Here is a 113,384-nt window from a genome sequence, read left to right on the forward strand (position 1 = left end):
TCTCAAACAGCACTTGGTACAGCTGCTCCGCGATCGGCATTTGCACGCCGTATTTGGCGGAGATCGTGTGGGCCGCTTGCGTCGTGCGGATCCCTTCTACGACCATGCCCATGGAGTCCAGGACTTCGTCGACCTTTTTCCCTTGGCCAAGCATCGAGCCTGCCCGCCAGTTCCGGCTGTGACGGCTGGTCGCAGTAACCACCAGGTCACCGACCCCGGCAAGCCCCGAAAACGTAAGCGGGTTGGCCCCCAGTTCGACGCCGATCCGGGTGATCTCCGCAAGCCCCCGCGTCAGCAGCGCCGCTTTTGCATTGTCGCCGTAACCAAGCCCGTCGGACATGCCGGCCCCGAGCGCAATGATGTTTTTGAGCGCCCCGGCCAATTCGACGCCTAACATGTCCCTGTTGGTATACACGCGGAAGTCGGCGTTCATGAACAAATATTGCGCCGCGGCCGCGGCCTTTTGGTTGAGGGAGGCCACTACGACCGTCGTCGGGCAGCGGCGGATGACTTCCTCCGCGTGGCTCGGCCCCGATAGAACGACAACGTCGCCCTCTTCGATGCCAAGCTCTTCGGAAATGACCGTCGACATCCGCTTCAGCGTTTCGGTTTCGAACCCTTTCGTCGCGTGGATGCACAGCATGTCTTTGCGCCAATACGCCTTCAGCGACCGCGCCACTTCGCGCATCGCTTTGGACGGGGCCACGATCAGCACCGCCCCCGCATCCTTGACGGCCTCTTCGAGATCCGTTGTCGCTTTAAGGTTGGCCGGCAGCGCGGCGTCAGGCAAATACCGGCTGTTCATATGCTTCTCGTTGATTTCCCGTACCTGCTCGCTGCTGCGGCTCCAGATCACCACGTTCGGGTGATTGCAGGCGAGAACGCTGGCCAGGGCGGTGCCCCAGCTTCCCGCAACCAGTACGGCTATCTTATTTGACAATGCCCTTTCCCCCTTTGGAACCTCCGGAGCCAATTTTGTTTTCCCGTCCTTGAACGATCTTTACGATATTGCTGCGGTGTCTCCAGAAGGCAAACAAACAAATGACCAAACTGGACCAGAAAATCGGCCAGTCGAAACCTTGGATCAAACCAAAGACTAACAGAGAAATAGGAGTCAGCGCCACGAATACAAGCGAACCGAGCGAAACGTAACGCGTAAACACGATCAATAAAATGGCGATGATTCCCGCGCACAATGCCGGGAAAAAGCAGAGCGTTGCCATAATGCCGATCGTGGTGGCGATCCCTTTGCCGCCGCGGAAACGGAAGTACACGGGCCAGTTATGGCCGACGATGGCAGCCAGGCCGCAGAGGGCGGGAATCCATTCGTTTCCTCCCCCAAGCCACTTGCCCAGCCAAATGGCGCCGATGCCCTTCAATACGTCAAGCAGCAGCACGGCAATGGCCGGCCCTTTTCCCAAAATTCTCAGCGTGTTGGTAGCTCCCGCATTTCCGCTTCCATGCTGGCGGATATCGATCCCTTTCAGAAGTTTGGCCAGCACGACGCTGAAACTGACGGAGCCGAGCAAATAACTCAGTACAATGGCGATGATCTGTAATGTCAAACTATTCTCCCCTAACTTTCATCCGATTTGCGCCGCGTAAAGATCCTGATCGGGGTCCCTTCAAAATCGAACGCCCCCCGTATTTTATTCTCCAAATACCGTTCATAGGAGAAATGCATCAGCTCAGGATCATTAACAAATACAACCATGGTCGGCGGCTTGACGGCCACCTGGGTGACATAGTTAATGCGCAAACGCCTTCCTTTATCCGTCGGAGGAGGGTTAATCGCGACCGCATCGGAAACGACGTCGTTAAGCAGATGCGTCTGCACGCGAAGAGAATGCTGCTGGGCCACATGCTGAACAACGGGCAGCAGCTTATGCAGGCGAGACTTCGTTTTGGCGGACAAAAACACGATCGGTGCATACGTCATGAAGAGAAAATGATCCCGGATCTTTTTCTCGAACTGGTGCATCGTTTTGTCGTCCTTCTCGACGATATCCCATTTGTTGACGACGAAAATGGATGCTTTGCCCGCTTCATACGCGTAACCGGCAATATGCTTGTCCTGATCGATGATGCCTTCCTCGCCGTTGATAACGATCAATACGACGTCCGCCCGTTCGATGGCGCGCATGGCCCGCATGACGCTGTATTTTTCCGTCGTCTCGTATACTTTGCCGCGTTTGCGCATCCCCGCCGTATCGATCAGGACGTAACGCTGCCCGTCCTTTTCAAACGGCGTATCGATCGCATCCCTTGTCGTGCCCGCGATATCGCTGACGATGACGCGTTCCTCGCCCAGAATGGCATTGACGAGAGAAGATTTGCCCACGTTGGGGCGTCCGATCAGCGCAACGCGGATGACGTCCTCGTCGTAGTCGTCGTCGCTAAGATCGGGCAATATATCGACGATCGCATCAAGCAAATCGCCGATGCCTGTTCCGTGGCTGCCGGAGATCGCGATCGGGTCGCCGAATCCAAGGCTGTAAAACTCATAAATTTCGTCATGGCGGCTGAGGTTATCCACCTTGTTCACGGCGAGCACGATCGGCTTTCCGGAGCGGAACAAAATTTGGGCCACTTCTTCGTCCGATTGCGTGACCCCGCTTTTGGCGTCGCACATGAACACGATCACATCCGCTTCCTCGATTGCAAGCTCGGCCTGCATGCGGATGGATTTCAAAATGACGTCATCGCCGTCGATTTCGATCCCCCCGGTATCGATGACGCTGAACGCTTTGCCGTTCCATTCGGATACCCCATAAATCCGGTCGCGGGTAATACCCGGTTTATCTTCCACGATGGCCAGCCGGTCGCCGATCAATCGATTGAAAATGGTTGATTTACCAACGTTAGGCCTGCCAACGATAGCTACTACGGGTCTTGCCATATTCACTCCTCCTGTCAATACTTACGATAATCATCATAGCAAAAAACGCTTATTTTGGCTAACCTTTCATGGACGGATCGTCTTATTAATCCTATTTTCCCGTAGAAACGGGATTCCATGCGCCATTGAACCTGTTTATTATACATTTTTGCGCATGACATGAAAGCAAAAAAGCGAACCCGATGAAGGGTTCGCCGTTTTTTGCTTCCGAGACGGTGGTCATCACTTGAACTTGCTCAGTTTGTCTCCAAAACGTTCCCCAAGCGTAATGCTGAGACCTTGGTTGCTCAGAGATACGTTAGGATTGTCTTTAAGCTCATCCTTGTGGTTTCCGCCGCTTTTTGCCGGTCTGTCCGCTTTAGGAGCCGGAGCCGGAGCTTCTTCCGTTTCCTTGATGCTGAGGCTCACGCGTTTTTCAGCGGTGTTGATGTCAAGGATTTTCACTTGAACTTCTTGTCCTTCTTTCAGGACTTCATGCGGGGTGCCGATGTGTTTATGAGAAATTTGGGAAATATGAACAAGTCCTTCGACTCCTGGAGCAAGCTCAACAAATGCACCGAAGGTCACCAGACGTTTGACTTCGCCTGTTACCACATCGCCTGTATGGAATTTTTCTGCAGCAGTATCCCAAGGACCAGGCTGAGCCGCTTTCATGCTGAGGCTGATTTTTCCTTTTTCAGGGTCTACTTTCAGAACTTTGACTTTGACTTTATCCCCTTCGGATACGACGTCGGAAGGTTTTTCGACATGGTTCCATGCCATTTCGGACACGTGAACCAGTCCGTCTACGCCGCCTACGTCAACGAATGCGCCGAATTGGGTCAAGCGCTGTACCGTACCTTCAAGCTCTTGGCCTTCTTGAAGTTCGGACATCACTTTCAGTTTGTTGGCTTCGAATTCTTCGTCGAGCACGTCTTTTTGGGAAAGAATCACCTTGTTGTTCTCGCGGTCGATTTCTTTCACCTTCACGCGCAGCGTGCGTCCTTTGTAGTCGCTGAAATCTTCAACGAAATGACGCTCTACCATGGAAGCCGGAATGAATCCGCGCACGCCCACGTCCGCAACCAATCCGCCTTTCACGACGTCAGCCACGGTAACTTCGAACACGTCTTGCGCTTCAAAGTGTTTTTCGAGCTCTTCCCAAGCGTTTTCGCTGTCGATCGCGCGTTTGGAAAGAACGAGTTTTTCTTTTTCGTCATCGATGCTGACCACTTTGCATTCTACCTCCTGTCCGATCTGAACCGCGTCCGACGCGTTGTCCAGATGAACCGAAGACAGTTCGCGGATCGGGATCACACCGTCGTATTTATATCCAATGCTTACATAAGCTTGGTTATCTTCCAGCTTGACGATCGAACCTTTTACGGTGTCCCCTTTTTTCAAGGATACGATTTGGTCCATTTCCTCCTGAGTTACTTCTGCTTCTTGATTTTTTGTTTCTTCCGACATGTCAATACCCTCCTCAATTCAAAAAAACCATTTATTCAAACCTGCTGACGCAGAGTTCAAAACTTGAAAACAGTTGTGATCATATCTTTCCAATAAGTGCTTGCATTCATGCACCGGCGCTTACTTCACCGTCGGCTTCCCGGTCTTCTGCATCTCGCGGATGCGCGACATGATATTGTCCGTGACCGCTTCCACCGCTTCCCCGGACTCCATTTCCTTGAATTCGGTTAAATCCAACGGAGCGCCGTATATCACTCTCATTTTCCGGAAAAGCTTGTAATCGCCGACAATGGCGACAGGCACGACTGCAGCCCCGCTTCGCAGAGCAAAAGTCGCTGCGCCCTTTTTGGCCGCTCCGCTGTCGGAATGTCGCGTGCCTTCCGGGAAAATGCCCATCATTTCGCCGTTACGCAAAATGGTGAGGGATGTTTTGATCGATTCCTTGCTGACGCCTCCGCGTTTGACCGGAAACGCACCCAGCTTCGTGATGATCGGTCCGAGCACGGGCACCTTAAACAGCTCGGCCTTGGCCATGAATTTGATTTTACGCTTGATTCTGATGCCCACCGTGATCGGGTCCAGGACGCTGATATGGTTCGAGCAGAGCAGCACTCCGCCTTCCTTCGGGATGTTCTCATCCCCCGTTGCCTCAAGACGGTAAGCCACGGCGAAAATCCCCCGCAAAAGCCCCCGGCAAAACTCATAAAACATGCTTCCTTCTCCCCATCCTTAAGAGTTCGTTTGCGCTTTGCAATAGGAAACGATCGTGTCGACGACCTGAGGGATGTCCATATGCGTCGTATCCAGCACGATAGCGTCATCCGCGCAGCGCAGCGGCGAAATTTCGCGTTCTGCGTCCAAACGATCGCGTTCGGAAATATCCTTTTCCAGCTGCTCCAAGGTCAAGCCCTGCGCATCACTCAACTCTTTGAATCGGCGGAGCGCACGTTCCTTCACGCTGGCCGTCATGAAAATCTTCAGTTCGGCGTCCGGCAGAACCGTCGTCCCGATGTCCCTTCCGTCCATGACCACGCCTTTGCGGGCAGCCATCTGCTGCTGCAGCGCTACCAAATGCTTGCGAAGCCCTTCGATTTGCGCGTATTGCGATACCGTGCCGTTGACTTCGAGCGAGCGTATGAACCCCGTCACGTCTTGGCCGTCCACCAGCACCTTTTGCCCGTCGGCCCCCGGAAGAAGTTCGATCTCCAACGCTTGGGCATGACGCAGCACTTCCGCCGAAGATTCCGGCTTGATTCCATGCTTCAGCATATACCAGGTCACGGCCCGGTACATCGCGCCGGTATCCACATATATGTAGGACAGCTCTTTGGCCACCAATCGAGCAATCGTGCTTTTTCCCGCCCCGGCAGGTCCATCAATCGCGATATTGATCTTCATGTTGTTCTCCGTCCCCTGCCTACTCAAAGGGGCATTCCTCCTCAAATCATAAGCATAAGAAATGTTATAGAGCGGCGGGAACGCGGCTTGCCAGCCGACTCCCCCTGCGATCCATAAGCGGCTTCAGCCCGAGCTAACGCCTCTTCGATCACTCAAGAAAAAAGCAGGCATTGCCTGCGCTGTGAAAATTATACCACACAACCTACACCGATGCAAAAAAACACCCTTCGGTTCATGGATGCCAATCCTTTACATTTCGCTCTTTTATCGGTATTCCGTCCAATCGGTCCACCGGAGAAATCAGCGGACGAAGGGAATGGATGTGCAGAGCGGCCTGAAAAAAGACGAGCGCGGCGATCAAAAAAACGAGCAAAATTTTCGTCCATTTCCCCGTTTGTTCGCACAGCCGTTCGAACAGCCGCACATATTGCTCAACTTGTTCTTTTTCGTTCATCATGGCAAGTCTCCCGGATTTTTCCTATTACTGTGTCCGGAAACCGCCCGTTTTATTCAGGATCTTGCTTATCTTGCAAACAGGGCTTATCGCCTGAAGTCGAGCTGGCGTTCGAAGCAGTATCTGATCAGCTTCTGCCGTTCGATGTCCGCGATCGTCGTGAATTTGGCCATGACAATTTTGCGGCCGTTATCCAGCGCTTTGATCCTGACGATTTCGCCTTCGAACGGCACATGCTCAAGGCTTCCGTTTTTATAGGGCACCAGCACCCAGCAGGACATCCTGTCCCCTTCCGCCACGCGATGTTCCGGTTCGCAGTAAAAAGATATTCCGCCTCCCCCGATATCGTCGGTATGGGTCAGGAAACGCCGGCCGTTATCCATCCTGACGGCCACCTCGAGTTCTCCGCTTACCCGCAAAAAGCTGCGCCGCTGGATTTTGCCGATCGAGTCGGGGTCGGGCTTTCGGATCCTCACCATCCGGATCACGTCCTGCTTGAACCCGGTCACATAGGAATTGAAGTAGTTCTTGACGCCGCCGTCGGTCATAAAATAGATGGACAGCTCGTCCCCGACGAACAGCTTTTTAAGCTGCCCTCCTCCTTCCCGGATCGGAACTTCGATGAGAATCGAGTCCTCGTCCATGTCGGCGATTCTGGATTTATATTCCACCCTCGTTTCTTTTTCGTCTCCCGAATCTACGCTAATCATCAATAAGTCATTAATTTTCGGATACAAAAACGTTCACCGCCAACTTAAAAATGTACCGCATGCCCTGATTATACCATGTCTTTTGTCTCAGGTACGCGTATTATTTCAGCAAAAAAGGAGCCTTTTTTCTCAAAAGGCCCCTTCGTTAGGCGGGTATAAAAGTCTATTTTACCGGACTGCAGACTGGCGGTCGGAGGATTTCAGCTCCTCCACCATTTTTTCGGACCCGTCATTCGCATCCAGGTACATCCGGTATCTTGAACCGTTGATGTTGCCCCCGATTTCGTAGCAAAGCGTTTCCTTGCCCAAATCGTCCTTGATGAGCGCCAGCCGGTGATAGGTTTCCTTGAATTCCGGATTCAATTTTTTCCGGATTTCGGCGATGCCCATTTTCGGTTTTGCCAAGTTGCGCTTGCCCTCTTTATGCTCATAAACGTAATCGCTGGCCTGGAACCCCGTCACCTCGCCGTTGTCCAACCCGACGCGAACCGTGATTTTCTCAGGATAGATCAGGACGCCGTCCTGCGTGCTCACATAGGTCAGGTTCCCCATATTCCCGTATTGGTCGGCGGTGACGGCCGTCATGCCTTTGTAACCCTTTTTGCTGAGGAACTGGTCGGCGTTTGCTTTGGCCTGCTCCATCGTCACCGCCTTGTGTCCGATTTTGCGGTTGTCATGGTAGCTGATCAGAAGCCCGCCTTTTTTCGTAAAATCCATCGAAACGACGGCCGGCAGATTTTTTGCCTTCACGGTTGCGGTGTACGATTCCCAGTCCGTTCCCTTGCCGTTTTCGGTTACCTGGACGGACGCTCCCGCACCGGCATCCGCGAACTTAACCGCTTTGCGTTTGATGTCTTCCTGCGATACCGCCGTGCCGGAAAGCATTTTGACGGACCGTTTGTCGTAGATGCTCGATACGGCCGGGCCCCAGTTTAATTCCGGGTATTCGCCGACGCGCTTGTCGACGGTTTTGAAGCCGTCGATGATCGTGTTGTCCATCTGCTTCTCTTCGGACGCCATGGCGCTTTCCACGTCCATCCAGCGCAGGCGGTTGCTGATCACCTTGCTTTGGACGTCTTGCAGATGTTTGGTGATCTCGCCGGAGTTTTTGTACAACACTTTCAGGTTTTGCAGTTCTTCGTTGCTGAGCGGTTCCTTTTCGAGATTGCGCATCGACGTCTGATACGAGAAGTTCGAAATCCGGGACAAGAAGTCCTCGGTTTTATTGAACGGAAGCATCGTCAGCGGAAGCTGGTTGATCTCGTTTTGGGCTTCGCTCGTCAGCCTCCAGACGTTGATAAGCCCTTTGCGGTGCATCGCATTGGAGGAAGAGCTGACGGCCAGCGTGTTGCCAAGCTCGCTGTGGAGCCGGTCCATGTGGTAAGACAAGTTGTGGAACGCACGCTGATATTGGTTTTCGGCTTTAATCAAAATTGAGTTTTTTTCCTGGTTCTCCTGGTACCCCCACACAAATGCGCCGATCATCAGGAGAGTCACGATGGGAAACAAAACAGCGCTTAACCGCTTGTACATAATTGCTTTAAGTCTCCTTTCTTCAGCTGAACCGATCAAACCAAGCTTTTCGCTTTCATAACGGCTGATGGATCACTCTACTGGTTGCTGCTGTTAGTTTGACAAGAAGAAAGGAGTCTTATGCATCAATTGGCAGCGGTAAGCGCCATTTTTCTGTGCCGGTTAAAGCGGGAGCTCTTCGATGTCGAAATGGTTTTTGTTGTTGCAAAGGCATTGCTTAAATCCGGTCTCGATCCGGCCCCGATCCCTTTTGCCCCGCAAAACAAAGCGCTCTCCGCACTGCTTGCACACGATCGTCACTTTTACGCGCAAAAAAAAGCACCCCCCGATCAAACAAATTTCCAGAAATGGAAGTTCATAGGATCAAGTGTGCCCATTTTCGTCACATATTAACCTCTTCCTCACGTTTAAGGAAACGGAAAGGAGAGCGGTTGTTGGCCCGGGTGACCTTCCCCATGCCTCCGTACCATAAAAAGGCCATCAGCGGAACGATGAACCAAATCCAATATTGGGTCATGGTCGCCAAAATCAGGTCGTACACGCCGTGCCAGAACCACGGAATAACCATGGAATACACCAGAAAACGTTTGGCTTTCGCGCCTTCGGAAAAACGGGCCCGGCCGAGGTAATACCCCATCATGACGCCGAACATCGCGTGTCCGGAAACCGGGAGCAGCGCCCTGAGGAACATCGCGCCGATCGATGCGTGGCTGTACCAAGCGTACATGACGTTTTCAACGGTCGCAAAACCGAGCGAGATCGCCACCGCGTATACGATGCCGTCATAAGGCTCGTCGAACTCCGTATGGTTGTAGATCATATGGTACAGCACGAACCATTTCAGAAATTCCTCGACGAAAGACGATATGACAAAGGACTCCACGTATGGATTGCCGCCAAACCCGCCGGTCATCCCCCGCTGGATAATCATCACCGGCACGACGATCAAAAAACCGAGCACGAACACTTTGACGACCATCATGAGTGGTTCCTGCTCATATCTGTCCTTCAGGTAAAAATACGTCAAAAGGGCGAGACCCGGCGCCAACGCCGAAGCTATAACCGAAAACCAAAGCACCGTTTTCCCCCCTTTTTCTGATTAAAATACCGCATGAATTAAACGCAATTCATCCCATGAAGCAAAGAAATGCCCATGGGATGACAAGCTTTAGTCCTGTCTTTTGAAATGTTCACGGATCGTTGCAATGGCTTTTTCCGGCATAACCACCTTGCCGTATTCTTCAAGGACCGCTTCCGTATAGGAAGCGGCTTCCCCGAATTCCGCCAAAACGGCGATCAGCGAAGGAAGCTTGCCGGAATCGACGTTGTCCGGATCGATAAACAAAATCCATTTATCTCTATAATGATAAAGACGGCCTTCCTCGGTGATGTGACCGCCAAGAACATGCGCTGCTTCGATCAGCACTTCAAAATCGCCGAACGCGTAAACGATGGTGTCGCTTTGCTCCAAAGTGACTTCCATTTCGTACACTTCCTCGGGGAGCTCATCTTCCCCTAAGTGGCTGTAGTGCTGATAATCATATTTTCCGCGGGTCACGATGACGACCATGCCTTGAGCGGGAAGGGCAAAAACTTCCACGGCGAGCGGTCCGGTTGCGTCGAAACCGAGTTCATTGTAGGCCTGATCCATCATTTCGGTGAACAGCTCGTGGACTTTGGGAAGTTCCTTCCACATGTCTTCCTTCTGAATTCCTCGCTCACTCAAATCGTCGAACGTGAGGAAAATCCGTATCTTATCTGAGCTTAATCGTTCTATTTTCATGACAGGATCCTCCTCTGTAAGCAATGTTATAACAAATTATGATGTCTCCCATAATGGTGTGCTGAAAATAGTTCTATGTAAGTATGTTATCATTATATAACTCAAAATGCACGCTGTAAAATAGACAAAAAAAGAATCATTTTGGGCACTGTCGCCCCAAAAATGATTCTTATGGTTTTTCAATCGTTTACAAACCCGGAATGACGGTGTTTGTCTCCTTCAGAATCGAATCCACTTCCCTTTTTACGTCGGGATTGCTGTTGATGAATTCATTGATTTGCTTCATGCTTTCCACCTTGGAATGGGGTTCCGAATAACGGGATTCATGGTTGTTCATGCCGATGGAACCGATCGAGCCGATGTCCATCATTTTGCCCGCGTTGCTGGCGATGGCGGAAGTGATGTTGCCTCTGCTTCTGGAGACGAGGGCAGTTGCCGCCGCACCAATCAAAACGCCGCTTATAAATGACGAAGTATTCACAATTACAACCTCCTTATGTGATAAAATCAAGTCTAGTGTTCGCGGATCACGGCATGCTCATGCGGCAAAAAAACAGGAAAGCGAGATGAAATAATGGTAAGAAAAACGGCTGCGCTGCTTCTTTTGACGGCGCTGCTCCTCAGCGCATGCGGAGGAAAAGACGAGGCGGCCACCGAAAACGCCAAAACGGCGGTACAGCAGCAGGACGAAACAAAAGAAAAAGCGCCGGCGAAGCCAAACGGAAACGGGGCGAATCAGCCTGCCGGCGAAACGGGCGCGGAGCAGGGAAGCGGCGGCTCAGGCCAACCCGCAGGCGGGGAAAGCGCAAACGACGCTGCCCCGGCGGCCGTTCCGGTGAAGTACCACATGAACAAAGCCTACAACATCGTGCCTAACGATGAAGGGACGGAGAAAAAGGTCGTGCTGCTCACGTTCGACGACGGTCCGAAAAAAGCGGAATGGATCAACGGTTTGATTGATACGCTGGACAAGCATCACGCCAAAGCGATCTTTTTCGTCAACGGCTACCGGGTAAAAGAAAATCCCGAATTGCTGAAGCTGATCCACGATCGCGGCCAAATCGTCGGCAACCATAGCTGGGACCATATCTCCCTGCGGAAGGAGCCCGAGGCGAAAGTAAGGCAGCAAATCGAAGACGTGCAAAACATCGTGAAAGCCACGATCGGAGAAGCGCCGGTATTTTTCCGCCCGCCCTTCGGCGAAGGCGGCGATGTCGGCAAAAAGGTCGCCAAGGAAAACGGCCTCCTCTACATGACCTGGTCCAACGGATCCCTGGATTGGACGATGAAATCCAAAGGAAAGGACAACCCCCAACAGGTCATCCAAAACGTCATGGACCAGCTTCACGCCGGCAGCAATATCTTGATGCATGAGCTCCCGTGGACGGCCGAAGCGCTGGACGAGCTTTTGACCAAGCTGGAAAGCAAAGGCTACTCCTTCGTGGACCCGCGCAGCATCGAGCTTGAAATGCGCTAAAAAACCAAAAAAAGGCGTTTCTCCCGGCTGTGCCGGCGAGAAGCGCCTTTTTGACGTATCGGCTTTTATGCCTCGGTTTGATCGGGGATCGCCCTGCGAAGCCGAATAAGATGCATTTCGGCAGGACAGCATAAACGAAGCGTTACCCGCCGGTTGCCGAATCCGCGGCTGATCAGCATTTGGGGCCTTTGAACGTCCGCCCCGGGCTGGTACCACCGGAACCATCCGCAATCGTATTTGCGGTAAAACCGGTTCAGCCGAAGCGCGCCGAGAAACGGAAAACGGATTTGCCCCCCGTGGGTATGTCCTGCAAGAATCAGGTCCGCCGGCTTTTCGGGCACGTGCTGGATCCAGACGGGATCATGAACGGCGACGATCCGGCAAAGATCCGAAGTCCCCGGAGGCAACTCGGGAAGCCCGGGGTACCCATCGCGCTTTTGAAGCGGCTGGTCCACGCCGGTAAGAAGGATGCGGTCGCCCGCCCGTTCCAGCAAGACGTTTTCGTTCCTCAGCAGCCTGCCTCCGGCTTCTTGCAGCGCAGCGGCCAAACCCGCAGGGTCGGCCTTCAGGTCATGGTTGCCGTATACCGCGTACATCGGGCCGATCCGCGACAGAAGCTTCAAATTGTCCCGCACGCGATCGAGCGGCACGTTCCTTTCCATGATGTCGCCGCCCAGGATCACCCAGTCGGCTTTCCCCTGCATCGTCCGTAAAAACGATTCCGAAAGCTTTCGTTTATGAATATCCGAAATAAAAAAAATCCGGCTTCCGTCGAACGCCTCCGGCAATCTTTCAAGCTTTACCTCTGAACGGGTGACCGCGTGCATCCTCGCTTCATAGGACATCCTTGCAAAAAGCAGGACGCAGCAGGCCGCGATCAGGCCGGCGCTCCACAGGAGCGCTGCCGTTACCACAGATCCTCCAGCGGAGGGGCGCCTTTGACTCCCCAATACACCAAAAACATCGTCAGGACCAGGAAAAGGAAAAAGAGCGAATTCGTAAAATATTTGCTGACGACGATTTTCCTGGAGGTGTATTTGTCGGTTCGGCTCGGGGTGCCATCTTCTTCTCCCCCCGCGTTTTGAACTCTTTCGTGTCCTGCTTTATGCCTTGCAGACCGGGAGCGGAACGAACCCGTCGGCTCGAACGGGGCGCTTTGTTCCCGTACTTCCTCCTCCGGCTTGGGAGCTTCGCTTCGCTCTTTCCTTGCCTTCACCCTGCTTAAGGTCGCCCCCGCAGTCTTCAAGCGCTCCCGGCGCGACGTTCCGGCGACCGGTTGATTGCCGTCCTGCGCCGGCAAGGGGGGCTTTTTTCTAGCGTTTTTTTTTCGGCTTTTATACGTTTTGACTCTGCTTAACTCAGTACTCATGATTCCCTCCGAAATCGTATGACCAAACCGGAAATGCAGTCGATGGCAAAATGGCATACCACCGGGGCAAGCAGCGTGCCCGAATGTATGTAGATGTAACCCAGCCCATAGCTGCTTAGGAATACCCAGGCCGTCGGTATCCAATGCCGCAGATAACGGACATGGATCGCCGCGAACAGGATGCTGGTCCAATAAGGGCCGAACGAATGCTGTACTGCGCCCCTGAACAGCAGCTCCTCGCATACCGCGACGACGGCGGCTATGCATATGATATGCCAAACGGGACGCTTCCGGAACAACAAATGGTTGATTCCTCCGTCATCCATGACTTCCTCGGGCGTAATCCGGGACACCGCAAAATCGATCAGAAACATCACGGCCGCAAGGCCGAGGCCCCACGCCCAAAAATAGGATCCCGGCTGTACGGCAAACAGCTCCAGGGGATTTCTTCTCTGAAACAATATCCAAATGATTCCGATAATGAAGGTAAGTCCTTGGGTGAGGTACAGATTGATCAGCAGCAGACGGTCCGTCAGCTGATCGGGAGTGGCCTGTTTCAGTTTAGGCGCACGGAATTTGAATTTTTTCATCTTTTGCCTGCCTGTCGTTTAATTTAGCTACAAAGTTCGTTCGCCCTCACCTCTATCATATCGCATTTTGTCGCGTTCGGGAAATCGCCGCCTCCAAAGCTGCGCCATGTGGCGATAGGGTATGATAGAGCCTATGAAAAAACGCCATGAAACACCATCAAAATCATATCAGATTTCGCGCAAAAGATTCAAGAAGCCCGAGTTTTCCTATTGACAGCAGCCGCGGGGCCATGATACATTATGAAAAAAATTATCGAGTCAAAACCGATGAAGGAAAAAAGACCCTTGAATGCCTTCAGAGAGCCGGTGGTTGGTGCAAACCGGTGGCGGGCAAGACGTCTTCAGCGTTCCAGAGAAGCTGCATTGAACTTTACAGTAGGTGCAGCCGGGTAATTTCCGTTATCAAATAGGCCTTTACCATGGCCTCTGAGGCTGCCGGCGTCAAATCCGGCGGTGAATTAGGGTGGTACCACGAACAACTCTCGTCCCTTGCTACGCAAGTAGTGTGCGGATTGAGAGTTTTTTTGTTATATGCTCCTCTTCGCAAGTCTGTTCAGCATCGATTGCAAGTCCGTTCAGCGTCCCTTGCGGCTTGAATCCGCGGTGCGTTATACGTGTATTCTTTTACACAGTACCGCGTTGCTTTTGGAATACAGCGCCGAATTGCATTCTTTAACGTTGCAGCCGTATCCGAAACATCCTTTTCACGTGTTTTATGGGCATGCTTCTTTCGGGAAGCATCCCTTCAATCATATTTTATTTTTTGTTTTACAGATTAAAGGAGGAAGAAACCATGTTTAAAGTATTAGTATCGGATCCGATCAGCGATCTGGGAATCCAGCAGTTGATGGACGCCGCCGATGTCCAGGTAGAGAAAAAGACGGGCCTTGGCGAAGACGAGCTTGCAGCAATTATCGGAGAATACGACGCCCTGCTCGTCCGCAGCCAGACGCGGGTCACCGAAAAAATCATGGAAGCCGGCACCAATCTGAAAGTGGTCGGCCGCGCCGGTGTCGGCGTGGACAACATCGACCTGGAAGCGGCAACCAAACGCGGCATTATCGTCATTAACGCTCCGGACGGCAACACCATCACCACATGCGAGCACACGTTTGCGATGATGATGGCCCTTGCCCGCCACATTCCGCAAGCCTACGCAAAAACGATCGGCGGCGTTTGGGACCGCAAATCGTTCCTTGGCGTCGAACTTCGCAACAAAACGCTGGGCGTGCTCGGCATGGGCCGGATCGGCAGCGAAGTCGCAAAACGCGCCAAAGCGTTTGGCATGAACATTTTGGCGTTCGATCCGTTCCTGACCCAAGAGCGGGCGGAAAAAATGGAGGTCAAGCTCGCCTCCGTCGACGACATCGTGCGGAACGCGGATTTCATGACCGTGCATACGCCGCTGACGCCGGATACGCGCCATATGATCTCCCGTCCCCAGTTCGAAGTGATGAAAAAAGGCATGCGCATCGTCAACTGCGCCCGGGGCGGCATCATCGACGAACGCGCCCTGGTGGAAGCGATCGACGAAGGCATCGTTGCCGGCGCCGCGTTCGACGTGTTTGAAAGCGAACCGCCGCAGCAGGATCACCCGTTCCTGAACCATCCGAAAATTATCGTTACGCCGCATCTTGGCGCTTCGACCGTGGAGGCCCAAGAGAACGTAGCGATCGACGTATCCGAAGAAGTGCTTCACATCTTGCGGAACGAACCGTTCAAAAACGCGGTCAACATGCCTCCGGTCGCCGCCAGCGTCATGAGCCGCCTGCAGCCTTATTTTTCGATCGGCGAAAAGCTGGGAAGCTTCGCGGCCCAATCCGCCAACCAGGCCGTAAACGAAATTCACGTCGACTACGCGGGCGCATTGTCCGACGTTGACACGCTTCCGTTGACCCGGTACATCGTCAAAGGCGTGCTGGCGCATCATCTCGGCAGCGAAAACGTCAACATCGTCAACTGCATGCATCTCGCCAAATCCCGCGACATCAACGTCGTCGTCACGCAAGCGTCGAAATCCAAAGGATTCACCAACCTGCTCACAGTGACGCTGAAAACGCAAAACAACGAAGAAACGCTTGTCGCAGGAACGCTGTTGAACGGTTACGGCGAACGGATCGTGCAAATCAACAAATTCCCGGTGGATGTCGCGCCGGAAGGGCATCAAATCCTCATCTCCCATCATGACAAACCGGGCATGATCGGAAGCGTCGGCACCTTGCTTGGCCAAAACGACGTCAACATCGCTTCGATGCAGGTCGGCCGCAAAATTATCGGCGGGGAAGCCATCATGATCCTGACGGTCGATAAAGCCGTGCAAAAAGACGTGCTGACGCAGCTGACGACGTTGCCGGGATTAAACAGCGCGATCGAAATCACGCTGTAATAAAAATCTAACGCGAAACACAACAAAAGCGCATGCCCGATCCAAACGGCATGCGCTTTTCATTTGTTCCACGTTGAACAAGATTTATCTCGCAACTTCAACAAAAAACACCCCGGTTTGAGGTGTTTTTTGCCTTTTGATCAAGCTTTATCGTTTTCGACAGGAAGCCGTATCGAGAATACGGTTCCTTCCCCGATCTGGCTCGAAACGCGGATGGTTCCGTCGTGCGCGTCCACGATGCTTTTGACGATCGCAAGGCCGAGCCCCGTACCGTTCGACGTTCCTCTGACCCTCGCCTTGTCCGCCTTATAAAACCGCTCGAAAACGTAAGGCAGATCCTCGCTCGGGATTCCTGCCCCTTCGTCTTCGATTTTGATGAGGAGTTCGGAAGCGGGGCCCGCCTCCGTCCTGTCGGCCACGATCCGGATCTGTCTGCCTCCCGGCGTGTGCCTGAACGCGTTGTCCAGCAAATTCGTGAGCACCTGCTCGAGTTTGTCTTCGTCCGCGGCCTCAAGCACCAGGTCAGAAGTTTTTTTATCGTAAATAAGCTCGATCCCGTTTTCTTTGGCCCGAACGGAGAATTTCCGGTACACGCGTTCGAGCATTTCGTTGACGTCCACCCTTCTGCGCTGGATGTCCGTATGCCCCGCTTCCATTCGGGCCAGATCGAGCAGATCCTTCACGAGACGGCCCATCCGCAGCGATTCGTCATGGATGACCTGGATCAGCTCCTGGCTTTCTTCAGGGGAAGCGGCCATGCCGTCCAGAAGCGCCTCGCTGTATCCCTGCATCATCGAAAGCGGCGTCCGGATTTCATGCGAAACGTTGGCCACGAAGTCCTGCCTCATTTTCTCCAGCTTCACTTTTTCCGTAATATCCCGCAGCACCGCCACTGCTCCGCGGATATCGTTCTCGGCATATAGCGGCGCCATATGCACCGACCATACCCCTTGTTTGACATGGACGTCGGCGCTGACGTCCGCGCTTTCCTTCAGCATGCGTTCGAACAGGTCGAGCAGCGGCTTCGGCACCTTTTCCTCCGCATTGCCTTCCAATTCGCCCTCCTGCTCCATATCCCAATCGATGTCCCTCCACTTCGGAATAAGCTTCTGGGCCGGCGGGTTCGTCAAAATGATGCGTCCCGACGTATCGATCGTAATCACGGCATCGCTCATGCTGCGCAGGACGCTCGCCAAATGTTCCTTCTCCTGATTCAGGTTGCGGATATTGTCCTCCAGCTCGGCCGCCATATGGTTAAACGTATTGGCCAGCTTGCCGATTTCGTCGCTGGTCACAATCGATAGGCGGGTACTGTATTCGCCTTTGCTGATGGCCTCCGTCGCGCTGATCAGCTTTTGCATCGGCTGCGTGATTTTGGTGAGCAGAAACAAGGCAAAAAACGTCGTCATCGAAAAACCGATGATGGCCGTGTACGTAAACAAACGTTTGATATCTCCGGAATTGTTCGAAAAATTCGTGTCGATGTACGGGAGCAGAAACAAGGCTAAAATGATGAGTATGCAGGCAACCAGGCAAATGATCGTCGCCCACAGTTTTCCGACCAGCGATGTCCAGAAGTTCACGTTACTTTGGCACCTCTAACTTGTAACCGACGCCCCATACGGTCGTAATCATCGCGGCGGATTCCGGGGATACCTTGTTCAGCTTTTCCCTCAATCGTTTCACGTGCGTGTCGACGGTGCGCAAATCGCCGAAAAACTCGTAATTCCACACATCCTTAAGCAGTTCTTCCCGCGAAAACACCTTGTCGGGCGATACCGCCAGATAATGCAGCAGCTCGTATTCCTTTGGCGTCAGGCTGACTTCATGCCCGCTTGCCGTCACCCGGTGCGCGTCATGCTCGATGACCAAATGAGGGAACACGATGTTGTTGCTGGAATTGCTGTCTTTGGACAAATACGCCGTTGCCGAAGCGCGCCGGAGAATCGCTTTCACCCGATAGATCACTTCCCTTGGGCTGAACGGCTTCACGACGTAATCGTCCGCCCCGACCTCGAACCCTTGCACGCGGTTGATTTCCTCCCCTTTGGCCGTCAGCATCAGGACCGGCGTGGATTTTAACTGTCGTAAACGGGAACAGACCTCCATGCCGTCCATCCCGGGAAGCATCAAATCAAGCAAAATAAGTCCGTAATCCTGATTGGCGGCTTTGCGGAGCGCGGTCTCCCCGTCTTCCGCCTCTTCCACCTCGTATCCTTCTTTCTCCAGATACATTTTCAACAGACGGCGAATCCGCTCTTCATCGTCCACTACCAGTATCCGATTTGCATGCTCTGACATTAGACAACAACCCCTTTTAGTTCAGGAATGGCGCAAAAAAAGGAACGGCCGAAGCCGGATTTGCAGCATCCCAAATTATGCGAAAAACATACCCTTATAGGGACAATTATAGCGAAAATCCGCTTCGACATCCAACTTTCAAATGAGGAAACGGATTTTCTTGCAACTGCGTTATTCGTTTTGGCGATATGCTCAATCCACGCCCGCGTAAGAGTGCAGGCCTGCAATGACGAGGTTGACCCCGACGAGCGTAAACATGACGACCAGGAAACCGATGACCGACAGCCAAGCGGATTTGCCGCCCTGCCAGCCGCGGGACAGTCTGAGATGCAGGTATGCGCTGTAGAACAGCCAGCATATGAGCGCCCATACTTCTTTCGGGTCCCAGCTCCAGAACGTTCCCCAGGCGATCTCAGCCCAAATCATCGCGAATATCAAGGCCCCCAGCGTAAATACCGGGAAGCCGATGGCGATGGCACGGTAACTGATTTCGTCCAGATCGTCCGGATCGATCCCTTCCATCATCGGCGACGCCGCCCGGCCAAGCGGCTTGCGCGCGATCAGGCGCAACACGGCGTACAAAATGATGCCGGTGATGAAGGACCAGATGATCGTATTGAATTTGCGTCCGGCGTTGACCCCGTTCATCCAGGACGGCGCGTTAAAGAGCGGCTTCGTCATGCCGAGGAACGGTTCGTAGCTGACGACTTTGCTTTGGTACGGTCCGACGATCGGCGGAAGCTTGTACGACACCGTTTGCGTGACCGTTTGCTCCGCACCGGGCTGTCCGGTTACCTTCGTTTGGGTAAACACGGATTCGTATCCGGCCGCACGGAAAATAAATACGGTCGCGATAAAGGAAATAACGAGAATGACGGAAAAAAATACGACCTCGACCCAGCGCTGCTGCCTTTTCGCTTTTTTATCCTTGCTTTTGAAATCGACGGTACGGATCAAATACATGAAGCCTGCCGCAAAACCGATGGCGAAGAAAGATTCGCCCGCCGCTGCCAGCGTGACGTGGATTTTCAGCCAGTACGATTGCAGCGAAGGAATCAGCGGCTGCACTTCCTGCGGGAATACGGCGGCGTATGCCATAATGATGATGGAAATCGGCACCGCAAACAGTCCAAGCAGCGTCTTTCGATAGATCAGGTAAACCACGGTAAACGCAAACATGACCATCATCGACAGGAAGGACATAAATTCGTACATGTTGCTGACCGGGATATGTCCCCCTCCGATCCAGCGCGTCACGAAAAAGATCAGATGAAAAATGAAGCCAAGCGCGGATCCGATGAAGGCGATTTTGCCCCACTTTTTCGAATGGGCGACCGGGTCCCGGTTGCTCCACCTGCGGCCCATCAGGGCGACAGCGAATAATATGAATGCCGCGCAGTAGAGGAAAAAGGCGACGACAAACATATTACTGCTGATAGATAACAAATCATTCATGCGTGTTTTCCTCCGTTATCCAGGGACTTTTCGTCCACGTCCAAATTCATTTTTTTCAAAATGGCCGAGATTTCGCGGCGAATGCCGAACCAGTTTTTGTTCGTATGCGCTCCGAGCGTCAGCACGCCGTCGTCGATCCGCAGCCAAATCCGGCGATGCTGCCAATAAAAGCCGAGCACGAGCCCGATCATCACGATGGCCGCGCCGACCCAGATAAACGGCATCACTTTGTCCACCCGGATGTTCAGGTACGTCGTCGACATGGAAAAGTCGACGTTTTCCATTCCCTTCACGTCAAGCATCAGCGGCGGCGTGCCGCCGTTCATCTTTTCGTTGATGGCGTCCTGCTGGAAGCGCTCTTTATCGATTTGCTTCGGGAAATAGATGTATTGCATGCCCGAAGCCGGCAAATTCGGCCCTTTGATCAAAAAGAGGAATGCAGGCGCGTTCGGATTCGGAGTTTTCGTTACGGGCCTTCCGTTTTCGTCCAGGCCGAAATCATTGTATTTCTCTTTCAGTTCCAGCGAATAATCGCCTGCGGTGTAATTCCGCTGCGGATTTTTGATGTCCAGCTTGAATTTGCCCAGCTCCTTGCCCGTTTTGGCATCGACGAGCGACGGGCTGACCGATCGCAGGACCGGCGTCAAATCGTAATCGAATTGATACGCCTTGAGCCCTTTGTAATCCAGCGGGTCGTTGACCTGAATGTCATGTTGGGCGACGGCTTCAAGCTTCGGCTCTTTGGTCGGGTCATCGCAATCCGCCGTGCAGTGGTAAAGCGTTGCTTTCGTGTTGAACAGTTTCGGGAGCACCTTTCCTTGATTGCGGAACTCCTCGGGCATGTCCTCCTCCGAATAAAACTCCACGGTAAACTTCTCATTTTTAAGATAATAAGAAGTGTTCGGAATATGTTTGATTTCCCCTTCGGGGAAGGCGATATGCTGGTCCATTTTCAGTCCGGGCAAACCGCGGGCCAACACGGCGAGCAGGAAGATGATCAAACCGATATGAATGACGTACGGCCCCCAGCGGCTGAAACGGTATTTTTCGGCCAAGAGAGCGTTTCCGTCGGTATGCACGCGATACCCCTTTTTCTTCATCGGAACCGCGGCCTGCTTGACCCATTCTTCCGCATCGCCTTCGATCTTGCCTTGATAAACGACGCGCTGCCGGGTCAGAAATTGCATATGCTTAAGTATTTGCTGCTTGCTCAGTGCTCTGTACAGCGGAAGGACGCGGTCCAGGCTGCAGATGACGAGCGAAGCGCCGATCATGACAAGCAGGAGGATGAACCACCAGGATTCATACGTATGCGTTAATCCAAGCTTGTAATAAATCAGCCCCCACGTGCCGTAGGTTTCTTTGTAGTATGTCGATGGATCGATGTTCAGGAACGTGTTTTCCTGCGGAAAAATCGTGCCCAGCATCGAACCCAGCAGGGTCAGGATGATCATGTAAACCGCGATTTTGACGGAGGCAAAAAAATTCCAGATCCGGTCGATGATATTCGGATTGGCTCGCTGCGAACGGCGGGCCATCCCGTCGTACCGCATTTCCAAAACTTCCTTCGAGTTTTGCTCCTCTTCGTCAAGCGGTTTGCCGCAGGATTCGCACAGCACGGTTCCGACCGGGTTCTGGTGGCCGCATTCGCATTTGGTGTTTTTAAAAGCGATGACTTTTTGCAACATTTTACGATTTCACCAGCTCTTCAATTTGTTTGTCGAGGGTGGCCAAATCCAGCTGTCCGAGATGGATCTTGTTGATCCTGCCGCTCTTGGACACAAAAAAAGTAGTAGGCAAAGGCGAAATGCCGTAACTGGCGATCGAATCCTTATCCGGGTCCAGCAGCACCGGAAAATCGACGTTGACGTTGTTTACGAAGTTTTCGACGGCCATTTTATCCTCTCCGGCATTGATTCCGACGACGACGACGCCTTTATCCTTCCACTTCTCCCACTGCGCCTGCAAAGCCGGCATTTCCTTTACGCAAGGCTCGCACCAGGTGCCCCAGAAATTCAGAACGATGGCCTTGCCTTTATATTCGTCCAGCGTATGGGTTTTGCCGTCCAGGCCAAGCAGCTGAAATCCGGGCGCTTTGCTGCCCTCGGTAGGTTTTCCGCCCGATCCCGACACTTGCGTCACGATCGCATAACCGCCCACGATCACGATCAACAGCAGGATAACGATCTGCATTAGCTTCTTTTTTGAATTACCCATGCCAAATGCTCCTTTACTATGACAAACGTCATGTTTTCCCTTCACAGGTTTGAACATCCTATGAACAATTATAGCGAAAACATGTCATATTTGCGGCGGACGGATTTGAATATTGTGTGTCCTTCCGAGCTATTTTTTTCTTTTCTTTCCGGTTTTAGCCATGTTTTTCAGGGCTTCGACCTCGTTGCTCGTCAGGTGGCGGTAAAGCCCCCGCTTCAGGTTGTCCAGCTGCAAATCGCCGAACGAAACGCGCTTCAAACGGATCACTTTATGGGAAATCGCGTCGAACATGCGCCGCACCTGACGGTTTCTTCCTTCGTGGATCGTAATCGTGATGACCGCTTCGTTTTTTTCGATGTCGATATCCTTATATTCGACTTCCGCGGGAGAAGTCATACCGTCCTCGAGCTGAATGCCGGCGCGCAGCTTGTCCAGGTCGGTCCCGTGCGGAATCCCTTCGACGGTCGCGAGATACGTTTTGGGCACATGGTGTTTCGGGTGCGTCAGCATATTCGCGAATTCGCCGTCGTTCGTCAGCAGAAGCAGCCCTTCCGTATCGTAATCGAGCCGGCCCACGGGATAAATCCGCTCTTTGATGCCCTTGATGTAATCCGTGACGATTTTGCGGCCCGCCGGGTCTTTCGCGCTTGTGATGACGCCTTTCGGTTTGTTCATCATGATGTAGATTTTCTTTTCGTTTCGGATCGGCTTGCCTTCCACCGTGATGATATCTTGTTCGGGGTCCGCCTTGGTTCCCAGCACGGTCACGGTTTCCCCGTTAACTTCCACCTTGCCGGCCAGAATCAGTTCCTCGCATTTGCGGCGGGAAGCGATGCCTGCCTGGGCTAAAATTTTCTGTAATCTTTCCATTGTCTTTTAGGTCACCTCAGAACTAATGATACCCGCGAGAAGGGTAAATCACAAGTTCATTCCAGGGAAATTCTTTCCCCGGGCAATCGGATGCATGCGGATAAAGGAAAAGGGGGGATATGTCATATTGCCTGGAGAGCTCCAAGATCAGCTTGCCGGCGATAAAAAGCTGCTGCTTTTCGGCAGTGCCGAGCAAATCGTAGCTGCGGTCAAAGCGGCCTTCCAGGCAAATATGGATGTGGGAAGGGTCCGTCAAAAAGGGGGCCGGCGTCACGGAACCGTCCGCCCCGATCCAGAAGTCATATCCGGATCCGTTGATGGACGCGCAGGAGGAATGATGGATGATAAAACCTTCGAACGCCATGATTTCACCTCAATCCCTGTACGATGTCAAGCGTGATACAGTATATGAGGCAACATTCATTGCGTGACGGGTCGAGGCTTGATCCGCGAACGGATCCGGTTAACCGAAGAAAAGCAGGCAGACGGCGATGGAAGCGATGAACCCGACGACATCCGAAAACAATCCGACTTTCAGCGAATATCTTCCGTTGCGGATGCCGACCGCCCCCATGTATACCGTCAATACGTACAGCGTCGTGTCCGTGCTGCCTTGGATGGTCGATGCCATTCTCCCGATCATCGAATCGGGACCGTAGACCGATATCAAATCGGTTGCGAATGCCAGCGAACCGGTGCCCGTCAAAGGGCGCAGCAGCCCCAACGGCAAAATTTCGCTCGGAACGCCCAGGCTTTTTAAAAACGGGCCGGTCCAGCCGACAAAAAAGTCCAATGCGCCGGACGCGCGAAATACGCTGATGGCCACCATCATGCCGACGAGGTTCGGAATGATCTGAATGGCGGTCTGAAAGCCGTCCTTCGCGCCGAGAACGAAGGATTCATATACGGGCACCTTTTTGACGAAAGCAAAGAGCGGTATGAAGGCGATCAGGGCCGGGATGGCCCATGCTGAAATGACGTTGATCAAAGCGGTCACGAGGCATCATCCTTTCGCATCCGGTGTGGCCGAAGGCGGCGGGCCCGAAGGGATTGGAGGTTTCGGCCCCCTTCTTAAAAATTTCCGCCGGTAATACCGGTCCGCCGCCACCGCCGCGAGCGTCGCCACGATGGTCGCGGCCAGCGTCGGTCCGACGATTTCGGTCGGATTCGCAGACTGGTAATTCATCCGAATCGCGATCAGAGTAGTCGGTATTAGTGTGATGCTGGCCGTATTGAGCGCAAGCAAGGTGCACATGGCCGGGCTTGCGGCCGTTTTGTCGGGATTCAGCGTTTGCAGCTCCTGCATCGCTTTAATCCCCATCGGCGTCGCGGCGTTGCCCAGTCCCAGCAGGTTTGCGCTCATGTTGGACAAGATATATCCCATGGCGGGATGGTTTTTGGGCACGTCGGGAAACAGAAACCGGACGATCGGGCTGAGCATCTTCGCGATTTTTTGGAGCAGCCCCGAATCCTCCGCCAGCCTCATCATCCCGAGCCAGAACACCAGCACGCTGATCAGGCCGAAACATACGGTGACCCCCGTTTTGGCGCCGTCGAACGCGGCCGAAGTGACCGTTTCGATATTCCCCTGGACGGCCGCAAAAACGAAGCCGATTAAAATAAGCGCCATCCAAATGACATTGATCATGGTATATCCTCTCCTCCCCCGCTTGCTTCAAAGCTCAGTCCCGCTGCAGGAACATCTGCCGGAACACCCGGGCCATGGCCTCGGACAACGTGGCGGGCCGCAAAGGCCCCAGCGTGTCGTTGACCGGATTTCTGGCATTCGGCTCGGGCAGCAAACTGCCTTTCTGGTACACCGGAACCGACCCGATCAGCTTGCCGTCAAGCACCATTCGGATTTCTCCGCGCAAACCGAAGCTCAAATCCGCCCTGCCTTCCTTTGCAGGCGAATGAAGCACCAGCTTTTTTTCCAAACGTTCCTGCTCCCCTTCGGCAAACGGATATTTGAACGTATTCGCCACAACTAGATCGTGCCCCTGAACGGATTCGCCTTTCTCCATTAATTGGGAGAGCGGAAAATATTTAAAGCCGTAATCCAGCATTTTGCCATGGTCATTCCAGTCGTCCCCGTCGTTCAGCGTTACCGCCACAAGCTGCTGGCCGTTCCGGGTGGCGGAGCTGACCAAACAACGGAACGCCTTTTTCGTATAACCGGTTTTGACCCCGTCGGCCCCTTCGTACAGGCGCAGCATTTTGTTTTTGTTGTCCCAGCGGTAATCCCACGATTCGTTCGGATTCGGCGCTTTTTTGACCTGCGTTTTGACGATGTTTTTGAACAGCGGGTTATGGAGCGCGTAAGCCGTCAGTTTGGCCATGTCGTTGGCGGAGGAGTAATGGCCGTCCGCGTCAAGCCCGCTCGGATTGGCAAAATGGGAATGCGTCAGACCGAGCTCCCTTGCCTTTTCGTTCATCAGGTGCACGAACCCTTCCTCCGAACCGCCGACATGTTCGGCAATCGCCGTCGCGGCGTCGTTCCCCGAACGCAGCATCAGGCCGTACAGCATATTTTCGAGGGTCATCTCCTCGCCCAGCTTCAGGTAAATCGAGGAGCCTTCTTTTCCGTAAGCTTTTTGGCTGACTTTCACCGGTTTGTTGAAGTCGCCGTGTTCGATGGCCACGATCGCCGTCATGATTTTGGTCAGGCTTGCGATCCGCAATTCGTCGTCGCCGTGGCTGGAATAGAGCAGCCGCCCGGAGGTGACGTCCATCAGAGCCGCCGCCTGGGCGTGGGTGTATAACCCGGGAACCTTATTCGCTGAGCCTTCCGCCGCAACGGGGAAGCAATATGCCAAAAATATCGCGGCCGCGGCGATCCAGCGGGTGATCGATTTGATCCTCATCGTTTATTCCTCCGGATTCTTGAAAATCTTGTACAAGTATATGCTTGTCTTTCAAAGCGTATGCCATCAAGCCTTCTTCATCCGAAAAAGGCGGTTCTCAAAAAAATCCCCTTCGGGTGCGAAGGGGATCATGCTCTGGTTTAATAAAAAGTCGGCGGTTCGTTTACCATTTGCTGCCGGGCGTTTACGCCTGCAGTCGCGGCATTCCCCGTTTGGAACATGGCTTGAAGCTTTTCCACCATCATCGGCGCGGAGTCGATGATTTTCTCGAAGATATGCGTTTGGTTGTCCAGCGGCACGATGTTGACCCCTTCTTTGCCGACGACGAGAAACGCGATCGGGCGGATGGAGACGCCGCCGCCGCTGCCGCCGCCGAATGGCATCGAGGACTTCAGATCTGCTTGGCCATGCTCGCCGACTTTGCCTGCATACTCGCCGTTAAAATCGCTGCCCCCCGCAGCGAATCCAAAGCCGACGCGGCTGATCGGAAGGATGACGCTGCCGTCCGGCGTCTGCACGGGGTCGCCTACGATGGTATTAACGTCGACCATGCCTTTGATGTTTTCCATGGCGGTTTGCATAAGGCCTTGAATCGGATGATCGGACATGTTCTGCTTCCTCCTTCATGAAACTAAATAAGGTCACTTCAATCCTTAGTTTGCCCACAATCATTTCGAGTATGTAGGAGCATGAACCCGCACAGCCAAGCTATACGCTTGGAACCTTTTGGTTGTTGGCCTTCATTTGGCGGTACAAGCGGAACCATCGCTTTAGCCCGCCTTTCACCTGCAGAATCCGCGACATCAAAATAAACGACGCATACATCGCATAACCGAACGAAAGCCTGGACACGCAATAAAATTCGGTCGAAAAGGACATCTCGTCGCTAAATTCGGGAATGACGTGCAAATGCGGATGGCTTTTCATGCGAACCTGAAAGGAAAGCCATCCGACCAGCGTCGTTTTGATGCTCCAAAGCACGCCGCTGGCAACGGCCGTCCACTCGGCTTCCCCCGTCGAAAAACGGGTCGACCAGTTGAGTTCATGCACCCGGACATGGGCAAAGGTGTGCCGCAGCCATTTTTTGAGGGAAGCGGTCGATTCCAATAAAATGTGCACTTCCTTGGACCACAGTTCGATTTGGCGTTTATTGAGCCGCACATGGGCGGAGTCTCCCGATTTCCGGCTCAGGTTGTTTTGTTTTTCAAGTTTGAGCAGGAAGCCCTTTTTCATGTTGTCGAATTTCAGCTTCGGCATTTCGTAATGGAACCGGACCATGCCGAAAAGCATCCGGATATCGACTTCGGCGCGGTCATCGCTTCCTTCTTTTTTGTACCTGACGGTACACGTGATGTTCGACATTGCGGCAGCAATGATCAGGATGACGATGACGGCTATGACAACGAGCGCAATCCACACGATGGAGCCCCCCAGATCTGAGCATCTTTTCTTCGGACATAGTATTGTCTACACGTCTGGAAAAGATTCGGTTCATTTGCTTTCCGGGGGGTGCATCCTATGCCATGAATACGGCCAGGTCAGCGATTTGGTAGCCCTGCGGCGCCTCCGCGACGCTCTTGACGATCAGTCGCAGGGCTTTTGCCCCCTTGACGATCGGGAATTTCGCTTTGTAAACGAGATGCCCGCTTCCAGAAGCAGGCTCCTTCAGGGCGGAGCGTTGATCCGCTACTTGAATCCACCCGTCCAAACCGTTCGCGGACACTTCGACTGCCCACTCGCAATGGCATTGGGAAGCAAGGTCGAAACGTACCGTATTAAATGATTTCGGCTCCATCCAATCCAAATAATACATGTGCGGCGCAGGGATGCCCGGCTTGCTCAAGACGCAGGTATCCGGATTTCCGTCATTCAGCGCGCAAATATGCGATTTTGCTTCATACAAATCTCCCCATACGATATCCGTCCCGCTCCCGGCCACCGCCGAGCGCGCCAGATTTTCGCCTTCCTGCGCCGTTTCCGCCGGGAATAGCTCCATCGGCATCCCTTCCCTTTTGTAGACGCGGAAATAATCGACGGCGAATTCCTTCGGATAAGGCACTGCAGGATCGAGTTCGCCGACCCATCCACCGTCGGATTCGTTGATCTGCAGCAGCGTGACCATCGGGTAGTCCGGAGACTGGTTCGTCTGCCATATTTTTTGGTTATCCAAATAAAAAGCCATGCCGTTTTCGTCCCATTCGAAGCCGTAAACGTGGAACCCGCCGGACAAATCGGTTTCGGCACGGTAAGGCTGATGCTCGTATTTTAATTTAGGATCGCGCAGCGCGTGCAAGGTCGAGTTCATGACATGCGTATCTTTGCCGAGCACTTCGAAAATGTCCACTTCGGCGTTTTGTTGCAGCTGGTTTTCGAAGCCGATCATCCACCAGGCCGAATTGATTCCGCTGCCTTTCGCGACTTTGGCCCGCAGCTCGAAATAACCGTATTGCGTCACCAGATTCATGGCAGGCCTTACGTGCCTGCGCAGCTCCAGTTGGTCCCAGAAACGGTGAAGCCCGTCCCGCATGCCGGTGGCCACGGCCGAGATCCTTTTTTGGGCGTCTGGCAGCTGCAGCACGAGACAGGAATCCCTGAGCTCGTAAGCTGCCTCATTTTCTCCTGGCCCGTACCAATGCGCCAGCCCGTAAGGTAAAAACTTGCTTTCATCGAGTGCCGTTCCTTCGAATTCTTCCTGGAAAACCAGCTGCCATCCTTCCTTTTGCGGCGGATTTGCCGGGAAGCCGGGCGCGTGCGGGTTGCTGTTCATTTCAATTTCCTCCTTATAAATCGTTCTTCAAAATCGTTAGGTATACCGGCTGGCTCAAGACAGCCGCTTTACGAACGTTTTTTCAATTATGCGCAGTATGCGTTTTCATTGTAATATGGATGACCCCTAAGCGAAATGTCAATTTTCTTACTTGGTTTTCGTTTTATTGACTTGTTTGGGCATAAGGAAAATAAAAAACCGCCGGAAAGATTTTCTTTCCGACGGTTTCGTCAACCCGATTCTATTTAATCCACGTCATCGATCGTCAGCTGCCTTCCGTCCAGCTTTTCGAACAGCAGCTGCGTCTCCTCTTCCAGGTTTTCCGTGCTTTCGAACAGCTGCGGCTCCGGCAAATCCTGAAGGCTGGGAAGACCGAAATAATCCAGAAACGATTTCGTCGTCCCGTATAAAATCGGTCTGCCGATCGCCTCGGCTCGCCCCGTTTCCTCGATCAGATCCTTGTTTACCAAGGTTTGAATGGCACGCTCCGATTTGACCCCGCGGATCTCTTCGATTTCCACGCGCGTGATCGGCTGACGGTAAGCGACGATCGCCAGCGTTTCCAGCGCAGCCTGGGACAGCGACGAACGGGAAGGCGAATAGGCGAGTTTTTCGTAATAGGAGGCATGGTCCGCAAGCGTCGCCAGCTGGTAGCTGCCGGCGATTTGCATCACCTGGATGCCGCGCTGCTGCCGCTCGAAATCCTCCTTCAATTCTTTTAACGCGTCTTCGACCAGTTCCGGCCTGTGATCCACGATTTCGGCGATCTGTTTGACCGTGAGTCCTTCATCCCCCGCGAGAAACAGCAGCCCCTCAATAATCGATTTCAATTTCGGAAAGTCCATGAAGCTGCTCCCCTCCTCTCCATTCCATTACGATATCATCGAACAGCTTTTCCTGGTAGCACAGGATTTGCTTCATTTTCATCAGCTCCAAAATAGCCAAAAAAGTCACGACAATCTCATGCCTTACCATGTCTTCGTGCAAGAGCCGGGAAAACAGCACTTTCCCCCCAGGTCCCGACTCCGAAAGGACGTCCACGACCTGCCGGATCCGGTCCTTAACCGAGATTTCGTCGCGTTGGATCCGGGTGTAGCTTGTCCGACGCACCGCTTTGCGGAGCGCCTTCTGAAAGGCGGCGACCAGGTCCGCGGCATGCAGCCCCCGCACCGGGTTTTCGTTCACCTGCGGCACCCAGGGCGTCAAATCTTCGGGTTCTTTGGCATAAATCAGGCTGCGCTCCCATTCCCTTTCCTGCAAATGTTTGGCGATGCCTTTGTATTTTCGGTATTCGATCAGCTTCTGCACCAGCTCCGCGCGCGGATCGATGTCTTCTTCCTCGTAAAAATCGAATTCATCCATTTCGAACACCGGCGGTTTCGGCAGGAGCAGCTTGCTTTTAATGGACAACAGCGTTGCGGCCATGACGAGAAATTCGCTCGTAATATCGAGCTCCAGCTCCTGCATGGTGTGCAAATATTCCATGTATTGATCGGTAATCTCGCTGACGGGGATATCCTGGATATTGATTTCCGCTTTGTCTATCAGGTGAAGGAGCAAATCGAGCGGACCCTCAAATGTCTCCAGTTTATATAATACTGTGTTCACGGCTTATCCTCCGTCCATAAAATGAGCTTCTACTATTATATATTAAAAAAATGCAGTGCCCCGTGTAAAGGCGCTACATTTAAATAAGCACGATATCGCCGCATTCGTCAAGCCGGGCCGTCCCCGCCGCATCAGCCCTTTAGGGCTCCCAACGTCAACCGGCCCGTGATTTGCCGTTGATAGATGACGTACAGGGAATGGTATCCGGTTTTTCGCTTCATTCGGCAACTACAGCAAAAGCATCGCTTCCGCGCCAAAAAGGCACCCTTCATGCCGAAGGATGCCTTGTGCTGCCGTTAACCGGCTTTCATTTTATTTGAACTGCTTCGTCAGGTTCGCCATCTCGATCGCCGACACCGCCGCCTCGTAACCTTTGTTGCCGGCTTTGGTGCCTGCTCGCTCCACGGCCTGTTCGATGCTGTCCGTCGTCAAAACGCCGAAGATGACCGGAACGCCGGTTTTCAGGCTCGTTGCCGCTACGCCCTTGGCGACCTCGTTGCACACGACGTCATAATGGGAAGTCGCCCCGCGAATGACCGTGCCCAGCGTGATGACGGCGTCATATTTGCCGCTTTCGGCCATTTTGCTGGCGATCAGCGGAATTTCGAAAGCTCCTGGCACCCAGGCGACATCCACTTCTTCGTCCAAAGCCCCGTGCCGCTTCAGTCCGTCCAAGGCCCCGCTAAGCAGCTTGCTTGTAATAAATTCGTTGAATCTTCCTACCACGATTCCGTATTTCAGTCCGCTCGATACCAAATTTCCTTCAAAAATATGCGTCATGTTTCATCAACCTTTCGTTCTTGAGTTTATTTGTTTATTCTCATGCCTTGACTTGGGCCATGCGCCCGACGAGTGTTTACAGATTCAGCATATGGCCAAGCTTTGCCCGTTTCGTTTGCAAATAACGGCTGTTGTCCTTCCCGGCCTCCATCTGGATCGGCACCCGCTCCACCACCTCGAGGCCATGGCCTTCAAGGCCTTTGATTTTCCGCGGATTGTTGGTCAACAGACGGATTTTCGATACGCCCAAATCTTTCAAAATTTGCGCGCCGATCCCGTAATCGCGCAGGTCTGCCGGAAATCCGAGCTGTAGGTTCGCATCCACCGTATCCAGTCCCTGCTCCTGCAATTCGTAAGCCTTCAGCTTGTTGATCAAACCGATGCCCCGGCCCTCCTGTCTCATGTACAGCAGTACGCCGGTACCCTCCTGCTCGATCTGGCGCAGCGCAGCGGCGAACTGCGGGCCGCAGTCGCAGCGCAGCGAATGGAAGACATCGCCGGTCAAACATTCGGAGTGGACCCGGACGAGCACCGGCTCGTCGCCCGAAATCGTTCCCTTCACGAGCGCGAGATGTTCCTTGTCGTCGACGTCGTTGGTATAGGCAACAGCCTTGAATTCGCCGAATTCCGTCGGCATCCGCACCTCGGCCGCCCGGTGCACCAGCTTCTCCCGCTCATTCCGGTATTTGATCAAGTCCTGGATCGAGATGAGCTTCAGCCCATGTTTTTTTGCGATCCCCTGCAGATCCGGCAGTCTTGCCATCGTGCCGTCTTCTTTCATGATTTCGCAGATGACGCCGGCCGGCGCCGAACCGCTCAATACGGCCAGGTCCACCGCAGCTTCCGTATGCCCTGCGCGCCGCAGGACGCCGCCGTCTTTGGCGATCAAAGGAAACATATGTCCCGGACGCCGAAAATCGGCCGGAGCCGCCGCCGGGTCGATCAGCGCCATGGCCGTCAGCGACCGTTCCTGCGCCGAAATCCCCGTCGTCGTATTTCTATGGTCCACAGACACCGTAAAGGCCGTGCCGTGATGATCCGTGTTCTGGGACGTCATCGGCATCAGCTCGAGCGCCTCCGCCCGTTCCCTTGCCAGAGGGACGCAGACAAGCCCGCGGCCTTCGGTAACCATGAAATTGATCACCTCCGGCGTCGCTTTTTCCGCAAGAGCAACAAAATCCCCCTCGTTCTCCCGGTCCTCGTCATCCACGACGATGATCACCTTGCCGGACCGGAGATCCTGAATCGCGTCTTCAATCGGGTCAAAATGAATTGGTTCCATGATGTTCGTTACCCCCTTTTGTAGTTGCGTTGTCGGCAGCCCTGCGCGTTACGCAAAACCGTTGGACGCCAGCATATCCAGCGTTATGCCGGACCGCTCCGCGCCTTTGCCGGACGCCGCCGGCCCTAACAGCGCATGCACGTATTTGCCGATAATGTCGCATTCGATATTGACGACGCTGCCCGGCTTCAGGCCGGATAATCCGGTTTCCTGAAGCGTATGCGGTATGACCGACACGGTGAAGCTTTCGCCGTCGGTGTCGGCAATCGTCAGACTGACTCCATCCACCGTGACGGAGCCTTGCGGGATGATGAATTTGGACAAGTCCGGTTTATCCGGCACGATCTCGATCAGCACCGCGTTCTGCTCCTTGGACAGCCGCCGGACCGTGCCGGTCATGTCGGCATGCCCCTGAACCAGATGGCCGCCGAATCTCCCGCCTGCTTTCATCGCCCGCTCGAGATTGATGCGGCTTCCCGGCTTCAGCAGCCCCAGATTGGAATGGCGGTACGTCTGGGGCGTGACGTCGACGGAAAAAACGCCGCCGCCGATTTTCGTGGCGGTCAGGCAGACCCCGTTCACCGCGATGCTGTCGCCGATCCGGATGTCGTCCATGATGGCGGAAGCCTTGATCGTTAAAACCATGGCCTCCCCTTGCCTTGCAATGCCATCCAAAATCCCGATTTCCTCAACCAAACCGGTAAACATGACGTCTCCCTCCTCCTTATTGTTTTTCCCCATTCGAGCTGGCGGGCCACGCCGGTTTTCCCGAAACGAGGATGTTGTCCCCGACCTGCTCGACCTCAAGTTCATTTAACGTGATCGCATCGGCCATGCGGCGGATGCCTTCAAAATCGAAATTATGCGGGGCATGCTTGCCGCCGACGATTTTCGGAGCGATATACATCACGATTCGGTCCGCCAGGCGCGCCTGCAGCAGCTCCCCGTTCAGCGTCCCGCCGCCTTCGACCAGGATGGAGCCGATTTCCCGGCGGCCAAGCTCTTCCAAAGCTGTTCTCAGATCCACGCGAGGCCCCGCGCCGCAGGCGACGACCTCCGCCCCGAGTTCCTCCAGCATCCTGCGCCGTTCTGCCGGCGCCTGCTCCGTCGTCAAGACGACGATGGGCGAGGTGCCATCCTTGAACATTTTGGCTTCGGCCGGCATGCGAAGCCCGGAGTCGACGACGATCCGTACCGGCTGCAAGCCTTCCGCGCGTTCATGCCGCGTCGTCAGGCTGGGATCGTCGGCCAGAACCGTTCCGATCCCGACCATGATCGCCTGATGCCGATGGCGAAGGGCATGCGCCTGGAGCCGGGCTTCCGCGTTTGATATCCACTTGCTGTCGCCCGTGTCGGCGGCGATTTTCCCGTCCAACGTGCTTGCCGTCTTGATCGTCACGTAAGGCAGCTTTGTCGTGATATACTTCGCGAACTTTTCGTTCAGGCGAAGCGCTCGTTCCCGCAGCACGCCGACATCGACCTCGATTCCGTAACGGCGGAGCCGTTCGATCCCGGAGCCCGAGACAACGGGATTCGGGTCTTCGCAAGCGACGACGACCCGCTTTACCTTGGCTTTGATCAACAGGTCGCTGCATGGCGGGGTTTTGCCGTGATGGCTGCAGGGCTCCAGCGTGACGTACACCGTGCTGCCTTCGGCCTGATCGCCGGCCATCCGGACGGCATGCACTTCCGCGTGCGCGGTTCCTCGCTGCAGATGCGTCCCGAGTCCGACAAGCGCGCCGCCTTTGACGATCACGCAGCCCACGACCGGATTGATTCCCGTCTGCCCCTGCGCGCGTTCGGCCATATCCAGCGCCAGGGACATGTAAAATTCGTCATTCACGGGGAGTTCCATCGCGCAAGTCTCCTCCTTTCCGTTCTTTTGCCTGATCAACCAGGCAACAAAAAAAGCCCTCCGGATACCATCCGGGGGCTTGTCGAGAGTAAGCTAAAGACACGCGAATAAAGCTTCGCCCAATCATCATCATAGGCGGTACCCGCAACCGGGTACGGCAAAACAAAGCGAGCCTGAGTCACTTGCTTCATACGAGACGCGACGCGAAAACGGGACCTTCCTTGAAGATCGAATCCGGAGTCATCAAAAAACCCGTTTTCCGATATTCCAAGAACGAACGTCCTGAAAACACGTGAAAAGACACGTCTATGCCGCAGCTTTATTGGTGCAAACGCATAAGCATATGTACCATGCGCTTTCGCTCCTTCTCCCATCCAGACTATACTGTCGGTCCCGGATTTGCACCGGGTCCACCGTACGCGGGCGCTAAAGGCCACGCGGCCGGGTCACGGACTAAGATGCACAAGTTTCATGGCCGTACGCCATAAACGAAATGCATCATCACCGCCGGTAGGGAATTTCACCCTGCCCCGAAGGAATAAACCAATCATGCGTATACAATTGTTTGAAAGCCTGCTGAAAAAGATCAAGCCGCTTTCTAAAAGAAATGTTACCACCACTTCCGCCAAATTGCAACCTTTGCCCCGCGAAGCCGATCCTATGGCTCGCAGACGCCCGCAACGAAAGGCTTTCGGGCTTCATCAAACGAAAAAAAGCCGACGCCGGTAAACCGACGCCGGCTGTGCCGTTCGCTGACGGTCAAGCCAAAACGTTCCGAAGAGGCGTTGCCCTTCTTATTGTTCGTCCCAAACTTTGACTTCTTTCATTTTGTCGCCCGGTCTGATCGCGTCGACAAGCTCCATGCCTTTCGTCACTTTGCCGAAAACGGTGTGCACGCCGTCCAGATGATGCTGCGGCTCGTACACGATAAAAAATTGGCTGCCGCCCGTGTTGCGTCCGGCATGCGCCATGGACAACACGCCTCTCTCGTGCTTCGTCGTGTTCGTTGCGGTTTCGCAATCGATGGTGTAACCCGGACCGCCGGTGCCGTTTCCGATCGGGCAGCCGCCTTGCGCCACGAAACCAGGGATCACGCGGTGGAACGTCAGGCCGTTATAAAAGCCGGAATTCGCCAGCTTTTCGAAGTTTGCCACCGTGTTCGGCGCTTCTTCCGGCAAAAATTCTATTTCAACTACTCCGCCTTTTTCAAGTTCAATCGTACCTTTTTTCATCGGTATTCACTTCCTCCGGATATTTTCGTTTATTGGATGCTGCTTCATTCGCCAATGGACAAACACCGTTACAAGCATGTCCGCCGTTTGGACTCACTACCTGATTGTATCTTACATACAGACCCTTTTGCAATGATTTCGGGAAACGAAAAAGACCATTTCCGCATTCCCCAATACAGAAATGATCTTTTCCGTGTTTTGTTCTTCACCAATTCTTGCTTTTTAACGACGGCTGTTCCCGATCTTTCGGACCGCTGTAACTCCTTACTTCAGGACAGCCTGCTTGCTGATCCGCTCCGGGATGACGTCGTTGCCGACGATATCCTGCAGCGTTTCGCGGCGGACGACCAGATCGCTTTCGCCCTCGCGGACGAATACGACCGCCGGACGGCGAATGCGGTTATAGTTGCTGGCCATGGAATAGTTGTACGCTCCCGTGCAGGAAACAGCCAGCAGATCGCCGCTGTTTACTTTCGGCAGGTCCAGGTCCCAGATCAGCATGTCGCCGCTTTCGCAGCATTTTCCGGCAATGGAAACCGTCTCTTCGACCGGATCGTTCGCGCGGTTGGCGAGCAGCGCTTCATATTTGGATTCGTACAAAGCGGGACGCGGATTGTCCGTCATGCCGCCGTCTACGGCCACATATTTGCGGACGCCCGGAATGTCCTTGCTCGTTCCGACCGTGTAAAGCGTCGTGCCGGCGTCGCCGACGATGCTCCGGCCCGGCTCCACCCAAATTTCGGGAAGCTCGGAAGACCATCCGGAAAAATGGGTTTTAACCGCATCGGTGATCGCTTTTACGTATTGCGAAACCTCAAGCGGCGTATCCCCGTCCACATAGCGGATCCCGAAACCTCCGCCCAGGTTGACCACCTTGAACTGCACGGCAAGCTGCTCGGACACGCTTTTTGCGAATTCCGCCACGCGTTGCACCGCCATTTCAAAGCCTTCAACCTCGAAGATTTGGGAGCCGATGTGGGAATGAACGCCGAGCAGCTCCAGGTTCGACTGTTCGGACGCCAGCTTCACGGCTTCGAATGCCGATCCGTTGCCGATGTCGAAGCCGAACTTGGAATCGGTTTGACCCGTGGAGATGTACTCATGGGTATGCGCTTCGACGCCCGGCGTTACGCGGAGCAAAATTTGCACGCGCACGTTTTTCTCGGCCGCGACCGCATTCAAGAGGTGCAGCTCCACCAAGTTGTCCACAACGAAGCAGCCGATTTCGGCGTCGATCGCCATTTCGATTTCCTCCAGCGTTTTGTTGTTGCCGTGGAAATGAATGCGTTTGGCCGGAAATCCTGCCTGCAGCGCGGTGTAAAGCTCCCCGTCGGATACCACATCAAGCGACATGCCTTCCTGGTCTGCAATGCGGCACATGGCCATCGTGCAAAACGCTTTGCTCGCATAAGCGACCTGGAATTTCAGGCCGGATGCGCGGAAAGCTGTGATGTACTGCTGACAGCGCTGACGCACGAGCTCTTCGTCCACGATATAAAGCGGTGTTCCGTATCGGGCCTTGAGTTCCGTCACGTCGCAACCGCCGATTTCCAGATGCCCTGCTGCGTTTATTTGACTTGTACCATGTAAGAACATAATTCAGCATCCCTTCGCTTTCTGTGGAAAATCAAACTTCCATCTGAACTTTTACATCAGTATAACAGACAACGGAAGAGAATGAATGGATTTTTAAGCAAAACATTTGTATTTTTTCCTACGATTGATCCGTATTGTCCGGGTTAGGCGCCATTTTCGTGTTATCCCGCGTTTTGTTGAAGGATGGCCTTTTCTTCGCCTCCAGCAGCGGAAAACGGAATAATACGCTCGCCAGCGCCTTTGCATTAAAAGGTATAAACGGCCACAAATACGAAGAATTGTACGAGCGGTGCAGCGTCAGCAGCAAAACGAGCAGCGTCGTGCCGATGACGAACCCCTGCACCTTAAAGAGCGCAACGGCCACCAGGAGCACCAGGCGCACCAGCCGGTTGGCCAGCCCGAGCTCATAGCTTGGCGTCGCAAACATGCCGATGGCCGCAACGGCCATGTAGAGCACGACTTCGTTGACGAACAATCCGGTTTTGACCGCGATGTCGCCGACGAGGATGGCTGCGATCAAACCCATGGCGGACGCCAGCGGCGTAGGGGTGTGGACGGCGGCCAGCCGCAGCAGGTCCACCCCGAATTCGACCATCAGAAACTGGGCGACCAAAGGGACTTTGCCATGGTCATGAGGCCCGATGAACTGGAGAAAGCCCGGCTTCAATTCCGGATTGGCCACCAGCAGCATCCATAAGGGCAGCAAAAACATGGAGGCGACGATCCCGAGAAAACGGATCCACCTCAAATACGTGCCCATAAATGCCGTTTGCCGGTTTTCCTCGGCATGCTGGCACAGGTCGAAAAAGGTGGTCGGCATGACCATGACGCTCGGCGACGTATCGACGAACACGGCCACCCGCCCCTCCAAAATATGCGAAGCCACCACGTCGGGCCGCTCCGAATACCGGACCAGCGGATACGGATGCCAGCCTTTGTTGATGATGGCCTCCTCCAGCTGCTTATCCGCCTGCGGCAGCCCTTCGATATCCAGGCCTTTGATTTTTTCCCGGATCGAATCGACCTGCACCTTATCGACGATATCGTCAATATATGCAATGCACACGTCCGTACGTGTACGTCTACCTACCTGGACCAGCTCCGCTTTGAATCCGGGATCGCGGACGCGGCGGCGGACAAGGGCGATATTGCTGAGCAGCGTCTCGACAAAGCCGTCCCTTGAGCCCCGTACCACCCTCTCGATGCTCGGTTCTTCCGGGCTGCGCACCGGGAAGGTGCGCGTATCCAGCACGATGGCCGCCTGCTCGCCTTCGATGTACAGGGCAGACATGCCCATCAGCACCTTGTTGATCGTGGAGCTGAGCTTTCTTTCGACTTCCACCTGAATATGCGGGATATAACATTCGAAAAAGGCTTTCAGCGCATCGGTCGTCAGTTGATCCGCCGACAGGTAGGTCAGCCGCTTCAAAATTTCGAGCATGATGTTGTCTTTGGCGAAGCCGTTGACGAAAAACAGCCCCGTGCGCTGCCCCGCCAGCGTCATCTCGCGGAACACGATGTCAAAAGAGGTCCCGAGTCCCACCACTTCCTTTAACGTCGCCTTCGTTTGGTCGAGGCTCCCCGAAATGTCGTCCGTCTTTTGCCAGTAGATGACGGACTCCTCGACCGAGTCGGAGTGCTCCTTTTCCCGCTTTTTCTCCTCGGCTTTGACCGGACCCTTCTGCCGCTGCCCTTCCGCCGCCTTCATGCTTGCCCCGTTCCCGGGATCATGGCCGTTCCCATCGCCTGCGTTTGAACTCGAGGCCGCCTCTCCCTCTGCTTCCTCCGCGTCGCCGTACGACATCGCCGCGGCCGGTTTTGCCGGATCCTCCATGGCTGTTCGTTCGTTTTCATGTTCGTTCATGATCCACGCACCCCTTTCGCGTCTTACTTTCTGTACACAAACCAGTCAAACAACGAACCTGCCACTTTCCCCGTCACCATCGCCATCAAAAGGCCGAACAAAAAGCGGATCATCTTCAGCCGCTTCGCCAAGATCGGCAGGACGTTCAGCACCTCGGTCAAAGCCGCGGCCAACAGGCCGATAAACGCGCCGTGGAACAAACCGACGACCAGCCCCGACCATGGGCCCAGCGACAGCTTCCAATTCCAAAAATCAAACACGGTCCCCACCAGCGACCCCGCGACCATCGCCCCTTCGTACCAGTGTACCTGGTGGTATGAACGCGTCAGTTGGGCAAGCCTCGGAATCATGTCCAGCACGATAAACAAAGCGATCACGCCGCCTCCGACGGCAATGCCTCCTGCAATGCCCAGCAAAATTTGCACCAGCAGACCAAATGCCGTCGTGTTCAATGCGGTTCACCCTTGTTTTGCGACGATTTCATCCGTTTGTATTCCTGGGCGACGACAAACTGATCGATGTTTTCCTGGTACAGGAACATTTCCACCTCAAGCGGGGTCGGCTCCTCGTTCCATTTTTTCTTGAACAGATGGTTGAAAAAAATGACCATGCCAAACCCGATGCCAAACGAATAGGCCGCCTGGAACAGGTAAGGATGCTCGTCCCGTTTGCCCGTCAACATTTCCACCGTCCGGATCTGAACCTCCTGCATGTTGACGTCCGCATGAAAATTCATGATCGTCAGCGCGGAGCCGAAAAAAAGAAGGAGCCAAACGAGCAAAAACAGCGCGAGGGAAGGCTTCCGCGGATTTTGGACGACCTCCACCAGCACGTGGTTTTGCCCGATCGGTTCGATTTTCACCCCGGGGATAAGCTCCTGCACCTTCGGTATGATTTGCATAAGGTCGATAAGCAGTAAATTGCCGTCCCATTTTTGCGGCTCGACCAGCTCCAAATTGCGAAGCGGCGCCTCCCACTCCGGGTCGCTCAGGATCCGGGCGACATGCCCAAGCGTCACGACCCTGCCCTGCGTGATCGGCACGCGGCTGCGCAGCTGCAGGTATACCGTAGGAGCCGAATTCGATGACATTCCTATCACTCCTTTGCTGCCTCAATGACGTTAGTATAGGAAAAAGCTCCGTTTTCTACTCCATCGATACCATTCCTGGACGTTTTTCCTTGTTTTTCGAGAACAGCCCACTAGAAAACAAAAACGGACCGGCCCAAGGAAAAACATCCTTAGAACCGGTCCGCCGCGCGTTTACTGCGCAATCTGATCACGGATCAGCTGCAATATTTTCTTTTCCAGGCGCGACACCTGCACCTGGGATATGCCAAGCCTGGAGGCCACCTCCGATTGGGTCTGATCCCGGTAATACCGTAGGTACACAATCAGCTTCTCGCGTTCGGAAAGGCCGTCGATCGCTTCGTTCAGGGCCAGCTTGTCGAACCAGCGCTCCTGCGAATCGTCGGCGATTTGGTCCATCAGCGTAATCGGATCGCCGTCGTTCTCAAAGACGGTTTCATGGATCGAGGTCGGGGGCTTGTTCGCCTCTTGGGCAAATACCACTTCCTCCGGCGTGACCCCGAGTTCTTCGGCCACTTCCTTCACGGTCGGCAGCCGATCCAGGTGTTTCGACAGCTCGTCTTTTTTCTTCCGGACTTTGTTCGCCATTTCCTTCAGCGAGCGGCTTACCTTAAGCGTGCCGTCGTCCCGGAGGAACCGCTGAATTTCGCCGATGATCATCGGCACGGCATACGTCGAAAATTTAACGTCGTAGCTCAAATCGAATTTATCCACCGACTTCAGCAGACCGATACAGCCGATCTGAAACAAATCCTCCGGCTCATAACCGCGGTTCATGAACCTTTGTACAACGGACCAGACGAGACGGATGTTGCAGTTTACCAGCGTATCGCGGGCCATGCTGTCTCCGGCCTGGCTCAGCGCGATCAGGCGTTTGACTTCCGCATCTTCCAGATAGGTCTGCGAAGGTTTTTTCACATCAGCATCCATGCGCCCAACCCCTAATTATACAAAGCTTTCTTGGATTCAATCCTTTTCTTCATCCTGATCGATGTACCGGAGCCGGGTTCGCTGGAAACTTCAAATTCGTCCATGAAGTTTTCCATGATCGTAAATCCCATCCCTGATCTCTCCAGTTCAGGCTTTGACGTGTACAGCGGTTGACGGGCCAGATCCAAATCCTCGATGCCTGCCCCTTTGTCTTCGACGGTGATGGTCACCGTATCGCCGACGATTTCGGCGTTGATCGTGACGATTCCTTCGGGATTGCCGTCATACCCGTGAATGATGCTGTTCGTGACCGCTTCGGAAATGACGGTTTTCAAATCGCTCAGCTCGTCCATGGTCGGGTCCAGCTGGGAGATAAACGCCGCGACCGTCACCCGCGCAAAGGATTCGTTTTCCGACTTGGCGGAAAATTGGAGCGTCATGAAATTGCGCTGCACCTCTTTTTTCTCCGTCATGACACGACCTCCAATCCCGAAAGCGCCTGGCCTTCGTTATCATAAATAGGCATGATCTTAAACAGCCCGGACATGTCCAACAGACGATAGACCGCCGCATTGACGTCGCATACGGCCATTTTTCCGCCTTTGCTTTTGATCAGCTTATACCGTCCCAAAATCACTCCCAAACCGGAACTGTCCATAAACTGCAAATTTTTAAAGCTGAGCACCAAATGCTCCGTTTGTCCTCTCTGGATCGCTTCGTCCAGCTGTAAACGGACATGGTCGGCGGTATGATGATCCAATTCGCCCGAAAGGCGGACGATCAATGTTTTGCGGTGATGCTCCATTTCCACTTGCAGATTCACGCCTGCTCACTCTCCTTCCTGTCGCTTGAACAAGGATTTCTACGCAGCGAAAAGAGATTCCTGCACCCCGACAAAACTAGAAGAAAACCGCTATCAATCTACAAGGAACAATTTCGAGGCCGTGCGCTTGAACAGCTTCCACCATCCGGCTTTGCCGACTTGCTCCGGCGATTTCAGCTCGAACTCCTTGAGAACTTTGTCGCCTTGGTACACGACCAGCTTGCCGAGCACCTGTCCGGCCTGCACCGGCGCTTTGACTTCCTTCGGCACCTGCAGCTCGTGGCGGATGCCTTCGGCATTGGCCGTCCTTTTCAGCAGCACGCTGTAGTTTTGTCCGGCGGTTAAGGTCAGTTCCTTAACGTTCCCTTTGTTGACCTTGACCGTTCCGATCGTGTCGCCCGGTTTGAACAGGGTATGCATGCTGTATTGCGAGAACATGTAGTCGAACATTTTGGACACTTCTTCGTTGCGCGTCTTCGTGTTCGGTTCGCCGAGCACGACCGCCACCGCCCTCAGATCGCCTTTGACCGCCGTTGCGGACAGGCAAAATTTCGCTTCGGACGTGTATCCCGTTTTCAGCCCGTCGGCCCCCGAGTAGAACCGGACAAGCTTGTTCGTGTTGACCAGCCAGAACGGATTTTTGGAATCTTTGCGCAGGTAATCCTGGTAAGAGCCCGTGTATTTCGTAATGTCTTTATGTTTCAAAAGCTCGCGGCTGATGACGGCAATGTCGTGGGCCGAGGAGTAGTGGTTTTCGGCGGGCAGCCCGTTGCAGTTGGCAAAATGGGTATCCCTCAGCCCGAGCGCCTTCGCTTTGTCGTTCATCATTTGCACGAACGCTTCTTCGGTCCCCGCGATTTTTTCCGCGATGGCCACCGAAGCGTCGTTGCCCGATGCCATGGCGATGCCTTTAAGCATTTCGTCAACGGTCATTTCTTCGCCGGGCTCCAGGAAGATTTGCGAGCCTCCCATGGAAGCGGCGTATTCGCTGGTGCGCACCTTGTCGGTCAGCTTCAGCTTGCCGGAGTCGATCGCCTCCATCGTAAGCAGCATCGTCATAATTTTGGTAATGCTGGCCGGCGGCAGTTTATCATGGCTGTTTTTCTCGTAAATAATAGTTCCCGTATTCGCATCCATAAGGATGGCGGACTTTGCGTTTGCCGCCAAATCCGCCTGCCCCGTCTGTTTGGCCTTTTCCTCCGCAAATCCTGCCTGCGGGAATGCCGCGGCCGACAGGCATGCCGACAGCACCACCGCCAATAGTGTCTTCCTCAAAATAAGTCCCCTCCTGACTCTCGTCATTTTGATCTTGAGAATTTTGCAAACCCGAAAAATAGCCGGCTGAAAACGAACGGAAGCGGAAATATGTTGCAAAATTCAAATCCTGCTGTTTTCCAGTGTCGTCAGGTTCCGAGAAAAATATTCCATGGATCGGCGGACTTATGAGGAAAATTTTGGGTAAAACGCAAAAAAAAATCCGCAGGTCACCTGACCTGCGGACATCCTTTCGGCATGTTGCCATAAGTACGCTAGAACATAAATTACATCTGCGGAATAACCGCCAGCACGAGGCTCAAAAACTTGTCCCGGGCCAGATCGGTCGTTTCCATCACTTCGTCGTGGGAAAGAGGCTGGTCCAAAATCCCCGCCGCCATGTTGCTGATGCAGGAGATGCCGAGCACCTCGAGGCCGGCGTGGCGCGCCACGATCGTTTCCGACACGGTCGACATGCCTACGGCATCGGCGCCCAGCGTCCGCAGCATCCGGATCTCGGCCGGCGTTTCATACGAAGGCCCGAGCATGCCCGCATATACGCCTTCCTGCACCTCGATGCCTTTCGCGGCGGCGATCGTCTTGAGCGTCTGGCGCAAACGGCGGCTGTAGCCCTCCGACATATCCGGGAAACGCACGCCAAGCGCCGAATCGTTTGGACCGATCAGCGGGTTTCGGCCCGTCAGGTTGATATGGTCGGATATGACCATCAAATCGCCGGGCTTATAGGATGTATTTACGCCTCCCGCCGCGTTCGTGACGAGCAGGCTTTGCACGCCCAGTTCCTTCATGACGCGCACCGGGAACGCCGTTACTTCCGGACCGTATCCTTCATACATGTGGAAACGCCCTTTCATCATGACGACGGCGCGGCCTTCGATCGTTCCGAGCAAAAGCTCGCCGTCATGCCCTTCGACCGTCGATACCGGGAAATGCGGAATATCCTGATAAGGAATCGAAATGCCGTCCTGGATCAAATCCGCAAGAACGCCAAGCCCGGATCCGAGAATCAACCCCACCTCGGGTTTCAAACCGGTTTTGCCTTGAATGTAAGCCGCCGCTTCGCGGATCACTGTCTGATTAATCATTGTCATTTCCGTTTCGCTCCTTCGACATCGTTAAATACGCCCGCTCCCGCGGATGATGGCTTTGGTACACGTCCTTCATCGCTTTTTTGGTCAACAGGCTATAGATTGGAGCCGCGGACATATCGCTGTGCCCCAGCATCTCCTGGACGGAACGGATATCCGCCCCGTCCTCGAGCAGATGGGCTGCAAAGGAATGGCGCAGCGTATGCGGGGTAATATCCCCGTCAATGCGTGCTTCCGCGGCATATTTTTTTAATATTTTCCAAAACCCTTGGCGGGTCAGCCTTGTCCCAAGATTGTTCAGGAAAAGCCCGTTTTCCCGTTCATCCTTGACCAATTGAGGCCGTATCCGATGGATGTATGTACTCACGGCTTCGGCTGAAATGCTGCTGATCGGCAGCACCCGCTCCTTCCCCGAGCTGCTCGTGCAGCGGAGAAACTTCATGTCGGGATACACGTCTTCCACGTTAAGCGACGTCAGCTCGGAGACCTTCATCCCCGTCGCGTACAGCAGCTCCAGCATCGCCTTATCGCGGATTCCCGGCGAAGTCGAGAGGTCCGGCGCTGCCAGCAGGCGCTCCACCTGTTCGACGCTTAATATTTGCGGAACTTTTTTTTTCGGTTTCGGCGACTCCAAATACAGCGTAGGGTCCTGTTCCATCAAAGACTCCTTGACCATGTAATGAAAGAAGGAACGGAGCGAGACCAGCTTCCTCATGACCGTGGATGCCGTAAACCCGCTTTGCTTCATTTCATTCATATGCATGGATACATGCAGCTTTTTGATCTCGTCGACCGATTGAATCCCCTGCCGCGAGGCAAACTCGAAAAACTGCCGCAGATCGCGTTCATAGGACTCAAGCGTGCTTTGAGACAACCCCTTCTCTTCACCCAAATGGCGGATGAAGGATTCTACGTACTGTATCATAAGTCAAATAAAGCTCCTTCAAATAGATTTTGCAGATCCGTTCATGAATCGGACAGCCCCCCGGATTTCTTTGTCGTTCCCCTTACTCACCGTACCAATAAAAGAACCGCAGCCTGTCGCCCATCATTTCGCCCGCCGGGGCCTGGTCGGAGGGGTGGAAAGCCTTAACGGCATGCCCTTCCGGAATCCGGTAATGGTCGACCGGCGTAATCCATGCCCCAATCAGACTGAATAGCTGGTACAAAGCGTAGGTAAGCGCGGCAAAAACAAGCAGAAATTTCAATGTCGACAGGCATTTTCTCACCGATATAATCATTCGGATCACACCTTTCGGCTGATGGCTGGGAAAATCGAAAAAAGCGAAGCATAAGCGCTTCCCGTTACACAGCTTATGAACATGCGCCTTGCGATATGACAAGCCCTTCGCCCCCGCCTACCAAAAAAGCCCCCACCGGCAAACATCATGCCGGCGAGAGCTTGTGATCTTGGAGGATCGTGATCCGATGGATTAAAGTTTCGACTTGCCCGCTGTTTCGCTGCGTTCTTCCTCTTCTTTCGCCTTGCAGCGGTAACAGATGCCGTGGAAATCAAGCCGATGATCGGACACCGTAAAATTAAACTCGCGTTCCAGCCGCTCTTCCAGCGGCCCCAGCCAGTCCTCGCGGATTTCATCCATGCTGCCGCATTTCACGCAAATCAGATGATGATGGTGGTGTTTTGCGGTATCCGTCCGCAAATCATACCTTGCAACGCCGTCGCCGAAATTGATTTTTTCAACGACATGCAATTCACTTAGCAGCTCAAGGGTACGGTACACGGTAGCCAGACCGATTTCAGGAGCTTTTTCTTTGACGAGCATGAAGACGTCTTCCGCACTCAGGTGATCTTCTTCATTCTCGAGCAAAACTCTGACGGTCGCTTCCCGCTGGGGTGTCAGCTTATAGCCCTGGGATTGCAGTTGTTGTTTGATTTTATCGATCCGCGCTTCCATTTTCTCCCTCCCCACAGGAAAATCACTGTACCTATGCTATATCATATCTTTTATTATAGAGGGAGTTGCGCGGCAAAGTCAAACCATTTTGCTCATGATCCGGGCACCGCCGCCGTCTCCAGCAGCACGGGAGTCACCCATTTCATCATGCTTGGCGTCACCCACGTCTCGAACGAGGACACGCCGAGCATCAGCAGGCACATCACCAGCGTCAAACCGACATAACGCGCGAAAGGACGCGTAACATTGACGCGATTATGCAGCATCACCCTGTTTTTGATCACGTGCAGCGAAAACGCGATCGCCGAGACGCTGGACACGATCAGCACGGGAATGATCAGCAAATTGGACGGGGCAACCGACACGAGCGCAAACAGCAGCCCTTTCCATGAAAACTGCCCGACGAGATAACCGACCGTGAACCCGATCAGCACGCCCTTCAGAAAATCAAGGATAAGAATGCCCGGCAGCCCGATAACGGACAGGCCGAGGAACCAGATCAGCCCGACCCATTTCAAATGCAGGCCGGCGATGCTCCAGAAAGACTGCGCAGTGCCCGAACCGGCTTCGTTTTGGTCTACCGTCATGAAAAAGTTTTGAAGATACCGCCCGAGATCCTGCTGCTGCTCCAGCGACAACGCATTGACCATAAGAGCCCCGAATATGACCCCTACAAGAAACAGCACGGCAACAAAAATGTATAGAATATTTTGCTCCTTCAAGGTATGGCGGAAAGTTCGCATTTGACGGATCTCTCCCTTCCTGTCACATACCTCTACTCTATGAAGACAAGCGTCCGACTATGACTTGTCGGTAGATACGTCTACCTTTCCGTATGTCCCTCCGCCGCCGGCCGACAGCGACAGCGTGCCGTTTCTCGCCATGACGATTTGACGGGCCATTGTTTCCCCGACCGTCCCGGCGAGCTCCTCTTCGGACGCCCGGTGCAAAATCGCCATTTCGGTGCCGAAACGCTCCAGAAGCTTTTTCCTCGTGGCTTTTCCCAGGCCCGGAATGAACTCGAGCGGCACCTGATAATGATAATTTGGCCGTCCGTCCGGCTGCACGGGCTGTTTTCGGTCGGCGATGTCCAGGATCCGGTCGAGCACCCCCTGCACTTTTTTCAAGCTGCCGCAATGGGGGCAGGCTCCCGTCATCGCCTCCTCCCCGTCAAGGATGCGGCTGCAGCCGAGGCAGTAAGTCCGGTGGTACTTCCCGAGCCGGGGGTTCAGGCCGAAATTGGCCGTCACGCGGCGTCCCTCCGATTGGTCCAGCGCCATCGCGAATTCGCGGAAGCCCGGCTCGGCAAGCCGGATCCGGTTGTACTCCCTGCCGATTTTGCCCAAGGAATGCGCGTCGGAATTCGTGACGAACGTAAACCGGTCCAGCTCGGATATCAGCCCCGCCATCTCCGAATCGGCGCTAAGCCCGAGCTCCACGCCGCTTACCATGTCCAGGTCCAGCACGTCGGACATCCGCGGCGCCACATTGCCGTAGATTCCTTTGTGCGGGGTAAACACGTGGGCAGGGATCATGATGCCGCCCCTGGCGTAAATTTCCTCCTGCAGTTTCCGCGCCGTCACGTAAATCCGTTGGGAACTCAGATTGACGTTTTTCATATGCCCGGCCATCCAATCGGTGAAATGACTCATGACCGCCAGGTCCGGAAAATAGGCAAGGAGATGGGCCGCCCCTTTTCCTTCCTCATAGATTTCGATTTCGCTGCCCAAGAGGATCGTCGTTCCGCGATAGGCGATGCCGCCGCCGGGAAGTTCCGTCATTTCGCCGGATTCCAGGCAGTCGATGATATCCTTTTGCACTTCGGGCGAATGGCAGTCGATGATGCCGATCAAATCCATGCCTTTGCGGCCGGCGGCCTCTTTGGCGATATTCGCGAACGTCAAGTCCTTGCTTCCGCTTATTTTTACGGCCTGTCCGGAAGTCGTCCGACCGATATGGATGTGCAAATCGGCATAAAATTCCTTCAATGTTGGGCGGGGATCTCCTGGTGTCATGCTGCCGTCAGGTAACGTCATATCCGGAACTCTCCCGTCAGCTGCTGCAGCTTCCAAGCATAAACCGCCATGATCGTTTTGGCATCGCTGATTCTCCCCGATTTCACGGCCTCCAGCGCTTCTTGCAAGGTCATCTCGTAAAGCTCGAGAAATTCATCCTCGTCCGGTACGGCTTCCCCGCTTTCCAGCCCTTCCGCTACATATAAATGGATCAACTCGTCCGCAAAACCCGGCGAAGTGTAAAACGAATGCAGCAGCCGGATTTGTTGGCATGTATACCCCGTCTCCTCCTGGAGCTCCCGTTTGGCCGCTTCAAGCGGATCTTCTCCTTTTTCGAGCTTCCCGGCCGGTATTTCCAGCTCGCAGCGCCCCATGGCCTGCCGGTATTGATCGACCAAAATGATTTTGTCGTCATGGATCGCCAGCACCGCCACGGCGCCGGGATGCCTCACGATTTCCCTGGAAGCCGTGCCGCCGTCCGGCAGCTTGACCGTGTCGATTTGGAGCGAAATGATGTTGCCCTCAAATACGGGTTTCGTGGAAACCGTGACTTCGTCGAGTTTTGGATTCGAATATGAAATTGGTTTCAAAGCGTCTCTCTCCTTGATCCGGCTTTGCAAACGTCCTCTATGGTTTCTATGAAATTTGCAAGCCCTATATTTTAAAAACAAGCATGTTTGAACAGACTGACACATATGGTGTTATTATAACAAACTTCACGCAGGAAAGAAGGAGAGCCCCTTATGAAGAGCTACCGCACGGAGACCTCGATCCATATGGTTGGTCAAGCCTGGCAGATCCGGATCATGCTGAAACAGTGGATGAAAGAAACCGAACCCCGCGCCCCTCTAAGCGCGATACTCGGGAGAGAAGCGGCCTTAAGACGCACGGATGCCGGATCGCGGTGATCCCGAATATGGAAAAGATATAAAAAAATGTGAAAATTGTCATGGTTTTTTGGATTTTCTCGTTTTTTTTGCTCGTCCCCTATAACCATTTCATATTTGCGTTGTTTTATATAACGGAGGGTCTCGTATGAAGAAAGACCAAGCATTGTCCCTGCTTCAAACCAAACCTGAATCTTCTACGTTTCATTACAAATCAGGATTATGGTATCGCACGCGCGGAATGGATGCCGCTGCTCTTTCGTGTTTCGAGAAAGCCCTTTCGATCACCAGGTCCGGCGAGAAAACGGCGGATCCTTCATTCGACGAATCCTTGTGCTGGATGGAATACGGCAGGCTGCTGAGGCAGCTGGGCCGCCATCATGAAGCAGGAATGGCTTTCCGCGAATGTCTCGCAAGGAAGCGGCACATCCCGGAAGCACTCGCGGAAATCGGATTGCTTCTCCGCCGGTCGGAAATAAGCGACGGGGATCTCCGGATCCGGTTAACCGCGGTCGCCTCCGAATTCATCGAAGATCCGGCGCTTCATGTAGCGGAAACGCTTTGGGCGCTAGGAGCTTATGCTTCCGCTGCCGAACTCTATGCTTCCCTAAGCCCTCCTGAAAGATATACCGACAGAAACCTGGCCCAATACATTTTATGCTTAATATATATAAATCAATTCAAAGAAGCGCTGTCCCTATTATCACGAAAAACCATGCAGCAAGATCGCGTGCTTCTGATTACTGCCCGGCATAGGATCAGAACCGCGGAAGCCATCCATGTATGCAAACTGTGCCTGCATGGTAAGAACGGAGGAGATATCGGCATGCCTGCTTTATCACGCTACGAAGCTTTGGAAACCGCCAAAACCGCCATTGCCCTCGGCAAAGTGGAAGAAGCTTTGGCTATTTTGTCCAGTCCGACGGAGCATGAATACCATGAGCTCATTTATACCTTGTACAAGCAAGGATACCGCGAGCTTGCCGCTTCGCGGATCGCCGGGATGGAACAGCTCCCCTTGTACGACCGCAGCCAGATTTCCCTTGAACTTTGCTTCATCGCCGCGGAAATCCAATACGACGAAGGAAATTACGAAACGGCGGCTTCCATCTTTGAGGCCATTTACAACACGGATCCCAACCATTCGGCTTCGAGGTTCGGCGCGGCCTCCTGTTATTTGCAACAAACGAAAAAATCGCTGATGGCCCGGCTCGAAAACACGATCGTCGGCAGCGAGCATTTTCTCCAAATCGAACGTTATCTGAACAACATTACCCGCGCGCTGCACATTTTGAATATTACGGAATGGCACACCCGTTGGACACCTGCCCAGATGCGCAATCACGGAGCGTCTTCCGCCGTTATGCTGCATTAGGCCGCAAGAAGAGAGGGGCCCGTTAAAAAAGGCTGTTACCGCGGCATGGCATGCCGGCCGGTAACAGCCTTTGGTTGGTTGGGCCTTATTTCGTCGTCTCGCGGACAATGCTGATGACCATTTCCGCCGCTTTGACCATGTCCGCCGCGCGGATTCGTTCTTTGGTGGTATGGATGTTCTCGTAACCAAGCGCCAAATTGACGGTCGGTACCCCCATGCCGTTAAAAATGTTCGCGTCGCTGCCGCCGCCGGAATGGAACGTGCGGCTCGGAAGCCCGATATTGGCAATGGCCCGCTGCGCCAGCTTCACGACGTCGTCGTTTTCGTCGAAGTTGAACGCCGGGTAGACGATTTCGCTGATAAATTCGCAGGTCGCGCCGCATTCCTGAACGGCGCTTTCAAGCGCTTCGCGCATATGTTCGATTTGCCGTTCGACTTTGTCCTGCACGATGCTGCGGGCTTCCGCGTCGATTTCGACGTAATCGCAAACGACGTTGGTCGCGCCGCCGCCGGCGAATTTTCCGATGTTGGCCGTCGTTTCATGGTCCAATCGTCCGAGCTTCATCCGGGCGATCGCCTTGGAAGCCACCTGAATCGCGCTGATGCCGTCCTCCGGATTTACGCCCGCATGGGCCGATTTGCCGAAAATTTTCATCTTCATTTTCGCCTGCGTCGGAGCCGCTACCGCAATGGCGCCGATCTCCCCGTTGGAGTCGATGGCGTAGCCAAGGTCCGCATCCAAATATTTCGGATCCATGGAGCGGGCCCCCAGCAGGCCCGATTCCTCCCCGGCCGTAATGACGAACTGGATTTGTCCGTGTTCGATGTTCTGCTCTTGAATGACTTTGATGGCTTCGAACAGGACGGCGATCCCCGCTTTATCGTCGGAACCGAGAATCGTCGTGCCGTCGCTTGTGATCCAGCCGTCCGCGCCGAGCTGCGGCTGAATTCCTTTGCCGGGCGCCACCGTATCCATATGGCATGTAAAGAACAGCTTCGGAGCTTTGACACCCGGCGTGCCTGCCATGGTGACGATCAAATTCCCCGCCCCGTGGCCCGTTCTGCTCTTCGAGTCATCTTCGGTCACGCTCAGCCCGAGATCCGAAAATTTTCTTTTCAGGACTTCCGCGATCTCTTCCTCATGACCCGTTTCGCTGTCCACCTGGACGAGCTCCATGAATTCTTCCACCAAACGGTCTTGTCTGATCATTGGACTTTCCTCTCTCCCTGCGTTTAAGTTACAATAAACATAGCTGTCCTAACATCAAAATGACATGTTATCCAAGCTAATACATCATCTATCGAAAAAGGAGTAGCTATGCAAAACAAGAAATGGTTTCGCGTGTTTGTTTACCTGATGCTGTTCGCCATGTTCGGCTCCGTCATTTTCGGAGTGGTCGAATCCCTGATCGCCCGCTGATTCAGCGGGCCGAACCCGGGACGGTGCCGGCGACCGCCTCGTAACGAAAAACCTCCGCAAAAAAAGGCACGATCTCCTCGGCAACCTGTTCCACGCTAAACGTCTTGCCGGTACAACCTTCAAGCGATGTAACGCCGTATTCCTGGATGCCGCAAGGAATAATTCCGGAAAAGCCCTGCGTTTCGATGCCCGCTTTAATGTTGAAAGCGAAGCCGTGGCTGGTGACGAATGCCCGGCGGCTGCGGCATTTATTGAATTTGACCCCGATGGCACATACCTTCAAGTCCCCGACCCATACGCCCGTATATTCGGGCTTGCGGCCGGCGTCGATGCCATGGTGCTTTAAGTAATTGATGATGACTTGTTCCAGGTTGCGCAAGTAAGCGTGCAAATCCAGCCCTTCCCCCTCCAAAACAAGCAAGGGGTATCCGACCAGCTGGCCCGGCCCGTGGTATGTAATATCGCCGCCGCGGTCGATTTCGAACAAACCGATGCCCTTTTCCTCCAGTTCTTCCTTGCTGAGCAGCAAATGCTCCGGATGTCTTTGGGATCCGATGGTATAGGTTGGCGGATGCTGCAAAAGCAGCAGGGTATCCTGCTGCTCTCCAAGGTCAATGCTTTTTACGATCGATTTTTGCAAATCCCATGCTGCATCATAACCCATCATCGGCGTATAGGAAACATGAAGTTCTTTGCCCATACCGAAATCACGTCCTCTCCAGATGATGAATGACTGCCTTTTCATGCACTTTCTTAATACACTTTCGTATCCAGCGTATACGCTTCGATGTTTTCCTTCACCCGCTGCAGGAACCGTCCGCAGATGACGCCGTCGAGAATCCGGTGATCCAGCGACAAGCAAATGTTGGCCATCGAACGCACCGCGATCATGTCGTTAATGACGACCGGACGTTTCACGATCGATTCGAACGTCAAAATGGCGGCCTGCGGGTAGTTGATGATCGGATACGACAGGATGGACCCGAAGGAACCGGTGTTGTTCACCGTAAAGGTGCCTCCCTGCATATCCTCCAGCTTCAGCTTGCCTTGACGGGTTTTGGTCGCAAGCTCTTCGATTTCCCGGGCCAGGCCCGCAATATTTTTCTGATCCGCCCTTTGGATGACCGGCGTCATGACCGAATCCTCCGTGCCTACGGCCAGCGAAATGTTGATATCGCGTTTTACGATGATTTTGTTGACGGCCCAAACGGAGTTCATGATCGGGTAATCTTTGATCGCATTGACGACGGCTTTCAGGAAAAACGCCAGATACGTTAAATTATACCCCTCCCGCCGTTTAAATTCATCCTTCAGTTTGTTCCGGAGCAGCACGAGGTTGGTCACGTCCACTTCAACCATCGTCCATGCATGCGGAATTTCGGATACGCTTTGGCGCATGTTGGTCGCAATCGCGTTGCGGAGCGGCGTCACGTCAATCAGCGTTTCGCGTTCGCCTCTTTCCACCTCGATCGGCGGAATTTTCGGCGATTCAGACATATGCAGGCCGGAATTTCTTTCGGATACCGGCTGAACCGGAATGTATTGCTCCGGCGTGACGGCCGGATCGGCGTGCGGCAAATCCTTGAACGGCGACGGAGCTTCCGCCCGGGCAGGCGCTGCTTCGGGAGCTTGCGGCTGCCGCGGAGCAGCCCCTCCCTTTTCCACGTACGCAAGGACGTCCTTGCGCGTGATTCGGCCGCCCATTCCCGTTCCCTGGATTTGGTTCAGATCGACGCCATGCTGCGCGGCGAGCGTCTGCACGGCCGGCGAATAGCGGTTTCTCATGGACTGATCGCCTGCGGCAGCGGCGGAAGTAACGTTCGAAACCGCCGAAGCCGTTTGCGGCGTTGGTTCGGCGGAAGCCGGAGCCCCGCCGGCGACGGCCATGCGGCAGATGATTTCGCCGACGCTCACGTTTTGGCCTTCCTCCGCGATCAACTCCACCATCACGCCATCGATGGTCGATGGAATTTCCGCATTGACTTTATCGGTCATGACCTCGCAGATCGGCTCGTACTGTTCGACTTTTTCTCCCGGCTGCTTGAGCCATTTGGCAATCGTCGCCGAAACCAGCGATTCGGCCAGCTGCGGCATCACCACATCGGTTAACTTTTGATTTTCAGACATATTTTCACCCCTAAGCTTCCCCTAGTAGATTGCCAATTGTCGCATGGCTTCCTTCACTTTGTCTTTGCTCAGCATATAAAACTTCTCCATCGGCGGGCTGATCGGCATGGCCGGCACGTCCGGGCTGCAGCAGCGCATGATCGGCGCATCCAGGTCGAAAAGGCATTCCTCGGAAATGATGGCCGCCACCTCGGCGCCGACGCCGCCGGTTTTGTTATCCTCGTGGACGATCAGCACCTTGCCCGTCTTGCGGGCTGCTTCGATGATGATGTCGCGGTCCAGCGGCTGCAGCGTGCGCAGATCCAGGATATGGGCGGTAATGCCTTCTTCTTTTTCGAGTTCTTCGGCAGCCTGCATGCAAAAATGCAGCGGCATGCTATAACCGATGACGGTAATGTCTGCCCCTTCGCGGAGCACATTCGCTTTGCCGATCGGCACGGTATAGTCATCCAAAGGCACGTCGCCTTTGATCATTTTGTAGCATTTTTTGTTTTCGAAAAACAACACCGGATCGGGATCCTGGATCGCGGCTTTCAGCAGCCCTTTGGCGTCATAAGCCGTAAACGGAGCGACGATCTTAAGGCCCGGCGTCCCGAAGAAAATGGATTCCGGGCATTGGGAGTGGTACAACCCCCCGAAGATTCCGCCGCCGATGGGCGCCCGGACGACGACCGGACAGCTCCAGTCGTTGTTGGAGCGGTAGCGGATTTTGGCCGCTTCGTTAATGATTTGGTTGGTAGCCGGCAGCATGAAATCGGAGTACTGCATTTCCGCGATCGGCTTCATGCCGACCATCGCTGCCCCGATCGCTACGCCTGCAATGGCGGATTCGGCCAGCGGCGTATCAAGCACCCGGTCTTCGCCGAACTGCTCGATCAAACCTTTGGTGGTCGTAAACACGCCGCCTTTCACGCCCACATCCTCGCCGAGAACGAATACGGATTCGTCCTTCTCCATCTCTTCTTTCATCGCGAGACGAATCGCGTCGATATATTCCATTACTGCCATGCCTTTTCCCCCTCTTCACGATCGTCCGCATAGACATGCAGCAGCGTTTCTTCCGGCTTCGGATAAGGCGCGTTGTCCGCAAATTCGGTCGCGTCCTTGATCTCGAGCGAAATTTGCTCCTGCAAATCGGCGTCTTTGGATTCGTCCCAAATGCCGCAGCCGATCAAATAGGCTTTGAAACGGGCAATGCCGTCCTTTTTCCAATTCTCCTCGACTTCCTCTTTCGTCCGGTAAGCCAAATCGTTGTCGGAGGTGGAGTGCGGGGACAGGCGGTACATCATCGCTTCGATCAGCGTCGGCCCTTCGCCGCGGACCGCCCGCTCGCGGGCTTCCTTGACGGCCTTATAAACCGCAAGCGCGTCGTTGCCGTCGACCCGGAATCCCGGAAATCCGTACCCTAGCGCGCGGTCGCTCACTTTGCCGCCGATTTGCTTGTGCGCCGGAATCGAAATCGCATATTGGTTGTTTTCGCATATTACGATGACGGGAAGTTTGTGAACCCCCGCGAAGTTCAGGCCTTCGTGAAAATCGCCCTGGTTGCTGGAGCCTTCGCCGAAAGTAACGAACGAAACGATATCCTGCTTTCTCATTTTCGCGGAAAGCGCGATGCCGACCGCATGGGGAACCTGCGTCGTAACCGGGCTGGACCCGGTCACGATGCGCAGCCTTTTGCTGCCGAAATGCCCCGGCATCTGGCGTCCGCCGCTGTTCGGGTCTCCCGCTTTCGCAAAGGAGGACAGCATCAATTCGCGCGCCGTCATGCCTACGGCCATGACGAACCCGTAATCGCGGTAATACGGCAGGAAATAGTCCCGCTCGCGATCCAACGCAAAGGCGGCCGCTACTTGTGCCGTTTCCTGCCCGATCCCCGAAACGTGGAAATTGATTTTGCCTGCGCGCTGCAGCAGCAAATTGCGCTCATCGAATTTGCGTGCGAGCAGCATATATCTGTACATGTCAATCACTTGTCCGTTGCTGAGTCCAAGCTGCTCATGTTCATGCCCTGTTCCAACAGTACCTTGTTCGCTCATGGTAGGTACCTCCTTATTAATAAAGCCTTAGGCCAAATTCTTAACCTGATATTAAAACCTGGTACTAAGACTTGGGTTAACTTTATTATAATCCTTTCCGCACCAAAAAGAAAAGAAGGTTTTTAATTTTTTGCTCGGGCTGAAACGATGTCCAGCAACGGGGCGTTACATGCCGATGGATAATCCGTCCACGGCCAGCATGCCTTCGCCGATGATTTCGGAAAGCGTCGGATGCGGATGCACCAGCTGGCCGACCTCCCATGGCGTCGCATCCAGCAGCTGGGCCAAAGCGGCTTCGCTGATCAAATCCGTCACATGGGCTCCGATCATCTGTACGCCGAGAATATCGTTGCTATTAGCATCAGCCACAACCTTAATAAACCCGTCTTTGCTGCCGTGAACCAACGCCTTTCCGATCGCCTGGAACGGGAATTTGCCGACTTTGACCTCATGGCCTTTCTCGCGGGCTTCCTTCTCCGTAATGCCGATGCTGGCAACCTCCGGCCGCGTGTATACGCAGCGCGGAATCAAATGAGGCTGGACGGGGTGAACCGGTTCTCCCGCCAAATGATTGACCGCCGCAATGCCTTCATGGCTTGCGGCATGGGCCAGCTGCAGGCCTCCGATCACGTCCCCGATGGCGTAAATATGCGATTCCCCGGTTTGCAAAAATTTGTTCACTTCAATAAAACCGCGTTCCACGCGCACATCCGTGTTCTCCAGCCCGATATTCTCCACGTTGGCTTGACGGCCGACCGACACCAGTATGCACGAAGCGGTTAACGTCTCGTTTTGCTCTCCTTTGCGCATGCCGATGGTGACCTGTCCATCCTTGGCCTGGTATGTATCCGGTTGTACCGTGCTTCCCGTATGAACGGCAACCCCGCGTTTGGTCAGCAGCTTCTGCAGCTCCCGGGCGATGTCTTGATCCTCGGCCGGCAAAAGCTGGTCGGCCGCTTCGACGACGGTCACCCGGACTCCGAAATCGCTAAGCATGGAAGCCCATTCGACGCCGATGACGCCGCCGCCGACGATGATGATGGATTCCGGCAGCTCTTCCAGAAGAAGCGCGTCGTCGCTCGTCAGCACGTAGCGGCCATCCGGCTCAAGGCCCGGGAGCGTGCGCGGACGGGATCCGGTTGCGATAATCAAGTTCGCCGGAACCACCGTCTCCATTTCGCCGTCCGCCAGTTCAACGGCTACCGCGCCGCTTTTTGGCGAAAAAATCGACGGGCCGGTGACGCGCCCTTTGCCATGGATCACCTGAATTTTGTTTTTGCGCATCAAGTACTGCACCCCTTGGTGAAGCTGGTCGACGATCGCCGTTTTCCGGTTCTGCACCTTGGAGAACACCAGCGTCGCGCCCGCGGTCTCGATGCCGTAACTTTCGCTGTCGCGGATTTCGGCATATACCTCGGCGCTGCGCAGCAATGATTTGCTAGGGATGCAGCCCCGGTGCAGACAGGTCCCTCCGAGCTTGTCCGCCTCAATGATCACAACCTGTTTGCCGAGCTGCGCCGCCCGGATCGCCGCCACGTATCCGCCGGTTCCTCCGCCGAGCACCGCCACATCGCATGTTATTGTCATGTCCATCCCCCACATTTATCCATAAATTTTTATCCATGCTGATCGTTTGTCGTGAACGGTCTCCCTCACCCGGGAACACCGTGATGTTTTATCTTTTCTATTTTACTCTCTTTTTCCTCCTTTACAAACAAACCCCCGGCGAAATGGACAGAAGTTCTTGAAAACGGTATGATAGGATTAAGCAAAATCGAATGACAGAAAGGGATATTCCGTATGAAATTAGTCATTTCCCGCTTTATTGCCATTCTAATCCTCGTCATCCCCGGATTGATGGCGGTGACAGGTTTTTTATTTATGAAAGACGCCGTATTTGCGTTTTATTCGGTCCATGGGGATGCAAGCGTCGCCCATCCTTCCTTTGAATGGGGGCATTTTTTGCTTGGCCTTCTCTTGTTCCTTGCCGGCATGACGTTTCTTGGCGGATGGATTTTGTACCGGGACCGCAAGCGGAATTACGTCGGACCCAGGTTTAAGGAGAAACGCAAACCCAAGCCGCCCGCCCAGCCAACCTCATAATAAGACGATGACAAAACCCCGCCAAGCTGCGATTCAAGGCGGGGTTTGCTATATTTTACGGGCGGGATAAGCCGTTTCATTCGATCCGTTATCCGATTCGCTGGCGATGAGCTCCAGTGCCTCGTCTTCCCGCTCTTCCCTCTCTTTATTGCCAAGCACCGGATAGTCCGTCAACGTCGTGCTCGTCAAAATGACCTTCAGCTCATTGTTGCGGTTATAAATCAAGGATTCCACCACAAAAAAACCCGAAAGGAGCCCTCCGATCACAGCGATCTGCTGCGGGCTCAATTTCGGCCGCGCCGAGGTTCGCAGGAGCCGTTTTTTCGGCAATGCCTGGGCCTTGCGCGACGGTTTTTTCTTGGAACGGCTCATCTCATCACCCCGCCGACAGTTCTCGTTCTACCTTGTAACAGCATATAGCGGCAATGGGGATTGTGTGTATCGGTTCCGCCAAATTACCTCTCGGGAATTCTCGGCAGCCATGTTTCGAAGCGAAGCCGGGGTTACGCATAGTCATTCATATAAGGCGTCCCGCAGTTTGCTCGACATTCGCGATTCCTTGCTGGAGCTCTTTAATATCCTGTTCCGTAGCGCGTGATTTTGCCGGTGAAGCTCGTTCATCTCCTGCAGCATTTCTTCTATCAACTGTTTGGCTTCCGGAATCCGTTCAAGCTCCGGCGATAACGCAGATATTCTCTCCCGGAATTCCACCAATTTCTCTTTCATCGCGACCTTCCTCCGTGTGCATATGTACTCATCTCTTTAACCTTACCACTTTCAGCCGGGCCAACGCCAGCGTCCCAAATGTCTATAGCCACCCCCAACAGATTATGGTACTCTATAAAAGCCGCTATTTTTCGTGATTTTTCATCCAGCGATGAAAATACCTGGTTTTTAAGCGGGAAAGGAGCATAAAGGTGAATAAAGGACGGATTACCGTAATCACGGGCCCCATGTTTAGCGAAAAATCGGGTGAATTGATCCGCAGATGCCAAAAACTCGTGCAATATGGACGGAAAAAGCTGGTTGCCTATAAGCCGGCGGAAGATCAGCGTTACGCCAAGGATGAAATTGTCAGCCGGATCGGCTACCGTCTTCCGGCCATTTCCATTCCAAGGCATCTGACGGACGAGCTTCTTGCCCGGATTTATAAAGAAACGGCCGATGCGGATGTCGTCGCATTCGATGAAGTGCAATTTTTCAATAAACCGATATTGGGATTGGTCGAGGAACTCGCCTACCGCGGAAAACATGTCATCGTCGACGGCCTGAACATGGATTACAGGGGAAAAGAATTCGGTTATATCGGCGGCCTGCTCGCGATGGCGGATGACATCCAGCAGCTCACCGCATTTTGCGCCGTTTGCGGCAGCCCCGAGGCTGTTTTCACCCAACGCATCGTCAACGGCAAGCCAGCGCCGCTCGGCTCGATCATTCTGATCGGCGATTCCGACGATTACGAGCCGCGCTGCCGACATTGTTTCGTGCCTCCCCATAAAGTGCAGTGATTTGATGCCAGGGGACTCTTCAAGAAAATGGCATTGACAGCGGCAAACGAGAAGCGTAAACTCGTCTTTTGTAAATGGTTAAACAATCTTTAACCAAAAAGGGGAGGCCATAGAAATGAAAAAGATCTTTTCTCTGATCGCCGTCGCAGCTCTTTCCGCCACGGTGTTAGCCGCATGCGGCAATAACGATTCCGGCTCCGGCAGCGCAAGCGATTCTTCTTCTTCCGCTAGCGGAGACGTGAAAGAAATTACCGTCAACGCCAAAAGCTTTGAGTTTTCGCCAAACGAAATCAAAGTGAAAAAAGGCGAAAAAGTGAAACTCACGTTGAAAAACACCGACGGTGCGCATGGTTTGGAAATTCCAGACTATAACGTAAACCTGCAAAAAGACGGCTCCGTAGAATTTACGGCCGACAAAGCCGGGACGTTCGACTTCGATTGCTCCGTCATGTGCGGTGCGGGTCACAGCGATATGAAGGGCAAACTGATCGTTGAATAATCGATTTCATAGAAAAAACCACCTTCTCAGGTGGTTTTTTTCTGTGTTAATCGTCCCATACGTCATCCATCAATGTTCGGATTTCCTTGGTGCGTTGCGCGGTTAAAGCCCGATTCGGAATCCATTGCTCACCGTTCCATTCGACCACGTCGCCACTTTTCGCGGAGACGTCCACTTTCGTCCTGGGCACGGCTTCCACATGTCCATCCCGCTCGATCTTGCAAAATCCGCCTTCAAAACCTTCGATAATTCCGGTCATGCTTTTCATATGTCCCACTACCTTTCCGTGGAAATCTGAATCGAGCTGCCATCCGAATCGACTTCAACCGTTCCTTGTCGATCATTGCGGAACACCTCAACGCCCTGCTTCTGCAGGCGGCTCAAAATCGCGCTTTTCGGATGGCCGTAGGTGTTGCCTTTTCCTACCTGGATCACGGCATATTTCGGATTTACTTTTTTCAAAAAACTCAAGGTTGTCGAAGAATTCGAGCCATGGTGGCCGACAAGCAGCACGTCCGCCTGCAAATCCGCCCCCGAGGCGATCATGTCTTTTTCGCTTGCGCTTTCGGCATCGCCGGTCAATAGGAACGACGTCTGTCCGTACGTGACCTTGACGACGGCGCTCATGTTGTTTGAATCGTCATAACTGCGGGTCGGGGCCAGCATGTCCACGTGCACCTCATCGTCGAGGTCCCAAGACAGGCCCGCTTTTGCCGTTTTAACCTTCAGCCCTTTATTTTTGATCGATTTTAATACGGATTCGAATGTTTTGGTATTGGATTGAACTTTCGGCATGTAGATCGTTTCGACGGGGATCTGGTCGATCACTTTATCGAGCCCGCCGATATGGTCGGCATCCGGATGCGTTCCGATCACGACGTCCAATTTGGAAATATGGTACTGCTTCATGTAATCCAGCATCACTTGTTCTTTATCATTATTCCCCGCATCGATGAGCATCGTTTTTCCCGACGGCGTCACCAGCAGCTGCGAAGCTCCTTGCCCCACGTCCAGAAAATACACTTTGAGCTTTTGTCCTGCCGTCGAAACCGGCGTCCCGGTGTCCGGCAAACCGACGGAGCATCCCGAAAACACGAACAAAAACATGCCCGCCAGCATGGCCATAAATACGTATGTAATTCTTGATGATTTCATATACTTCCTTTCCTGCGTTTAGGAGCTGTATTCCGGATACAGTTCGAAGGTGGCGCTCCCGGCCTGCAGCTGGCCATTTTTGAACGTATATGTCACTGTCAGGTCTCCCACGAATTCCGCAGGCGAAATTTGCACCGCAGTCGTAGCGGTTAACACGCCGCCTGAAACGGTATACTGCATGATGCTTCCGATTTGCGGCCGCCCGTTCAACCCGGTACGATCCGTTAAAATGAGCGCATATGGAACTTGATACGATTGCCCCTGAACGTTCAGCGTAAGCCCTTGGCCGTTAAAACTCCCGTCAAACTGCTTCAAAAACGCCGTATTGGCATCTTCTACCGGTATCCTGTCGCCTTCTGAATTATACACAACAACGTCGGAACGGTAAACTCCGGTGCCGTATCCGGTTGTCAAAATAACGACGGACTCCTTGTTGCCGTCCCCGTTCACGTCTTCGCAAATGATTTGCGGAGCATAGGTCGGATTCGTCACGTTATAACCGGGCAGGCTGCGGCTGAAAGTAGGTGTTTCAAGTTTTAGATGGTCGTAGGTTCCCTCGTTTGTTTGGATTCCTGTCATATGTATGGTGTGATCGTCGGATTCGGCGATAGTCTCCTCGGGCGTTTCAATTTCCGATTGGAGGGCATGGTCTTGATTATTCATCGTGTCATGGCCGGCATCGTCCCGTAAAAGCAGCGAGACTTCTCCGTTTGCTTGTCGGACGGCGTGTGACGCCACCGGATCTGCAACGGGCAACCCTTGTTTTATAACATGATCCTTGGCTAAGGTAATTATCGAAGTCGCAGAACATATGGCGATAACTGCGGCTGCCGCAATGATCCATTTTTTGCTCGTCAACGTGAAGCTCCTCTCTTTGGTCGCACAGCTTCATTGCAAGCCAGCATCTCTATCTTCATATTATGTTGTTTTCAAGAGCTTATCCAGCCAAAAATTTGTAACCTTTGGACCATATCCAGGGGACGCGTTTATGAATATAGACTTATTTCCTTATTATTCCTCTTTGGCGGCCAAGGAATTGCGGATATCTTCGAAAGCAACCGGCTTGTAATCAAAGTGCTCCACGCAGGCATTGAAGTAATGCAATCCTTCGTATTTCTGGCTGTGAATATGTCCATGAATGTTGACGTAAGGCATATGTTTATTCATGTAGAGAGGTTCGTGGGACAAAATGTAGAAAGATTCGTAGACGATAGGATATTCGCTCACCTCGTCAAAACCGGCATCCAGCCACCAAGTTTTGCTCCGCCCCCGGTCATGGTTGCCCAGGATGAGGAATTTTTGTCCGTTCAGCCGTTCCACGATCGCTTTCGTTTTTTCTTTATTGTAAAAAGAGAAATCGCCGAGGTGAAACACCCTGTCGTTCTTGGCAACGACCGCATTCCATTGGCGGATCATATAGTCATCCATTTCTTCTGCGGATGCAAACGGTCTCGACTCAAAATCGATGATTTTTTGATGGCCAAAATGATGGTCCGAAATGACAAATACGCGGTTCATGCTTGATCCCCCTCCTGGTTCATTTCTCCTCATAACATATTTTTACCATAAATATGTACAAACTGCCAATTAAACTAATGAAGCCGCCATGCATTGGCGGCATCTTTTACGGATCGTGCGGCAGCAGCGATTCATACATCTTAGACGCCATTTCAAGTTAAGAACACTCTGCCTAATAAGGTGGTTTTCAGGCCGGGCGTTTCTTTGTTTTGTCGCCGATGAGCTTCTCATTTTCAGTATTTCTCTGCAATCGCCCCTAAAACCGCGGCACGTACGTATTTTTTTTCTTGTAAAGCCCGCAAGGCTTCCGGACTCCCCGTCACGACAACGCCGATAGAATGCACATCGTCTTTTGCCGGCTCTTTTTTGCCGCCTCTTAATTGATTGAAAATTTGCGTGTATTCCCAATCATAGTTTCCGTTCAGCTTCAATCCTTCTTTAACGTATTCGATAAATTTGCCCTCATCATTTTCCCATGTGTCCTCCCGATCGGCGTAGGCCGCATAGCCATATACGTTAGGACTGATGAGAGGCAGGGCCGGCGGGCCGTTCATAAATTTGATGTATTCGGGTGTATATGTATCTACCCAGAACCAACGGGCATGTACGCCGGAAGGGAGCATATCGCGGATTTCTTTTGACGTGTAGGCATGATCGAGCGAGATAGCCATCTCTACTTTTTTCCCGGCATCGATCTGATCCAGCTTGTTCAACTCGTTCAGCAAATCGGGATAATGTACTTCCGGGTGAAAAAACATCAGTTCCCTCTGTCCGTTCATGACGTTATAAGGTCTTGCCATATTCAGTTTCTCCATGTCTGGATCATTAACGTTTAATGGAGAATATCCGCCGACAAATTGCCCATATTTTCCAAAAACATTGTAATGAACTTTCACCTCGGCCCATGGCAGCGGCACGCCTTCGATGACTTTATATGTCCGATAGATTGCCGTTCCTCCTAACACGCTATCCAGTGATTGGCTTTCGCCAAGAAGAACATTAGGAGACGAAATTAATTGATAGTGATAAATGTCCGTAAGGGCTTGCTTCGCGCTGCGTGATAAGAGCATTTTGTCCGCAATGAGCAGCCCGACAATTACAACCATCGCACTCAAGACGGAAATCATAATATTTCGCAACATCGATTTCCTTTTCGTCTTTTTCAAAAGATTTCGAAAATGCTGCTCACTGTCCTTCTCCACAGCCTCAGAATAATCATTGCTCATCTTGTCGTTCTCCTTCATACATTTTTTTGAACATGTTTCGGGCCCGGTACAAGTCGGTTTTGACCCGCTCGGTTTTTACGTTCAACAATCTGCCGATTTCGTCGTAGCTCAAACCCAAATCGTACTTCAGGATAAGCATCTGTTTGTACTTTTGCGGAATCCGGTTCAGCAATTCCTTTACCCCCAGGCTTTTTTCCTTTCGCAAATAATGATCTTCCGGTGATGACTCATCCATGAATGATAAAAGCTCGAACGATACCGTTTTTCCTCGCCGGGTTTCCTTCCTGTATAGGTCATAATATTTATGCGTGGCAACTTTAAAAAGCCAGGAAATAAACTTTTCCGGTTTGATGGAATCGATATGCGTTATGCCTTTGAGCAACATGTCCTGCACGATTTCCTCCGCATCCGAAGGGTTTGCACCGATGCGCACCAAGTAGTGTTTAATGACTTTGCCTCTATGAAGCAGTTGTCTTATCAACTCGTCATCGATTATGATCCGCTCCTTTCCATTCTAATAACGATATGAAGCGGGGTTATGTATACAGGATCGTGAAATTAATAAAAAGACGTTACATGTTGCCACAAAAACACAAAAAGACGCCTTCCTGAAGTCAGGCGTCTCTTTAAATCTAATATATATGATTTCCGTGAAAAATTGGTATCCTCTTCTTTAGAGATCCTTTCAGCTCACCTTATGCTCAATTCTCAGCTTATCTGCAACCATCGCGATGAATTCGCTGTTGGTCGGCTTCGATTTGCTGATGTTGATGGTGTAGCCGAACAAGTGGCTGATGGAATCGATGTTGCCGCGCGTCCAGGCTACTTCGATGGCATGGCGAATGGCGCGTTCCACGCGGGAAGGCGTCGTTTTGAATTTTTCGGCGATGGCCGGATAAAGCGTTTTGGTGATAGCGCCCAAAATTTCGATGTTGTTGTACACCATCGTAATCGCTTCGCGCAAATATTGATATCCTTTAATATGCGCAGGCACGCCGATTTCATGTATGATGGACGTAATGTTCGCATCCAAGTTTTTGCCTTTGGCCATCGGAACGACATTGGATTTGATCGTCGAAGCCATGCTTACGTTTCCGGCCGTCACGTTTTGTCCGCCGACCAGTTGACGAATCCGGCTTGCGAGAACCTCCATGTCAAACGGTTTAAGAATGTAATACGATGCCCCAAGCTGAACCGCTCGCTGCGTGATGTTCTCTTGGCCGAAAGCAGTCAGCATAATGATCTTCGGCTGTGGAGACAAATTCATTTCCCGCAATCGTTCAAGAACACCCAAGCCATCAAGATGAGGCATGATAATATCCAAAATGAGTACGTCCGGAATTTTTCGCGAATCACCGATCATATTCAGGACTTCCTCGCCGTTATAGGCGATTCCAGTTACCATCATATCTTCTTGCTCCGTAATGTATTCAGCAAGCAAATTCGTAAATTCACGGTTGTCATCTGCCAACAAAACCTCGATTTTTTGCACTGGCTGCTTCCTCCTTAGAATCAAAATCCAATTTTTTTTCGTCTGAAATACTTTTCGACATCCCCATTTAAATTCCTTCTGTCGAAAATTATTTTTGTTTATTTTTTTTTGAAGTTGATTTATAATAAATATTTTTATTCAAAATTCACGCATTTTCTGCCAAAAACGACAAAAAATCTTAAGGCTAACTCGCCTTAAGATTCATTGTATCCCTTTGAGGTATGACGCCGGAATCCTGCAGCATCCATTCGATGAAGCATCCGTACCCCGACTTTGGATCGTTAACGAAGACGTGGGTGACGGCTCCGACCAGCTTCCCGTTCTGAACGATCGGGCTGCCGCTCATGCCTTGCACGATCCCGCCCGTCTTTTCGATCAGCTTGGGATCGGTAATGCGAATGACCAACCCTTTGGTAGCGGGCGCATCCTGTTTCGCGACATGAACGATATCCACCTTGAACTTTTCGACCTGCTGCCCGTCCACAACCGTTAAAATTTCGGCGGGCCCTTCTTTGACGTCTTGCGCGAACCCTACGGGAATTCCTTCTTTATAAAGGCTGTAATCAGGATTCTGATTCATCTTTCCGAAAATGCCGAAATGGGTATTGCGTTCAATGTTGCCCAGTACTTTACCGCCCTTTAAAAAATGAGCTCTTTTTTCTCCAGGTTCCCCGTCCTGCGATTTGGAGATCGAGGTGACGCTCGATTGTAAAATTTCACCGCTGCCCACCGTGATTGGGGTCTGCGTATTCATGTCCGTGATGACATGGCCTAAAGCGCCGTAAACTCCCTGTTCCGGAGCATAGAAGGTTAAAGTGCCGACACCTGCGGCGGAATCGCGAATATAAAGACCAAGTCTCCATTTTTGCTCGCTCTGGTCAAACGCAGGGGTTAATTTCGTTTTCATGATCTTTTCGCCCCGTTTGAAAGTGATTTCCAGAGGTTTTTTGCTCATCCCGGCTTCTTCGACGATTCGGGCGACTTTTGACATGTCTTTCAGCGGTTCGCCGTTAAAATGCGTCATTAAATCGCCTAACTGAATTCCGGCGTTTTCGCCGGGGGATACTCTTGTTGTCGGATCCACGTGCACCAGATGATGCCCCACCACCAGAATGCCTGCCGATTTGACTTTAACGCCGATCGTTTGACCGCCGGGGATCACTTTCAGACCGGGTATGACATGGACATTCACGGTTTTGAACGGAATTTTGCCGAACAACTTCAACGTTAATTTGGCGCTTCCGCTCTGTTGGGGCATCAGCTGAAGCGGATGCTGCGGAGAAACCTTCAGCGATGAAGCGGCGGAACCGTTCAGCTGAAGCACATCGGGACGGTCCACCGTAGCTTGTGCTTCCACCGGCATCGCCAGCTGAAAGGAGCTTTGATCGCCGGCAAACATCCTGATTTCGTTCGGAATCGACGCAAAACTTTTGACAGGTGCTGTCGTGCTGAAAAAAACCAGAAAGAAGACAATGAAAAGACCGAGCATTTTATTCCTGAGGCTGGAGTTCAATGGCTGTCACGCTCCCTTTTGCTTCTTTCGCTTGACGAAAAAGGTGGTCGCCAATTGCGTACCTTTAAGATTGCCCTGCCCCAAGTCTTTTATTACTGTCAATCATTACGCTGGTGCGGTTTTGACGGCCTTCCGCTCCTCCGCCAGCTTCAACATTTCTTGGGCATGATGGAGCGTTTTTTCGGTAATTTCGACGCCTCCAAGCATACGCGCAAGCTCTTCCACGCGCCCCTGGTCGGAAAGCTCCTCCACATGCGTCATCGTCCGTTCGCCTTCGATGTTTTTTTCGATCAAATATTGATGGTCCGCCATGCAAGCGACCTGCGGCAAATGCGTGATGGAGAATACCTGGCAGTTTTCGGCGAGTTTGTCCAGTTTTTCGGCGATCGATTGTGCAGCCCTTCCGCTGACCCCCGTATCCACCTCGTCGAAAATAAGCACCGGAATGCGGTCATGCCTTGCAAAAATGCTTTTCATCGCCAGCATCATCCGGGAAAGCTCGCCGCCGGAAGCGATTTTGCTTAACGGCCGCAGCGGTTCGCCGGGGTTGGGCGAGATCATGAATTCGGCGGTATCGATGCCCTGCCGCGTCAGCCTGATCCTTCTGCCGTCGACTTCCACGCCTTTAGGATCCTCGATCCGGTCGAAACGAACTTGAAGCGAAGTCCGTTCCATATGAAGGTCCTTTAACTCCTTTTCCACTTGGCCGGCCAGGTCGGCCGCGCACATTTGGCGGGCTTCGCTGAGCTCCTCAGCCGTTGCGATCAGCGCCGCGAGCAATTCGTCGCGCCGGGTTTTAAGCTCCTCCAAACGTTCGTCCTTGTTTTCGAGCGCGCTCGTTTCCTGCAAAATATTGTTGTAGTATGCCAGGATCTCGTCCACGCTCTCCCCGTACTTCCGCCGCAGGGAAGAAATCAAATCCAGCCGTTCTTCGACTTCGTCCAGGCGTTCGGGATTAAATTCGATGTCGTCGCGGTAGTTGCGGAGCTGAAAAGCGACGTCCTCCAGCTGGTAATACGCCGACTGCAGCTGCTCCAAAATCGGCTTCAGCTCTTTTTCGTCGTATTGCACCACGTCCTCAAGGCGCGATACCGCCGTACTGACGGCACCCAGTCCCTTCTCGCCGAAAACGAGGTCGTATGCGCCCGAAACGGAATCCATCATTTTCTCGCTATGGGATAGCTTGACCCGTTCTTCCATCAGCCATTCATCCTCGCCCGATTTCAAGGCAGCCGCCGAAATTTCCTCCAGCTGAAAACGGTACAAATCCAGCATCTGGTACGTTTTTTGGCTGTTCATCATCAGCTCTTTGTATTCCTTTTCGACTTTCGAAAACGAGGCATATTGCTCCTGATATGTTCTTTTGATCGGACCGATGACCGCTTCGCCGTACGTATCGAGAAGATGCAAGTGACGGTCGGCCCGCATCAGGTTTTGATGCTCGTGCTGGCCGTGGATGTTGATCAGCTGTTCCCCGATTTCGCGAAGCATCGTCAAATTGACGAGCTGCCCATTGATCCGTGCCGTGCTTTTCCCCTGCTGGTTCACCTCCCGGCGAATGATCAAATGCTCCTCGGGATCGGCCTGCACGCCCATCTGCTCGAGCGACGCCCATACGGGATGATTATGCTGCAGCTCGAAGCTCGCTTCGATTTCGGCTTTGTCGCAGCCGTAGCGGATCAGCTCGGCCGAACCCCGGCCGCCCGCGATGAGCCCCAGCGCATCGATGACAATCGATTTCCCTGCCCCCGTTTCCCCTGAAAGAACATGAAAGCCCGCATGAAAAGACACGTCGACCGATTCGATGACGGCCAAATTCCGAATACTTAATGTCAGCAGCATGGATTCAATCCCCCCATAAATATTGCCCGGTTTCCCTTATGAAATATAACTCATGATCAATTCGACCAAGCTTTCGCTGTCTTCGTTGGTGCGGCAAATCATCAAGATCGTATCGTCGCCGCAAATCGTGCCCATGATCTGGTTCCATTCCATGTTGTCGAGCAAAACCGCAATCGCGTTCGCCGTGCCGGGCAAACATTTCATGACCACCAAATTGTTGGTGTAATCGATATGGACGAAATTGTCCACGAGAGCTCGTTTCAGCTTTTGAAGCGGATTGTAGCGCTGGTCGGTCGGGAGCGAATATTTGTATCTTCCGTCGTCCATCGGCACTTTGATCAGCAGCAGCTCTTTGATGTCCCGGGACACGGTCGCCTGGGTCACCTGAAAGCCGGCTGCCCGCAGCGCTTCGACCAGCTCGTCCTGGGTTTCGATATCCTGCTGGGTAATGATTTCCCGGATTTTAATATGTCGTTGTCCTTTCATACATACCTCCTGGTAAAAGCTTATATTTATTCATCATATCCATTAGCGTCCTCTTCATCCCAGTCGAAATGGATGCAAGCCACCTCGTCGTTATCCACGTCGACGTATAACACGCCGCCGCAGCCCGGATACAGGAGAAAATAAGGAAGCAGCCTGTCCCGGATCGAACTGCCCGTCCATTCCATCGGAAGCCGGCTTCGGGCCACCTTGACCAGATAAAGAACGTTCTCGTCATTTCTTGCGATAAAATCGATGAAGAGACGGCTGTGAAAATCTTCCCCGTCCACATCGAACAACAGCGGGATTTTGATCTTGCCGCCCAGCACTTCATAACCTGCATTCTCCAGCATGTCCACCGCCGGATGATCAGGGATGTTCTCATTTATGGGCATGTCCGGCACGCGGGCGGGAAGGGGCCTAAAGAGCCACGTCCGAAGCCCATGCGCGATCCAAACCAACAACAGCAATCCAATCAGAAGCATGACGAGCCAATCCGCCCGTTCCTCCATTTCGATCACCTCGATGGTTTATTTCGCGGCAGCCGGAAGAAAATCCTTTATAACCGTGAATGAACCGCATAAATATCAATTTCAAGTCCATTATATACCAAACATACGTTCTTCTCAATTCACTTTTTGCGTTTCTTCGGTCATGAACGAAAAGAAACTCATCCCTTGGATGAGTTTCCCGTAAACGTATGCGAGGCTTCCGCCACGATGTCATGGACGAGCGGCTGCAGCACGGCTTCAAACTCTTCGGTGGATGTCTCGTTTGCACCGCCCTCTTGATCGCTCACATGCCAGTGGGCCAAAAATTCGATGTTGCCTTCCCCGCCGGTGATCGGCGAATACGTCAGCCCCTTCAGCTCGAATCCGAGTTCATGGGCAAAGCTCAAAATGTTCACGAGCACTTCGCGATGAACGGCCGCCTCCCGGACGACGCCCGATTTCCCGACCTTCTCCCTTCCGGCTTCGAACTGCGGCTTGATGAGCGCCGCAACGTCCCCGGGGCGCTGCAGCAGCGCCTTTAACGGAGGCAAAATGATCCGAAGCGAGATGAAGGATACGTCTATGCTCGCAAAATGGGGCGCGGGACCTTTCAAATCTTCAGGCGTCATATAACGGAAATTGGTTTTCTCCATTACGCAGACGCGCTCGTCGTTGCGCAGCGACCAGTCCAGCTGGTTCGAACCCACGTCGATCGCGTAAACGTATGCGGCCCCGTGCTGAAGGGCGCAATCCGTAAATCCGCCCGTGGAGGAGCCGATGTCCAGCATCGTTTTGCCCGCCAGATCAAGGCCGAATGTGCGAATGGCTTTCTCCAGCTTTAATCCGCCGCGGCTTACGTACGGATGAACGGCTCCTTTGACGCGGATGACCGTGTCCCTCGGAACCTTCATGCCCGCTTTTTCGATGCGTTCCTCGTTGGCGAGCACCAGGCCCGCCATGATGGCGGCCTTGGCTTTCTCGCGGCTATCGTAAAATCCCTGCTCCACCAGCAGGACATCAATCCGTTCTTTTGGCGAATTCATGATTATCTCCTGACTGTACGTTCCGCCTAGGAGGAGTACCCGGTTTTTCCGATCCCGAACGCATGCATAGACATCAGCTTTTTGATCTCCGCGCATACGTTCTCGGCGGTCAACCCGGTTTCCTGGCGCTGTTCTTTGACGCTGCCGTGTTCGATAAAACGGTCCGGCACGCCCATCAAGGACACTCTCGTATCAAAAATATGCTTGGAAGCGTAAAATTCGAGCACGGCGCTGCCAAGGCTGCCTTTCTCGCTGGCCTCTTCCAGCACGATCATGTTCGTGTGGCTGTCGGCCAGTTCGATCAGCATCTCTTCGTCAAGCGGCTTGAGGAAACGCGCGTTGACCACGCGCAGGTTAATGCCTTCCCGCTTCAGCTGATCGGCAGCCTCCAGCGCCACCTGCACCATCGGACCTGATGCCAAAACGGCGTAACCTTCGCCTTCGCGAACGGTTTCCCAGGAGCCGATCGGTATCGGCACAAGCTTTTCGTCCAAAGGGACGCCCAGCCCGTTAATGCGCGGATAGCGGTACGCAATCGGTCCGTCATCGTAGTCCAGCGCCGTCTTCATCATGTGTCGCAGCTCGTTTTCATCCTTCGGCATCATCAGCACGAGATTCGGAATATGGCGCAAGAAAGCCACGTCGAACACGCCCTGATGCGTTTCGCCGTCGGCCCCCACGAAACCGGCTCGGTCGATGGCGAACATGACATTGGCGTTTTGGCGGCAAATGTCATGGACGATCTGGTCGTACGCCCGCTGCATAAACGTCGAGTAGACGGCGAACACCGGCTTCATCCCCTCCATGGCGAGAGCCGCGCACATCGTTGCCGCATGCTGCTCGGCAATGCCGACGTCGATCATTCGGCTCGGGAATTTTTCGCTGAATTCGATCAGCCCCGAACCTTTCGGCATGGCCGGGGTCACCGCCACGATGCGCGGATCCTTTTCCCCGAGCTCGATGAGCGTTTTGCCGAAGACGTCCGTGTACATCGGATTGCCGACGGACTTCAGCTCTTTTCCGGATTCGATCTTGTACGGCGAAATGCCGTGCCATTTATGGGAATCGGCTTCGGCCGGCTTGTAGCCTTTGCCCTTGGTCGTCAACACATGGACAAATACCGGGCCGCGCACGTTATCTGCCTGTTTGAAGGTTTCGATCAGCTTCTGGATGTCATGCCCGTCGACAGGGCCGAGATACGTAAGCCCGAGCTCCTCGAACAGCACGCCCGGCACCATCATGTATTTCAGGCTGTCTTTCAGGCGGGAACCGGTTTTAGCCAGCATGCCGCCGATGGCCGGAATTTTTTTGAGCAGCATCTCGAGTTCGTCCTTTGCCCGCAAATAATGGCGGTCGGAACGAATTTTGCTCAAATAGTTATGCATGGCCCCGACGTTCGGGGCGATGGACATTTCATTGTCGTTCAAGACGACCATCAAATCTTTTTGCTCATGGCCGATATGGTTCAACGCCTCGAAAGCCATGCCGCCCGTCAAAGCGCCGTCGCCGATGACGGCGATGACCTTGTTTTTCTCGCCCTTCAAGTCGCGGGCGACGGCCATGCCGATCGCTGCGGACAGCGAGGTGCTGCTATGCCCCGCTTCCCACACGTCGTGCTCGCTTTCATTGCGTTTCACGAACCCGCACAATCCTTTGTACTTGCGCAGCGTATCGAATTGGTCCATGCGCCCTGTCAACATTTTATGGACGTAGGCCTGGTGGCCGACGTCGAAAATGAATTTATCACGTGGACTGTCATAGCAGTAATGCAGGGCCAGCGTGAGTTCCACCACTCCCAGGTTTGAAGCCAGATGACCTCCCGTCACGGACAGCTTTTCGATCAGAAATCGACGGATTTCAGCCGAAAGAAGGCCCAATTGTTCAACCGATAGAGATTTGATTTGTTCTGGCTGTTTAATTTGTGGAAGCAGCACGACAATCTCCCCGCTTTCCTCTATAGAATGGAATAATTTCTTCAAGTCCGGCTTCCATGTAAAAAGCCTCTTTTCATTATATATATGGTTAGCGCTTTCCTTGCAGAAAGACGATTCTTTTCGTCATTATATCACAAAACTTTACGCAATCCTAAGCACGGCGTCAATGATCGCGATTCATCAGGTAGTCGGCGATCTCCAACAGGCGCGACGGGTCGGCTAAGCCGGCTTCGATCACCGCCGATTTCGCTTCGGCCGTCAATCTTTCGACCTCGCCCCGCGAAGCTTCAAGCCCGATAAAATAGGGATATGTTACCTTCTCCTGCTTCATGTCGCTCTGCGTTTTTTTGCCGAGTTTTGCCTCGTCGCCGACGATATCGAGGATATCGTCCTGAATTTGGAACGCCAGCCCGAGCTTTTGTCCGAACGTGCGGAGCGCCTCGAGCTTTTGTTCATCCGCCCCGGCGATCCTTCCCCCGGCAAGAAGCGAAAACGTGATCAAATCGCTCGTTTTGTGAAGATGGATGTATTCAAGCTGGGACAATTCGGTCAGCCCCTGCTCGCCTTCCATATCGGCCGCCTGGCCGCCGACCATGCCTTTCGGCCCCGCAAGCTCCGCCAAATCCATGGTGATGTTGACCACCTGCTCGGCCGGAACGCCATGGACCTGCGACAACCGGGCCACCAAATAAAAAGCGTGGGTAAGCAGCGCATCGCCCGCCAAAATCGCCGCCGCTTCGCCGAATACTTTATGGTTCGTCAGTTTGCCCCGACGGTAATCGTCATTGTCCATCGCGGGCAAATCATCGTGAATAAGGGAGTAGGTGTGCACCATCTCGACCGCGCACGCGGCGTCAAGCGCCGCATGCGCATTGCCGTCCAGCGCTTCGCAGGCAGCCATGACGAGCAGCGGCCGCATCCGCTTACCGCCGGCCATCAAAGAATAAAGCATCGCCTCCCGCAGCGAAGACGGGATTTGCCACTGCGCGGGAAGGCTCTCCTCCAGTCGCGTCGCGACCCGCTCGATGATGTTCTGATGATATTCCCTGAAGGAGGCACGTTCAGTCAACCGAGTCACCGCCATCCGGATCGAGCGGGCTGCCGAAAGGCTTTTTGCGCAATTCGCCGTTTTCTTCCACGATCATTTCGATTTTCCGTTCCACCTGCTCCAGCTTCTGGCTGCAAAGCTGTGAAAGCTTCATTCCCTGCTGGAACAGCTCGATCGCCTTCTCCAAAGGCACGTCGCCATGTTCGAGTTCACCGACGATATCCTCGAGCTGGATCATGGCGTCTTCGAATTTCAATTCATTTTCCTTTTCCGTCAATTTGCCCATCCTCCTTCATTCCCCATACCTGGCATGAAAGCTGACCGTCGCTTACTTTGATTTGGACCAAATCCCCAGGCTGTACGTCGTTTATAGATTTGATGAGATGCTGCTCTTTTTCGTCGTATACGAGGCTGTATCCCCGCGCCATCACTTTCAGCGGGCTTAACGCGTCCAGATGGCGCACCGATTCGCGCAGCTGCGACTGTTTGTGCTTCAAAATGGACTGCATCAGCGCAACCAGCTGTTTGCGGCTCGCCTCGTTTCGTTTTTTGGCGTAGGAAAGCTGTTCCTGCGGATGGTACCGCATCAGGCCGTGGTGAATCCGGAGCCGTTTCTCGCGGCTCTGGTTCAGCGCCGCGCGCATGCTGCCGTTTAACCGCATATGCAGCATGTCCAAGCGTTCGGCATGCTGCAGCAAATATCGCCGCGGGTGCATGAGCACCGGCGAACGCTGCAGCGACGCAAGCTGCTGGCGGCTGCGTTTGACCCGGTCGAGCAGCAGTTGCTTGAGCAGCCGCTCGAATTGGCGCAAACGATCCTGCAGCTCGGCCGCATGGGGAACCGCCAGTTCGGCGGCCGCCGTCGGCGTCGCGGCCCTGAGATCGGCCGCAAAATCGGCGATCGTAAAGTCCGTTTCGTGGCCTACGGCGGATATGACCGGGATCCGCGACTCGCGGATCGCCCGTGCCACCGGCTCCTCGTTAAACGCCCACAGTTCCTCGAGCGAACCGCCGCCGCGGCCGACGATCAGCACGTCCGCCTCGTCCATCTCGTTCATGCTGCGGATGGCGCGAACGATCGATGCGGCCGCTCCTTTTCCCTGCACGAGCACCGGGTAGAGCACCACCTTCGCTTGGGGATATCGCCGTCCGAGCGTAATGATGATATCCCGTACGGCCGCGCCCGTCGGCGAAGTGATGACGCCGACCGTCTCCGGGAATTCGGGAATCGGCCTTTTGCGTTCCGCGGCAAACAGCCCTTCTTCTTCGAGCTTTTTTTTCAGCTGCTCAAATGCCAAATACAAACTGCCGATGCCGTCCGGCTGCATATGCGTCGCGTAAAACTGGTACTGACCATCGCGTTCGTATACCGTGACGTTGCCACGGGCAATGACTTTGGCGCCTTCCTTCGGCTTGAAGGGCAGCCTTTGGTTATGGGACGCAAACATGATGGCGCGAATCCGGCTGCCTTCATCCTTCAAAGTAAAGTACATATGCCCGCTCGAATGGTGCGTGAAATTCGAAATTTCGCCGCGAATCCACACGTCGGACAACAGGCGGTCCGAATCGAGCTTCATCCGGATATACCGGTTCAAATCCTTGATCGATAATATTCGCTGCGGTTCCATGGCCATGCCCCCGCTTACACAAGCCCGTGATGGCGCTTTGCCGCGATGAGGGTGTTCTGCATGAGCATCGTAATGGTCATCGGACCGACGCCGCCCGGCACAGGCGTAATCGGACCGGACACTTCCTTCACGCTTTCGAAGTCGACGTCTCCCGCAAGCTTGCCGTTTTCGAGCCGGTTCATGCCCACGTCGATGACCACGGCTCCGGGTTTCACGTAGCTGGCGTCAATGAAATTGGCGCGGCCGATCGCAACGACCAGCACATCGGCTTGGCGCGCGATTTCCGCCATCCGCTCCGTACGGGAATGGCACATCGTCACGGTCGCGTTTTCCCGCTGAAGAAGAAGGGAAACCGGTTTGCCGACGATATTGCTTCGTCCGATGACGACCGCATGTTTGCCGGACAAAGAGATCCCCGCCCGTTTGATAAGCTCGATCACGCCGGCCGGCGTACACGGAAGCAGGCTGTCGTCGCCGATGACGAGGTTCCCGACGTTCACCGGATGGAAACCGTCGACGTCCTTGTCTACGGCAATCGCGTTGATCACGGCTTTTTCATCGATATGTCCGGGCAGGGGCAGCTGCACCAAGATGCCGTCGATGTCGCCCTTGCGGTTCAGCCGGTCCACCAAAGCAAGCAAATCGGCTTGCGAGGTTTCGGCGGGCAGGCGGTGAACCTCGGAGTAAAACCCTAAATCGTGGCAAGCTTTTTCCTTGTTCCGAACGTACACCTGAGATGCCGGATCTTCCCCGACCAGCACGACGGCGAGGCCCGGAACGACGCCTTTGGCCGCCAATGCCCGCACTTCGCCGGCGATGCTGCCCCGGATCTCTTCGGATACCTGTTTTCCGCTGATGATGGTTGCTGTCATTTTACTCTCTCCCCCGTAATTAGAATGGTCAAATCGATATGTGGGCTTCGGTAACGCCAAGCGGAAGCGGCAAGGTCAGGAAAGGGTGTTTTTCAGCTTGTCCACTTCGCGGATCATGTTCCCCAGCACGCCGTTGACGAATTTGCCGGATTCCTCGGTGCCGAAATGCTTGGACAGCTCGATCGCCTCGTTGACGGCCACTTTCGCCGGAACGTCGCTCGAATAGAGCAGCTCGTAAGCCGCCAAACGCAAAATTTGCCGGTCGACCCGCGACAAACGGCTGATTTGCCAGCCTTTCAAATAATTTTCGAGCAGGCCGTCGATGGCTTGTTTCTGGCTCCATACGCCGTTGACCAGAGTCAGCACGTAATTTTTCAGCTCGATTTCGTTCGTGATGACGCGTTCCGTATCGTTTTCCTCGGCGGCCTCATCCAGCAGCATATTGATGGCTTCTTCGCTGCCCACTTCATTCATTTCCATTTGGTACAGACTTTGCACGACGATTTCCCTTGCCAAACGTCTTTTCATTTTGTTCCTCCTGAACCTGTCATTTATGGCACTTATCTTTATTATGGGTTACTGCGGATTGTTGCAATCTCCTATGGCAAAGGTTTTTCAAAGCATTTCCGCAAAAAAACCGCGATACGTTTCACCAGAAAATGGGCGTTATGAAGCTGCAGCTCTTTTTTCCGGAGAAAGCATATCACGGTTCATTTAAAAGGACGCCAGCGCTCGGAAAGCCATTTCCGCATCTCATCCCAGCGAAAAACGGACTCCATGCGCAAGTCTTTCCGCTTGCCGACGGCATATCCTATGAACACAACCAATGCAAAGAACAACATATCCCAAAATCCCGCGATCAAATAAATAAAACCAAAGAAAATCCCGCCGGCGATGCCGACGATCCGTCCTCTGTGACTCTCCCATACTTCCTTCAAGAATGCCATGGAAGACCACCCCTATTCCACTCTGCTCTTCATGGCCGTCGACTGGGCCACATTCGCGATATATACCGCCACATTCGATACCGGAATGCCCGTCGTCTCCTGAAGATAATCATGTACCTGCTTTTGAATGTCGGTCGTCATGGTCGGAATCGAAACGTCGCCTTCGACCACCGCCCGGATCTTGATTTCAAGCCCGGCTTCGGACACGCGGATCCGCGCCTTCAAATCTTTGGCTCCCCGGATGCGGGCTGCCGCCTTCAGGCATAAATTCTCGATCGTTTCCACCGATATTTGGATGTCCCCGTATTCGGTGCGTTGGTCGATCGAAGGAATTTGCGTACGATCTCGGCGGATCGAGATATAGAAAAATCGGACGCTAAGCAAAAACAAGACGGCGGCAATGACCAGCAGCGTGATTTCCAGCGTGGACGCATCCATGTATTCTCCCAAACCGGGAACCAAGCCGCTTAACCGGAGGAGGGCAAATACGCTTATGATTCCGATGCTCAAGCTGTAAATAAAGAGCAAAAATCTATCCAGTATTTTAGCCACGAACGGCGCAGCCTCCTTAAATTAGAGTAAACCCTCGACGTTCGTCGGGGGTTACGGATACGGAATGAACCCGGAAGTACGGCTTTTCCAGGGCTCATTCCTTCGGTCATCTCTTATTTCACGCGTTGTTGCGTCAAATCGATTTCTTCCGTTCTTTCGGCGCTTTTGAAATGAACGTCATGAATATGCACGTTCACTTCCACGACGTTCAAGCCGGTCATCATTTCGATCGATCGTTTGACGTTGCGCTGAATTTCGGTAGCGACTTGAGGCAGCCTGTTCCCGTATTCGATAATAACGGAAACGTCAACGGCCGCTTCGCGCTGTCCGACTTCCACCTTTACGCCTTTGGACAGGTTTTTGCGTCCAAGCAGCTCGGCGATGCCTCCGGCAAAGCCGCCGCTCATGCCGGCCACGCCTTTGACCTCGACGGTCGCCAGTCCCGCAATCACTTCGATGACTTCGGGCGCAATCTGGATTTCGCCGATTTCAGTACGTTCAAACTCATTCGGTTCCGTGCTCATTATGGCTTAACACACCTTTCGGATAAGATGGATAAGAAGCACACCTTTCTGGACGCCGCATAATCACTCATACTATAACATTCGGGGCGATTCGTGACAAACGTCCGCGGAGGCTTATATCTCGTTTTCCTCTAAAAATTTGATATCGAAGTCGCCTCTGTTGAAGGTCGGATGATCCAGAAGCTTCATATGGAAAGGAATCGTCGTGTGAATTCCCTCCACGGCGAACTCGGATAACGCGCGTTTCATCTTGGCGATCGCTTCGTCGCGCGTCGGCGCCCATACGATCAGCTTGGCGATCATCGAATCGTAGAAAGGAGGAATCGTATATCCTTGGTACGCGGCGCTGTCGACCCGCACCCCGGGTCCTCCCGGCGGAAGATAAAACTGGATTTTACCCGGTGCAGGCATAAAGTTGCGATCCGGATCCTCCGCGTTGATGCGGCATTCGATGGAGCTTCCGCTGATCACGACGTCTTCTTGGGCAAAGGAAAGCGGGTTGCCCTCCGCCACCGAAATCATTTCCTTGATCAGGTCCACGCCCGTAACCATCTCCGTAACCGGATGCTCTACCTGGATACGCGTATTCATCTCCATAAAGTAGAACTGCCCGTCCGGTCCGAGAAGAAACTCCAGCGTGCCCGCGCCGGAATAGTTCACGGCTTTGGCTGCGCGTACGGCGGCTTCGCCCATGCGCTGGCGGACTTCCGGAGAAATCACCGGGCACGGGGATTCCTCGACGAGTTTTTGTCTGCGGCGCTGCACGGAGCAATCGCGTTCGCCCAAATGGACGGCGTTGCCGTGATTGTCGGCCATTACCTGAATTTCGACGTGCTTCATGCCGGTCAGGAATTTCTCCAAATATACGCCCGCGTTGCCGAAAGCTTTTTGCGCTTCCTGCTGAGCGGCCGTGATTTGCTTGATCAGGGCCTCTTCGTCTTCGGCGATGCGGATGCCTTTGCCTCCGCCGCCGGCCGTCGCTTTGATGATCAATGGATAACCGATATCCCGGCCGATCATCACGGCCTCTTCGATGTTTTCGACCAAGCCGTCCGAGCCGGGGATGACCGGCACGCCGGCCGCTTTCATCGTTTGCTTGGCAACCGATTTATCGCCCATCTTGTTGATGGCATCCGCCGACGGGCCGATGAACGTAATGTTGCAGGATTCGCAAATTTCAGCGAAGTCGGCGTTTTCGGCAAGGAATCCGTAACCCGGATGTACCGCGTCGCACTCCGTCAACGTCGCCACGCTCATGATGTTCGTAATGTTCAAGTAGCTGTCTTTGGACGTGGTAGGTCCGATACAGTAAGCTTCGTCCGCAAGACGGACGTGAAGCGCATCCTTGTCCGCTTCGGAATAGACCGCAACCGTCGAAATGCCCAGCTCTCGGCAAGCGCGAATGATACGGACGGCAATTTCGCCGCGGTTGGCGATCAGGATTTTTTGGAATTTCATGCAGATAACCTCCCTTTCGAATGCGGTGTTATTCCGTTTTCACCAGAAACAGAGGCTGCCCGTATTCAACCAATTGTCCGTTTTCCACGAGAATTTCGACGATTTCGCCTTTCACTTCGGCTTCGAGTTCGTTCATCAGCTTCATGGCTTCGAGAATGCAGACGACCGTTTTTTCATTGACCTTGTCCCCTACGTTCACGAACGGGCCCTTTTCAGGGGAAGGCGATCTGTAGAACGTGCCGACCATCGGGGATACGATTTTATGTAGGTTGGGATCGGCTGCTTTCGCTTCGGCTGCCGGCTGCTGGGCGGCTTCCGCTGCCGCAGCTGGGTTCTGGAATTGAGGAGCGGCCTGCTGCGGAACCTGAACGTACTGCGCAGGTACCGACGGCGCTGCAACAACCTCGGTTTTGTTTGCCTTGCGGATCGTTAAATGCGTTCCTTCCAATTCAATATCCAGTTCATGTACAGAGGTCTGATCGACCAATTGTATCAACTCTTTAATCTCGCTTAACTTCAACATGTACAATTCACTCCTTCGAGGGAAGCTTTCGGAGGCTTCCGGACATACATACACATAACGATAAGTATTATATCATAAACAAGCAAAATGGAAAGAGTCCGGGGAAATCCCGGACTCTTTCGACATATTCCGTGCTTACCGCATCTTATGGCGCCATGTATTGAACGCTCACTTTGTCCTGGGTGACGTTCAGCTCTTTCATCACCAGTTCAACGATGCTGACGGCCTGCTTCACGTCCGGTTTGTCGCTGAGGACAAGCACTTGGTATTTATCGGTTTCTTCTTCTTTGATAAACGCGTTGGCGAAGGAATATTTATGCTCCAGCTCCTCCTCTATGCCCTTAATTTTTTCTGTTTTTGTATCCAGCGCGTTCAGTTCTTCGCTTGCTTTCGCGGCTTCCGCGGGATCCTTGCTCATGTCGTTCATGGCAGCCAGAAGCTCGTTATATTTGGACTCGTTTTTTTGGTCCCGTTCCATCAGGTAGGAGTCGAACAGGCTGGAGGCGGAGCTTTTTTGGGAAGCCACTTCCTTCAGCACTTCATCGTCGCTTTTTCCGGCTTGCGCTTCCTTGCCGTTATCCGTTTTTCCCGTCGAAGCCGTTTTTTCCTCGGCGGCCGCATCCTTGGAAGCGGCGTCTTTGCCGTCCGTCTTAGCCGTCGTTTTATCGCTGCTTTCTTTTGAAGCATCCTTCGCCGCTTCTTTCGTCGTGTCCTTGGCGGCTTCCTTGGAAGCATCCGCGCTGCCTGCGTCCGTTTTGGCGGCGGCCGCATTCTCGTTGACTTTGCCGTCGGTGATCACTTCGGTTACTTCCACTCCGCTTTCCGTCGTCGTCTTGGACGCCGTTTCCTTGGCGGACGACTTATCCGCGCCGCTCACCTGCTGGCTGTCGGCAACCGGGGTTTTCGGCGTTTTCGACGATCCCGAGTCCTCCGTAAACAGGTAGTAAGCGGATAACACAACCATCAAGCTCAGCATGGACACCAACCAAATCGTTTGTCTTTTACTGTTCATTCGTTAAATCCTCCTCAAATTTGAACTCATTATTTGAATTGCTGCCTACCCCTGTTTGCGCGGAACGACCGAGATCCGGTATTCCGGAACGTTCAGCCCTTTTTCGACCGCATCGACGATCAGCTGTTTGACGACCTCGTTTTCGGCGCCTTTGGCGACGACCAGGACGCCGCGGATTTGCGGTTTCACCCTCTTCGTCACGATCGGGGCCTGGGTGCCTGACTGCTCGTATGTAACCACTTCCCCGTCCCGCGTATATTGCGTCGTGCGGCGTTTGCCTCCGTTCGCGTCGTTTTCGTCCGATTGCTGCTGCGAATCCTTCATGTTTTTCTGGTAGACGACTTCTTCCGTCGAATCCACGTTGACCAGGACGTCAACGGTGCCCACCCCGACGATTTTTTCGAGGATCTCCTTCATCTTGTTTTCGGCGTCTTCTTCGATGCTGCTGAAGGCGTTCCTTTCCCCGCCGTGCTCCGTGGAGCTTTCGTTGACGGTCGGTTGCGCCGGCGGTTCGCGGCCGATGTTTTCGTTATCCAGCTTTTTGACGTTGACGAAGGAATTGAAGAGGACGATCGCCACTCCGATCAGGCCGACGATGATCAGCCAGCGGAAGGTGTTGATCCTGCTGCCGCTGCCCTGCCCTCCGCCTCCGATCCACTGCTCCAGTTTCTTGAACCATTTCCCCACGTTTATCACCTCTTTTTATAGCTTCCCGTTTTCGGCTGTTCCGTTTCGGACGGCGATGATTTCCGGGTCGATTCCCCACTCGCTTCCGATGATTCGTTTGATGGCTTCCGCGTTCGCGCCGCCGTTCTCCTGGCTGCTCGTCGCCGCTTCCCGCCCCGATTCCGTGCCGCTTGGATTTTCCCTTGGCGGGCCGCCGATTTCGATCTGTACGGGGAGCACCGGATCGATTCGGATTTCGCCGGACGCCGGCGGGGCGGCAGCCGTTTCTTCCGAGGCGGGCCCTGCTTTTATCGTCACGGTCACGTTTTTGATATAGGGGCTCTGGTTCGCGTCCTGCGCCGTCCCCTCCGGCATCGCCAGAACCACCGCCACGTCCGCGCCTTGTTCGCCGCTTTCCTTGCGGATCTGGTCTTTCATCTTCGCGGCGACTTCGCGTGCCGCCCATTCGAGGGACTGCTTCTGCTGCCGGGTTTGCAGCTGCTTCGCTTCGTCCATGATCTGCTGCAGGCTTCCTTTTCCTCCGGCCTCGTGGCTCTGGTTCATGCCGTTAAACACGGCCGCGATCTTGATGTCCGCCGCATCGGTCAGTATTTTGATCAGCGGCCCGAGGAGCGTGAGCAGGATCAGCAGGCTCAGCACCAGCTTGACGTAACGCTCCATGGAGCGGCTCGGAAGGATGAGATCCACGAAGGAGGCCAGCAGAACCACCATAATCACTTCTTTCAGCCAACTGCTCAGCCAGGCCATCTTACGCCTCCTTCCTTACCTCATCATGACGGTGACGTTCCCCGCCGTAAGCATGATCGTGATCGCCAGGAAAAACATCAGTCCGACGACGGCCAGCGCGGCAAACACGTACAGCATGCTTTTCCCGATCGTTTCCAGGCAGGTCGTGATCGGCGAGTCTCCAAGCGGCTGCATAACGGCTGCGGATACTTTGTATATCAACGCAAGCACCAATATTTTGATTGCCGGAAACGCGCACAGGAACAGGATGATGATGACGCCGACCAAGCCGATGGAGTTTTTGATGAGCAGCGAAGCCGAGATGACGGTATCCGTTGCATCGGCGAACATTTTCCCCACCACCGGGATGAAGCTTCCGGACACGTATTTGGCCGCCCGGATCGTCACCCCGTCCGTAACGGAGCTCGTGATGCCCTGAACCGAAATGACGCCCAAAAAAATGGTTAGCAGTACGCCGAGAAACCCTACGCTGATGTTGCGAAGCAAGTTGGCCAGCTGCGTCAGCTTGTATTTGTCGGAAAGGGAGCTGACCAAATGAAGCACCGCCGAAAAGAACAGAAGCGGGAAGATCAGCGTGTGGATGAGCGTGCCGACGGTGTTGATCATAAAAATGATGAGCGGGTGCGTGACCGAAACCGTGATGACGTTGCCCATGGAGGCCAAAAGCGCGAACAGCAGCGGCACCATGGCCATCATGAAATCGATCATGCGGTCGATCGCTTCTTTGGCGTAACCGATCGCCACGTTGAAGCTGTTGATCGCCAGGACGATGATGACCATATAACATAATGCGTAAGCGACCTTGCTGACGGTTTTTCGTTCGAACGCCGATTGCAGCGTCTCCAGAATCATGCTCATGATGCTCAGCATGACGATGGTGACGAGCAGCTTACCGTTGTACAGCACTTCGTGCCACATGAAGGAACCAAGCGCCGCCAGAACGCTTTTGACGCTGAGGCCTTCCCCTCCGGGAAGCAGGATATCCATAAAGGATGGCACTTTTTGATCCGGGAAAAACCCGCCGTAATCCTTCATCAAGCTTTCCCAGTAAGTTTCGACCTGGTCCTTCGGCAGCGACTCCGCTTGATGCTTGATCCACTCTTCTGCCGGGGAATCGGCGAAAACCCGGGTTGTCCCCACGAGCAAAAACAGGATGAAAAAAAGGATCCAATGCCGTGTATCCCGGCGCGGTTTTAAAAGCATGGGTATTCCCACTTTCTCCTACGCTGGCAGCAATTTCAGCACGGTTTCGATGATGATGCCGATGATCGGTACCGCAAGGACCATGATCAGCATTTTGCCTGCCAATTCGATTTTTGAGGCGATATTCTCCTGCCCGGCGTCACGCACGACCTGAGCTCCGAATTCGGCGATATAGGCGATGCCGATGATTTTCAGGATCGTTTTCAGGTAGATCAGTTCGACGCCGGAGGACCTGGCCATCCGCTCCAGCTCCGAAACGACGGTGCTGATTTTGCCCATCAGGAACATGAAGATCAGCACGCCCGTCGCGGCGGCCAGCAGGAAAGCAAACATCGGCTTTTGCTCTTTGACGATCAGGATCAGAATCGTTGCTATGAGTCCAAGACCCACCACCTGTATAATTTCCATAAGCAACCCCTAATGGAACAGAAAAATGGTTTTGATCTCCTGCAGCAGGTTATCGAGCAGCCGGACGACCATGAACAGCACCACGACAAAGCCGATGACCGTCACCCAATGAGCCATATCTTCTTTTCCCATTTGCTTGAGTACCGTATGAATCATCGCAATGATGATGCCGATTCCCGCAATCTGGAAAATTGCGTTCACTTCAAAGTTCATTCCTTGGCACCTCGCTAAAAGATCAAAATGACGATCAATGCTCCAATCAATAGCCCGAGACTCCGGCTGATCTTTTCGTATTTCGCCTGCTCGTCTCTTGCCAGTGCTTCTTCATGCTTCAGCTGCTGGGCGGCCAAGGCAATATGCTTGATTTGATCCTGCCTGTCGCTTGTCCCAAGCGTAAAGCTGAGCTGATGGAGAATATCGCGCTCCGGCGCTTTCATCGCGGTCCGCTTCCAATGGTCGTGCAGGGAGCGCTGGATGCTTTCCTGAGCCGTATTTCCGCTCCCCGACGCCATATGGTTCGCCGCGCTTTTGAAGATGCTCCGCAGCGGTTCCCCGAGCTGCCCGGCCAATCTGCGGAACGCATCGGGAAGCGGCGTAAAGCCGTATGAGATTTCGGTTTCGAGCCTTTGCATCGCAAGAATGAGTTCGCGGATTTGCTTCGGCCTTGCCGCAAACCGGGCAGCCTGGTGAAATCCTGCAAGCGTTCCGGCCAGGAGGATGAGCACCGCTCCGAAAAGCTTAAGCATGGTTGGCTTCCCCCTTTGCCTGAAGCTGAAGCAAACGCATCTGCCGGTCCATGATCCGGAATGCCGTTTTGCCGCGGCTGCGGTGAAGCAGGACGTAAACTTCGAACATCCGGTTGTCCATCAGCCGTTTCATCGCCGGGCGGTTTTGGAGTTCCTCCGGGACGCTGCCGTGAGCCGAAGCGATGACGGATATGCCCGCGTGCAGCGCCTCGGTGACGGCTTCGGCATCTTCTTCCCTGCCGATCTCGTCCACGATGAGGACATCCGGCGACATCGAACGGATCATCATCATCATGCCTTCGGCTTTCGGGCACGCATCCATCACGTCCGTCCGCGGGCCGACATCGAAGCTTGGCACCCCGTGCACGCTGCCGGCAATTTCGGAACGTTCGTCGATGATGCCGACCTTCATGCCCGGGGGCTTCGCAAACGACGCCTCCATGCCGCCGGAGCTGATCTGCCTGGCCAAATCCCGAAGAAGCGTCGTCTTCCCGTGCTGCGGCGGCGAAAGGACCAGCGCGTGTTTCATTCTTCGCTCCCTTTCGTCGTACAGAAACGGCAGAATGGCGTTTGCGGCCCCCCTCACTTCCCGGGCGATCCGGATGTTGAATCCGCTGATGTCCCGGATATGCTCCACTTTCCCTCCGGATAAGACCGTTCTTCCGGCAAGCCCGATGCGGTGCCCGCCCGGGACCGTAATAAAACCTTTCCGCAGTTCCTCCTCCAGGGTATATAAGGAATGGTTGCTGATCAGATCGAGAAACCTGCGGCTATCGTCGCGGCTGGGCCTGTACGCCTTGTCCCCGTCCAGCGTCGGCTGCCCCTCTTCGGTGACGAAGCGGTGCCCGCCCGATTCATTCACCTCCAGCGGCCTTCCTTCGCGGATCCGAACCTCTTCCAGCTTCCCGAGGAGTTCCCTCGGCAATCTTAGCAGGATGGACTTGATCCGGTCGGGAAACAGTTCTAGCCAGTTTGGATTCGTAATACGACCACCCCCAAGCTGTCTTCTCTTAAGTCCGTGAGCTTTTCGTTTATAGACTAGTAGATGTTTTTTATACCACATGTTTATGCTTGTACTTCAAAATTATGACGACCGAATCTATCATTTTTTTAAAATTCCGATTAAGAGACAGGAAACCCCTACGAAGATCCAGGCGATCTTGCCCCATGAAAGCTTGTCGGCAAGGCCGATCAGGCCGATGGAAGTGGTCAGGATCAGCACGGTCGGCCCGACGAAAGCCAGGAGCGAATTGATCGCCAGCGCCTTATCGACCTGGGCGAGCCTCAACATGAACAATGCCGCTGCAATTTCGATGCCGCCGGAGAGCATGCGCAGCGTAGCCATACTTAACACGAACTTGTCCAATCGGGAAACCTCCTTGAAATGAAATGTTCATCTTTTATATGGATATGCCGCATTCTCTCTTTTTAGTTATGTTTTGCGAGAAAAGCGTTCGGAACATTTCCGCGCCTGCTGCATATATTAGTTTTGAAGTTGCAATTCTCTGCGCGCAAAAACATGCTGATAGAGATTGGGACACATAAAGTGAAGGGCTTAAGGAGGATTTGACCCATGCGGGTGGATGTGATTGCCAATGTGGACGATATCAGATCGGAGGATTTTATTCAGAAAAGCGCTGCCGTCATCGATGTGCTGCGTGCAACCAGCACGATGATCACGGCGTTGGCCAAGGGCGCTTGCGGCCTGCTTCCCGTTGAAACCGTCCCCCAAGCCCAGAGCAAAAAAAGCGAACATACCTTTGTCGGCGGAGAACGATATTACAAGAAGATTCCCGGCTTTCAGGCAGGCAATTCCCCTCACGATTACATGACGGAAGAAGTTGCGGGCAAGCTTGTCGTTCTGACGACCTCGAACGGAACAAGGGGGCTTCTCAAATCGCAGCGGGCAGCCAAACTTCTGGCGGCCTCCTTCATCAACGGTACGGCCGTCGCTTCGGCGCTCGCGGCCTTCGACCGCGACGTCATCCTGCTATGCTCGGGCTGCAGAAACGAGTTTTCGCTGGAGGACGGGTTGTGCGCAGGCATGATTATCGATGCCATGGAATCTATGGTGGACGGCCCGCTCCGCCTGAACGATTTGGGGCTGGCCATGAAACTTGCCTACAGGCAATGCCGTGCCAATCTGTACGGAACCGTCATGGAGGGAACGTCCGCCAAACAGCTGGTCAAGCTGGGATATGCCCATGACGTGGAATACTGCACCGGAATCGATACCGTGCCGGTCGTTCCCATCGCCAAAAACGATTTGATTCTGACGCCGTTATACGCGAAGGCTCCCTGCTGACCCGAGAACAAAAAAAGGCCCGAAGCTTCAGCTTCAGGCCTTTTTTCATTATTTTTTCTTCATTAGTATCCTAAAACGGAATCGATCCTTAACGTCTGACCTGCGGTCCGCCGACGTAAACCTGCGCGTCGGTATCCAGATTATAAGCGGTATGGAGAGCACGCACCACTTGCTCCAGGTTGCCGTTTTCGATGACGCAGGACGTTTTGATTTCCGAGGTGCTGACCATCTTGATGCTGACGCCTTGCTGCGAGATGACGTCGAACATTTGGGCGGCTACGCCCGGATGGCTGATCATGCCCGCTCCGACGATCGAAACTTTCACCAGGTCGCGTTCAGAGGTGACGTCACGGTACGGCAGCTTCGATCTGAGGCCTTGAATGACCTCCAGCGCAAGATCGCATTCGGCCAGCGACGTCGTAAAGGAAAAATCCGCTCTGCCGTCCTGCACGCCGCTTTGCACGATAATGTCGACGTTGATCTGCGCCTCGGCAAGCGCCCCGAATACTTGGGCCAGCACGCCCGGAACGTCCTCCACGCCGAGGATGCTGATTCTTGCCACATTTTTGTCATACGCGATGCCGCTTACTACAACTCCCTGTTCCACGCTTGTTTCCTCCTTAACCGCTGTGCCTTCGTTATAGTTAAAGCTGGATCTGACCACCAGCTGGACGTTGTGATGCTTGGCGTATTCCACTGCCCGCGGATGCAGGACAGCCGCCCCCAAATTGGCAAGCTCCAGCATTTCGTCGTAGGAAATTTCCGCAAGCTTGCGCGCGCATTTGACGATCCTAGGATCCGTCGAATAAATGCCGTCCACGTCCGTGTAAATTTCGCACACGTCCGCCTTGATCGCCGCAGCCAGCGCAACCGCGGTCGTATCCGAACCGCCGCGTCCCAGCGTCGTGATTTCCCCGTCTTCCGTCATCCCTTGGAAGCCCGCAACGATGACGATGTGGTTTTCATTTAGGGCGGACATGACCCGCTCCGGCGTAATATCGGTAATCCGCGCTTTTCCGTGCACGGGTTCGGTCCGGAATCCGGCCTGCCATCCGGTCAGCGAAACGGCGCTCCGCCCCAGATCGTGAATGGCCATCGACAACAAGGCTATGGAAATCTGTTCCCCCGTCGTCATCAGCATATCCATTTCCCGTGCCGGAGGATTCGGATTCAGCAGCTTTGCCTGGTCAATGAGATCGTCCGTCGTATCCCCCATCGCGGAAACGACCACGACGCATTGATGCCCTTCATCCTGTTTTTCGACGATGCGTTTGGCTACGCGCTTCATTCGCTCCGTGTCCCCTACGGAACTTCCTCCGAATTTCATGACGTACAGTGACAACTTCGATTCACTCCCCACTCGTTTGAGGATCGCGCAACATTCGAACGATCGCCGTTCCGATTCATGCCGGATCATGTCGATTGAGATCGAAAGTTGCGAAAATCCCGATTTAAGCCAATCCATTGCGTCATCGGCCCAAACAGCCCATGAAAACCGAGATGGATTGATGCAAATGTCTTTTTACGCTTTAACATAGTATAATACGAAAGTTCATCGGGTAGGTAGACTTTTTTTGCGGCGGCCGCGCATATAAAAATCCCCCTCACCGTTCGTGAGGGGAATCCGTTAATAAACCGCTTCTTTGTTCCTGCCGAAACGTTACGCGCGGGAAATGTATTTGCCTTCGCGGGTATCAATCAGAAGCACGTCGCCTTCGTTGATGAAGAGCGGTACTTGCACGTTAAGACCTGTTTCAAGCTTCGCGTTCTTGGTCGCGCCGGTAGCCGTGTTGCCTTTGATGCCCGGCTCGGTTTCAACGACCTTGAGCTCAACGCTGGTCGGAAGGTTGATTCCGAGAATTTCACCCTGGTAGCTGACGATGTTCACGTTCATGTTTTCTTTCAGGAAGTTCAGTTCCCACTCGAGCTGATCGCTGTTCAGGGTGAATTGGTCGTAAGTCTCGTTGTCCATGAACGTATGCTCTTGGCCGCTGGCATACAGGTAGGAAACGCCGCGGTTTTCGATGATGGCGCGCCCGATGGTTTCTCCCGCACGGAACGTGCGCTCAACCGTGTTGCCGTTGCGCAGGTTTTTCAGTTTGGAGCGGACGAACGCCGCGCCTTTGCCTGGTTTTACGTGTTGGAAATCAAGAACGGTAAAAATATCGCCATCCACTTCTACCGTTAGTCCTGTTTTAAAGTCGTTTACTGAAATCACAAAAATGCCTCCTAAAATTAAGTATATATTGCTTCAATCACGCCGGTAATACGGTATATTCTTTCGGCGAATGCGTCAAGACAGCATTTCCCGTTTCCGTGATCACAATATCGTCTTCAATGCGCACGCCGCCAAGGCCCGGTATGTAGATGCCCGGTTCGACGGTCACGACCATGCCCGGCTTCAGGATATCGTCGCTCAGCTTGGACAGTCGCGGATTCTCATGCACTTCCATGCCGAGTCCGTGGCCCGTGCTGTGGCCGAATTGGTCGCCGTAGCCGTATTTCGCGATGATGTCGCGCGCCAGCGCGTCGGCTTCCCGCCCGGTCATGCCCGGCTTGATGTTCGCAACCGCATGCAGTTGGGCTTCCAGCACGATATCGTAAATTTCCTTCAGCTTCGGATCCGGTTTGCCGATCGCGATCGTGCGGGTCAAGTCGGAGCAATATCCGTCCAGCAGCGCGCCGAAATCGAACGTAATCAGCTCGTTCCCCGCGATCACGCGCTCGCTGGCCACGCCGTGCGGCATCGCGGAGCGTTCTCCCGAAGCGACGATCGTATCGAACGAAGAGCTGGTCGCGCCGTTTTTGCGCATGAAAAATTCCATCTCCAGATCGACTTCGCGTTCGGTCATGCCCGGTTTGATAAATTCCAAAATGTGTTTGAAGGTCGCGTCCGCAAGATCCGCGGCCCGCTGCATCACCTTCAGCTCTTCGGCATCCTTGATGATGCGAAGCTGCTCGACCAGGCCGGAAACCGGCACCAGCTCCGCAGGTTTAAGCTGTTCGGCATAAACGCTGTAGGCGGCGAACGTGACGTCATCCTGTTCAAACGCAAGCTTGCCGACGTTTGCGGCAGCCAGCAATTCCTTCACGGTATCCATCACCCGCTGCCCGTGTTCGACGACCCGGAAATCCTTCGTTTGTTCGGACGCCTGCGTCATGTAACGGAAGTCGGTCAGCAGGTAAGCATCGTTCATCGTAATCAAACAATAGCCCGAGGAGCCCGTAAATCCGGTCAAATAACGCCGGTTGATCGCACTCGTAACGAAAAGTGCCTCCACATTTTTTTGCTGCATCGCTTCACGCAATTTAAGCACACGATCTTTGCTCATTCGTTCGTCTCCTCTCTCTCGCGAGCTTCGTCCATGGAAAAGGAAAGCGGCTTATTGTCCCTGGCCCTCCAAGTGGCGAAGCAAGGCTATCAATCCCAGCTCGTAGCTGACAGCCCCGAATCCGGCGATTTGCCCGACAGCCACCGGAGCAATGACCGATGTATGGCGGAATTCCTCCCGGGCGTGGATGTTCGACAAATGCACTTCCACCGTCGGGATCCGGACAGAGCTGATGGCGTCGCGGACGGCGTAGCTGTAATGGGTCAGCGCCCCCGGATTCAGGACGATCCCGTCGGCTTTCCCCAAGGCTCCGTGGATCCGGTCGATGATGCCGCCTTCATGATTGGATTGGTAAAAGCTGAGCGTCACGCCGAGCGCTTCGGCTTTTCGGCTCAGGCCTTCCTCAATCGATTGAAGGCTTTGGGATCCGTATACGCCGGGCTCCCGAAGCCCCAGCAGGTTCAAATTCGGTCCGTTGATCACCCAAATGGTTCTCAAAATGGTATTCCCACCCTTACTGTCAAATAACCATCTGCTATTTTAACATAGGGAATGTCTACTTGAGAAGTTTTTTTGGTTGCTTCAAGCCTTTGCCCGCTTCGGTTCCCGCATGCGTTCATCCGTAAATTCGAATGCGATCGTATAACCGATGAACAGTCCCCACAGCAAAAAAAGGCAAAATTCGCTGACGATGGAATTCCAGCCGAGCTGGTTCAGCGGCTTCGTCATATGTAGCGGCGGCCCGGCGGCGGCAAAAATGACGCACCACCAGACGATCCCGTAGATGATCCCGGGCCACGGCCCTTTGAGTTTGCGGAACAACAGCACGTATATGACGGAAGCGATCACCGAGAGAACGATAAACATCAGCCAGCCGGCAAGCTGTCCCGCGCCGCTTTTCAGAAACCCGTGGTGAAAAAACGGTTCCCCCAGAAATCCCGGAATCACCTTCGTAAAGTTCAGCGTATAAAACAGCCAATGGATCGCGCCCCAGATGAATCCCGCAAAACATCCGAGTTCGAGTCCAAACCTAAGCGGGTTGGTCGGGCCTTCCTGCGACTTTTGGCGAAACGGTGCAACATAAGATGCCATCTTCGTCTGTCTCCTTTTGTTTTCCTTAGTATGGTTCATTTCCCTCGAGCCTAAACCAACTAGAAATCGGACCTGAAATTCGATACAATGGTAATAATCAACCCCGGCTTTCATGCGGAATCCCGCTATGGAAGTCGGAAGCCAATCACGGGATGCAATGAAAATCCTGAATCCATCTATCCAGGGAAGGTGAACTGGTTGTCGCAACAATCGAAACCCGTCAGCTACGGCGGCCAAGCTGTCATTGAAGGCGTGATGTTTGGCGGCAAATATGTCAATGTGACAGCCGTGCGTCGGAAAAATCAAGAGATTACGTTTTTGGAAGTACCCAAGCAGGACAAGGATTGGATCCGGAAGCTGCGCAAAATTCCGCTCTTGCGCGGTATCGTAAGCATTATAGATTCGAGCGCCAAAGGGACGAAACATTTGAACTATTCGGCGGATGCTTTTGCGGACGATACGCTCGAACCCGAAGAACGCGAAAAGCTGAAGCAAAAGGAAGAATCCAAATGGAGCCTCGGCATGATTATCGGCGTTTCCGCCGTGGGCGTGCTCTCCTTCGTGGTCGGCAAGCTGGTGCTGACGCTGCTCCCCGTCTTTTTGGAAAAATTTTTGTTCGGGGCGATGTTCGAGAACTATATATTGCATAATCTGATAGAAGGAGTCATCAAACTGCTGCTCCTGCTCGCTTATCTTTGGGGAATTTCCCAAACTCCCGTCATCAAAAGGCTGTTTCAATACCACGGCGCGGAGCACAAAGTGATCACGACGTACGAAGCCGGCGAAGAGCTGACCGTGGCAAACGTGCAAAAGCACAGCCGCCTTCATTACCGTTGCGGAAGCAGCTTCATGATGCTCACCATCGTCCTGGGCGTGCTGATTTATTCCCTCGTGCCGTGGGATAACATGACCCAGCGCGTGCTGCAGCGGATCATTCTGCTCCCCGTCGTCATTGCCGTCTCTTTTGAATTTTTGAAATTGACCAACGCGCTGCGGGACGTGCCGGTGCTCCGGTACCTGGGATACCCCGGCCTGTGGCTGCAGCTGTTGACGACCAAAGAGCCGAAGGACGATCAAGTGGAAGTTTCCATCGCGTCCTTCAAACGGATGCTCGAGCTGGACGCACAGATGGAAAAAGCGCCTGAAACGAACCAGCCTGTCAGAACAGGAGTCTTGGATCCCCTGAAAGGATGAGGATAAAATGAAAAGGCATGCTCTGATTTTTTGGATCGCCATCGGTTTGGCCGTACTCGGGATTGTCAATATCGTTTTTTCCGGTGGCTCCGGCCTCGGCAACATTCTCGTTCCGTTGTGCGTAATAGGCGTCGTATTTTTGCTTTATAAGTTTCCCCCTGCCCGTTACCGCAAAAAACCGAAGGTCAAACCTTCCGCCCGAACGATGGAAAAGGTGGCCGCGGCAAAACGTTCCCAATCGAATGGCAAACGAAAGCATTATCCTTTTCAGGTCATTGAAGGCTCCAAAGGCAAAAACGATGACCAGCAGCCCAAATATCATTGACTCCCTCCGTTATCCGACGGAGCATCCGCGAAACTGCAAACAAAAGGCGCTCATCCTCCCACAGGAAGATGAACGCCTTTTATTTTTAGGCAGGTCCCTAAATGCCTCTCTCAGCCCTGTTGATTGCCCCCGGCTCTGCCGCTTTATGATCCCGATCCCTTGAACCTTGCAAAAAATTTCGTTCCCGCCTGCACTCCCGATTCGTACAGCTCCATCGTTTCCTCCGGCGTGATGTGGAACTGCGTCGTACCTACGCCCAGGGTCGGAATTTTGATCGTCCGAAAACGGTTCACCTGCTCGATATACCGCTCGTCATGCGCGGACAACATCGTTTCGAACATGGCCGTCAGCATGCTGATGGGTCCCCGGATCATATGCGGCCTGCCCGAGCTGCGCCCCACCATTTGAAATCCGATTGTTTGGATCGGAGGCTGCCCGGGGTTTTCCGCGGAATCGTCGAACAGCCACAGCGGAAGGTTGCTGAGCAGCCCGCCGTCGACGACATATACGAACTGGTCCTTAAATGCTTTGCCGCGGGCGGCTTTTCCGCACATCCGCAAAATGACCGGATCAAAAAAATACGGAATGCTGGTGCTCATCCGGATCGCTTTGGACACTTCGAACGCGGCCGGATCGATGCCAAGCTTCGCCAGATCGCCGGGGAGGACCAAAATTTTGCCGTTCGTGATATCCGAGGCGATGATCATCAGCTTGCCTGCAGGCAGATCCGAAAACGTGCGAATCCCTTTCGATCTTAATATGTGATGAATCCAATATTCGAGTGCTTCTCCGGAATAAAGCCCTTTTTTCAGCAGGAGGCGCACAGCCGGACCGATGATTTTGGCGTTGAAAATAGGGGCGCGGTGGAGGAAGGATTGGAAGGGGGTCGTTTTGATGATTTCGCTCATTTCGCCCGCAGTAAACCCGGCGGCAAGCAGGGCCGCCACGATGGATCCCGAAGAGGTCCCCGCCACCCGGTTAAAAACCACTCCCGCGTCCTCCGCCGCTTTGACGGCCCCCGCAAGCGATATTCCTTTGACGCCTCCGCCCTCAAATACCGCATTAATGAGCATAGGAAAACCCCCGTCCTCATCTATTCAACATAATGTATGAGAACGGGGGTCGATTCATGACTTCATATGAACGATATTATTGCTGATAAAACGCGGTCAATGCCGGAACGAGTCCAAGCGGGTTGTTAATAAGGTTGGCCGCCCTGAAAAAGATGCTGCCTTTGACTTCGTCGTGCTGCGCATTGTATTTCAACTGATTGATGATCTCCTGGGCGCTCTGCCAGCCGGCTTCCGAAGTGCCCAGCTTATAGGCGGCATGGCCGACGTACAGGTCAACCCCGGTGCCCGCCACCTCATGGGACCACCAATCGACGAGCTTGTCGTATTGGGCGTTTTTGAACGACATGCTCCAATAGATTTGCGGAGCTACATAATCGATCCAGCGGTTTTGAATCCAGGTTCTGACGTCGGCGTAATAGGAGTCATATGCAGTAATGCCTGCATTCGTATCCGAACCGGTCGAATCCTTCGCTTTATTGCGCCATACGCCGAACGGGCTGATCCCGAAGGAAACCGCAGGTTTCGCCGCATGGATCGATTGGCCGAGCCGCTCGACGAAATCGTTGATATTGCCGCGCCGCCAGTCCGCTTTCGAAAGCCCTGTCGTGTTGTACGCGGCAAATGCGGCATCGTCATTAAACGTTCCGCTTGTAGGATAGAAATAATCGTCAAGGTGAACGCCGTCGATGTCGTATTTATTGACGACTTCCATGATGACGTCGATGACATGCTGCCGGGCTTCCGGAAGGCCGGGATCGATGATCAGCTGATTGTTCGATTTCACGATCCAGTCGGGATGCTGGATCGCCACATGATTGGCCGCCAGCTTGCTTGTGGCGGAGTCCATGCTCGCCCGGAACGGGTTGAACCAGGCATGGAACTGCATGCCGCGTTTATGCGCTTCTTCAATCATGAAACCCAGCGGATCGTAGCCGGGGTCTGTGCCTTGCGTTCCCGTCAAATATTTGGACCATGGCACCAGGTCCGATGGGTACAATGCGTCGCCTGCAGGACGAACCTGAACGAACACGGCGTTGATGCCTATCGCTTGCAGTTTGTCCAGCATCGCGGTGAACTCCTGCTTTTGCTGATCTATTTTTCCATAGGATTTCGCAGTCGGCCAATCGAGATTGGTCACGGTCGAGATCCATGCCCCGCGTAGATCCTTCGCCTGCTGCCCGCCTCCATTGCCGGGAACGGCCGGATCAGGTATGTATGCGCCCGAAATCAAGGCGATGTTTTGCGCCGTTTGGTTCCATAACACCTGCAGTCCCAGGTTTTCGCCGATAAAACGCAGCGGCACCATGATTCTGCCGTTTTTGATTTGGACGGAAGCATCGAGCGCAACGTCGGCGCCGTTGACCTGTGCCGTTTTTTTGCCGTTTGTGAGCGACATCGACGAACCGTTTTGGTTGATCGTGACCGTTTTCGTGGTCTGCTCCCAATTGACGTTTGCTCCCAAACCTTCGCTGATGACCCCGAGCGGAACCATCGTCACGTAAACTTTCGGTATGATGTAAGGCGCTACGTCGCTGGCGACGGGGTTGCCGTCCAATGTGATCGTGATCGGCGGCTTCGAGGATTTTGCTTGAACGTTGGCGACGGGTAACATCAGGATCAATACAAGTGCCAGAACCATCCATCGTTGAAACTTCCAAAACCTCATTCTACGAATCCTCCACAAATAATAGATTTGCAGGCATAGAGCACCGCGCCGGAAAAGGCCGGCGTCTGCCTTGTGCTGTATGGGCTTCTTCCAAAAACGAAGAGGCATCCGTCTCTTTAAGAAGGGACAGATGCCTTTTTTACGAATCGCCCACTAGTTCGTTATGAATGTTCCGCAATTCCTGAAGACGCTGCTCATCCCGGCGGAAATATTCTACAAGCGTTTCGATGTGCGTAATGGAATCCCAGCTCAAATGATGCTCGATCCCTTCTACGTCGGTGTAGATATGCTCATCGGACACGCCGATCATGGTCAAAAACTCTTCCAAGAGTTTATGGCGGTCAACCAGGCGTTTTCCCATTTTTTTGCCTTTGCTGGTCAATACGAGTCCCCGGTATTTTTCGTAGATCAGATACTCGTCTTTATCCAGTTTTTGAATCATTTTGGTTACGGATGAAGGATGAACCTCCAGGCCTTCGGCAATGTCCGAAACGCGAGCATATCCTTTTTCGTCAATCAGCTTGTAGATGCGCTCCAAATAATCCTCCATGCTGGGCGTTGGCATCTTCTTCCCTCTCTTCTCTTTTTAAGCATGACACTAAATACCTGCTCTTGTAATGATACATGTTTCCAAGATCACTTGGCAAGTCCCGCCGGGGAACGCCGCTTCCCCATGGCGGCCCCGAAACCGCTTCACGCCTCGTAAACCAGGCGACGTCCCGGACCGGAATGCCGGAGGGAACCAAGGCGAACACGAAACCGCCAAAACGCTGCGCAGGCCAAGCCGTTCGTTGCCTGGACCTTGTTTATTTTTAGCCGGATGCACCGAACTATTCCAAAAGCCCAAAAATGAATCGAATCGTTCCAGCAATCACCGGGCGCTGCCATCCCCTCTTCAAATTACGCCGGGGGCCAAGCATCTGTGCGTGTCTACGTCTACATGATGCAAAATGGAGGAATCCAAAGCCTTAAATGGAGGAGAGAAACGAGAACCTCCCCCGTTGTAAGGCCTGAAAGGCGCGAGAGCCGCTTTACCGCCTGGTTTCGCCATTGCCCCGACCGTTTGGGTATGACGTCTGGAAAAACGGCTGCAGGAAGCTTCTGAAGCGTTTGACCGCAGGCGCTGTTGATGACCGATTGCCCGAAGGAACGGCAAAAACGCCCTGCGCCGGTTTCGGCACAGAGCGTATTGTTTTTCCATCGCTTCGAACGGTGGTTCGGCTAGAATTTCATCCATTCCGGCGTGATCGCCTGCAGCCAAATCGTAATTTTGGTCATCTGGTTCGTAAACAGCAGCACGCCCATCAGCAGCATCAACGCGCCGCCGATTTTCATCATGATGCCGGAATATTTTACGATCCAGCGGGTGGAACCGATAAAAAACGCAAGCACGAAAAACGGGATCGCAAACCCGAGCGAATAAGCCGTAATCAGCGAAAACCACGAACCTGGCTGAGTTGCGGCAAGCCCAATAATTGCAGTTAAAATCGGTCCGACGCAAGGCGACCATCCGGCTGAAAACCCGATGCCGAAAATAAAGGAACCTATGTATCCGGCAGGCTTGAATTTCAGATCCATTTTATAGTCCCTCATCAGAAACTTCGGTTGAAAGATACCGATAAGGAAAAGTCCCATTAAAATGATCAAAATGGCGGAAAGCTGACGGATCAGATCACGATTGTTGTAAAAAAAGCTGCCTAAAAAACCTGCGCTCACCCCAAGGGTGTAAAACACTACTGAAAAACCCAAAATAAATGCTAGCGTATGCGTCATCGTCCGGAACCGGACTTCCCTTTTGTTTTGCTCCGTTTTAAGCTGCTGCACCGACATGCCCGTAATATAAGACAAATAGGACGGATATAGCGGCAAACAGCAAGGAGAAATGAAAGAAGCCAGTCCCGCCAAAAACGCGATACCGATATTCAAGTTCGACAAGGCCGTACCCCCTAATCTATGTTAAACCGAAAGTCCTTTTTTGCCGGCCATGGTTAACACAAGAAGCAGAATCAGCAGGAGCACGATGGTGGCCCCAGGCGCCAAATTCCAAATGCCGGCGATGACGAGCCCGATAATGACGGCGATTTCGGAAATGACCACGGATAAGATGACGGAGGATTTGAAGCTGCGCGCGATCAGCAGGCTGATGGCGACCGGTATCGTCAGCAAAGCCGACACGAGCAGCGCCCCGACGATTTTGATAGCCGTGCTGATGACGAGCGCGGTCAAAACCGTGATCAACATGTTAAGCAAACGCACCGGCAGCCCATTGACGCTTGCGGCGTCCTCCTCGAAGCTGAGCAGGAAAAACTCTTTGAAAAACAAGGCGACCACCGCGACAACGACCACCGTAACGGCTCCGACCACGTACAAATCCTGCGTATCCAAGGTATAAATGCTTCCGAACAAATAACTCATCACATCTGTATTGTAACCCATACCGAGCGTAAAAAACAAAGAAGCCAGCGCAACGCCGCCGGACATGATGATGGCAATGGACAGCTCGGCGTAGCTTTTATAAGCTTTCCGGAGCTTTTCGATCGCAAACGAAGCGACAACCGCAAAGACAAGGCCTGCGCCAAGCGGGTACACCTCGATCAAAAAACCGAGCGCCACCCCGGCAATCGTGACGTGCGCAAGCGTATCGCCGATCATGGACAACCTACGCAGCACCAAAAATATCCCGATCAGCGGAGCGGTAATGCCGATCAAGATCCCCCCGGCAAGCGCCCGCTGAAAAAAATCACTAAGCATAATATCGATAACCATTCAAACGACTCCTTCTCGCAAATTGCTTTCGGCTCCGGGTCAAGACAACGAATGCTGCAAATCCGGAACCTCGCAATTTTGAATATCATGGGAATGCCGGACGTAAAAATTGATGCTGCCGTTCTGCTGTTTGGGCTGTTGGCCCAGGTAACTTTCGACCATCCCCATATCATGCGAAACCATCAGGAACGTCATGTGGTGATGCTGATGCATATGCGTGACGAGCTCGAAAAAATCGGCCTGGGTTTTGGCGTCGATGCCAACGGTAGGCTCATCCAAAATAAGCAAATCCGGACGATTGATCATCGCCCTCGCCAGAAAGGCGCGCTGCTGCTGGCCTCCCGACAGCTCACCGATCTTTTTGCCGGCGATCGATTCGATGCCCATGACCTCCATCGCGTCGTCGCATTTTTGCTGCTGGCTTTTGCCGACTCTTCTAAACAGCGTTTTGTTATTGTACAAGCCCGACATCACGACCTCGCGCACCGTGGCCGGAAATAAAGGATTAAACGCGTTTTTTTGCGGAACGTAACCGATCCGCTCCCAGTCCTTGAACTTGCGGATCGGCTGGCCGAACAGCCGGATCTGCCCGTCCCCCGCAGGCAAAAGCCCGACGATCATCCGGAGCAGCGTCGATTTGCCCGCGCCGTTGGACCCGATAATGCCGACGAAATCCCGTTCTTTGGCTGAAAAACTTAAATCGGAGATGACCTGCTGGCCCCGGTAGGAAAAAGAAACATGCTCCAGTTCCACCACGGGCTGATGGCAATCTTCGAGGTTCGGCGTTAACATAGTGGATCTCCACCTTTCTCATAGGAATCGCTGCCGGAATCTCCTATTCCTGCAGCGCCAAAATCAGATTCGCCAAATTATTGCGCATGAGCGAAAAATAATCGTCGCCGCGCTTCAGCTGATCTTCGGTCAAACCTTCGACCGGGTTCAGCACGAGCACTTCCGCCCCCGTTTCGGAAGCCAGCGTTTTGGCTAGTTTATCGGAAACGAGCTCTTCGAAAAAGATATAATGGATTCCTTCTTCCTTCACGAGGTTCGACAGCTCCAGCAAATCCCGTGAACGCGGCTCCGCATCGGGAGAAAGCCCCATAATGGCATGCTGCGTCAAACCGTAATCCCGAGCCAGATAACCGAAAGCCTCGTGGGACACGACGATTTCCTTTCGCGGCATCTTGCCGAGTTGGGAGGTGAATTCACGATCCAGTTCTTCAAGACGTTTCTTCAAATTCAAATAACGTTCGTTATAAGCATCCTTGTGGGCCGGATCGGCTTCAATATAACTGTTTTTCATGTTTTCCGCCATGATCAGCGCCGATTTCGGGCTTACCCACGTGTGCGGATCGACATGATGCTGATGGCTGTGGCCTGCGCCTTCCTGATGCTCGTGTTCATGCTCATCCTCTTCGTTTGCTTCGATCAGCTTGATGCCCCGGCTGACCTCGTAAGCCTTCACCTGGCTGTCCCGGTTCAGCCCCTTCAAAAACTGCGGAACCCATCCTTCCAGTCCGGCGCCGTTATAAAAAAACAGCTGCGCTTTCGACGTATTGACGATGTCCTGGCTTCGCGGCGTCCAATCATGGGGTTCGACGCCCGCCGGCAGCAAATTGATAACGTTGGCGTCTTCGCCGCCGATCGCTTTCGCAAATTCGTATATCGGGTAAAAGGTAGTCACCACATTGACCTTGCCTTCAACGATTTTCCCTTGGCTCTGCGGACCGCAGCCTGCCGCCAGCATGACGATCAGCACGATCAGCCCGACCGCCCCGCTTCTAAGCCTCCATGTTTTTTTCACCTGACTAAAACCTTCCTTAATCGTAATTTTTACTAACAAATTATAGAATGGGCTTTGAAAACTTGTCAACACCCAGGCAAAAAAAGACGGAATACCTTATGGCTGCAAAGGTACTCCGTCTTATTATTCCCTAGATATGCTCTTGTTCAGACCGGTTAAGTCCGATTACTTGACTACGGCTCCGTTCGGCATGCCGTCAGGCACGGTGGCCAAGGTCAGTTGGTCGCCTTGGGAGGCCGCCAAAATCATGCCTTGCGACAGCTCGCCCCGCAGCTTGACCGGCTTCAGGTTCGTCACGCAGATGACCTTCCGTCCGACCAGCTCTTCCGGCTTATAAAATTTGGCGATGCCGGAAACGACCTGGCGTTGTTCGAAGCCAAGGTCGAGCTGGAGCTTCAGCAATTTGTCGGCTTTTTTGACGGGTTCGGCGGCGATGACCTGCGCGACGCGCAGCTCGACTTTGGCGAAGTCCTCGATGCCGATCTCTTCTTTGAGCTCCGGCGCTTCCGCCGCGGCCGGCGTTTCAGCTTTAGCCGTTTCCGCTTCGCTTGCCGCAGGCGCGCCGCCGGTCATCGCTTCCTTAATATAAGCGACTTCCTGCTCCGCATCCAGCCGCGGGAAGATCGGGTTGCCTTTGACCAGCTGCGTGCCGGCCGGAATCAAACCGAATGTTTTTCCGCTGTCCCACGCGGTCAGTTCGCCTTCTTGAATGCCCAGCTGCTCCCAAATTTTACGCGGCGCCTGGGTCAGGAACGGCTGCAGCAGAATCGAGGTTATGCGCAGGCTTTCCACCAAATGCGTCATGACCGAAGCCAATTCGCCGCGTTTGCTTTCGTCTTTTGCGAGCGCCCAAGGCTGGGTTTCGTCGATGTATTTGTTGCTGCGGCTGATGAACTGGCTGATCGCCGTCAAAGCGACGCTAAACTCCATGTTTTCCATGGCTTCTTCGACCTTTTGATATACGGCTTTTGCTGCATCTTCAAGCTCGCCGTCGAATGCGGTGACGCCGGATTTGTACTCAGGCACCCTTCCGTCGAAATATTTGTCGACCATCGCAACGGTACGGTTCAGCAGGTTGCCGAGGTCGTTCGCCAAATCGGAATTGACGCGTTCCACAAAACTTTCGGGCGTAAAGGTTCCGTCCGCGCCAAACGGCACTTCGCGAAGCAGATAATAACGCAGCGTGTCCAGGCCGTAGCGGTCGATGAGCGTCACCGGGTCCACGACGTTGCCTTTGGATTTCGACATTTTGCCGTCCTTCATCAAAAGCCAGCCGTGCGCAAAAACTTTTTTCGGCAGCGGCAGATCCAGCGCCATCAAAATGATTGGCCAATAAATCGTATGGAAACGGACGATCTCCTTGCTCATCAGATGGACGTCCGCAGGCCAATATTTATCGAACAACGACGTATCCTCCGAGCCGTAGCCGAGCGCCGTGATATAGTTCAGCAGGGCATCGATCCACACGTAAACGACATGCTTCGGATCGCTTTTGACTTTGACGCCCCATTCGTAGGTCGTCCGGGAAACGGCCAAATCTTCAAGACCCGGCTTGATGAAATTGTTGATCATTTCGTTTTTGCGGGAAACCGGCTGAATGAAATCCGGATGCTCTTCGTAATACTGAAGCAGGCGATCGACGTATTTGCTCATGCGGAAGAAGTAGCTTTCCTCTTTTACGCGCTCCACGGGACGTCCGCAGTCCGGACATTTGCCGTCCACGAGCTGTCTTTCCAGGAAAAAGGACTCGTCCGGCGTGCAATACCAGCCTTCGTATTCGCCTTTGTAGATGTCGCCTTGCGCAAGCAGGCGTTCAAACACTTCCTGCACGACTTTCGTATGGCGCGGTTCGGTCGTGCGGATAAAATCGTCGTTGGAGATGTCGAGCTTTTTCCACAGCTCCTTGATGCCCGCCACGATATCGTCGACGAACTGCTGCGGCGTTTTGCCCGCTTCGGCTGCTTTGCGTTCGATTTTTTGCCCGTGCTCGTCGGTCCCCGTCAAATAACGCACGTCATAGCCGCGAAGCTTTTTGTAACGGACCATGGCGTCGCCGGCCACCGTCGTGTAGGCATGGCCGATATGCAGCTTGTCGCTCGGGTAATAGATCGGCGTCGTCAAATAAAACGTCTTTTTTTCGGACATAGGTTTGTCATCCTCCACATACTGATATTTTCCTGAATCGGGATTTGGCAAAGTCGCTTTTTCGATTTCGGCAAAATCCCCGTAAAACAAAAAAATCCCGCCCCGCTATGGGACGAGAGTTCTCTCACGTGTTACCACCCAATTTCCCCGCTTCCTCCCGGAAGACAGGCTCCATCGGTTCCCGGCAGCCGCCGGTGACCATCCATTAACGCTGGAACACGCCGCATCCTTACGCAGCCGGACGTAAACGTCAGCTCCGCTCGAAAGCAGTTCCTCCGGGACCATCTTCGGAAAATCGCCTAGACCGGTTTGCAGCTCCCCCGGCTCTCTGAGCTAAGCGGACATTTTCTTACTCATCCGTTCGTCGGAAATGCCATATATTCCTTAATATACTGAACCGAACCGGCCAAAGTCAAGTGAGGCGTCCGGCGCTGCTCCCGTGCTTGCCGCCTTTTTCCTTGCGCGGCGGGACCGGATCCAATCCTCCGGGGTGAAACGGCTGGCATTTGGCGATCCGTTTGGCCGCCAGCCAGGAGCCTTTTAAGGCCCCGTGCACTTCAATCGCTTCCAAAGCGTAAGCCGAGCAGGTCGGATAAAACCTGCAGGTCGGCGGCTTGAGCGGCGAGATGAATTTGCGGTAGAACCGGATCGGGCCTTGAACCGCTTTCCGGGAAATGCCCATCTTATCGCCCTCCGGCGGTTTTGGAGGCACCGGAACCCGCCTCGTCCGGCACGGCTTGCTGGCAGTCCTTACAATATCCGAACACTTCGAATTTATGCGTCACGACTTGAAATTGTTCGGGAGCATCCGTAAATTGCACGGGGCAGAAATGGATCGGATACGTCCGCTGGCACTGCAGGCAGATCATGTGGTGATGATGGTGATCCTCGCTGCAGCTGGCCTTGAATTTGATGCCGTCTTCAAAAACGACCTGCTCCAGGACGCCAAGCTCCTGCATGACCCTGAGGTTGCGGTATACCGTATCAAAGCTTAAACCGCTATATTTTTTACACATATACTCATAAACGTCCTTGGCCGACAAATACCCCGCATGTTCGCCAAACAAGCCGGCGAGCGTCTTCCGCTGGTCGGTAATGCGCAGTCCCTGTTCCGACATGGCGTTAATGATCTGGTCCGTCGAAAGCATTACGCTCATCCTCCCGTCGAGATCAACGCAAAAAGCATTGTCTTCGCTTTTGCCGCTTTCCTCAAAATCGATCGAATTTTGCGGCATGTTAATACTTTTAATAATGCCTCAAAACGGCATGACAGTCAATCGAAGCACCCGCTTCCGCTGCCAAAGCCGAACGTTTGAAGCAGGATCCGCCGTCCCGCAACAAAAAAAGAAGCTCCCCCGCGGCAAGCTGCGGCTTGCTCTTCGGGAAAGCCTCTTTGTGTCGACTTTCTGAATGTTTTTTTCTTTATTTTACGAAATAAGTTTTCAGCTGATCCAGCATCAGGTTAGCCGCGAGAACGCCGCCTGCCGTGTTCCAGATGACGTCGTCGACTTTATGGGCGTTGCCCTTTTTCACGACATCGAGGTTTTTCCACAGGTTATCGTTAGTCCATTCTTTTTCCATTTCGCTTCCTTTGCCGTCGCCGGTTTCATACGTGAAATAGAACAGAATGTCGCCGTCCATTTCCGGAATGCGCTCTTTGCCTACGTCGTCGGCGAAACCTTGTTTTTCTTGGGCTTTCGGACGGGCGAACCCAAGCTCATTCAGGATGAGTCCCGAGAACGTTTCGCTGTAATAAATACGGGCTTTGCCCGGCATAAAACGGACCATGGAGACTTTCGTCTTCAGCTTGTCGCCGAGTTCCGCCTTCAGGTCGGCCACGTGCTTGTCGTATGCGGCCAGGACTTCGTCGCCTTTGTCCTTCATATTGACGGCATCCGCCCACAGCTTGAAGTTTTCCTTCCACTCGCCGCGCAGCGTCTCGGAGAAGACGGTCGGCGCGATCGCGGACAGCTGGTCATAGATTTTTTCCTGGCGCATTTTCGTGCCCAGAATGAGGTCCGGCTTCAATGCCGCGATGGCCTCCACGTTCGGCTGGCCTTCTTCGCCCAGGTTTTCTACGCCCTGCATCTGATCCTTGATATGCGGATACCATGGATCCCCGGTCCAGGATTTAACGGCTCCGACGGGTTTGATGCCAAGCGACAAAAGGGCTTCGGTGCCTTCGTTGGTCAAAACCACGACACGCTGCGGGTGAGCCGGCACTTCGACCTTGCCCATGATCGTCTCGACGGTGCGTTTCGCATTGTCCGTGCTTTGCTCCGCCTCTTTATTTCCGCTTTCGCTTCCCGTGCCCGCGGTATTTCCGCTGCCGCTGCCGCAGGCGGACAAGACGAGTACCGCTGCCAGAAGCATAAGTATGATTCCGTTCCACTTTTTCATATAATCTATGTCTCCCCTTCGAATTCTCTGATAATGATTATCAGTATCGAATCTTATCCTAATCGATAACGCTTCGGCTTGTCAACAACGAAGAGAAAACATCGGACTTCCGTATGCGAATCCCCTTTCATGGCCTGCCTCAATTGAGAATGATATTCATTGACAAGTTTCATCCCTCCCCTTACACTTTTAGATGTTGTTTATTTGCCTGATAGGAATGAGGGATCAGCCTTGCAGACGGTTTGGCTGCAAAAAACTACATATAAATGGATCGGATTGATCGCTGGGATCATCCTCCTGCTGCTCTGCGTCGCGGCAAGCATCCTGTTCGGCGTCCATGCCACGGCTTGGCGTCAAGTATTGGAGGCATTCACGTCCTACAACGGAAGCACGGAGCATCTGATCGTGCGCGAAGTCCGGGTGCCCAGGGCGTTGATCGCGGCGTTTGTCGGAGGCAGCCTCGGCATTTGCGGGGTGCTGCTGCAATCCTTGACCAAAAACCCGCTGGCCGACTCGGGCATTTTCGGCATCAATGCGGGAGCTTCCCTGTTCGTGGTCGCTTCTTTCGTGCTTTTTGGGGTCAGCTCGCTCACTTCTTTTACTTGGATCGCCTTCATGGGCGCGGGCGTCAGCTGCCTGTTCGTTTTCGTGCTCGGCTCCGCCGGGCGGCAAGGGCTCACGCCGCTGAAAATTACGCTGGCCGGCGCGGCCATCACCGCGTTTTGCAGTTCCATGACCAACGGCATGCTCATCATTAGCGGGCGCGCGATGGAAGAGGTCCTCTTCTGGATGTCCGGATCGGTCGAAGGCAGAAGCCTGGATATATTGCTTCGCCTGCTTCCGTATATGCTTGCTGCATGGGTGGTTTCCATCCTGATCAGCTCGTCGGTCAACACGCTGATGCTGGGCGACGACGTCGCCAAAAGCCTTGGGCAAAAAACCGCGCTGCTCAAGCTTACGATGGGCGTGCTGATCGTTGTCCTGGCAGGCAGCTCCGTTGCCGTGGCCGGCCCGATCGGTTTTCTCGGTCTCGTCATCCCCCACATCGCGCGAACCGTCGTCGGCAAGGACATCCGCTGGCTGATTCCGTACAGCGCGGCGATGGGCGGCATCTTGTTGCTGCTCGCCGATATCGCGGCACGTTTCATCGCCATGCCTCGGGAAATTCCGATCGGCGTCATGACTGCCATCATCGGCGTTCCTTTCTTTATTCACGCTGCCAGAAAGGGGCTGTTAAAAAAATGAGCCGTTCCGATAAATCCAAAGAACCGATCGCCATTCGGATGAAGGGCAGCCGGATTTCCTTTCTGACCAGCCGAAAACAAATAACCGTCTTGAGCAGCCTCGCCGTTTTGCTATTGCTTGCCGTCATCGTAAGCATCGGCTTTGGCACGAAATACGTAAACCCTTGGGCCGTCGTGCAGGGCATTTTCGGACAAGGCAATGCTTTGGACGTCGTGGTCGTGCAGAAGCTGCGCCTGCCGCGGGTGTTGGTCGGAGCCATGGTCGGAGCATGCTTGGCCATGTCCGGCGCCATCACGCAAGGCTTGATCCGCAATCCGCTCGCTTCCCCGGACGTCATGGGGGTAACCAGCGGGGCTTCGCTTGCGGCAACGGCCATCATCACCCTGGTTCCTTCGGCAAGCATCTTTTGGCTGCCTCCGGCAGCCTTCATCGGAGCGACCTTGACGACCCTGCTCATTTATTTCCTGTCGTGGAAAAAAGGAGTCAATCCTTTGATGCTGGTGCTTGTCGGGGTCGGAATCGGGGCCGTCGCTTCGTCGCTGTCGACCATGCTTCTGGTGACCGGCCCGACTGACGTCGCGCAAAAAGCTTTTAACTGGCTGCTGGGCAGCGTATACGGCAGCTCCTGGAAGCACGTCAACATGCTGCTGCCGTGGTTTATCGTGTTGGGCCTGTTAAGCCTGGCGTTATCCCGACGCATCAACATGCTCCAGCTTGGCGACGATCTTGCGGCCGGAGCGGGGAGCAGCGTCGAAAAAGACCGGACGATGCTCATCTTTATTGCGGTTGGTTTGGCGGGGGCAGGCATTTCCGTCGGCGGGGCCATCGGCTTTGTTGCGCTGCTGTCGCCGCATATCGCCCGGAAGCTGATCGGATCTTCCTACGGCTCGCTGCTTCCGGCAAGCGCCTTATGCGGGGCCTTGATCGTCGTTCTCGCCGATTTGCTGGCCCGGAACCTTGTCCCCCCGCTCGACATTCCGGTCGGCGTTTTCACTTCGGCGGTGGGCGCTCCGTTTTTCATTTATTTGCTGTGGCGAAGCCGAAGCTCTTAAGGCTCAATCGCTTTCCGCCTTGAATGATCCGGCTACGATTTCTTAAAAAGCAACCTCTGTAAAAACGCAAAAAAAGCCTTCCCGTTTGGTGACGGGAAGGCTTTTTTAGTGAAATTTCAAAAATGACCTTGGGGATTTTATCTATTCAGCGGCGTGATGTTCGTATTGATATCCGGCAAGCAGCCATTCGTACATTTCCGGGGAAATGACCCTTTGTTTTTCTTGGCCGCGGCTGACGACGATTTCGTTTTCCGCCGGCGTGCAGGTCTTCATGCCGCTGCCGTCCGGATTCGTAACCGAAACGCAATCATACGCCGGCTCAACCGTCATCTTTTGATGATGTTCGGTCGTAAGCTCGGCAGCCATCGGGTAACCGTGCCGCCCATATTCCGTATGCCCCGGAACAGGTTCGGCAGCTTGAAGCCACCCCGTCATTCGAGCGATGATCGGGTCATCCTTCGTCCATATCGTTCCCCGCAGTTCGTCCCCGGGTTTTCCGCCCACCAGCTTAACGGATGCAACTTCTTCTCCCGGGATTTTCCGGTTCCCTGAGCCGTGTTCGTCGGCACGTACGGCCGCCGCCGTTAACAAAAAGGCAATGGCCAAAACGCCGGACATGACGATCAACCGTTTCATACGTATCCCCCCGTTCCTCTGATCCATATCGACGCTTAAATCGATCCTGCTTAGGTTAGGGGATACCCGATCCCCTTGATTACAAAAACTGCCTCTATATCATCGGATATAAAGGCAGTTTTCGGTTTCATCTTATATGATCGGATTTCGTTGAATTGACCAGCTATACGCCTTAAGGCGTTTTGACTTCAGGCAGCGGCGTAAACAGCAGGTTGATCGGCAGGTTGCTGCCCGAGGCAGCGGTATACCAAATTTCCACGTTTTCTTCGCCGTTACCCGTGCGGTACAATACGCTGGCTTCATGCGGCGCATTGACGGACACGTTTTTGGCAACCTGTACAGGCTGGCCGTTCACCAGCACCACGCCCGTGTACAAACCTCCGCGCGGGTTCAGCGTGATCAACGTATGCGGAGCTACCCGGCTTAACGTGATTTTATACAAGACGCCGAAGTTGCCCGCGTTCGAGGCTTCCGTTCCATAGATGCCATCCAGACCTCTCAGGTTTGGATCCTGATTGTCATCCCCGAGCACCAGACGAGACGGAGTATCGCCGACAACGTCGTCATACCGGATCAAACGGGTGGAGTCCGGATAGGTACCGCGGTTATGAACGTCCCGCTCCAGGTTCGTCAGAAACGGCAATGTTTTCAGCGGATCCTTGTTTTCGTCGATCATGATGAACGTGTACTGGATCGGAAGATCGCTGAATGCATCGGAAAGCACGGAAATGGTATCCCCTTGCTTCATTTTGATTTTGCTGATATCCGGCATGATGACCTTGCTTTCGCCCGGCGCCAGGCTGACGACCTGACGGGCCGATTGGTTTTGCATCGTTTGGAAATAACGCTCCGTCGAAACCTTGCCGGTCAACGTCGGATACGGGTTAGGACCGCCCATGCCAAAGTTCTCAAACGTCAATTGCGCAGGCGCATCCGTATAGGTGTTGGTCGCGATCACGTACAGCTTCATGTTTTTACCAGTCGAATTGACGTGGTGAATCATGAAACGGGTAGCGCCAAGGCCGGTTTCGCGATACAGGATTCCTTCCTGATATACGGTTTCCGGACTGTTGCTGCGGATCAGGGTCGACGCTTCCGAGGAAATCTGATACTGCAGGTTTTTCCATGACGGAACTTGGGAGCCGTCAAACGCAAATTTGTCCCCTACGTCCGTAAACAGCTTGTTGAACTGATCTTCGGTGTACAGCGTTTCGTTCGTAATGTTGATCGTTTTCTGGAATTCGCTGGTCGCGCCGTGTTTGTCGGTCACGATCAAGCGGATGGTCACCGGACCCGGCGTAAAAAACGCCTTGCGGCCGTTCAGCCACTCGCGGCTTACGATCGCATCCTCGTCATCGGTGCTCAGATCGGTGATCGTTACTTTTTCGCCCATCTTGTATTCTTCTTTATCGGTCGTAAAGTTGGCGACCGGCGGTTCGTTCGGCTTCAGGACGTTGACGGTAACCGTGTAAGGTTCGCTCCATTGTCCGCTCGAGTCTTGCACGTAGTGCGTAATCGTGTGTTGACCCGGCTCCTTGAATACGTCCTCCTTGCCTTCCCAACGCTCATCCACGATTTCCCGTCCGTCCGCAACTTTCGTTTGGGTCGTGTACGTCACCGTCGTTTCTCCCGCGAAAATATCCTTAGGCGATACGGTAAACGCGGCAACCGGCTTCGAGGACAACGTCAAAATGACTCTCTTATTCGGCTGATCGACCGTATACGGAATGTTCAGCGCTTGAGTAATGGAGGTCAACGGAACCATAAACACGTTTTTTTGCTGATAAGCCGGGCCTTTCATTTTCGTAGAAACGCCGTCAACGCGATACACGTTGCTGTTCGTTTTGAAGCGGAGTTCCTTCCCGTCTTTCATGATAATCGTTTCTTTTGTTTTGTTGTCGTATGTAAGCTTAAGTCCTGCACGCTCTACCATAGCCCGGATGGCCACGTAGGAAACCCCGTTTTTGACGGCCATCGGTTGGCCTGCAAGATACAGCTTTCCGTTCTGGTACATTTTGTTGCTGTTCATCATCAGAATCAGCTGGTCGGGACCTGCTTGCAGCGGATCGGAGAACGTTACCGGAGTTCCCCCGGATTTGCCTTGATCCGTTACGGTTCCGGTTTGGCCGTTCACGTCACCGGTCGATTTATCGTCACCCTGCTCTCCGGTCGGGTCCGAAGCATCCTTGCTTCCGTTCTGCGACGCCGGATCGGTTTGGGCATCCCCTGGTTGAACATTGCCTGTTTGGGAATCTTCCGTTTTGCCGGAGTTATCCGCCGGAGTTCCGTTCGTCGTGCCCGGCGTGCTCTGGCCGGTTGCCCCTTGGTTTGTTGTACCCTGGTTTGTTGTACCCTGGTTTGTTGTACCCTGGTTTGTTGTACCCTGGTTTGTTGTTCCTTCCGTTACTGCTTGATCTTTTCCTGCAACTTCGTTTTTCTGATCCCCGCTGAAGGAATTGCTTGCCATTCCTGCTGCTTGGCCGCCGTCCTGCTGGACGCCAGACGTGCCGTCAGCGCCGCTGGCTGCATTCATGGTGAAGTTTTGAACCGTTTCGATTGAACCTGTGCCCGCTCCTTCCGCGCCGGCGGCCGGAACGACAAGCGCCGTTTGCGCCGCAGCTAACACAGCAATCATTGTCAGTTTCTTGAAATTCATGTACAGAGACTCCTTTACACTCCCATTTTTCTATCTCGCCCTCAAACAGACATAGTATTAGACGCAGTTTCCGTTAAAAAGTTTCTAACCGTTTTCAAGCAAAATAAGAAAAATGTTTAACGGCTTAACTTTCAAATAGGACAAACCTCGTTTTATGGCCAATTTCCGGCAAAAATATCCTGCTCAACTTGTTAAAAACAATACAAGATGCAGGGTTCCCAAAAAACGAAACGGAAGATTCCCGCAATGAAGGAACCCTCCGTCCTCGAATCATGTCCATGACTGCTAAAGTATTGTCAGCTGCTTTAGTGAGCGCCCTGCAAATCCAGGCTGACCGGAAGTTTGCCTTCGGCTTTGCTTTTTCCCGCCAACACGGACGCCAGCGCTTCCATGAAATAAGGCGTGTTTTCGTAGCAGCACAGATAAGCCGGTATGGACGGAATTTCGTTCAGATCATACGGATTCCGGGTGGAAGCGGCCACCAGCTTGTCATGTTTCTGCTCCATCAGCTTCTCGGCCAGCAGGCGTTGCCCTTCGGGCAGCGCGCTTCCCGCCGTATACGTCACCAGAACCACCTGGCTGAAGCCCGCCGCGGCGGAAAGGGCCCGTTCGATCTCCTGCTCATCCGGCTCGGCGCTGACGACGATTTCCTGAACTTGCTCCAGATGGCTGGATAATGCGTCCCCAAGGCTGACGAACTCCGTCCATGGCTCGTCGACCTGCGTCTCGGACCGCAATTCGGGCCAAATGACCAATACCGGCGCTTCGGCTTGAAGCGGCAGCTGCCCGCGATCTTTGACGAGCGTTACGCTCTTCAGGGAAATTTCCTTTAAAAGACGGTCCACTTCGGGTTTTTCGTGTCTCTCGACAAATGCCGCCGGTGCAGGCGCATCCGAAGTTTTCAGGCCGGCCAGCCGTTTGTTTTTGAGCGCCAAAATGCGCGTCACGGCGGCGTCGATCGTTTTTTCGCTGATTCTTCCCGTCTGCACGGCATGTTTGACGGCTTCGATCGCTTCGATCTGATCGTTCAGCGTATGGCTGACGAGCACGACGTCCGCTCCGGCCTCGATCGCTTTGACCGCTCCTTCCCCGATGCCGAAAAATTTGGCGATCGCATGCATTTCCAGGCAATCGGTCACGATAATGCCGTCGTAGGCCAAATCCTCGCGCAACAGTCCGGTCAGCACCGATCTGGACAACGTGGCCGGGATCCGCTCCGGTTCGATGGCCGGGAAAATGACGTGGGCGGTCATGATCACGTCGACCCCGGCGCGGATTGCTTCGATGAACGGCTTCAGCTCAACCTGCTGCAAACGGTCCAAATCATGCTCAACCGTTGCCAGTCCCATATGGCTGTCGACGTTGGTGTCCCCGTGCCCCGGAAAATGCTTGGCGGCTGCGGACAGCCCCTTCTCCTGAAACGCCTTGATGACGGCCACCCCGTGTTCGGCGACCCGCTCCGGATCTTCCCCGAAGGACCGGACGCCGATGACCGGATTGCGGGCATTGTTGTTGACGTCGAGGCATGGGGCAAAGTTCATGTTGATGCCAAGCTGAAGCAGTTCCTCGGCGCTGACCCGCGATACCTCATAGCTGTAATCGGGATTGCCCGTGGCTCCCAGCGCCATGTTGCCGGGAATCCGGCTCACTCTCTTATGGTCGATCCGCGCCACCATGCCGCCTTCCTGATCGATGGCGATCCACAAGGGCAGGTTCCCTTGATCCGCGGAAAGCTTTTGCAGCGAAGCCGAGAGGTTCGCTACCTGCTCGGGGTCGCCGATATTCCGGCGAAAATAGATGACTCCCCCCAAATGATGCTCCTGAATCAGCTTCTTGATCTGGTCGTCCGGTACCAACGAGTGAAATCCGCAGATGAACATTTGGCCGATTTTTTGCTCCAGCGTCATTGTAGATAGATCCATTTTTCTCTGCACTCCCTTTTATTAACGTAAAAATAAGTTCCAACCAAACGCTTTAATGCTATCCTTGCTTTTCCAACATTTCTATCATAACGGAAATCAGCCCATGGGGATACTTCTGGCCTGGTCGCGGAATTCCGACGGCGTCATGCCGGTATGCCGCTGAAACACTTTCGTAAAATACCGCCGCTCATGGTAGCCGATGCCGGCGCCGATCTGCGTGATGCTTTTGTCGCTGTGGAGCAGCAAATATTTCGCGGCCTCGATGCGTTTTCCGGTAACGTATTCCACAAAGGTCATGCCCAGATGGTTTTTGAACAGGAGGCTGAAATAACTGCAGCTGATTCCCAAATGCCCGGCAAGCTCTTCGATCCCCAAATCCGTATCCAGCTTGCTTGCAATGTACGCCACGGCTTCGGCCATGAGCTGCTGCGGGTTTTTCCTCGCACTCTGCTGCCCTTCCGTCTCCTCGATGCGGGATACCGTCTGCTGGAAAGGGTCCTTCAACCGCTGCTGAACGATTTGCTCCCCGACGGCCCGGATGGTGTTTTCCAGCTCTTTGTAATGGATCGGCTTGCAGATGTAGTCGCGGACCTTGTATTTGATCCCGGCCCTGGCGTATTCGAACTCCTGGTAACCCGTAAGCAAAATGATCTCCGCTTTGGAGCCCCTCTCCCGGAGTTCCCCGATCAGGGTCAATCCGTCCATGACCGGCATGCGGATGTCGCATAAAATAATGTCCGGGTTGTGGATGTCGAACAGCTCCAAAGCTTCTTTGCCGCTGCGGGCGGCCAGCACCTGCATGTTCATTTCCTTCCATGGAATGATGCTTTTCAAATTGTTGAGGATCGGCGCCTCGTCATCGACAAGCATGACGTTAAGGATCATCTC

125 protein-coding genes, 1 riboswitch and 1 other annotated feature (2 of these 127 only partly in view) are annotated in these 113,384 nt (G+C 53.6%); of the genes, 14 read left to right on the plus strand and 111 right to left on the minus strand.

Translation table 11 applies throughout. From position 1 onward, the window contains the following. From AC27KL_RS05255 to ypeB, 9 genes are all read right to left on the minus strand, one after another. Window positions 1-940, minus strand: the 5' portion of a protein-coding gene (locus tag AC27KL_RS05255) for an NAD(P)H-dependent glycerol-3-phosphate dehydrogenase (protein WP_487169074.1). The gene continues 101 nt to the left of window position 1, outside the view; the window shows 940 of its 1,041 coding nt (coding positions 1-940); the start codon lies at window positions 938-940; its stop codon lies beyond the left edge, outside the window. Continuing rightward, a complete protein-coding gene (gene plsY / locus AC27KL_RS05260) occupies window positions 930-1,565 on the minus strand; it encodes a glycerol-3-phosphate 1-O-acyltransferase PlsY (protein ID WP_339324306.1) in 636 nt (211 codons plus the stop codon). The genes AC27KL_RS05255 and plsY overlap by 11 nt, the downstream gene beginning before the upstream one ends. A gap of 11 nt (window positions 1,566-1,576) precedes the next feature. Beyond that, a complete protein-coding gene (der, locus tag AC27KL_RS05265) occupies window positions 1,577-2,899 on the minus strand; it encodes a ribosome biogenesis GTPase Der (protein WP_487169075.1) in 1,323 nt (440 codons plus the stop codon). Between the two features lie 222 nt (window positions 2,900-3,121). Then, the gene (rpsA, locus tag AC27KL_RS05270; RefSeq protein WP_036709977.1) at window positions 3,122-4,348 is read right to left on the minus strand and encodes a 30S ribosomal protein S1; all 1,227 of its coding nucleotides are present in this window, start codon (window positions 4,346-4,348) and stop codon (window positions 3,122-3,124) included. 120 nt (window positions 4,349-4,468) lie between these two features. Then, on the minus strand, window positions 4,469-5,059 hold the full coding sequence (locus AC27KL_RS05275; RefSeq protein ID WP_339324305.1) for a lysophospholipid acyltransferase family protein: 591 nt from the start codon (window positions 5,057-5,059) through the stop codon (window positions 4,469-4,471). A gap of 18 nt (window positions 5,060-5,077) precedes the next feature. Beyond that, window positions 5,078-5,773, minus strand: a complete 696-nt coding sequence (cmk, locus tag AC27KL_RS05280) for a (d)CMP kinase (RefSeq protein WP_339324304.1) — start codon at window positions 5,771-5,773, stop codon at window positions 5,078-5,080. Window positions 5,774-5,978: 205 nt separating this feature from the next. Beyond that, window positions 5,979-6,203 (minus strand): hypothetical protein, encoded by a 225-nt coding sequence (locus tag AC27KL_RS05285; RefSeq protein WP_487169076.1) that lies wholly within the window; start codon window positions 6,201-6,203, stop codon window positions 5,979-5,981. 83 nt (window positions 6,204-6,286) lie between these two features. Then, on the minus strand, window positions 6,287-6,937 hold the full coding sequence (locus tag AC27KL_RS05290; RefSeq protein ID WP_487169077.1) for a flagellar brake protein: 651 nt from the start codon (window positions 6,935-6,937) through the stop codon (window positions 6,287-6,289). 141 nt (window positions 6,938-7,078) lie between these two features. Further along, a complete protein-coding gene (gene ypeB / locus AC27KL_RS05295) occupies window positions 7,079-8,443 on the minus strand; it encodes a germination protein YpeB (RefSeq protein ID WP_487169078.1) in 1,365 nt (454 codons plus the stop codon). A gap of 120 nt (window positions 8,444-8,563) precedes the next feature. Between ypeB and AC27KL_RS05300 the strand changes: the two genes are divergently transcribed. Further along, entirely contained in the window at window positions 8,564-8,836 is a 273-nt protein-coding gene (locus tag AC27KL_RS05300; protein WP_487169152.1) for a hypothetical protein, read from the plus strand. Here the strand turns inward: AC27KL_RS05300 and prsW are convergent. The 3 genes from prsW to AC27KL_RS05315 all read right to left on the minus strand — a co-directional run bounded on the left by prsW (window position 8,826) and on the right by AC27KL_RS05315 (window position 10,707). Further along, a complete protein-coding gene (gene prsW, locus AC27KL_RS05305; RefSeq protein WP_339324300.1) occupies window positions 8,826-9,521 on the minus strand; it encodes a glutamic-type intramembrane protease PrsW in 696 nt (231 codons plus the stop codon). The genes AC27KL_RS05300 and prsW overlap by 11 nt on opposite strands. Window positions 9,522-9,611: 90 nt before the next feature. Next, on the minus strand, window positions 9,612-10,226 hold the full coding sequence (locus AC27KL_RS05310; RefSeq protein ID WP_339324299.1) for a genetic competence negative regulator: 615 nt from the start codon (window positions 10,224-10,226) through the stop codon (window positions 9,612-9,614). 187 nt (window positions 10,227-10,413) lie between these two features. Further along, window positions 10,414-10,707 carry a hypothetical protein gene (locus tag AC27KL_RS05315; RefSeq protein ID WP_339324298.1) on the minus strand — a complete coding sequence of 98 codons (294 nt, stop codon included), beginning with the start codon at window positions 10,705-10,707 and terminating at the stop codon, window positions 10,414-10,416. Between the two features lie 93 nt (window positions 10,708-10,800). Here AC27KL_RS05315 and AC27KL_RS05320 point away from each other — a divergent pair, with 93 nt between their 5' ends. After that, window positions 10,801-11,703 (plus strand): polysaccharide deacetylase family protein, encoded by a 903-nt coding sequence (locus tag AC27KL_RS05320; protein WP_487169079.1) that lies wholly within the window; start codon window positions 10,801-10,803, stop codon window positions 11,701-11,703. A gap of 65 nt (window positions 11,704-11,768) precedes the next feature. Here the strand turns inward: AC27KL_RS05320 and AC27KL_RS05325 are convergent, their stop codons facing one another. The 3 genes from AC27KL_RS05325 to AC27KL_RS05335 are packed head-to-tail and all read right to left on the minus strand — an operon-like array spanning window position 11,769 to window position 13,662. Beyond that, window positions 11,769-12,617 carry a metallophosphoesterase gene (locus tag AC27KL_RS05325; RefSeq protein ID WP_487169080.1) on the minus strand — a complete coding sequence of 283 codons (849 nt, stop codon included), beginning with the start codon at window positions 12,615-12,617 and terminating at the stop codon, window positions 11,769-11,771. After that, on the minus strand, window positions 12,611-13,072 hold the full coding sequence (locus tag AC27KL_RS05330) for a hypothetical protein (protein WP_339324295.1): 462 nt from the start codon (window positions 13,070-13,072) through the stop codon (window positions 12,611-12,613). The genes AC27KL_RS05325 and AC27KL_RS05330 overlap by 7 nt, the downstream gene beginning before the upstream one ends. Further along, window positions 13,069-13,662, minus strand: coding sequence for a CPBP family intramembrane glutamic endopeptidase (locus AC27KL_RS05335; RefSeq protein WP_036709953.1), 594 nt, complete (start codon window positions 13,660-13,662; stop codon window positions 13,069-13,071). The genes AC27KL_RS05330 and AC27KL_RS05335 overlap by 4 nt, the downstream gene beginning before the upstream one ends. Window positions 13,663-13,920: 258 nt before the next feature. After that, window positions 13,921-14,155, plus strand: a binding site (T-box leader). A 300-nt stretch (window positions 14,156-14,455) separates the two neighbouring features. On the opposite strand from AC27KL_RS05335, the gene serA reads away from it, so the two are divergent. After that, on the plus strand, window positions 14,456-16,048 hold the full coding sequence (serA, locus tag AC27KL_RS05340; protein ID WP_487169081.1) for a phosphoglycerate dehydrogenase: 1,593 nt from the start codon (window positions 14,456-14,458) through the stop codon (window positions 16,046-16,048). A gap of 140 nt (window positions 16,049-16,188) precedes the next feature. Here the strand turns inward: serA and AC27KL_RS05345 are convergent, their stop codons facing one another. The 35 genes from AC27KL_RS05345 to AC27KL_RS05515 all read right to left on the minus strand — a co-directional run bounded on the left by AC27KL_RS05345 (window position 16,189) and on the right by AC27KL_RS05515 (window position 48,463). After that, window positions 16,189-17,631 carry a HAMP domain-containing sensor histidine kinase gene (locus tag AC27KL_RS05345; protein ID WP_487169082.1) on the minus strand — a complete coding sequence of 481 codons (1,443 nt, stop codon included), beginning with the start codon at window positions 17,629-17,631 and terminating at the stop codon, window positions 16,189-16,191. A gap of 1 nt (window position 17,632) precedes the next feature. After that, window positions 17,633-18,349 carry a response regulator transcription factor gene (locus AC27KL_RS05350; protein WP_036709948.1) on the minus strand — a complete coding sequence of 239 codons (717 nt, stop codon included), beginning with the start codon at window positions 18,347-18,349 and terminating at the stop codon, window positions 17,633-17,635. A gap of 192 nt (window positions 18,350-18,541) precedes the next feature. Beyond that, window positions 18,542-19,804 carry a cytochrome c biogenesis protein CcsA gene (gene ccsA / locus AC27KL_RS05355; RefSeq protein WP_212946858.1) on the minus strand — a complete coding sequence of 421 codons (1,263 nt, stop codon included), beginning with the start codon at window positions 19,802-19,804 and terminating at the stop codon, window positions 18,542-18,544. Next, window positions 19,801-21,492, minus strand: a complete 1,692-nt coding sequence (gene resB / locus AC27KL_RS05360; RefSeq protein ID WP_487169083.1) for a cytochrome c biogenesis protein ResB — start codon at window positions 21,490-21,492, stop codon at window positions 19,801-19,803. The genes ccsA and resB overlap by 4 nt, the downstream gene beginning before the upstream one ends. A gap of 1 nt (window position 21,493) precedes the next feature. Next, window positions 21,494-22,021 (minus strand): thiol-disulfide oxidoreductase ResA, encoded by a 528-nt coding sequence (gene resA / locus AC27KL_RS05365; protein ID WP_339324291.1) that lies wholly within the window; start codon window positions 22,019-22,021, stop codon window positions 21,494-21,496. A gap of 129 nt (window positions 22,022-22,150) precedes the next feature. After that, complete coding sequence (locus tag AC27KL_RS05370; RefSeq protein WP_036709935.1) at window positions 22,151-22,891, minus strand: pseudouridine synthase; 741 nt, start codon at window positions 22,889-22,891, stop codon at window positions 22,151-22,153. A gap of 22 nt (window positions 22,892-22,913) precedes the next feature. Beyond that, entirely contained in the window at window positions 22,914-23,255 is a 342-nt protein-coding gene (locus AC27KL_RS05375; RefSeq protein ID WP_487169084.1) for an N-acetylmuramoyl-L-alanine amidase, read from the minus strand. 99 nt (window positions 23,256-23,354) lie between these two features. Then, the gene (locus tag AC27KL_RS05380; protein ID WP_339324289.1) at window positions 23,355-23,888 is read right to left on the minus strand and encodes a spore maturation protein; all 534 of its coding nucleotides are present in this window, start codon (window positions 23,886-23,888) and stop codon (window positions 23,355-23,357) included. A gap of 6 nt (window positions 23,889-23,894) precedes the next feature. Beyond that, a complete protein-coding gene (locus AC27KL_RS05385) occupies window positions 23,895-24,539 on the minus strand; it encodes a nucleoside recognition domain-containing protein (protein WP_487169085.1) in 645 nt (214 codons plus the stop codon). Between the two features lie 34 nt (window positions 24,540-24,573). Then, complete coding sequence (locus tag AC27KL_RS05390) at window positions 24,574-25,755, minus strand: D-alanyl-D-alanine carboxypeptidase family protein (protein ID WP_487169086.1); 1,182 nt, start codon at window positions 25,753-25,755, stop codon at window positions 24,574-24,576. A gap of 140 nt (window positions 25,756-25,895) precedes the next feature. Further along, a complete protein-coding gene (gene ytfJ, locus AC27KL_RS05395; RefSeq protein WP_487169087.1) occupies window positions 25,896-26,363 on the minus strand; it encodes a GerW family sporulation protein in 468 nt (155 codons plus the stop codon). 100 nt (window positions 26,364-26,463) lie between these two features. Next, window positions 26,464-27,174, minus strand: coding sequence for a DUF2953 domain-containing protein (locus tag AC27KL_RS05400; RefSeq protein ID WP_339324285.1), 711 nt, complete (start codon window positions 27,172-27,174; stop codon window positions 26,464-26,466). Between the two features lie 97 nt (window positions 27,175-27,271). Beyond that, window positions 27,272-28,522 (minus strand): glycoside hydrolase family 16 protein, encoded by a 1,251-nt coding sequence (locus AC27KL_RS05405; RefSeq protein WP_487169088.1) that lies wholly within the window; start codon window positions 28,520-28,522, stop codon window positions 27,272-27,274. 245 nt (window positions 28,523-28,767) lie between these two features. Further along, window positions 28,768-29,367, minus strand: a complete 600-nt coding sequence (gene scpB, locus AC27KL_RS05410; RefSeq protein ID WP_036714552.1) for an SMC-Scp complex subunit ScpB — start codon at window positions 29,365-29,367, stop codon at window positions 28,768-28,770. Continuing rightward, on the minus strand, window positions 29,336-30,130 hold the full coding sequence (locus AC27KL_RS05415) for a segregation and condensation protein A (RefSeq protein WP_487169089.1): 795 nt from the start codon (window positions 30,128-30,130) through the stop codon (window positions 29,336-29,338). The genes scpB and AC27KL_RS05415 overlap by 32 nt, the downstream gene beginning before the upstream one ends. Window positions 30,131-30,442: 312 nt before the next feature. Further along, window positions 30,443-30,910 carry a 6,7-dimethyl-8-ribityllumazine synthase gene (gene ribH, locus AC27KL_RS05420; RefSeq protein ID WP_036714547.1) on the minus strand — a complete coding sequence of 156 codons (468 nt, stop codon included), beginning with the start codon at window positions 30,908-30,910 and terminating at the stop codon, window positions 30,443-30,445. 76 nt (window positions 30,911-30,986) lie between these two features. Continuing rightward, window positions 30,987-32,192 carry a bifunctional 3,4-dihydroxy-2-butanone-4-phosphate synthase/GTP cyclohydrolase II gene (locus AC27KL_RS05425; RefSeq protein ID WP_487169090.1) on the minus strand — a complete coding sequence of 402 codons (1,206 nt, stop codon included), beginning with the start codon at window positions 32,190-32,192 and terminating at the stop codon, window positions 30,987-30,989. 48 nt (window positions 32,193-32,240) lie between these two features. Then, window positions 32,241-32,900, minus strand: coding sequence for a riboflavin synthase (ribE, locus tag AC27KL_RS05430; protein WP_036714545.1), 660 nt, complete (start codon window positions 32,898-32,900; stop codon window positions 32,241-32,243). Window positions 32,901-32,916: 16 nt separating this feature from the next. Beyond that, complete coding sequence (ribD, locus tag AC27KL_RS05435) at window positions 32,917-34,047, minus strand: bifunctional diaminohydroxyphosphoribosylaminopyrimidine deaminase/5-amino-6-(5-phosphoribosylamino)uracil reductase RibD (RefSeq protein WP_487169091.1); 1,131 nt, start codon at window positions 34,045-34,047, stop codon at window positions 32,917-32,919. 358 nt (window positions 34,048-34,405) lie between these two features. Beyond that, window positions 34,406-34,589: riboswitch (FMN riboswitch) on the minus strand. A gap of 252 nt (window positions 34,590-34,841) precedes the next feature. Continuing rightward, window positions 34,842-35,279, minus strand: coding sequence for a peptidylprolyl isomerase (locus AC27KL_RS05440; RefSeq protein WP_339324280.1), 438 nt, complete (start codon window positions 35,277-35,279; stop codon window positions 34,842-34,844). 264 nt (window positions 35,280-35,543) lie between these two features. Then, window positions 35,544-36,875 carry a diaminopimelate decarboxylase gene (lysA, locus tag AC27KL_RS05445; protein WP_487169092.1) on the minus strand — a complete coding sequence of 444 codons (1,332 nt, stop codon included), beginning with the start codon at window positions 36,873-36,875 and terminating at the stop codon, window positions 35,544-35,546. A gap of 118 nt (window positions 36,876-36,993) precedes the next feature. Beyond that, window positions 36,994-38,583, minus strand: coding sequence for a spore germination protein (locus tag AC27KL_RS05450; RefSeq protein WP_487169151.1), 1,590 nt, complete (start codon window positions 38,581-38,583; stop codon window positions 36,994-36,996). Between the two features lie 179 nt (window positions 38,584-38,762). Beyond that, the gene (locus AC27KL_RS05455) at window positions 38,763-39,191 is read right to left on the minus strand and encodes a stage V sporulation protein AB (RefSeq protein ID WP_339324278.1); all 429 of its coding nucleotides are present in this window, start codon (window positions 39,189-39,191) and stop codon (window positions 38,763-38,765) included. Further along, a complete protein-coding gene (locus tag AC27KL_RS05460) occupies window positions 39,188-39,829 on the minus strand; it encodes a stage V sporulation protein AA (protein ID WP_339324277.1) in 642 nt (213 codons plus the stop codon). Before AC27KL_RS05460 ends, AC27KL_RS05455 begins: the two co-directional genes overlap by 4 nt. 171 nt (window positions 39,830-40,000) lie before the next feature. After that, on the minus strand, window positions 40,001-40,756 hold the full coding sequence (gene sigF / locus AC27KL_RS05465) for an RNA polymerase sporulation sigma factor SigF (RefSeq protein ID WP_339324276.1): 756 nt from the start codon (window positions 40,754-40,756) through the stop codon (window positions 40,001-40,003). Between the two features lie 11 nt (window positions 40,757-40,767). Then, the gene (gene spoIIAB / locus AC27KL_RS05470) at window positions 40,768-41,229 is read right to left on the minus strand and encodes an anti-sigma F factor (protein ID WP_036714538.1); all 462 of its coding nucleotides are present in this window, start codon (window positions 41,227-41,229) and stop codon (window positions 40,768-40,770) included. Next, window positions 41,226-41,579: an anti-sigma F factor antagonist gene (gene spoIIAA, locus AC27KL_RS05475; protein ID WP_036714537.1), complete on the minus strand. Its 354-nt coding sequence runs from the start codon at window positions 41,577-41,579 to the stop codon at window positions 41,226-41,228. The genes spoIIAB and spoIIAA overlap by 4 nt, the downstream gene beginning before the upstream one ends. 93 nt (window positions 41,580-41,672) lie before the next feature. Continuing rightward, on the minus strand, window positions 41,673-42,854 hold the full coding sequence (locus tag AC27KL_RS05480; protein ID WP_036714536.1) for a D-alanyl-D-alanine carboxypeptidase family protein: 1,182 nt from the start codon (window positions 42,852-42,854) through the stop codon (window positions 41,673-41,675). Between the two features lie 266 nt (window positions 42,855-43,120). After that, a complete protein-coding gene (locus AC27KL_RS05485) occupies window positions 43,121-43,945 on the minus strand; it encodes a purine-nucleoside phosphorylase (protein ID WP_212946876.1) in 825 nt (274 codons plus the stop codon). After that, window positions 43,932-44,867, minus strand: coding sequence for a site-specific tyrosine recombinase XerD (gene xerD, locus AC27KL_RS05490; protein WP_036714534.1), 936 nt, complete (start codon window positions 44,865-44,867; stop codon window positions 43,932-43,934). Before xerD ends, AC27KL_RS05485 begins: the two co-directional genes overlap by 14 nt. Before the next feature lie 82 nt (window positions 44,868-44,949). Further along, complete coding sequence (locus AC27KL_RS05495; protein WP_339324272.1) at window positions 44,950-45,183, minus strand: DUF4227 family protein; 234 nt, start codon at window positions 45,181-45,183, stop codon at window positions 44,950-44,952. A gap of 192 nt (window positions 45,184-45,375) precedes the next feature. Beyond that, window positions 45,376-45,858: a ferric iron uptake transcriptional regulator gene (fur, locus tag AC27KL_RS05500; RefSeq protein ID WP_212946879.1), complete on the minus strand. Its 483-nt coding sequence runs from the start codon at window positions 45,856-45,858 to the stop codon at window positions 45,376-45,378. 92 nt (window positions 45,859-45,950) lie between these two features. Then, a complete protein-coding gene (spoIIM, locus tag AC27KL_RS05505; RefSeq protein WP_339324271.1) occupies window positions 45,951-46,601 on the minus strand; it encodes a stage II sporulation protein M in 651 nt (216 codons plus the stop codon). 57 nt (window positions 46,602-46,658) lie between these two features. Then, the gene (locus tag AC27KL_RS05510; RefSeq protein WP_487169093.1) at window positions 46,659-47,894 is read right to left on the minus strand and encodes an endonuclease Q family protein; all 1,236 of its coding nucleotides are present in this window, start codon (window positions 47,892-47,894) and stop codon (window positions 46,659-46,661) included. Beyond that, entirely contained in the window at window positions 47,891-48,463 is a 573-nt protein-coding gene (locus AC27KL_RS05515; RefSeq protein WP_340999597.1) for an NUDIX domain-containing protein, read from the minus strand. Before AC27KL_RS05515 ends, AC27KL_RS05510 begins: the two co-directional genes overlap by 4 nt. A gap of 153 nt (window positions 48,464-48,616) precedes the next feature. On the opposite strand from AC27KL_RS05515, the gene mciZ reads away from it, so the two are divergent. Together mciZ and AC27KL_RS05525 are read left to right on the plus strand one after the other, a co-directional pair. Next, window positions 48,617-48,781 carry a Z-ring formation inhibitor MciZ gene (mciZ, locus tag AC27KL_RS05520; RefSeq protein ID WP_487169094.1) on the plus strand — a complete coding sequence of 55 codons (165 nt, stop codon included), beginning with the start codon at window positions 48,617-48,619 and terminating at the stop codon, window positions 48,779-48,781. A gap of 127 nt (window positions 48,782-48,908) precedes the next feature. Further along, window positions 48,909-50,135 carry a hypothetical protein gene (locus AC27KL_RS05525; RefSeq protein ID WP_340999599.1) on the plus strand — a complete coding sequence of 409 codons (1,227 nt, stop codon included), beginning with the start codon at window positions 48,909-48,911 and terminating at the stop codon, window positions 50,133-50,135. 85 nt (window positions 50,136-50,220) lie between these two features. On the opposite strand, the gene AC27KL_RS05530 is transcribed toward AC27KL_RS05525, so the two are convergent. Further along, window positions 50,221-51,345 carry a M20/M25/M40 family metallo-hydrolase gene (locus AC27KL_RS05530; RefSeq protein ID WP_340999600.1) on the minus strand — a complete coding sequence of 375 codons (1,125 nt, stop codon included), beginning with the start codon at window positions 51,343-51,345 and terminating at the stop codon, window positions 50,221-50,223. Between the two features lie 108 nt (window positions 51,346-51,453). Between AC27KL_RS05530 and prli42 the strand changes: the two genes are divergently transcribed. Then, the gene (gene prli42 / locus AC27KL_RS05535) at window positions 51,454-51,555 is read left to right on the plus strand and encodes a stressosome-associated protein Prli42 (protein WP_156124714.1); all 102 of its coding nucleotides are present in this window, start codon (window positions 51,454-51,456) and stop codon (window positions 51,553-51,555) included. Window position 51,556: 1 nt separating this feature from the next. Here prli42 and lipB read toward each other — a convergent pair whose 3' ends face one another. From lipB to lpdA, 5 genes are all read right to left on the minus strand, one after another. After that, window positions 51,557-52,255, minus strand: coding sequence for a lipoyl(octanoyl) transferase LipB (gene lipB, locus AC27KL_RS05540; protein ID WP_339324264.1), 699 nt, complete (start codon window positions 52,253-52,255; stop codon window positions 51,557-51,559). 53 nt (window positions 52,256-52,308) lie between these two features. Further along, window positions 52,309-53,682: a dihydrolipoamide acetyltransferase family protein gene (locus AC27KL_RS05545; protein ID WP_212946892.1), complete on the minus strand. Its 1,374-nt coding sequence runs from the start codon at window positions 53,680-53,682 to the stop codon at window positions 52,309-52,311. A 21-nt stretch (window positions 53,683-53,703) separates the two neighbouring features. Next, the gene (locus AC27KL_RS05550) at window positions 53,704-54,690 is read right to left on the minus strand and encodes an alpha-ketoacid dehydrogenase subunit beta (RefSeq protein WP_487169095.1); all 987 of its coding nucleotides are present in this window, start codon (window positions 54,688-54,690) and stop codon (window positions 53,704-53,706) included. Further along, on the minus strand, window positions 54,681-55,721 hold the full coding sequence (locus AC27KL_RS05555; RefSeq protein ID WP_487169096.1) for a thiamine pyrophosphate-dependent dehydrogenase E1 component subunit alpha: 1,041 nt from the start codon (window positions 55,719-55,721) through the stop codon (window positions 54,681-54,683). The genes AC27KL_RS05550 and AC27KL_RS05555 overlap by 10 nt, the downstream gene beginning before the upstream one ends. Window positions 55,722-55,886: 165 nt before the next feature. After that, entirely contained in the window at window positions 55,887-57,308 is a 1,422-nt protein-coding gene (gene lpdA / locus AC27KL_RS05560; RefSeq protein ID WP_212946896.1) for a dihydrolipoyl dehydrogenase, read from the minus strand. A 213-nt stretch (window positions 57,309-57,521) separates the two neighbouring features. On the opposite strand from lpdA, the gene AC27KL_RS05565 reads away from it, so the two are divergent. After that, window positions 57,522-57,824 carry a DUF2627 domain-containing protein gene (locus AC27KL_RS05565; protein WP_036714517.1) on the plus strand — a complete coding sequence of 101 codons (303 nt, stop codon included), beginning with the start codon at window positions 57,522-57,524 and terminating at the stop codon, window positions 57,822-57,824. 48 nt (window positions 57,825-57,872) lie between these two features. Here AC27KL_RS05565 and AC27KL_RS05570 read toward each other — a convergent pair whose 3' ends face one another. Beyond that, window positions 57,873-58,196 carry a hypothetical protein gene (locus AC27KL_RS05570; RefSeq protein WP_340999603.1) on the minus strand — a complete coding sequence of 108 codons (324 nt, stop codon included), beginning with the start codon at window positions 58,194-58,196 and terminating at the stop codon, window positions 57,873-57,875. Window positions 58,197-58,337: 141 nt separating this feature from the next. Continuing rightward, window positions 58,338-58,550, minus strand: coding sequence for a hypothetical protein (locus AC27KL_RS05575; RefSeq protein WP_340999604.1), 213 nt, complete (start codon window positions 58,548-58,550; stop codon window positions 58,338-58,340). Window positions 58,551-58,741: 191 nt separating this feature from the next. Between AC27KL_RS05575 and AC27KL_RS05580 the strand changes: the two genes are divergently transcribed. Then, window positions 58,742-59,332, plus strand: coding sequence for a thymidine kinase (locus AC27KL_RS05580; protein ID WP_212946898.1), 591 nt, complete (start codon window positions 58,742-58,744; stop codon window positions 59,330-59,332). 115 nt (window positions 59,333-59,447) lie between these two features. Next, a complete protein-coding gene (locus AC27KL_RS05585) occupies window positions 59,448-59,831 on the plus strand; it encodes a cupredoxin domain-containing protein (RefSeq protein WP_339324257.1) in 384 nt (127 codons plus the stop codon). 46 nt (window positions 59,832-59,877) lie between these two features. Here AC27KL_RS05585 and AC27KL_RS05590 read toward each other — a convergent pair whose 3' ends face one another. The 32 genes from AC27KL_RS05590 to AC27KL_RS05745 all read right to left on the minus strand — a co-directional run bounded on the left by AC27KL_RS05590 (window position 59,878) and on the right by AC27KL_RS05745 (window position 86,249). Then, window positions 59,878-60,099 carry a DUF3006 domain-containing protein gene (locus tag AC27KL_RS05590; RefSeq protein ID WP_339324256.1) on the minus strand — a complete coding sequence of 74 codons (222 nt, stop codon included), beginning with the start codon at window positions 60,097-60,099 and terminating at the stop codon, window positions 59,878-59,880. Between the two features lie 8 nt (window positions 60,100-60,107). Continuing rightward, complete coding sequence (locus tag AC27KL_RS05595; RefSeq protein ID WP_212946903.1) at window positions 60,108-60,986, minus strand: ComEC/Rec2 family competence protein; 879 nt, start codon at window positions 60,984-60,986, stop codon at window positions 60,108-60,110. A gap of 18 nt (window positions 60,987-61,004) precedes the next feature. Next, window positions 61,005-61,844, minus strand: coding sequence for a hypothetical protein (locus AC27KL_RS05600; protein WP_487169097.1), 840 nt, complete (start codon window positions 61,842-61,844; stop codon window positions 61,005-61,007). 153 nt (window positions 61,845-61,997) lie between these two features. Further along, window positions 61,998-62,504 carry a metallophosphoesterase gene (locus tag AC27KL_RS05605; RefSeq protein ID WP_339324254.1) on the minus strand — a complete coding sequence of 169 codons (507 nt, stop codon included), beginning with the start codon at window positions 62,502-62,504 and terminating at the stop codon, window positions 61,998-62,000. A 233-nt stretch (window positions 62,505-62,737) separates the two neighbouring features. Continuing rightward, entirely contained in the window at window positions 62,738-63,730 is a 993-nt protein-coding gene (locus tag AC27KL_RS05610; protein ID WP_487169098.1) for an anti sigma factor C-terminal domain-containing protein, read from the minus strand. Continuing rightward, window positions 63,720-64,211, minus strand: a complete 492-nt coding sequence (locus AC27KL_RS05615; protein WP_487169099.1) for an RNA polymerase sigma factor — start codon at window positions 64,209-64,211, stop codon at window positions 63,720-63,722. Before AC27KL_RS05615 ends, AC27KL_RS05610 begins: the two co-directional genes overlap by 11 nt. Before the next feature lie 204 nt (window positions 64,212-64,415). Next, window positions 64,416-65,222, minus strand: a complete 807-nt coding sequence (gene spo0A / locus AC27KL_RS05620; RefSeq protein ID WP_212946912.1) for a sporulation transcription factor Spo0A — start codon at window positions 65,220-65,222, stop codon at window positions 64,416-64,418. Between the two features lie 184 nt (window positions 65,223-65,406). Continuing rightward, entirely contained in the window at window positions 65,407-66,735 is a 1,329-nt protein-coding gene (spoIVB, locus tag AC27KL_RS05625) for a SpoIVB peptidase (protein WP_212946913.1), read from the minus strand. A 105-nt stretch (window positions 66,736-66,840) separates the two neighbouring features. After that, window positions 66,841-68,577, minus strand: coding sequence for a DNA repair protein RecN (gene recN, locus AC27KL_RS05630; protein ID WP_212946914.1), 1,737 nt, complete (start codon window positions 68,575-68,577; stop codon window positions 66,841-66,843). A gap of 36 nt (window positions 68,578-68,613) precedes the next feature. Further along, window positions 68,614-69,063 (minus strand): transcriptional regulator AhrC/ArgR, encoded by a 450-nt coding sequence (gene ahrC, locus AC27KL_RS05635; protein ID WP_339324251.1) that lies wholly within the window; start codon window positions 69,061-69,063, stop codon window positions 68,614-68,616. Between the two features lie 26 nt (window positions 69,064-69,089). Beyond that, the gene (locus AC27KL_RS05640; RefSeq protein WP_036714322.1) at window positions 69,090-69,572 is read right to left on the minus strand and encodes a hypothetical protein; all 483 of its coding nucleotides are present in this window, start codon (window positions 69,570-69,572) and stop codon (window positions 69,090-69,092) included. Between the two features lie 158 nt (window positions 69,573-69,730). Further along, window positions 69,731-70,594, minus strand: a complete 864-nt coding sequence (locus tag AC27KL_RS05645) for a TlyA family RNA methyltransferase (RefSeq protein WP_487169100.1) — start codon at window positions 70,592-70,594, stop codon at window positions 69,731-69,733. A gap of 26 nt (window positions 70,595-70,620) precedes the next feature. Further along, complete coding sequence (dxs, locus tag AC27KL_RS05650) at window positions 70,621-72,528, minus strand: 1-deoxy-D-xylulose-5-phosphate synthase (RefSeq protein WP_339325096.1); 1,908 nt, start codon at window positions 72,526-72,528, stop codon at window positions 70,621-70,623. Between the two features lie 163 nt (window positions 72,529-72,691). Beyond that, complete coding sequence (locus AC27KL_RS05655) at window positions 72,692-73,612, minus strand: polyprenyl synthetase family protein (RefSeq protein ID WP_487169101.1); 921 nt, start codon at window positions 73,610-73,612, stop codon at window positions 72,692-72,694. Further along, a complete protein-coding gene (gene xseB / locus AC27KL_RS05660; RefSeq protein ID WP_487169102.1) occupies window positions 73,590-73,853 on the minus strand; it encodes an exodeoxyribonuclease VII small subunit in 264 nt (87 codons plus the stop codon). Before xseB ends, AC27KL_RS05655 begins: the two co-directional genes overlap by 23 nt. Continuing rightward, complete coding sequence (gene xseA / locus AC27KL_RS05665; protein ID WP_212946916.1) at window positions 73,834-75,204, minus strand: exodeoxyribonuclease VII large subunit; 1,371 nt, start codon at window positions 75,202-75,204, stop codon at window positions 73,834-73,836. The genes xseB and xseA overlap by 20 nt, the downstream gene beginning before the upstream one ends. Before the next feature lie 14 nt (window positions 75,205-75,218). Beyond that, the gene (folD, locus tag AC27KL_RS05670) at window positions 75,219-76,076 is read right to left on the minus strand and encodes a bifunctional methylenetetrahydrofolate dehydrogenase/methenyltetrahydrofolate cyclohydrolase FolD (protein WP_212946917.1); all 858 of its coding nucleotides are present in this window, start codon (window positions 76,074-76,076) and stop codon (window positions 75,219-75,221) included. Window positions 76,077-76,151: 75 nt separating this feature from the next. After that, window positions 76,152-76,604 (minus strand): transcription antitermination factor NusB, encoded by a 453-nt coding sequence (gene nusB / locus AC27KL_RS05675; protein WP_487169103.1) that lies wholly within the window; start codon window positions 76,602-76,604, stop codon window positions 76,152-76,154. A 182-nt stretch (window positions 76,605-76,786) separates the two neighbouring features. Next, window positions 76,787-77,023 (minus strand): DUF2273 domain-containing protein, encoded by a 237-nt coding sequence (locus AC27KL_RS05680; protein ID WP_212946921.1) that lies wholly within the window; start codon window positions 77,021-77,023, stop codon window positions 76,787-76,789. Between the two features lie 12 nt (window positions 77,024-77,035). Further along, the gene (gene amaP / locus AC27KL_RS05685) at window positions 77,036-77,575 is read right to left on the minus strand and encodes an alkaline shock response membrane anchor protein AmaP (protein ID WP_212946922.1); all 540 of its coding nucleotides are present in this window, start codon (window positions 77,573-77,575) and stop codon (window positions 77,036-77,038) included. 113 nt (window positions 77,576-77,688) lie between these two features. Continuing rightward, a complete protein-coding gene (locus AC27KL_RS05690; protein ID WP_212946924.1) occupies window positions 77,689-78,099 on the minus strand; it encodes an Asp23/Gls24 family envelope stress response protein in 411 nt (136 codons plus the stop codon). Window positions 78,100-78,213: 114 nt separating this feature from the next. After that, window positions 78,214-79,557, minus strand: coding sequence for an acetyl-CoA carboxylase biotin carboxylase subunit (gene accC, locus AC27KL_RS05695; protein WP_036714314.1), 1,344 nt, complete (start codon window positions 79,555-79,557; stop codon window positions 78,214-78,216). A 28-nt stretch (window positions 79,558-79,585) separates the two neighbouring features. After that, the gene (gene accB / locus AC27KL_RS05700) at window positions 79,586-80,080 is read right to left on the minus strand and encodes an acetyl-CoA carboxylase biotin carboxyl carrier protein (RefSeq protein WP_212946926.1); all 495 of its coding nucleotides are present in this window, start codon (window positions 80,078-80,080) and stop codon (window positions 79,586-79,588) included. 145 nt (window positions 80,081-80,225) lie between these two features. Beyond that, window positions 80,226-81,092: a SpoIIIAH-like family protein gene (locus AC27KL_RS05705; RefSeq protein ID WP_487169104.1), complete on the minus strand. Its 867-nt coding sequence runs from the start codon at window positions 81,090-81,092 to the stop codon at window positions 80,226-80,228. A gap of 45 nt (window positions 81,093-81,137) precedes the next feature. Beyond that, a complete protein-coding gene (gene spoIIIAG / locus AC27KL_RS05710) occupies window positions 81,138-81,779 on the minus strand; it encodes a stage III sporulation protein AG (protein WP_487169105.1) in 642 nt (213 codons plus the stop codon). A gap of 15 nt (window positions 81,780-81,794) precedes the next feature. Next, window positions 81,795-82,526, minus strand: coding sequence for a stage III sporulation protein AF (gene spoIIIAF / locus AC27KL_RS05715; protein WP_487169106.1), 732 nt, complete (start codon window positions 82,524-82,526; stop codon window positions 81,795-81,797). A 15-nt stretch (window positions 82,527-82,541) separates the two neighbouring features. Further along, window positions 82,542-83,729: a stage III sporulation protein AE gene (gene spoIIIAE, locus AC27KL_RS05720; protein ID WP_487169107.1), complete on the minus strand. Its 1,188-nt coding sequence runs from the start codon at window positions 83,727-83,729 to the stop codon at window positions 82,542-82,544. An 18-nt stretch (window positions 83,730-83,747) separates the two neighbouring features. Continuing rightward, complete coding sequence (gene spoIIIAD / locus AC27KL_RS05725) at window positions 83,748-84,137, minus strand: stage III sporulation protein AD (RefSeq protein WP_212946935.1); 390 nt, start codon at window positions 84,135-84,137, stop codon at window positions 83,748-83,750. A 9-nt stretch (window positions 84,138-84,146) separates the two neighbouring features. Continuing rightward, window positions 84,147-84,350, minus strand: coding sequence for a stage III sporulation protein AC (gene spoIIIAC, locus AC27KL_RS05730; protein ID WP_036714303.1), 204 nt, complete (start codon window positions 84,348-84,350; stop codon window positions 84,147-84,149). Between the two features lie 14 nt (window positions 84,351-84,364). After that, window positions 84,365-84,883, minus strand: a complete 519-nt coding sequence (gene spoIIIAB / locus AC27KL_RS05735; protein ID WP_487169108.1) for a stage III sporulation protein SpoIIIAB — start codon at window positions 84,881-84,883, stop codon at window positions 84,365-84,367. After that, window positions 84,876-85,946 carry a stage III sporulation protein AA gene (gene spoIIIAA, locus AC27KL_RS05740; RefSeq protein ID WP_487169109.1) on the minus strand — a complete coding sequence of 357 codons (1,071 nt, stop codon included), beginning with the start codon at window positions 85,944-85,946 and terminating at the stop codon, window positions 84,876-84,878. Before spoIIIAA ends, spoIIIAB begins: the two co-directional genes overlap by 8 nt. 39 nt (window positions 85,947-85,985) lie before the next feature. Continuing rightward, complete coding sequence (locus AC27KL_RS05745) at window positions 85,986-86,249, minus strand: YqhV family protein (protein WP_373316190.1); 264 nt, start codon at window positions 86,247-86,249, stop codon at window positions 85,986-85,988. Between the two features lie 207 nt (window positions 86,250-86,456). On the opposite strand from AC27KL_RS05745, the gene AC27KL_RS05750 reads away from it, so the two are divergent. After that, a complete protein-coding gene (locus AC27KL_RS05750) occupies window positions 86,457-87,188 on the plus strand; it encodes a 2-phosphosulfolactate phosphatase (RefSeq protein ID WP_487169110.1) in 732 nt (243 codons plus the stop codon). A gap of 88 nt (window positions 87,189-87,276) precedes the next feature. On the opposite strand, the gene AC27KL_RS05755 is transcribed toward AC27KL_RS05750, so the two are convergent. The 5 genes from AC27KL_RS05755 to AC27KL_RS05775 all read right to left on the minus strand — a co-directional run bounded on the left by AC27KL_RS05755 (window position 87,277) and on the right by AC27KL_RS05775 (window position 91,612). Further along, window positions 87,277-88,530 (minus strand): aspartate kinase, encoded by a 1,254-nt coding sequence (locus AC27KL_RS05755; protein WP_339324242.1) that lies wholly within the window; start codon window positions 88,528-88,530, stop codon window positions 87,277-87,279. Between the two features lie 318 nt (window positions 88,531-88,848). Continuing rightward, a complete protein-coding gene (gene efp, locus AC27KL_RS05760) occupies window positions 88,849-89,406 on the minus strand; it encodes an elongation factor P (RefSeq protein WP_160041042.1) in 558 nt (185 codons plus the stop codon). Between the two features lie 37 nt (window positions 89,407-89,443). Then, the gene (locus AC27KL_RS05765) at window positions 89,444-90,520 is read right to left on the minus strand and encodes a M24 family metallopeptidase (RefSeq protein ID WP_339324241.1); all 1,077 of its coding nucleotides are present in this window, start codon (window positions 90,518-90,520) and stop codon (window positions 89,444-89,446) included. 51 nt (window positions 90,521-90,571) lie between these two features. Continuing rightward, window positions 90,572-91,018, minus strand: a complete 447-nt coding sequence (aroQ, locus tag AC27KL_RS05770; protein ID WP_339324240.1) for a type II 3-dehydroquinate dehydratase — start codon at window positions 91,016-91,018, stop codon at window positions 90,572-90,574. Between the two features lie 84 nt (window positions 91,019-91,102). Beyond that, window positions 91,103-91,612 carry a YqhR family membrane protein gene (locus AC27KL_RS05775; protein ID WP_339324239.1) on the minus strand — a complete coding sequence of 170 codons (510 nt, stop codon included), beginning with the start codon at window positions 91,610-91,612 and terminating at the stop codon, window positions 91,103-91,105. A gap of 198 nt (window positions 91,613-91,810) precedes the next feature. On the opposite strand from AC27KL_RS05775, the gene AC27KL_RS05780 reads away from it, so the two are divergent. Continuing rightward, entirely contained in the window at window positions 91,811-92,806 is a 996-nt protein-coding gene (locus AC27KL_RS05780) for a DUF1385 domain-containing protein (protein ID WP_036714294.1), read from the plus strand. A 7-nt stretch (window positions 92,807-92,813) separates the two neighbouring features. Continuing rightward, the gene (locus tag AC27KL_RS05785; RefSeq protein WP_212946945.1) at window positions 92,814-93,131 is read left to right on the plus strand and encodes a hypothetical protein; all 318 of its coding nucleotides are present in this window, start codon (window positions 92,814-92,816) and stop codon (window positions 93,129-93,131) included. A 143-nt stretch (window positions 93,132-93,274) separates the two neighbouring features. On the opposite strand, the gene AC27KL_RS05790 is transcribed toward AC27KL_RS05785, so the two are convergent. From AC27KL_RS05790 to AC27KL_RS05840, 11 genes are all read right to left on the minus strand, one after another. Continuing rightward, complete coding sequence (locus AC27KL_RS05790) at window positions 93,275-94,204, minus strand: patatin-like phospholipase family protein (protein WP_339324238.1); 930 nt, start codon at window positions 94,202-94,204, stop codon at window positions 93,275-93,277. Window positions 94,205-94,280: 76 nt separating this feature from the next. Further along, window positions 94,281-95,870 carry a family 10 glycosylhydrolase gene (locus AC27KL_RS05795; RefSeq protein ID WP_487169111.1) on the minus strand — a complete coding sequence of 530 codons (1,590 nt, stop codon included), beginning with the start codon at window positions 95,868-95,870 and terminating at the stop codon, window positions 94,281-94,283. A 139-nt stretch (window positions 95,871-96,009) separates the two neighbouring features. Then, window positions 96,010-96,435: a transcriptional regulator MntR gene (gene mntR / locus AC27KL_RS05800; RefSeq protein ID WP_036714291.1), complete on the minus strand. Its 426-nt coding sequence runs from the start codon at window positions 96,433-96,435 to the stop codon at window positions 96,010-96,012. A gap of 656 nt (window positions 96,436-97,091) precedes the next feature. Then, window positions 97,092-97,805 carry a cytochrome c biogenesis CcdA family protein gene (locus AC27KL_RS05805; RefSeq protein ID WP_212946951.1) on the minus strand — a complete coding sequence of 238 codons (714 nt, stop codon included), beginning with the start codon at window positions 97,803-97,805 and terminating at the stop codon, window positions 97,092-97,094. Window positions 97,806-97,826: 21 nt separating this feature from the next. Further along, window positions 97,827-98,636 (minus strand): metal ABC transporter permease, encoded by an 810-nt coding sequence (locus AC27KL_RS05810; RefSeq protein WP_081992869.1) that lies wholly within the window; start codon window positions 98,634-98,636, stop codon window positions 97,827-97,829. A 39-nt stretch (window positions 98,637-98,675) separates the two neighbouring features. Next, window positions 98,676-99,428, minus strand: a complete 753-nt coding sequence (locus tag AC27KL_RS05815; RefSeq protein WP_487169112.1) for a metal ABC transporter ATP-binding protein — start codon at window positions 99,426-99,428, stop codon at window positions 98,676-98,678. Between the two features lie 43 nt (window positions 99,429-99,471). After that, window positions 99,472-100,383: a metal ABC transporter substrate-binding protein gene (locus AC27KL_RS05820; protein WP_339325092.1), complete on the minus strand. Its 912-nt coding sequence runs from the start codon at window positions 100,381-100,383 to the stop codon at window positions 99,472-99,474. A gap of 222 nt (window positions 100,384-100,605) precedes the next feature. Continuing rightward, entirely contained in the window at window positions 100,606-102,585 is a 1,980-nt protein-coding gene (metG, locus tag AC27KL_RS05825; RefSeq protein ID WP_487169113.1) for a methionine--tRNA ligase, read from the minus strand. Window positions 102,586-102,997: 412 nt separating this feature from the next. Continuing rightward, window positions 102,998-103,267 (minus strand): membrane protein insertion efficiency factor YidD, encoded by a 270-nt coding sequence (gene yidD / locus AC27KL_RS05830; RefSeq protein WP_339324234.1) that lies wholly within the window; start codon window positions 103,265-103,267, stop codon window positions 102,998-103,000. 1 nt (window position 103,268) lies between these two features. Beyond that, entirely contained in the window at window positions 103,269-103,733 is a 465-nt protein-coding gene (locus tag AC27KL_RS05835; protein ID WP_339325091.1) for a Fur family transcriptional regulator, read from the minus strand. Between the two features lie 274 nt (window positions 103,734-104,007). Beyond that, window positions 104,008-104,985 carry an ABC transporter substrate-binding protein gene (locus AC27KL_RS05840; protein WP_445164759.1) on the minus strand — a complete coding sequence of 326 codons (978 nt, stop codon included), beginning with the start codon at window positions 104,983-104,985 and terminating at the stop codon, window positions 104,008-104,010. Between the two features lie 231 nt (window positions 104,986-105,216). On the opposite strand from AC27KL_RS05840, the gene AC27KL_RS05845 reads away from it, so the two are divergent. Next, window positions 105,217-106,230 (plus strand): FecCD family ABC transporter permease, encoded by a 1,014-nt coding sequence (locus AC27KL_RS05845; RefSeq protein WP_487169114.1) that lies wholly within the window; start codon window positions 105,217-105,219, stop codon window positions 106,228-106,230. Further along, window positions 106,227-107,282, plus strand: coding sequence for a FecCD family ABC transporter permease (locus tag AC27KL_RS05850; RefSeq protein ID WP_487169115.1), 1,056 nt, complete (start codon window positions 106,227-106,229; stop codon window positions 107,280-107,282). The genes AC27KL_RS05845 and AC27KL_RS05850 overlap by 4 nt, the downstream gene beginning before the upstream one ends. Window positions 107,283-107,423: 141 nt before the next feature. Here AC27KL_RS05850 and AC27KL_RS05855 read toward each other — a convergent pair whose 3' ends face one another. The 5 genes from AC27KL_RS05855 to AC27KL_RS05875 form a co-directional block, all read right to left on the minus strand. After that, window positions 107,424-107,918, minus strand: coding sequence for a hypothetical protein (locus AC27KL_RS05855; RefSeq protein ID WP_487169116.1), 495 nt, complete (start codon window positions 107,916-107,918; stop codon window positions 107,424-107,426). Between the two features lie 172 nt (window positions 107,919-108,090). Then, a complete protein-coding gene (locus AC27KL_RS05860; RefSeq protein ID WP_487169117.1) occupies window positions 108,091-110,574 on the minus strand; it encodes a stalk domain-containing protein in 2,484 nt (827 codons plus the stop codon). A gap of 305 nt (window positions 110,575-110,879) precedes the next feature. Beyond that, a complete protein-coding gene (nagZ, locus tag AC27KL_RS05865) occupies window positions 110,880-112,496 on the minus strand; it encodes a beta-N-acetylhexosaminidase (RefSeq protein WP_487169118.1) in 1,617 nt (538 codons plus the stop codon). A gap of 96 nt (window positions 112,497-112,592) precedes the next feature. Further along, window positions 112,593-113,381, minus strand: a complete 789-nt coding sequence (locus AC27KL_RS05870; RefSeq protein WP_306433211.1) for a response regulator transcription factor — start codon at window positions 113,379-113,381, stop codon at window positions 112,593-112,595. After that, window positions 113,371-113,384: the 3' portion of a cache domain-containing sensor histidine kinase gene (locus tag AC27KL_RS05875; RefSeq protein ID WP_487169119.1), read on the minus strand. The gene runs 1,813 nt beyond the window's last position; only the last 14 of its 1,827 coding nucleotides appear in the window; its start codon lies beyond the right edge, outside the window; the stop codon is at window positions 113,371-113,373. The genes AC27KL_RS05870 and AC27KL_RS05875 overlap by 11 nt, the downstream gene beginning before the upstream one ends.

The sequence above is a fragment of the Paenibacillus sp. YAE3 genome (assembly GCF_057546105.1).

Bases quoted from the DNA above. Each gene is read 5' to 3' on its own strand.
- AC27KL_RS05860 (WP_487169117.1), bottom strand. From the start codon at position 110,574: ATGAATTTCAAGAAACTGACAATGATTGCTGTGTTAGCTGCGGCGCAA.
- AC27KL_RS05590 (WP_339324256.1), bottom strand. From the start codon at position 60,099: ATGAAAAGCATGACCGGAATTATCGAAGGTTTTGAAGGCGGATTTTGC.
- AC27KL_RS05330 (WP_339324295.1), bottom strand. From the start codon at position 13,072: ATGAGTACTGAGTTAAGCAGAGTCAAAACGTATAAAAGCCGAAAAAAA.
- spoIIIAE (WP_487169107.1), bottom strand. From the start codon at position 83,729: ATGCTTTTAAAACCGCGCCGGGATACACGGCATTGGATCCTTTTTTTC.
- AC27KL_RS05655 (WP_487169101.1), bottom strand. From the start codon at position 73,612: ATGGCGGTGACTCGGTTGACTGAACGTGCCTCCTTCAGGGAATATCAT.
- AC27KL_RS05385 (WP_487169085.1), bottom strand. From the start codon at position 24,539: ATGATCAATGTCATTTGGATGGCGCTTATTTTAATCGGCTTCGTTTTT.
- mciZ (WP_487169094.1), top strand. From the start codon at position 48,617: ATGAAGAGCTACCGCACGGAGACCTCGATCCATATGGTTGGTCAAGCC.
- AC27KL_RS05855 (WP_487169116.1), bottom strand. From the start codon at position 107,918: ATGAAACGGTTGATCGTCATGTCCGGCGTTTTGGCCATTGCCTTTTTG.
- AC27KL_RS05605 (WP_339324254.1), bottom strand. From the start codon at position 62,504: ATGAACCGCGTATTTGTCATTTCGGACCATCATTTTGGCCATCAAAAA.
- AC27KL_RS05300 (WP_487169152.1), top strand. From the start codon at position 8,564: ATGCATCAATTGGCAGCGGTAAGCGCCATTTTTCTGTGCCGGTTAAAG.
- accB (WP_212946926.1), bottom strand. From the start codon at position 80,080: ATGTTGAAGTTAAGCGAGATTAAAGAGTTGATACAATTGGTCGATCAG.
- ribH (WP_036714547.1), bottom strand. From the start codon at position 30,910: ATGACGCATATTTTTGAAGGAAATTTGGTATCGAGCGGACTGAAATAC.
- ahrC (WP_339324251.1), bottom strand. From the start codon at position 69,063: ATGAAAGGACAACGACATATTAAAATCCGGGAAATCATTACCCAGCAG.
- AC27KL_RS05440 (WP_339324280.1), bottom strand. From the start codon at position 35,279: ATGAAAAAAGGTACGATTGAACTTGAAAAAGGCGGAGTAGTTGAAATA.
- AC27KL_RS05575 (WP_340999604.1), bottom strand. From the start codon at position 58,550: ATGAAAGAGAAATTGGTGGAATTCCGGGAGAGAATATCTGCGTTATCG.
- nagZ (WP_487169118.1), bottom strand. From the start codon at position 112,496: ATGGATCTATCTACAATGACGCTGGAGCAAAAAATCGGCCAAATGTTC.
- AC27KL_RS05275 (WP_339324305.1), bottom strand. From the start codon at position 5,059: ATGTTTTATGAGTTTTGCCGGGGGCTTTTGCGGGGGATTTTCGCCGTG.
- AC27KL_RS05370 (WP_036709935.1), bottom strand. From the start codon at position 22,891: ATGGAAAGATTACAGAAAATTTTAGCCCAGGCAGGCATCGCTTCCCGC.
- AC27KL_RS05810 (WP_081992869.1), bottom strand. From the start codon at position 98,636: ATGGTTATCGATATTATGCTTAGTGATTTTTTTCAGCGGGCGCTTGCC.
- AC27KL_RS05550 (WP_487169095.1), bottom strand. From the start codon at position 54,690: ATGGCAGTAATGGAATATATCGACGCGATTCGTCTCGCGATGAAAGAA.
- AC27KL_RS05320 (WP_487169079.1), top strand. From the start codon at position 10,801: ATGGTAAGAAAAACGGCTGCGCTGCTTCTTTTGACGGCGCTGCTCCTC.
- AC27KL_RS05460 (WP_339324277.1), bottom strand. From the start codon at position 39,829: ATGTCATCGAATTCGGCTCCTACGGTATACCTGCAGCTGCGCAGCCGC.
- ytfJ (WP_487169087.1), bottom strand. From the start codon at position 26,363: ATGTCCGATCATCCGATTCAAGGCCTTATGCAAACCGCCATGGAAAAC.
- der (WP_487169075.1), bottom strand. From the start codon at position 2,899: ATGGCAAGACCCGTAGTAGCTATCGTTGGCAGGCCTAACGTTGGTAAA.
- AC27KL_RS05555 (WP_487169096.1), bottom strand. From the start codon at position 55,721: ATGAGCGAACAAGGTACTGTTGGAACAGGGCATGAACATGAGCAGCTT.
- AC27KL_RS05870 (WP_306433211.1), bottom strand. From the start codon at position 113,381: ATGATCCTTAACGTCATGCTTGTCGATGACGAGGCGCCGATCCTCAAC.
- spoIIM (WP_339324271.1), bottom strand. From the start codon at position 46,601: ATGCGAACTTTCCGCCATACCTTGAAGGAGCAAAATATTCTATACATT.
- AC27KL_RS05495 (WP_339324272.1), bottom strand. From the start codon at position 45,183: ATGATTATATCGGTGAGAAAATGCCTGTCGACATTGAAATTTCTGCTT.
- AC27KL_RS05450 (WP_487169151.1), bottom strand. From the start codon at position 38,583: ATGAAGGCGGCGGAAGGGCAGCGGCAGAAGGGTCCGGTCAAAGCCGAG.
- AC27KL_RS05775 (WP_339324239.1), bottom strand. From the start codon at position 91,612: ATGGCATCTTATGTTGCACCGTTTCGCCAAAAGTCGCAGGAAGGCCCG.
- AC27KL_RS05570 (WP_340999603.1), bottom strand. From the start codon at position 58,196: ATGAGCCGTTCCAAGAAAAAACCGTCGCGCAAGGCCCAGGCATTGCCG.
- AC27KL_RS05485 (WP_212946876.1), bottom strand. From the start codon at position 43,945: ATGACAATGATTAATCAGACAGTGATCCGCGAAGCGGCGGCTTACATT.
- spoIIIAA (WP_487169109.1), bottom strand. From the start codon at position 85,946: ATGTGGTATAAAAAACATCTACTAGTCTATAAACGAAAAGCTCACGGA.
- AC27KL_RS05640 (WP_036714322.1), bottom strand. From the start codon at position 69,572: ATGGAGGAACGGGCGGATTGGCTCGTCATGCTTCTGATTGGATTGCTG.
- nusB (WP_487169103.1), bottom strand. From the start codon at position 76,604: ATGAAAAGACGTTTGGCAAGGGAAATCGTCGTGCAAAGTCTGTACCAA.
- AC27KL_RS05405 (WP_487169088.1), bottom strand. From the start codon at position 28,522: ATGAACAGCAACCCGCACGCGCCCGGCTTCCCGGCAAATCCGCCGCAA.
- accC (WP_036714314.1), bottom strand. From the start codon at position 79,557: ATGAAATTCCAAAAAATCCTGATCGCCAACCGCGGCGAAATTGCCGTC.
- resB (WP_487169083.1), bottom strand. From the start codon at position 21,492: ATGTTGCAAAAAGTCATCGCTTTTAAAAACACCAAATGCGAATGCGGC.
- AC27KL_RS05375 (WP_487169084.1), bottom strand. From the start codon at position 23,255: ATGGCGTTCGAAGGTTTTATCATCCATCATTCCTCCTGCGCGTCCATC.
- AC27KL_RS05310 (WP_339324299.1), bottom strand. From the start codon at position 10,226: ATGAAAATAGAACGATTAAGCTCAGATAAGATACGGATTTTCCTCACG.
- rpsA (WP_036709977.1), bottom strand. From the start codon at position 4,348: ATGTCGGAAGAAACAAAAAATCAAGAAGCAGAAGTAACTCAGGAGGAA.
- AC27KL_RS05350 (WP_036709948.1), bottom strand. From the start codon at position 18,349: ATGTCAGAGCATGCAAATCGGATACTGGTAGTGGACGATGAAGAGCGG.
- AC27KL_RS05750 (WP_487169110.1), top strand. From the start codon at position 86,457: ATGCGGGTGGATGTGATTGCCAATGTGGACGATATCAGATCGGAGGAT.
- AC27KL_RS05585 (WP_339324257.1), top strand. From the start codon at position 59,448: ATGAAAAAGATCTTTTCTCTGATCGCCGTCGCAGCTCTTTCCGCCACG.
- spoIIIAB (WP_487169108.1), bottom strand. From the start codon at position 84,883: ATGCTTAAGCTTTTCGGAGCGGTGCTCATCCTCCTGGCCGGAACGCTT.
- folD (WP_212946917.1), bottom strand. From the start codon at position 76,076: ATGACAGCAACCATCATCAGCGGAAAACAGGTATCCGAAGAGATCCGG.
- metG (WP_487169113.1), bottom strand. From the start codon at position 102,585: ATGTCCGAAAAAAAGACGTTTTATTTGACGACGCCGATCTATTACCCG.
- AC27KL_RS05765 (WP_339324241.1), bottom strand. From the start codon at position 90,520: ATGAGCAAAGATCGTGTGCTTAAATTGCGTGAAGCGATGCAGCAAAAA.
- scpB (WP_036714552.1), bottom strand. From the start codon at position 29,367: ATGGACTTTCCGAAATTGAAATCGATTATTGAGGGGCTGCTGTTTCTC.
- AC27KL_RS05390 (WP_487169086.1), bottom strand. From the start codon at position 25,755: ATGAGGATCAAATCGATCACCCGCTGGATCGCCGCGGCCGCGATATTT.
- lysA (WP_487169092.1), bottom strand. From the start codon at position 36,875: ATGTTCTTACATGGTACAAGTCAAATAAACGCAGCAGGGCATCTGGAA.
- xseA (WP_212946916.1), bottom strand. From the start codon at position 75,204: ATGGAACCGCAGCGAATATTATCGATCAAGGATTTGAACCGGTATATC.
- AC27KL_RS05610 (WP_487169098.1), bottom strand. From the start codon at position 63,730: ATGAGCAATGATTATTCTGAGGCTGTGGAGAAGGACAGTGAGCAGCAT.
- lipB (WP_339324264.1), bottom strand. From the start codon at position 52,255: ATGGGCAAAGAACTTCATGTTTCCTATACGCCGATGATGGGTTATGAT.
- serA (WP_487169081.1), top strand. From the start codon at position 14,456: ATGTTTAAAGTATTAGTATCGGATCCGATCAGCGATCTGGGAATCCAG.
- AC27KL_RS05690 (WP_212946924.1), bottom strand. From the start codon at position 78,099: ATGAGCACGGAACCGAATGAGTTTGAACGTACTGAAATCGGCGAAATC.
- AC27KL_RS05705 (WP_487169104.1), bottom strand. From the start codon at position 81,092: ATGAACAGTAAAAGACAAACGATTTGGTTGGTGTCCATGCTGAGCTTG.
- spoIIIAF (WP_487169106.1), bottom strand. From the start codon at position 82,526: ATGGCCTGGCTGAGCAGTTGGCTGAAAGAAGTGATTATGGTGGTTCTG.
- ribE (WP_036714545.1), bottom strand. From the start codon at position 32,900: ATGTTTACCGGTTTGGTTGAGGAAATCGGGATTTTGGATGGCATTGCA.
- AC27KL_RS05510 (WP_487169093.1), bottom strand. From the start codon at position 47,894: ATGACGTTACCTGACGGCAGCATGACACCAGGAGATCCCCGCCCAACA.
- xerD (WP_036714534.1), bottom strand. From the start codon at position 44,867: ATGATACAGTACGTAGAATCCTTCATCCGCCATTTGGGTGAAGAGAAG.
- lpdA (WP_212946896.1), bottom strand. From the start codon at position 57,308: ATGACAATAACATGCGATGTGGCGGTGCTCGGCGGAGGAACCGGCGGA.
- AC27KL_RS05785 (WP_212946945.1), top strand. From the start codon at position 92,814: ATGAAAAGGCATGCTCTGATTTTTTGGATCGCCATCGGTTTGGCCGTA.
- ccsA (WP_212946858.1), bottom strand. From the start codon at position 19,804: ATGAATGATTTGTTATCTATCAGCAGTAATATGTTTGTCGTCGCCTTT.
- AC27KL_RS05565 (WP_036714517.1), top strand. From the start codon at position 57,522: ATGAAATTAGTCATTTCCCGCTTTATTGCCATTCTAATCCTCGTCATC.
- spoIIAB (WP_036714538.1), bottom strand. From the start codon at position 41,229: ATGACGGAGAAAAAAGAGGTGCAGCGCAATTTCATGACGCTCCAATTT.
- mntR (WP_036714291.1), bottom strand. From the start codon at position 96,435: ATGCCAACGCCCAGCATGGAGGATTATTTGGAGCGCATCTACAAGCTG.
- AC27KL_RS05850 (WP_487169115.1), top strand. From the start codon at position 106,227: ATGAGCCGTTCCGATAAATCCAAAGAACCGATCGCCATTCGGATGAAG.
- recN (WP_212946914.1), bottom strand. From the start codon at position 68,577: ATGCTGCTGACATTAAGTATTCGGAATTTGGCCGTCATCGAATCGGTC.
- ribD (WP_487169091.1), bottom strand. From the start codon at position 34,047: ATGGAACTCCCCGTGAATGACGAATTTTACATGTCCCTGGCGCTGGAT.
- ypeB (WP_487169078.1), bottom strand. From the start codon at position 8,443: ATGTACAAGCGGTTAAGCGCTGTTTTGTTTCCCATCGTGACTCTCCTG.
- AC27KL_RS05790 (WP_339324238.1), bottom strand. From the start codon at position 94,204: ATGCTCATTAATGCGGTATTTGAGGGCGGAGGCGTCAAAGGAATATCG.
- AC27KL_RS05835 (WP_339325091.1), bottom strand. From the start codon at position 103,733: ATGCTTTCGACGGACCAGATCATTAACGCCATGTCGGAACAGGGACTG.
- spoIIIAC (WP_036714303.1), bottom strand. From the start codon at position 84,350: ATGAACTTTGAAGTGAACGCAATTTTCCAGATTGCGGGAATCGGCATC.
- AC27KL_RS05795 (WP_487169111.1), bottom strand. From the start codon at position 95,870: ATGAGGTTTTGGAAGTTTCAACGATGGATGGTTCTGGCACTTGTATTG.
- AC27KL_RS05645 (WP_487169100.1), bottom strand. From the start codon at position 70,594: ATGAATTCGCCAAAAGAACGGATTGATGTCCTGCTGGTGGAGCAGGGA.
- AC27KL_RS05840 (WP_445164759.1), bottom strand. From the start codon at position 104,985: ATGAAAAAGTGGAACGGAATCATACTTATGCTTCTGGCAGCGGTACTC.
- AC27KL_RS05530 (WP_340999600.1), bottom strand. From the start codon at position 51,345: ATGATCAGACAAGACCGTTTGGTGGAAGAATTCATGGAGCTCGTCCAG.
- AC27KL_RS05545 (WP_212946892.1), bottom strand. From the start codon at position 53,682: ATGTCTGAAAATCAAAAGTTAACCGATGTGGTGATGCCGCAGCTGGCC.
- yidD (WP_339324234.1), bottom strand. From the start codon at position 103,267: ATGGGCATTTCCCGGAAAGCGGTTCAAGGCCCGATCCGGTTCTACCGC.
- AC27KL_RS05595 (WP_212946903.1), bottom strand. From the start codon at position 60,986: ATGAAATCATCAAGAATTACATACGTATTTATGGCCATGCTGGCGGGC.
- AC27KL_RS05425 (WP_487169090.1), bottom strand. From the start codon at position 32,192: ATGGAACCAATTCATTTTGACCCGATTGAAGACGCGATTCAGGATCTC.
- AC27KL_RS05815 (WP_487169112.1), bottom strand. From the start codon at position 99,428: ATGTTAACGCCGAACCTCGAAGATTGCCATCAGCCCGTGGTGGAACTG.
- AC27KL_RS05285 (WP_487169076.1), bottom strand. From the start codon at position 6,203: ATGATGAACGAAAAAGAACAAGTTGAGCAATATGTGCGGCTGTTCGAA.
- prli42 (WP_156124714.1), top strand. From the start codon at position 51,454: ATGCAAAACAAGAAATGGTTTCGCGTGTTTGTTTACCTGATGCTGTTC.
- spoIIIAD (WP_212946935.1), bottom strand. From the start codon at position 84,137: ATGGAAATTATACAGGTGGTGGGTCTTGGACTCATAGCAACGATTCTG.
- AC27KL_RS05680 (WP_212946921.1), bottom strand. From the start codon at position 77,023: ATGGCATTCTTGAAGGAAGTATGGGAGAGTCACAGAGGACGGATCGTC.
- sigF (WP_339324276.1), bottom strand. From the start codon at position 40,756: ATGGATGCTGATGTGAAAAAACCTTCGCAGACCTATCTGGAAGATGCG.
- resA (WP_339324291.1), bottom strand. From the start codon at position 22,021: ATGGGTAATTCAAAAAAGAAGCTAATGCAGATCGTTATCCTGCTGTTG.
- AC27KL_RS05820 (WP_339325092.1), bottom strand. From the start codon at position 100,383: ATGCTGGCGGCAGGCTGCGGTCCGCAGAGCCAAGGGAAAATCGTTGAA.
- AC27KL_RS05335 (WP_036709953.1), bottom strand. From the start codon at position 13,662: ATGAAAAAATTCAAATTCCGTGCGCCTAAACTGAAACAGGCCACTCCC.
- AC27KL_RS05525 (WP_340999599.1), top strand. From the start codon at position 48,909: ATGAAGAAAGACCAAGCATTGTCCCTGCTTCAAACCAAACCTGAATCT.
- fur (WP_212946879.1), bottom strand. From the start codon at position 45,858: ATGGAAGCGCGGATCGATAAAATCAAACAACAACTGCAATCCCAGGGC.